We start from the raw sequence: 115,343 nt of genomic DNA, 5'->3' as shown, positions 1-115,343 counted from the left end.
CAACGATCTTGCGATCGCCGAAAAAGGTGAATGCTCCGGGATAAGGATCGCCGACGGCGCGAATGAGGCGCTCGATGTCCACGGCCGAACTTCGCCAATCGATTAGCCCATCCTCGGCTCTTCGGCGCGCGCAGTAGCTTGCGCCCCGCTCGTCTTGCTGGATGCCTTTCGCCAGCCCTTTCTCCAGGAGGTCGGCCGCCACGACGACCATCTCCGACAGGTTGCGCGTATGTTTGTCGTAGAGGGTCCGCGCGGTCTCGTCGGCGGCGACATCGAACAATCGTTGCAGCAGGATGTCCCCGGAATCCATGCCATCATCAAGCCAGAAGAGGGTCGATCCTGTGACCTTTTCGTTGCAGAGTATCGTCCAGGGGATCACCCCCCGTCCCCGCAGCCTTGGCAAGGCGGCCGGGTGGAAACCCAGGCAACCGCGTGCGGCGATGCTCCGAAATTGGGGGCCGCAGATCTGCGACCACCCGATGACCAGGATGACATCGGGCGCGAACTGCCGCAGGCTTGCGAGCGTGGCCTCGTCGTTGACATCAGAGGTTTCGACAACCTCGATCCCGGCCCTTCGCGCAATCGGCATAAGGTCGGCATGATCCGAATGTCGACCGGCTTTTGCACCGGGAAGGGTGAGCAGCAGGCCGGGTGCGCGCCCCGCACACACGAGCGCTTCAAGAGCGATCCTCGAACCCTCGACTGTCCCGACGAATGCGACGCGCATCGATGATAACTCCGTACCGAGGGAGAAAGGCAAGCTTGGGATGCAGCCTGTGGATGGCCGCGTCAAAATTACATCATACTAAAATTGAGGCCAGTGGATTTGTCGGACGCGAAACGCGTTCCTCAGTTTTTTCGGAGCCATCGCGTCTTCTTGGGGTCAGTTCCGGTACGGGGCGCCCCTAAGGCTTGTTCCGCTGTCTCAATTGAACCGGTGTTGATTTCATGCCCGCAAAGCCTTGATTTGCATGGGCCGATCGATGTCCAAGACAGACTGCTGTTGAAATGGGACAAGAAAAGCACTCAGTGCGGTTTTCTCAAAGCCTGCGAGGGCTTCTTTGTGCCCCAACAGCGGCCATTCGCGTTGACTACGGGGTTAGTTGGCGCGAGACGCCGCACTCTGACGCTGTTCGCGATGATGTCCGCCGGGTTGTCAGCCTCCGCGGCTCGCCAAGGAGGAGGAGGCGATCAATCGGCGCGCGTCAGCCGCCGACAAGCCCTCAATCGAGACTGCGTTCCTGACGGGGCCAAAGCAACGTCGTCATGAAGGTGGCAAAGGCGATGGCCACCAGTATGTAAGTGACGCGGGTGGAGAAGGACTCGGCGGCAGACCCCGGAAGCGGTGAGACGCCGGTTCCGAATACGAGGAGGAAGATCGTCAAGGCGCCCGCGTAAAGTTTGGCGGCCGGCGCACGCATGGCGGCACGACCGCCAAATACCAGGCCGGCCAGCAGGACCAATAGAAAGAGGAAAATGAGGGACGGCCGTAGCTGAAGCAGACCGAATGCGACGGACGCGGCCACGCCTCCAGTGATATTGGTTATCACGATCCCCAGGGCCGCGCGCGTGCTGGCTGTGGCGTCGAATTGTGAGAGCAGTGACACGACTGTTATCGGAATGACAATCGCCGTGGCCAGCGCTTCGCGTGTCAGACAGGCAACCACCGCGATCAGGAGTATGGTGGTGTTGGCGGCAGCGTAGCGTGCCGCACGCGGATATGTCGTCACCGTCGTCGCCTTAACAGTGGGGCTACCTTTGTCCGGGATAAAGACATAGGCCAGCCACATCAAGAGCATTCCGGTCACCACACCCTGCACCAGGATCATTAGAATGGTGTCGCCGAGATCCTCGTTCAGAATTGTGAGGAGCGGCACCATAACCGCGATGACCAGAACAACAAAGATTGTGGGGCCGCCCTTGCCGTTCGCCTGTTGGTAGAAACATCCAAAGTAAATCAGCCCAAGCAGTAGCAACAGAACCGGCGGCCGGTCGCCAGTCAGCACGGATACGAATTGCAGAAGTGCTCCGACGACAAGAATAAACACTGTGACCGCCAACGCCTTTTGCAACGGCATAGGGCGGGAACTGGAGATCAGAAACTGTGCTGCAAACAATGGCCCAAGGAAGGGGATGATAGCCCCCGAATAGACTGAACAGGAAAAGCCGACCGCAACGGCAAGCGCTATGCGCAGACCCTTGCGCTTTACATTGACGCGGTCCTCCTCGAGCGAAAGATACGTGTCAGCTGACATAGGTCAGGACCGACAGAATTCGGATCCAGAGACTGCCGAGCGCATTGGTGACCGGATGGTCCCCGGTATAGATCACCACATTCGCCTGCGAACCGTACCGAACGCCCTTGGGCCGTCCTTCGTCGAGAACCAGGCGGACGGGAAAGCTCTGCGGTGCTCGCACCCATCCAGTGTCTGTCGAAATCTTCGGCAGGCCCGTCGCTGGGTCGACACTCCCCTGAGCCACTCCCATCCCGATGCCTTCAACGGTCCCGGCGAAAATCTGACCGGGGAGAACATCGAAAAGCACCTCCGCACGGTCGCCGGCGGCAACCATCTCAAGGCTGTTTTCCTTAAACGCGGCGGTGATCCAAATCGTGCCGGTATCGATGAAAGTCATTGCACTCTCGCCAGCGCTGAGCATACCTCCGACGGAAAGCTGAAGATTGGTGACGACGCCTTCCGCCGGCGCGGAAACCGTCGTGCGCAGCAGATCAAGCTGAGCGGTTTCAAGCGCCGCGAGCGCCTCCTTCAATTGTGGATTGTCCTTTCCCGCAGGTCCAAGCTCCTCCTGAGCCCGCACGAGGTCGGCTGTGGCTGCATCCACGCCTGCATCTGCCTGATCCAGCGCGGCCGCGGCCTCATCATACTTCGCCTGGGCGTAGATACCGCGCCTGACAAGTTCCATGGCGCGGGTGGCTTGATCCTGGACGTTGACGCGCACTGCCTTCGTCTCCACCACCTTGGCCTGGGCGACATCGACGGACGCCGTCGAAGCGCCGATCGTCTGACCTACCCCTGCAAGGCGTGCTTCCGCCTCCGCAACGGCGAGCCGGTACTGTTGCGGGTCCAGGCGAAACAGCATCTGGCCGGACGTCACGGCGCTGTTGTCGGTCACGCCCACTTCAATGACCCGCCCGGTAACCTCCGGCGCTACGCCAACGACATATGCACTGACGGTCGCCTGCGAGGAAGAAGGAGTACGCCGCTCCATGAAAACCGTCACGACGAACAGAAGCAAAGCCATCAGGAGCACGGTGATTGCGACCGTGCGCTGCGGGTTTTTCTCTTTAACAGGCGCGCTCACTGTATTTGGAGCATCATTTTGAGGGGCCCCAGTTGCATCCGACGCCATGACGTTTCCCCCCTAAGATCACGCGGCCGTCGCGCCGAGGCTCTCCTTGCGCCAGCACTCGCGTTGTAATGGCAATCTAGTCCTAAGCTGTCTCCATCGCAACGGCCGCCGATGCGACGCATAAGCCAGGTATCCACCCATAGAACCGCGCCAGGCTGAGGCTGCATCGACTTCTCAAATGGCCGGTTCGAGGCGCGTCCAGCGAGCACTTTTGCGTCTGTCTTGCAGGAAGACCGAAACAGGTAAATAATCACCCAAGTACCGAGCTACCTGGGAAGTCCGGATTGGCTGGGAAGGGGGGCAGTAACAATGGAGCCGAAGGTGACAATCCCTGAGCGCGCACCGTCGCTCTTGAGAATGCTCGACGCTGCACTTCAGATCGGACTCGTAGCCTTACTGATCTTTGCCTGTAGCCGCATCATATTGCCCTTTGCTGGCATCCTGCTCTGGTCGGTGATCCTCGCAGTCATGCTCTATCCGCTGCACCAACGCTTGGTCGCCCGGGTCGGCAATCGCTGGTCGGCGACGTTAATCGGGTTGGTCAGCGTTGCGCTGCTGCTGGTTCCATTGGTCATGGTTGTGACGTCGCTTGGATCTTCCATACTTGAGTTCGTCTCGGGCTTGCAAGACAGCAGCCTGACGGTGCCGCCGCCGCCGACATGGCTTGCCGACCTCCCGCTGGTCGGCCAGAAATTAACCGAGACATGGGCTCTCGTCGCGACAAACATGCCGGCGGCGCTTGCCAAGTACGGCAAGATGCTAGGTGGAATTGCATCATGGCTGGCGTCGTTCGCGGGCGGTTTGGCCGCCGGTCAGCTGTCATTCGTGCTTTCGTTCGCAGTCGCTGCCGTGCTCATCGCCTATGGCGATGGTGCCACCGAGTTCGCCAGACGTCTGTTGGAACGTATCACCGGCAGCAAGGCACAAGGTACCCGGCTGGTTGCAATGACGGCCGCGACGATTCGAGGTGTGGCGGTCGGCGTAGTCGGCGTGGCCGTCATCCAGTCGTTGCTGATCGGGATAGGCTTTTTTGCGATAGGTCTTTCGGCAGCCGGAGTTTTGACGCTTTTGGTGCTATTGTTTGCCATCGTGCAGGTGCCGGCGGTGTTGGTAACACTACCTGTCATAGCCTATGTTCTTGCGACAGAAGCGACCACGCCGGCGATCATCTTTTCGATCTGGACCATCATTGCCGGGCTCAGCGACAACCTCCTCAAGCCATTGATGCTCGGCCGCGGACTTGACGTTCCAATGCCGATCATTCTGATCGGTGTAATCGGCGGCATGATCGCTGACGGGCTTCTCGGCCTGTTTGTGGGCCCTGTGCTCCTGGCTGTTGGCTATGTACTGCTCATGGAGTGGCTGCGGGACGAACCCATTGAGGGCGGGCCGCGAACTGAATATCCGCCGCCATGATCGCGGTCATTGCTCTTGGCTTGCTGGCGATGTTGGCATAGTTAGCATTTCAGGTGCTGGCATCGGTTTTCGCCGCCCGTTACTTCGCCCGTACCTCCCTGTGGCGGGATGACTGCGAACACCTTGCGTTCGACTAGGCCGTCCTCTTCGAGTTCCCTTAGCTGCTTGATCAGGAGCCGCTGTGAGCAGTCACCGAGTTCTCTTTTCAGGGCATTGAGCCGCAAGGTACCCTTGCGAAGATGATACAGGATCATGCCTTTTCACTCGCCGCTGATGAGATTGAGCGCCGCATACATCGTGACCGTGGCGTCTGGCTGCGTTGGCGCCTAATTGAATGTTGTGAGTAAAAATTTACTAAAGACGATTTCGAAATGCCGTTGCATATGGCACATTCACCAATGACAACGATCGCCCTATGACAACAATGGAATGACGGCATGGTCACTATCAAGGAAATCGCCAAGAGCGTTGGCGTGTCGTCGGCTACGGTTTCGAGGGTGCTCAACTACGACCCCGCCCTGTCGATCTCACCGGCAAAACGGCAGGCGATCATCGAGACGGCCGAGGCTCTGAACTATGAGACCCCGCGCAATCGCAACAAGGCGAACGGACAGGCTGCCCCCAGCCTTTTGACCAAGCTCGTCATCGTGCATTTTCTCGAGCCTTCGGACGAGATTGCCGACCCCTATTACGTCGGCGTGCGGCTTGGCATCGAAAGCCGCTGCCGCGACCTGAGGACGGAGATCGTCAAGGTCTTCCATTCAGACGCGCTGCCTGAGGCGTCCCTGCTTGCAGGCGCATCGGGTGTCATCGTCATAGGCAAGCATTCCGACAACGAGATCGCATGGCTGAGCGAGTATGCTCCACATGTCGTTTTTGCCGATTTCGACCCGAGGAGCGACCTGATCGACAGCGTGTTTTCCGATGTGGGGCTCGCCACGTGCAAGATCCTCGACGCTCTGAAGTCCAGCGGATACAAGCGCATCGGCTTTATCGGCAGCCACGAGAACCTCAATGGCACTGTCCAGCATTTCGCCGAGCGCCGATGCGTGGCCTATATCGATTGGCATAAGAAGAACGGCACCTTCGCGCCTGAGCTTTTGGCGCTCTCCGATTGCTCATCGGGTCAGAGCCTCCGGCTCGAAACCGGCTATCGTCTCGCGCGCGATTTGCTGTCGCTCACTGACCGGCCGGATGTGATCGTGACATCCAACGACAACATGGCAATCGGCACCTATCGGGCGATCCAGGAATTCGGCCTTTCGATCCCGACCGACATTGGCGTCATATCCTTTAACGACATCCCCGTTGCTCAATTCCTGACGCCGTCGCTGACCACGGTGCGCATCCATGGCGAACATATCGGCGAGACAGCCGTCGATCTGTTGCTCGAGCGCCTTTCCGGCCGCAGCTACGGCAAGCAAGTGCGCATAGCCACCGAACTCGTTTGGCGCGACAGTTGCCGCAAACCCCTGGAATCCTTGTCGTTGTGAGCAGCTCAACGCGCGTGATAAATATTTACTAAATATTCCTTGCGCGTTGCCTGAATTTCGGTAAATCTTGCGCGGACGGCAGGAGAGGAGAACCTGCCCTCAGCAAGTTTCTAGGGAGGAAACGATGTACCGCAAAACGAACCTGTCGCGCGTTGCGGCTGGCGTGCTCGCCGCAACAAGCCTGCTTGCGTCCACCGCCGCCTTTGCCGGGGAAGTCACGATCTGGTGTTGGGATCCCAACTTCAACGTTGCGATCATGAAGGAGGCGGCGGCGCGCTATAGCGCGAAGCATCCCGAAACGACGTTCAACATCGTCGATTTCGCCAAGGCGGATGTCGAGCAGAAGCTGCAGACGGCACTGTCGTCGGGCACCACTGACGCGCTACCGGATATCGTGCTGATCGAGGACTACGGTGCGCAGAAGTACCTCCAGTCCTTTCCCGGAGCCTTCGCCGAGCTTTCCAGCAAGGTCGATTTTTCCGGCTTCGCGCCCTACAAGGTTCAATTGATGACGATGGACGGGGCCGTCTACGGCATGCCGTTCGACTCCGGCGTCACCGGCCTCTACTACCGCAAGGACTATCTGGAGCAGGCCGGCTTCAAGCCAGACGACATGCAGGACCTGACCTGGGATCGTTTCATCGAGATCGGCAAGCAGGTCGAAGCCAAGACCGGCAAGAAGATGCTCGGCCTCGACGTCAACGATGCGGGCTTCATCCGCATCCTGATGCAATCCGCCGGCGGCTGGTATTTCGACAAGGACGGCAATCTTTCGATCGAGAACAACGCCGCCCTGAAGGCAGCGCTCGAAACCGAACAGAAGATCCTGCAGGCCAATATCCATAAGCCGGCTGCCGGCTGGACGGAATGGGTCGCGACCTTCACCTCCGGCGATGTCGCCACCGTGACAACAGGCGTTTGGATCACCGGTACGGTCAAGGCCCAGGCCGATCAGTCCGGCAAGTGGGGCGTGGCACCGATTCCGAAGCTTGACGTCGAGGGCGCCTCGGATGCGTCCAACCTTGGTGGTTCCAGCTGGTATGTTACCGCAAGCTCCGCCGAGAAGGACGAAGCCATCGACTTTCTCAACGAAGTCTATGCCAAGGACGTCGATTTCTATCAGAAGATCCTGACGGAGCGTGGTGCCGTCGGCTCGCTGCTCGCGGCCCGCAACGGTCCCGCCTATTCTGAAGCCGATGCCTTCTTTGGCGGCGAGAAGGTCTGGCAGAACTTCTCCGACTGGCTGGCGAAGGTTCCAGCGGTCAATTACGGCGTCTTCACCAACGAGGTGGACACGGCAGTAACGGCGCATCTGCCTTCGCTTGGCGAGGGCGCGCCCATCGATGACGTGCTGAAGGCGGTCGATAGCCAGGCGCAGGGCCAGATCCAGTAACGGCTCAAAGGCAGGCGGCAACCGCCTGCCTTCTCGCTCGGGCGCATGCGGCCATCACGTCGCGTGCCCTCCGCAACATCATCCCTTTTCGTTGAGGGCACCCATGGCTGCCGGCAAAACAGGCGGATTGAAGCGCTACTACGACCTGAACGGCTGGCTGTTCGTCGCCCCGTCCTTGCTTCTCATCGCAATCTTCCTCGTCTATCCGATTTTGCGCTCGCTCTACCTGTCCTTCTTCTCGGGCAAGGGAATGATGATGAAGTTTGCCGGCTTCGGAAACGTTGCACGGCTATGGAACGATCCGGTCTTTCTTCAGGCTCTGAAAAACACCGTCACCTTTTTCATCGTCCAGGTGCCGATCATGATCACGCTGGCGCTTCTGCTTGCCGCGGTCTTGAACAACGACAAGCTGAAGTTCATCGGCTTTTTCCGCACCGCCATTTTCCTGCCCTGCGTCGCCTCGCTCGTTGCCTATTCCGTGCTTTTCAAAAGCATGTTTTCCGTCGATGGCGTGGTGAACTCCGCACTTCTGGCGGTCGGCCTGATCGCCACCCCGATCGGCTGGCTGACGGAACCCTTCTGGGCCAAGGTGCTCGTCATCCTGGCCATCACCTGGCGTTGGACCGGCTACAACATGATCTTTTACCTTGCTGCCTTGCAGAACATCGACAAGTCGATCTACGAGGCGGCGCGGATCGACGGCGTGCCCGCATGGGCTCGCTTCGTCTACATCACAGTACCAATGCTGAAGCCGGTGATCCTGTTTACGACGATCATCTCGACCATCGGCACGATCCAGCTGTTCGACGAAGTCTACAACCTGACCGAGGGCCGCGGCGGCCCGGCGAACGCAACGATCACCCTCTCGCTCTATATCTACAATCTCACCTTCCGCTTCATGCCGAGCTTCGGCTACGCGGCGACCATTTCCTACGTCATCGTGATCATGGTGGCGCTTCTGTCCTTCCTCCAATTCTACGCGGCGAGGGATCGGTCATGAACGCCTCACGCCTGGCCACAACCGCATTGCAATACGCCTTCCTCGCGGCTGCAGCCTTCCTGTCGATTTTCCCGTTCATCTGGATGGTGATCAGTTCGACGAACAAGTCGATCGACATCATTAGCGGCAGAACGGGTATCGGAGATGCCTTTGGTACAAATGTCACCAACTTCTTCGCACAGGTCGACGTGCCGCTGGTTTTCTGGAACTCCACGAAGGTCGCGGTGCTTGCGACGCTTTTGACGATCGTCGTGTCGTCGCTCGCCGGCTACGGTTTTGAGATGTTCAGATCCAAGGCGCGCGACCGGATCTACGCGCTCGTGCTTCTGACACTCATGGTGCCGTTTGCCGCACTGATGATCCCGCTGTTCATGATGATGGCGAAGAGTGGCCTCATCAACACGCATATCGCCATCATGCTGCCGACGATCGCATCCGCCTTCATCATCTTCTATTTCCGCCAGTCGACAAAGGCATTTCAGACAGAGCTTCGCGACGCCGCCAAGGTCGACGGCCTCAAGGAATGGCAGATCTTTCTCTACATCTACGTTCCGGTGATGCGCTCGACCTACGCGGCCGCCTTCGTCATCGTCTTCATGACCAACTGGAACAACTACCTCTGGCCGCTCATCGTCCTCCAGTCGAACGAGACCAAGACGATCACCCTCGTCGTCTCCTCACTCGCCTCGGCCTACTACCCCGACTACGGCGTGGTCATGATAGGCACGATCCTTGCCACGCTCCCCACCCTCCTCGTCTTCTTCGTCATGCAGCGCCAGTTCGTGCAGGGCATGCTCGGCTCAGTGAAATAGGAACGTCGTCAATGCGCATTACTGAAAACTTCAATGCCGACTGGGTCTTCCGCAACGGCTTCGAGCCGGCACATGTTCAAGCACTTCAGTCGGGCGAAACCGTGCGCCTGCCGCATAGCGCCGTCGAACTGCCCTACAACTACTTCGACGAGACCGATTACCAGAAGCCCTTCACCTATCAAAAGCGACTCGACTGGCGCCCGGAATTCGAGGGGCGCGAAGTCTCGCTCATCTTCGATGCCGCCATGGCCGACAGCGTCGTCTATCTGAACGGCAAGGAGATCATTGCACACAAGGATGGCTACACGCCCTTCGAGGCGCGTTTGACACCCCATTTGGTGCGTGGCGAAAACCTGATCACGGTCAAGATCGATGGCTCTGAGAACCCCGAGATCCCACCCTTTGGCGGCCAGATCGACTACCTCTGCTATGCCGGCATCTACCGCGACGTTTGGCTGAAAGTGACAAACCCCGTCTCGATCGCCAATGTGAAGATCGAGACGCCGGATGCGCTTGCCGAGAAAAAGTCCGTCACCGCTCGCGTCTTTCTCGCCAATCCGCAAGGGCACACGTTGTCCGGCATGCTTTCCGCCAAGATCCGCCGCAAGGGCGGCGGCGACGTTGCGGCTTCCTCGATCAAGGTCAATGGCGACGAGGTGGCTTTCACCTTTCCCGATCTTACCGATATCGAACTCTGGGATATCGACAATCCGGTGCTCTACGCCCTGTCGCTCAAACTTGAGACAGAGTACGGCGACGACGTGCTGACGCTGCGCTTCGGTTTCCGCACGGCGGAGTTCACGCCGGAAGGCTTTCTGCTGAATGGCAGGCCATTGAAACTGCGCGGATTGAACCGGCACCAGGGCTTTCCGCACACCGGCTACGCGATGGGTCGGCGCGCGCAGGAAAAGGACGCCGACATCCTGAAGCATGAACTCGCCTGCAATGTCGTGCGCACATCGCACTATCCACAGTCGAAGTGGTTCATCGAGCGCTGCGACGAGATCGGCCTGCTCGTTTTCGAGGAAATACCCGGTTGGCAGCATATCGGTGGTGAAGCCTGGCAGAAGGAATCGATCGAGAATGTGCGCCGCATGATCGTGCGTGACTGGAACCATCCTTCGATCATCATCTGGGGCGTTCGCATCAACGAGAGCCAGGACAACCACGCCTTCTACGCGGAGACGAACCGACTTGCGCGCGAACTAGATCCCACCCGCCAGACCGGCGGTGTGCGCTTCATCACCAATTCGGAATTGCTCGAAGACGTTTACACGATGAACGACTTCATCCTCGGAAACGAGGAGTTGCCGGGCAACAACCGCGGGCGCGTGGTCCTGCGCGATCGGGTGGAGACGACGGGTATTCGCCGGCCGATCCCCTATATGATCACCGAATACAACGGCCACATGTATCCGACCAAGCGCTTCGACCAGGAACAGCGACAGGCCGAACATGTGACGCGTCACCTCTTGATCCTCAACGCCGTTGCCGGCGACCAGGACATTTCCGGCTCCACCGGTTGGTGCATGTTCGATTACAACACCCACAAGGACTTCGGCGCCGGCGACCGTATCTGCTATCACGGCGTGCTCGACATGTACCGGATACCGAAACTTGCGGCCTATGCCTATGCCTCGCAGGGGGATCCGAAAGACAATGTCGTGCTTCAGCCGGTGACCTTCTGGGCACGCGGCGAGCGCAATATCGGCGGCGTACTGCCGCTGATCGTGCTGACGAACTGTGACTATGTCGAAGTGAAGTTCGGCGAATGGCCGGCAAAGCGGATCTACCCCGACAGGGAGAACTACCCGCATCTGCCGCATCCTCCCGTCGTGCTCGACCTGCGCAGCGTGACGCCGGAAGAATTCGGCACCTGGGGTCGGGTCTGGCGCGAAGGTACCTTCACCGGCTACGTCGACGGCAAACCCGTGAAGACGCTGACCCTTCCGGCCGACCCGGTCCCGGCGACGCTGGAGGTCGTAGCCGACGATACGGAGCTTCGCGCCTGCGAAAAGGATTCGGTGCGCGTGGTGGTGCGCGCGCTTGATCAATGCGGCAATCTGCTGCCCTATTTCGAGGAGCCCGTCCTGCTTTCGCTGGATGGCCCCGGCCGGATCATAGGGCCCTCAGAACATACGCTTAAGGGCGGCGCGACCGGCTTCTGGATCGAAGCCGGCGAGGCCAAGGGCAAGCTTGAGCTGACGGTGGCGAGCCGCCGCTTCGAGACCCAGTCCGTCACCTTTACCGTCAGCTGAGTAACCGCCATGGCCGAAGTCCGTCTCACCGACATTCGCAAGCGCTTTGGCGCGCTCGAAATCATCAAGGGCGTCGATCTGTCGATCGAAGCCGGAGAGTTCGTCGTCTTCGTTGGCCCATCGGGCTGCGGAAAGTCGACGCTGCTGCGTATGATCGCCGGTCTGGAGGATATCTCCTCCGGCGAACTCACCATCGGCGGCGACGTCATGAACGACGTTGACCCCTCCAAGCGCGGCATCGCCATGGTGTTTCAATCCTATGCGCTTTATCCGCACATGACGGTGCGCGAGAATATGGGCTTCGCGCTCAAATTCGCCGGTATGGCAAGAGAGGAAGTCGATAGCCGGGTCAACGACGCGGCACGAATTCTCGAGCTTGAACCGCTGCTGGATCGCAAGCCGAAAGCGCTCTCGGGTGGTCAGCGGCAACGCGTCGCGATCGGCCGCGCCATCGTGCGCAATCCGCTCGTCTTCCTGTTCGACGAGCCGCTGTCGAACCTGGACGCCGAGTTGCGTGTGCATATGCGCGTCGAAATCGCCAAGCTGCACAAGGAACTGAAGTCGACCGTCATCTACGTGACGCATGACCAGGTGGAAGCGATGACGCTGGCCGACAAGATAGTCGTCCTGCGGTCTGGTGTCGTCGAACAGGTGGGCGCACCACTCGATCTCTACGACGACCCGGCAAACACCTTTGTTGCCGGATTTATCGGCTCACCGCGCATGAATTTTCTGAAAGGCCATGTCGCAAGCGTCGCAGACGGCCGCGTGACAGTGGCACTGACGAGCCAGCCCGGTGTGGTGTTGACACTTCCTCTTACATCGACATCCATTGCCACCGGCGACGTCGTAACCCTTGGAATTCGTCCCGAGCATTTTCTCGCTGGAGGGAAGGGTGACGTTGATCTCACGGTGAAGGTCGATGTGGCAGAGCACCTCGGCAATACCAGCTATGTCTACGCTCATGTTTCCGACAGCGAGCGGATCATCATCGAACACGGTGACGTCCGTAATATCGCAAGTCGCGAAACCCTCAGCATCGGCATCGCCGCATCGCGGTCCTTCCTGTTCGACATGGATGGAATCCGTCTCAGATAGCGAAATTTGCGGCTCTGTCGCAGAGGCGACCCGTATCGTTTTCCTAGCCGCTTCGGCTCGACCGATGGCTACGCGTTATCGCTGCCCGAAGGGAGGGGCAAGGGCTGTCCTGCCCCACGCCGGCCTCGAAGAAACGCCACTTGCGCACAAGTCTTCGAACTGTGCGCAAGCGGTGTCGAAACCCGTCAACTGACGAAACCATTGTCTCAGTTCAATCGCGCGCCCTGTGACGAAAACAGGTGGATTTTCGCCAGATCAGGGGCGATCGTCACGGTCTGCCCGGGTCGAAGCTCCATTCGATCGCGGATCACCAATGTCGTATCGAATGCGCCGAGCTTGACGACCAGATGCGTCTCGGCGCCAGTCGGCTCCACCACGCCGACTGTCGCTTGGATGCCGCTCTCGGCAATAGCCAGATGCTCAGGCCGGATGCCATAGGTGTGCGCAGCACCGCCGGAGTAATTCGGCGGCAGCGGAAGCGCTTTGCCGTCCTCTGTGACGAACTGCCCATCGAGGATCGAGCCGTGGAAGAGGTTCATCGCGGGCGAACCGATGAACGTGGCGACAAAGGTGTTTACGGGCCGATCATAGAGGTCGAGCGGCCGGCCGATCTGCTCGACGACACCACCACGCATGACGACGATGCGGTCTGCCATTGTCATTGCCTCGATCTGATCGTGCGTGACGTAGACTGTCGTTGTCTTCAGCCGCTGGTGCAGATCCTTGATTTCGGCACGCATGGTTACGCGCAGTTTGGCATCGAGGTTCGACAGCGGTTCGTCGAACAGAAACACCTGGGGATGACGGACGATCGCACGGCCCATCGCCACGCGTTGGCGCTGGCCTCCGGAAAGTTGCTTCGGCAGGCGGTCGAGCAAAGGTTCGAGTGCCAGGATATCGGCCGCCTCCTTTACCCTGTTTTGGATCGCGGCCTTGTCCTGTCCCTTCAGCTTCAGCGCAAATCCCATATTCTCCGCCACAGTCATATGTGGATAGAGCGCGTAGCTTTGGAAGACCATGGCGATATCGCGTTCCTTGGGCGCGATATCGTTGACAACGCGGCCGCCGATGCGGATCTGGCCACCGCTGATGTCTTCGAGACCGGCAAGCATACGCAGCAATGTCGATTTTCCGCATCCAGAGGGCCCGACGAGTGTGACGAACTCGCCATCCTCGATGTCGATGGAAACATCGTGAATAACCGGAACGGCGCCATATTGCTTTCTAACCTGTTCGATAGTGACAGATGCCATTGCTTATTCCTCCCCTTGCGCGATCACAGTTCGAGTTGCCAGATCGTGGCGGCGGTAATGTTGTCCGCGGGCGCTGATAGGCGTGCCGTGCTGACGGTGGCAAAGCCTGGCAGACGTTTCGTTCCCGTCCAGCGACCGTTGTCGGCGAAGACCTCAATCGAGCCGACATCGAGGAAAATACGCAGCGTCGACGGTTGCGCCCCGACGGCGATGTATCGCGGTGCGCCCTTGCCGTCCGGCAGGTCGTAGTGGATGATCAGGCCTTCCGGTCCGAGCTGAACGCCGAGACCAACGTCCGGATGATCAAGCTCGAGATGAAACTGCGCACCCGGCGCCGCGAGTTCGATGACGATCTCGACCGCCCCGTTGTTAAGGCCGACAGGCTCCTGCCCCTTGAGTTTGTTGTCGTCGATCAGGTCACGACGCAGCGTCGCAACCGTTTCGACCGGCGGCGTCAGCAATGCGTCCTTTTCCAGCAGCAGCTGGCGAGGCAGTGTCATTGCCGTCGGAAAGTCTACTTTTTTTGACACCTCGGTCCAGTTGGCAAGCCAGGCGATGCCGATCGGCCCGGATCGATCGACGAATGCCTGGAAAGCATAGGCATCGGTCGCGAAATCCAGTTCCTGCTCGAATTCCTTGACGAAGCTGCGGCCGTCGAAGCGGCCGACCGTTGCCGCTGTGATGTTCCGGCGGCCGGTCTGCGGGTCGCGGCTCGTCAGCAGTCCGAAGATGAGCGCCCAGCGCGTTTTCGGATCATCAGCCGGGCCGTCGAGCGGCACGATGCACGGGCACTCCGCCGCCGTCATCCCGTACCGGTCTTCCCGGTGGATAATGCCGACAAAGGTCCAGTCGGAAGCACCGTTCGGATCGCCACTTTCGTAGAGCAGGACGACGCCGCCGGCGCGGTCGCGGCTGCCAATCAACATTTTCCAAAGGTGGTCCGGGCCCTTGAAGACATAGGGGTCGCGAAAGTCGAGCGTCAGGTCAAGACCGGACGGCCGGTCAGCAAGAATGATCTCTTGCGCGCCAAGCGTGATCTGGTCGTGCGATACCGCCGTCAATTGGATCTGCTCTTCGGGTTCCCGGTCCTTGACCTGCTCGGTGAAGAAGACACGGATACCCGGTTCACCAGACGATAGTGGAATTGCCGAGCCGGAAAACGCCCCGCCGCGGCCATCGGCGCGGGCCGAAAGGTCCGAGGAGGGAAACAGGAAGATCGGCAAGTGTCGCCAATGAATGTAGTCGTCCGATACGGCATGGCCCCAATGCATGGTGTTCCAGCGCAGGCTGTGCGGATAGTGCTGGTAGAAGAGATGGACATGGTCGCCAAAACGGCCAAACCCGTTGGGATCGTTCATCCATCCGAAGGGTGGGCGGAAGTGGTACCCGCCGGCGACCGTCGGCGCCGCATTTTCCCGGCTGCTGTGCAGGATCTGAACGCCCTCGGTCAGAACATTCTGGTGCTGAAAGGCATAGGCAACGGAGACGAGCGTTGTGGTCGGATCATAGGCGAGAACGGTTCGACCGCCCTGCCCCAATTCCAGGCTGCGCTGCTCGAATTCGTCGCTGTTGGACGCGATCAGACGGTTGATTTCGCGGCCGCCCACGGTCGCTCTGATCTCGGCCGACGTTCCAGTTTGTCTCGCCTTGAGCCAGATGTGGATCGTGGTCGCATCCGCAAGGACTGCACTGATCGTCTCGACGTCTGCGGCGGCGGCCGAAGCGGTTTCTGCATGCTTTGTCATTGATCAACCTTTCACGGCCGAGCCAACGAAGGAACTCACGAACCAGCGCTGGAAGGCAAGATAGAGGGCGAGGATAGGCAGCATCATCAACACGGATGCGGCCATGGCGCGGTCCCAATAGATGCTGTCCTGGCCAAAGAACGTGGCGATCGCGACGGCGATGGGCCGCGCATAATCGGTCTGGGTGACGAGGATCGGCCAAAGGTACTGGTTCCAGCTCTCGATCCCCATCAGGATCGAGACGGTGGCAAGTGCCGGCAGGCTGAGCGGCAGGAAAATCGACCGGTAGATGCGAAAGATCGATGCTCCGTCGATCTGCGCGGCCTCGAAGAGCTCCTTCGGAAGCTGGGCAAAGAATTGGTAGAAGAGGAAGATATAGAGCGGGCTGGCGATCCAGGGCACGATCTGCACGGCGAATGTATCCGTCATTCCGGCGCGTGACACCATGATCACGAGCGGCATGATGATGCTTTCCTGCGGAATGACGTAGAGGGCTATGACCAGTGAAAGGATCACTGCGCGGCCACGCACGGAGCCCCAGGCAAGGACAAAACCTGCCATGGAATTGACGATCAGGCCCGACCCGACCGTCAGCGCGAGGATGATTAGCGAATTCACCAGATAGCGCCCAAAGGCAAGCTCGCCTGAGAAATTGCCGACCTCCGCAAAGTTGGCGAGGGTCGGATCGGAGACCCAGAACGCCCTGAAACTCCCCATGTCGGCCAGGATCTGGAAACGATCGTCCTTCAGGCTGGCAATCAGCAGCATGAACAGGGGGGAGACGATGACGAGCGCGATAACAAGGATGCAGGCCGTCTGGACGATGCGTAGCGAACCAACGGCCGAGCGGGTGCGCATCACCTGCGCGTGCGGTGTGGAAATTGCGATATCAGACATCGAAACGCCTCAGAAGTTGACGCTGAAGCAGCGCGATAACGAGAACGATGAGAAAGAGAATGACCGATACGGCCGAAGCATAGCCGAGCTTCTGCTCCTCGAAGCCGGAGCGCACCATGTAGTGGACGACCGTCTCCGTGCTGCTCTTGGGACCGCCTTGGGTCAGGATGGCGACCTGCGTATAGAGCTTGAACGCCTGGATTGTCGTAATCACCAGAACGAAGACATGGGTCGGCCGCAAGCCCGGCATGGTCACATGCCAGAAGCGCTGCAGCGGGTTTGCGCCGTCGATCCGTGCTGCGTCGTAGAGTTCATCCGGAATGGACTGAAGGCCGGCGAGATAGACGATCATCTGGAAGCCGTAGGCCTGCCAGGCCGACAGCAGGACGATCGAGAACATTGCCCAGTTGGGGTCCCCGAGCCAGTCGATCGGTTCGATGGCTCCGCCCGACAGGAAACCGATCACCTGGTTGAACGGTCCGGTCGGGTATTGAAAGAGCGTTCCCCAGATGACGCAGACGACGACCATCGACGTGATCGCAGGCAGGAAGAACAGTCCGCGAAAGAGATTTCGAAATGGCATCTTCTGGTGCAGCAGCAGTGCGGTGGCAAATGCCAGGCCGCATTGCACCGGCAGGATCCAGAAAGTGAAACGCGAGACGTTCCAAAGCGATGTCCAGAAGAGATCGTCCCTAAAGATGCGCAGGAAGTTGCCGAAGCCGACAAAACGGACCGGCGTTGGCCGCGGGACCAGCGGTTGATTGGTCATCGCCGTCCAAACGACAACAGGAACGGAACGATAAGGAATATCGTCAGCAGCACCACCGCCGGCGCAAGCATGCCCATCTCCTGAAACAGCCGGCTCTTGTCCCGGCGCCAGGCGGGACGCGCTGCAATCGCCGGCTCGGCTGATTGTTGCAATGTCATATTCTCCTCCTCCTTAGATCGATGCGCAGGCCGGCGACGGGTACGATGGCGTTAGACCGGCTGCGGCCGCGCCATCGTGGTCCCGTCGTTGGTTGCCTATTGCTGCTCGTCGAATGGCGGGTACCCGTCGTTCTCCTCGATGTCCTCGTCGATCTTGGCCGCGGCCGCCGACAATGCCGTCTTGGCATCGCCCCCGTTGAAGATCTCGTCGACGGCCTGCATGAAGGTCGATGTGATGACTGGATAGGCCGGATGCGGGGGACGCGCGACCGCGGTCTTGGACGCCTGTTCGAATGCGACGGCGAGCGGACCACCGGTGTTGTACAAGGGGGATGCTGCTGCGAAGCTCTTCAAACCGGGATAGCCGGAATCGGCGATTGCATAATCCCGGTAGAGCTTGTCCTTCAGCATGAAGCTGACAAACTTGCCGGCGATGTCCGGATGCTCGGAGGCCGTCGTGATGCCCCAGATCCAGGTGCCGTTGGGGCTAGCACCCTTCGGCCCGAACTTCGGCAACGGCATGACGACGATGTCGTCCTTCATCGACGCGGCAGCTTCGGCGTAGAACCAGTGGCCCCCGAGTGCGAGCGCTGCAGGATGGCCTTCGGCGAAGAACTGGTTGGTGCCGGAAGATTGCGGCACGACCCAGCCGTTCTTGACCCATGTCTGCATCATCGTCAGGGCCTTGACGCACGCATCGCTATCTAGGGTGCCTGTCGATTTCCAGGTCGTACGATTGATCAGGTCGCAGCCCGCCGACTGCAGGATCGGGCCGTAGGCGTAGGTGATCCATTCGGTTTTGATGCCGTATCCGCGAAACGTGTCGATCGGCCACTTGACGCCATCGACCTTGGCGAGCTTTTCGAGGTAACCTTCAAATTCTTCCTGTGTCCAGGCATCGTCCACCGACTTCGGAATGCGGGCGCCGATCGCTTCCAGATACTTCCTGTTGCCGTAAAGCACGACGGAGGAGTCGGTCAGGCCGATTGCATAGAGATCCTTGTCGATCGGATAAGTGCCCTGGGCGATGTTCGACGGCGTCATGTCGTCGAGAACATCCTGATCGATCAGAGATTTGATCGGCTGCAGGTAACCGGACCAGACATAGTTGGCGAGGAAAGGTGCATCGAGTTCCATGACATCAGGCAACTGCTTGGACATGACCGCAGCGCTGAATTTTTCATTGTAGGCATCGTGCGGTGCGTAGATCAGCTCGACATCCACATCCGGATTGGCGGCTTCGAAGCGCTTGACGACATCGCCATAGGTCGAAACCCAACCTGGGTCGCCTTGGTGCATGACATGCAAGACTGTCTTCGCCTCTGCACCCACGGCGGTGGCCATAAGGGCAACCGACCCCATTAACATTGAAAGTAAACGTTTACCCATCACTGCAACTCCTCCTCGACAGGGTTTGGTCTTTCAGTTTGATCAGACGGATGAGCGCTCCACCAACTGAAACGCGAGTTTGCGCACCTCGCCGGGGGCGCTATTTTCGGCAAGCAGAATGTCTGCCGCCAGGCGGCCCATGGCACGATGCGGCAAAGCCATGGTCGTCAAAGGCGGATCAAGCCTGGTTGCAATGTCCACCTGGTTGTCGAAGCTTGCGACGGCGACGTCATCTGGAATTTGTGCACCCACCCGGCGCAATGCGGCGTAGACTTCCATGGCAACGCGATCGTTGCCGCAAAGGATCGCATCCGGACGCTCCGGTCCGTCCATCAGCGCAGTTACGTGCGCAAGCACGAGGCTGTGGGCCCGGTCGCTATAGATCGCCCGGCGGACCGCCGGCAGGACGCAGGCACGACCTGCATCAAGCCCGGCTTCGTCGAGAGCACGCCGGAAACCGGCCTCGCGCAGCTCTCCTGCCAGAAGCCCCGGCAGGTTGATGAAGGCAATATTCCGGCGGCCAGCCTCGATCAGATAGGTCGTGATCTCGTGAGCGGCAGCGATCTCGTCCGGCACCAAGGACGTCACTTTGTCATTGGCCTCACGGCAATTGATCATGACGCCGACCGTATCTGCGAACTCCGCCGGCAGCGATACCGTCTTGTGATACATCGCGGCGTAGGCAATCGCGCGTGGGCGGAAGCGGCGCACCTCTTCAAGCACGGAGGCCACATCGCGACCTCCGCCGAGCGTCATTGCAAAGACCGCCATGTCCGCCGCGCGGGCGGCACCATCCAGTCCGCGGATGATCTCGGTGGCGAAGGGCGAGGTGATCAAGTCATCGGCAACGACACCGATCAGCGGCATCCAACCCTGTCGCATGCCACGAGCGGCCAGGTTGGTGACGTAACCCAACTCTTCGGCGATTTCCTTGATGCGCAGTCGCGTTTGTTCCGACATTCGCGCCGAGCCGCCATGCAACGCACCCGAAACGGTCTTGATGGAAACGCCGGCGCGTTCAGCAATGTCGCTCAATGAGGTCGTCACGGGCAGTCCTTGGGTTAACGGTTACCCAGTCATTACCCGATCGCGATAATTGAGTCAATCTCAGGCACCAATCAACCGCAGTTGGGGTTTGTAGCAAAGGGTTTATCACCCGCTCCGGCATAGCATGTCGATCGCTATCGACCCGTCCGGCTGGCGACCGAAGGAAAGCCCCGGAACTGGGAGGTTCCGGGGCTTCCTCGCCGCGCGACCGGGAGAAAAAGCTACGCGGCGTGAACCTTTCTTGCGCTTCTTGCCCATTCCGGGATCCAGTTGCCGTGAGCGGCAAGCAGGTCGTCGGTGAGCGACCAGATCTGGTCGAGATCGAGTTCGGCGGCCGTGTGCGGATCCATCATGGCCGCATGATAGAGATGCTCGCGGTTCTCGGTCATCATCGCGGCGACCGTCAGTTCCTGCACGTTGATGTTGGTGCGGATCAGTGCGGTCAACTGCGGCGGCAGATCGCCGATAAAGGTCGGCTGTATGCCGTTTTCATCCACCAGGCATGGCACTTCCGCTGCGCAATTGTCGGGCAGCGAGGTGATGCAGCCATTGTTGCGCAGGTTGCCGTAGATGACCGAGGGCTCGCCGGTCCAGACGGAGTTCATGATGGAGGAGGCATACTCCTTCGACGGCTTGACCTCGATCTTGTCGGCGGAGCGATAGGCCGCTGCCTGCCCTTTCCAACGCTCGATCTGCTCGATGCAGCGCTTGGGATATTCGTCGAGCGGGATGCCGAATTTTTCGATCAGATCGTCGCGGCCTTCCTTGATGAAATAGGGCGTGTATTCGGCGAAGTGCTCCGAACTTTCGGTCACGAAATAGCCGAGCCGCGTCAGCATCTCGTAACGCACCTTGTTCGGGCAACGCGGATTCCAATGGCTGGGCTTCGGGAAGCGGCCTTCGCGATAACCGCGCAGAAGATCTGGATAAAGGTTGCGATAGGATCCGTCCGGCTGGCGGTGCTCGAATTTGAGGAAGAACGCCATGTGGTTGATGCCGGCCGAGCGGTAGCGGATCTCCTCGTAAGGAATGTTCAGATCCTCGGCGAGTTCCAGCGCCGTGCCCTGCACGGAGTGGCAAAGGCCGACCTGCTTGATCCGGGGATATTTCTCGGCGATCGCCCAGGTGTTGATCGCCATCGGGTTGACGTATTGCAAGAGGATTGCCTCGGGGCAGACCTCGGTCATATCAGCGCAGATCTTCCAGAGATGCGGCACGGTGCGCAGGCCGCGCATGATGCCACCGACGCCGAGTGTGTCGGCGATGGTCTGACGCAGGCCATACTCCTTCGGCACCTCGAAATCCGTGACCGTGCAGGGCTCGTAGCCGCCGATCTGGAATGCGACGACGACGAAGTCGGCACCATCGAGCGCCTTGCGCTGGTTGGCATGCAACTCGATGGTCGCTTTGGCGCCGAGCGTTGAGATCAGTTTCCGTACGACGACTTCGCTTTCCTCGAGCCGTTGCGGATTGATGTCCATCAGCGCGATCTTTGCATCCGACAGGGCCGGACGCTGCAGAACGTCGCCGATGATGTTCTTCATGAACACGGTCGAGCCGGCGCCGATGAAAGTGATCTTGGGTTGTCTGGTCATGGATTGCCTCTGCTTTCTGACGATCATGCTGCCACATCGAAGGCGGCTCGAACGAGCCGCTCGGTGTAGGCGGTCTTGGGATTGGTAAGAATGTCGTGCACCGGTCCCTCCTCGACGATCTTGCCGTTCTGCATCACCACGACGCGGTGGCAGAGTGCGCGCACGACCTTGAGGTCATGGGAGATGAAGAGGTAGCTCAGGCCCCGCTCGTCCTGTAGTCGGCGCAAGAGGTCGATGATCTGCGCCTGGACGGAAAGGTCGAGCGCCGAGGTCGGTTCGTCGAGCAGGATGAATTCCGGCTCGAGCGCGACGGCGCGGGCGATGGCGATGCGCTGGCGCTGACCGCCGGAGAATTCATGCGGGAAGCGTGAAAGGATATTGCCCGGCATGCCCGCGGCGACCAGCGCATCCACGACCCGGTCGAGCCGTTCCTTGCGGTTTTGTCCTATGCCGTTGACGACGAGCCCCTCCTCGATGATCTGGCCCACCGACATGCGCGGGTTGAGCGAGGCAAAGGGATCCTGGAAGACGATCTGCATGCGCGAGCGCAACGGCCGCATTGCGGTGCGGTCCTTGTCGTGGATCGGGACGCCGTCGAAGAAGATTTCGCCGCCATCGGTGTTGATCAGGCGGATCAAGGCCTGTCCGAAGGTCGTCTTGCCCGATCCGGATTCGCCGACCACTCCGAGTGTCTCATGCTTGCGCAGATTAAGGCTGAGACTGTCGACGGCAACCAGCTCGGAAAGCTGGGGTCGGAACAAGCCGCCCTTCTTCAGCATGAAGGACACGCGGACGTTTCGTCCATCGAGTATGATCGGCACATCGTCCGGCAGCGGATTGGCCGCCCCCGATGGTTCCGACGACAAAAGCCGCTTCGTATAGGGATGTAGCGGATTGCCGAACAGATCGGCGGTGGTGTTGTGCTCCTTCACTTCGCCATGCTGCATGACATAGACGTAGTCGGAAAACTGGCGCACCACGGTCAGGTCGTGGGTGATCAGGATCACCGCCATGCCGAGCTCGCGCTGCAAGTCGCGGATCAGGTTGAGGATCTGCGCCTGAACGGTGACGTCGAGCGCCGTCGTCGGCTCGTCGGCGATCAGCACGTCAGGCTCGTTGGCAAGCGCCATGGCGATCATCACCCGTTGGCGCTGACCGCCGGAAAGCTGGTGCGGATACTGGTTGAGCCTGAGCTCGGGATCCGGGATCCTCACATGACGCAGCAATTCAAGCGCGCGCTCGGTGGCCGCGCGCCGGCCGAGCTTGCGATGCGCCCGGATCGCCTCGACGATCTGCGCGCCGACCGTGTAGACGGGATTGAGCGAGCTCATCGGCTCCTGGAAAATCATCGCCAGGCGATCGCCGCGCAGGCCCCGCCGCTCGCGCGCGGAAAACTTGAGCACGTCCTTGCCGTCATATTCGATGCGGGACTGCGAGGCGATCGTCGCGCGCTTGGAGAGAAGCCCCATAATGGTCCGCGCCGTCACTGATTTGCCCGAGCCGGATTCGCCGACGATGGCGATGGTCTCGCCGCGATAGAGCTGGAAGGACACGTCCTTCACCGCTTCTACCGTGCCGTGTTCGACCTTGAAATTGACCGCGACGTTGCGCGCGTCGATGACCGGCTTGCCGTCTCGGCTCGAAAGGTCCTTCCTTTCGACGGGGGCAGCGGCCATGAAGTCGATCGTTTCTGCCATGAGACGCTCCTCCTCAATAGGGGTCGATTGCATCGCGCAGGCCGTCGCCCAGCGCATTAAAGGCGAAGACTGTGACAAGCACGAAGGCAACGGGCGATAGAATCCAGGGATAGGACCCGATGACCGAATAGGTGGCGGTGTCCTGCAGCATCAGTCCCCAGGAAATCAGCGGTGGCTTGACCGCAAAACCGAGGAAGCCCAGGAACGATTCCAGCAGCACCACTTGCGGGATGGACAAGGTGACGGCGACGATCACATGGCTCATCACGTTTGGGAAAATGTGCTGGAAGATGATGCGCCGGTCGCTGGCGCCGACGGCAATGGCCGCCCGCACATAGTCGATACGGGCGAGCGCCAACGTCTTGCCGCGAACCTCGCGCGACATCTGCGCCCAGCCGAGCGCCGACATGACGATGATGACGAAGGCGAGGAACACACTCGTTGGCGCCGTTACCGGGATCAGCGACGCCAGTGCCAGATAGAGCGGCAATTGCGGGAAGGCCAACACCAGCTCGACGAAACGCTGTGTCCAGGCATCGAAGCGCCCGCCAAAATAGCCCGACGCCATGCCGACGGTCGTGCCGACGACGGTGACGATCGAGACGACGATCAGGGCGATCATCAGCGAGATGCGCGACCCATGAAGAATGCGCGAGAGCACGTCGCGGCCGAACTTGTCGGTTCCAAGCAGGTGCACCGGTGAACCGTCGATTGCGCCGAAAAGGTGCCGCTCGGCCGGGATCAGGCCGAAGAGGCGATAAGGCGATCCCTTGACGAAGAAACCGAGGACCTGCGGATTGGCATAGTCCGGGCCGATCTTCGGCTGGAAGGTGATGGGATCGAGCTCTTCGGTCTCGCGCAGGGGATAGCTGCGCGGCGGGAAGACGAAATTGCCCTCCTGGTCGCTGAAGTTGATTGCCTGCGGCGGTGCGAAGCCGACACCGGTCGCCTTCGGATCAACCGGTGACAGGAAATCGGCGAAAATCGCCATGACGAGCAGCAGACCGACGAGGATCAGTCCGAGCATCCCGGTCCAGGAGCGCTTGAACCGACGCCATACGAGCGCCGAATAGCTTTCGTTGTGCTGTTCGTCCTTGGGTTCGACGGTAAGGGGAATGGCGCTGTGCATTTCGACGGTCATGCGTGGGCTCCTCCCCCCATGCGCACGCGCGGGTCGAGAGCGGCGAGCAAGAGGTCTGCGATGATGTTGCCGAGGATCAAGGTCGCCGAGAGCACCAGCATGAAGGTCGCGGTGACATAGACGTCTCCCACCCACATGGAGCCAACGATGGCGGGACCGACTGTCGGCAGCGCGAAGATGATTGCGGTCTCGATTTCGCCGGTCAACATGTAGGGCAGGACGACGCCCTGATACATGATCAGCGGATGCAGGGCATTGGGCACGGCATGGCGCATGACCACGGCCCCTTCGCTCAAACCCTTCGCCCGGGCGGTCTCGACATATTGCGCATTTAGCGTGTCGAGCAGATTGCCGCGCATCACGCGCATATTGTAGGCGAGGCCGCCGAAGGTTGCGATCGCCACGACCGGCCAGACATGTTTGATGAGATCGACGAACTTGCCCCAGGACCAGGGCGCGCCGCCATAGCGGGCGGAGTGGAAGCTGTTGATTTCGCTGACATTGAAGTGGAAGACGAGGACATAGACGATGATCAGCGCCATCAGGAAGCGCGGCACCGTCATGCCGAGGAAGGAGACGGTCGAAAGTAGGCTGTCGATCCAGGAGTATTGCCGGGTCGCTGCAATGATGCCGAAGGAAATGCCGATAACCGACGCAAGGATATGGCAGACGAGAGCAAGCACGAGCGTGCGCGGCAAGCGCTCGCTGACGACATCGGCGACGGGCTTGTTGTAGTAGAGGCTGTGGCCGAAATCGCCGCGCGTCAGAATGCCTGTCATCCAGGTGACGTATTGGACCGGCATCGGCTTATCGAGACCGTGCTCCTTGCGATAGGCCTGCGCCTGCGCATCGGCCTCCTCGAAGGAGGCCCCGCCCTGGTTGATGAGCTGCGAGCGGATGTAGTCGCTATAGTCTCCCGGCGGCGCCTGGATGATGGCGAAGGTCGCTACGCTTAGGACCAGCAGCACCGGAATGGCAGAGGCGATGCGGACAAGCAGAAATCTGAACATGCCGTTTCCTTCTGTCGGATGGGCTTGCAGTGCGCCGGCTAGACGGCGCACCGGGTGAAGGCGGGTTCCTCCTCCGGCCCGAGAGCGGGCCGGAGGAGGCGAGGTCTCGTCAGTTGCTCGGCCCGCTCTCACCCGGCTTGCCCGGAAGCTGCTCGGCGAAGAGTTCGAAGTCGGCCTGCTTGTCGGCCGCCACGAAGACCCGCTCGCGGATGATTGTGTCTTCCGCCCAGTTGAACATCAAAATGGGCGCGCCTGTCGGAATGTTCGAGAAGCGCTTGTTGATGATCAGCGCGCCGGGATATTCGGTCAGACCAACGGTATCGACATTGGACGTTGCGACCTTCTGATACTGCTTCATCAGTTCCGCGCGCTCGGCGTTGTCGTTGGTCGCGATGAACTTGTTGACGATGTCGACAAGCTCCTTCTCGAACGGCATCAGGTCAGGAACACCGCCTTCCGGAGCGCGATGGTGCCAGCTCGTTCGCGGGCCGGTTGCCGCGAGTTGCGGGGTGTTTTGAACGACGGAAGCAAATTCCGCCTGATTGCGGTGCACCATCCAGTCGAAGCGACCGGAATAGTTGGCCGCGTCGCGCTGCTTGCCGTCCAGCGCATTGAGCACGACCCGCAAGCCGAGCTTCTCCATTTGCCCGATGATGCCCTCGGCCAGATTCCTGTCTGTGCCTGTGTCCGAGGCCACCAGCAGCACGATCTCGACATCGCGCCCACCGAGCTTGTCGGACGGGAAGTTGACAAAGCCGTTGCCGTCGGTGTCCTTGAGGCCGACCTTCTCGAGCAGCGCCTTCGCACCGTCGAGGTCATAGGGGTAATAGACCGTCGACTGCCGATCGTAGAAGCTCGTACCGGAGGAAATGCCGCCCGGATAAATCGCCGTGAAGGGTCCCTTGACCAGAGCCTCACCGAGCTTCTTCCGGTCGACCGCCATGGTCACCGCCTTGCGGAAATCCTCGTTGCGGTTGAGTTCGCGCACCGCCTGGGCCCGCTCGTCTGGCTCACCCCAGCCATTGGCCGAGAAGTTCATGTGCATGTTGTAGCCGATGAGACGCGGACCGAAGGCCAGCCGGGCGGGGGCTGCCTCGTCGGCTGCGCGCTTCAGCGATTCGACGAAGTTTTCCGGCTGCTCCAGGTTTGAGAAATCGCCCGAACCGGCGACCGCCTGCACGTCGCGGTCGGCCCAGGTCGAGAGCTTGTAGTGGAGCTCGTTGAGGTAGGGCAGCTGGTTGCCGGCCTCGTCGACCTTCCAATAGTAGGGGTTGCGGCGCAGCACGATGATGTCGTCCGGCCGATAGGCGACCGGCACCCAAGCACCCATCACCGGAATATTCATGTATTCCGCCGGAAAGCCGTTCTTGTACTGGTCATAGGTCGTGCCGGCATATTTTGGATGTTTGGTCTTGAGGATATGCGACGGGCCGGGGCAGAAGGTGCCATAGGCCATGGCATATAGGTGTTGGCGCGGGAAGGCCTCCTTGAAGGTCCATTCGACCGTATATTTGTCGATCTGCTTCAACGTCGTTCCTTCGCCGAAGGTCTCGGGCGTCGCGCCGTTCAGCGGCGTCACGCTCGGATCGAGAACATTGTCCTCCCAGTAGAACATGACGTCCTCGGCGTCGAAGGGATCGCCGTCCGACCATTTCGCGCCCTCGACGAGATGCATGGTCAGCTTGTGTCCGTCCTCGGACCAGTCCCAGCTCTTTGCGAGGTTCGGCAGCGGTTCGACGTCCTTCGCCTCCACCTGGAAGAGTGGCGCCGTACGCGTCAGGCATTCCGACATGCCGATATCGATGCCGCCCCAGCCCTGGCTCTGGCCGGCGCTGTAGTTCCAGCCCTCCGGCCGGCCGCCGATCACGTGGCGCAGCGTGTCGCCATAGACGCCGACGCCATCGGGCATGTTGCCGGTCTTGAAGACCATCGGTTCCTTCGGCAGGCGCTCGGCGACCGGCGGCAGCTTGCCGGCCTTCACGTATTTCTCGGTGACCCAGGCCGGCTCCTTGTATTCCGGCAACGCCTTGAACTCGGCGATCGAGTCGCGTGGCACATAGGTGATTTTGCCCTGCGCCGGAAAGGGTGGCTGCTCGGGCACGACAGTCGGCTCCGATGCGGCTGCCTGCAGCGCGAAGCTTGAGATGCCGACGAGCAGCAGGCTCGCCATTTTCGTCAGTCGGTGGCTGTTCATGGTCTGTGGTTCTCCCTCATCTATCTGCCACGCCGAAGGGTGGCCTCCTCCTAGAAAGTCTCAGAATGTCCCGCGGGCGCGGGCATATGGCGGCAAGCGGGTCCGCGTCTCCTCACGCGGTGGCCCCGCCGGCCGTCAACCGGCGGCGCGGGCTTTGGTCGCCTGTCGCTCGGCGCGGATCTCGTCCACCGAACGTACCTGGCGTCGCGCCGCGCCGTTCCAATCGCGGGTCTTGACGGTCGCCCGGCTCAGGCGCTCTCTGGCACCGTCGATCGCGTGGGCGTATTGCGGTAGCCAGTTGGCTTGCGCGACCACCATCTCGTCGACCATCTGCCAGACCTCCTCTGGCGTACAGATGGCGCCAACCAGCGGATCGTGCAGCATCGCCAGCTTGAGCAGATCGAGATCGCCGGAAATGGCAGCATGCACCGACATGCGCTGGACATTGATCGAGGACAGGCAGGTGGCGGCGCAGGCCTCGGGAAGCGTGATGCCCGAGACCATGTTGATGCCGAAGCGATCGACGAAGCCGGGAGACTCGATGATTGCATCGGCAGGCAGATTGGTAATGACGCCGGTATTCTTGACGTTGAAATGGCCGCGATAGACGCGCGCCGTCTCCAGAGCCTCCAGGATGTGGCTGGCGTGCTCGTTCGAGCGCTTCGTCGCATCGATCGGACGCCGGGCATCCTCCAGGAACTGCGGGAACTCGGTTTCGAACCAGTTGCGGGTTTCCGTCGAATAGCGGAGGTAGCCGCCGGTTTCGCCATGGATCCAGTCCGACATGTCGATCCAGCGGGTGATCTCCTCCGGACGCTTGCGATACCAGGGAAGGTATTCGGAGAGGTGGCCGTTGCTCTCGGTGGAATAGACCCCGAAGCGCCTCAGCACGTCGATCCGGAGCTTTTCCTGCTTCGAGAAGACCGGATGGGCCTCGAAGGCGGCGACGAGTTCATCCTTGCCGATCTTGCGACCGCGCAGCCTGATGTCGACGAACCACGTCTGGTGATTGATGCCGGAGCAGATGAAGTCGAGCTCGCCTTCCCCGGCGCCGAGGATTTCGGCGATCTGCTCGCCGCCATGCTGGACGCCGTGGCAAAGCCCGACCGTGTCGACCTTGCCGTACTCGATCGCCGCCCAGGTGTTCATCGCCATCGGGTTGGCATAATTGAGGAACTTCGCGCCCGGCTCGGCCAGTTCACGGATATCCTTGCAGAAATCGAGGATGACCGGAATGTTGCGCTGGCCATAGAGAATGCCGCCGGCGCAGATCGTATCGCCGACGCACTGGTCGACGCCGTATTTGAGCGGGATACGGATATCATCCGCATAGGCGCTGAGCCCGCCGACCCGCACGCAGCTGATGATATAGCGGGCGCCTGCGATCGCTTCGCGGCGGTCGGTCGATGCGGTGACCCTGGTCGGCAAGTTGTTGGCTTCGACGATCTTGTCGAGGATTGACTTGATCATGTCGAGGTTGTGCGCGCTGACGTCGGTGAGCGCGAACTCGACATCGTGGAACTCCGGAATGCAGAGAATATCGGTAAAGAGCTTCTTGGTGAAACCGACGCTGCCGGCGCCGATGATGGCAATCTTGAAGTTACTCATGCTGTCCTCGTCGCTGTTCGTTCGACCAAATAAAGGCAGTCTGGGTAAAATTGGTGCGCCGACAAGGTTTCGCCAAAGCGCGGTTCCCCTCCCGGTTTACTCCCCTCGCTCCGCCTGAAATCGGCCGTCTTGCTTTGTTGGAGGGCATTATGCGTATAATGCTTGGAGTCGCCAGAGAGGTATTGTGCTTTCATGGGTAATTCTATGCTGAAACGGCTGATCGAGAATGGCCCTGCCATGAAGACGGTCTCGCTGCCGCGCGGGCGTCACAGCCTGCACACCATGCCGACCAGCACGGGTTATGAGATCCGCACGGATGGAAGTTACGATTGGGATGGTCGCAAGCGGGGACAGACACCGTTTACCGTGCTGCAGTATACGATCTCGGGCGCGGGAAACCTGCGCTACGAGGCGCGCAACCACCGTGTGCGCGAGGGCGAGACGCTGCTCTTGCTGGTGCCGCACAACCACCGCTACTGGCTCGAGCAGAATGGTCGTTGGGAGTTCTTCTGGATATCGATGAACGGCGAAGAGGCACTGCGCATCCACAAGGCCATTCTTTCGACAACCGGACCAGTCCTGAACCTGAAGCCCGAGACGATCGAGCACCTGGCAGACTGCAGTCTGCGGCTGATTTCAGGTGGCGGCGAAGCGCCGGGCAGCGCATCGGCAATCGCCTACGAGGCCGCAATGGCACTCTATGACGACGTCTTCGGCGCCCATCCCGTATTCAGCCAGGAATACCGGACAATGCAGCATGTCATTCAACATATCATGGCGAACCTTGCGCATCCCCTTCCCGTCGAGACGCTGGCCGAAGTCTCCGGGCTCAGCCGGGCACATTTTTCGCGCGTCTTTGCCGCCAGCGAAGGCATGCCGCCCGCGGAGTTCGTGCTGCGCAAGCGATTGCAGCGGGCAACGAAACTCCTGACAAAGGCGGCACATCTCTCGGTCAAGGAAGTGTCGATCATGTCCGGCTTCGAAGACCCGAACTATTTCGCCAAAGTGTTTCGACGCTATTTTGGTGCGAGCCCCACCGAGTTCCGTACGACCGGGATGTATTCGAGTGTGGCGGCGAGAAGCCAGGAAGCGGTGAACCACTCTCGTGGGGAAAACGAATAGCCAACGTTGCGGCCAGCGTGCTTTACGCCACAATCTCGTCTTCTAGGCCAATGGCCCGCCCCATCCAGCGGCGCGGAATTGCCGAACTGACAATCCTCCTTGAGCTCCCTTTCTGCACCGGTTCTGCTCATTCAATGCGCTGCTTAACCGCTTGCAGCTTTTAAGTGCCGGTCAGCCAAGGGAGCGCTTCGCAGCAATTGCTCGCTTGTCCTGGAACGGACGAGCAGCGCAGCATACGCATAGCTGCATTGCACAAAAAATGTTTTCCAAGTGATCAAAAAACGATCATAACGCTCACAGCTGATGCACATGGCGGCTTCTCCTCCCAGTGCCGCCGCAGCAGCTGTTCCCCTCTGGAGGTTTTATGACCTTCACACTTCATGGGCCGCGGTTTTCCGTAGGCCCATTTTTTTTGCCAAGATTTTCGGCCTGCGCGATCAATCGGCGCGTCCGGTTTGCGCAAAAGCCCGTTGCCGTTCGCGCACGGCGATGGCCCATTCCACCTGACACCCGCTTGATCCCGCTTAAGGCCACCGGAAGGCTGATGATTGCTGGCGCGCAGCCCAAAGATAGAGCCGCGCTGGGATGAATTGGCTGCGTCGCGGAGGGTTTTCTTATTCGGGAAATGCGTCGCCAACGTCGATCAGCTGATCGACTGAAGCGAAGTATGCGCAGAGCCATGTTCGGAGAACTGCGTCGGGGCGCGATTTATGATTTCGACTTTTGTCGGTCAAAGTCTTGAACTGACATAGCTTCGAGCCACGCCTTGACCAGCGTGGTTGCCTCGTGCGCCTTGGCGCCCATGTCGCTCGGTTGCACGCGATCTCGCCGCTTGTTTTACTTAGAGAGGCGTCGGGCCTACAAACCTTTGGCCAGCTTGCAATCGGCAATCACGCGCTGGATCGTCTAGGGCCGACCGGCCTCGACGACTGGCTCCTCTGCCGAAACGGGCTCTGCTTGCAGATCGGCTTCGAGGCTCAGATCCAGTTTCCCCCAGATCGATGTCTTTTGGTTGTCGGCCTTCGCCTTGCGGGACGGCTTTATCTCAACGATGAACGGCTTTGTCTGCTGACGCATAGATCCTCCAAGCGACGAATCGCGTTCAAACGATACCGATTGGTCAGGCGGACGCAACTGCCAGATCAGGTGAGTTCGCCGCTATCCGGCAGAAGACATCCGCGTAGAGGAGCAGCGACCTCGCAGTCGCGCGCAACCCATGCCCCTCCTCCGGCTCCGTCCGAATCAATTGATCCCGCAGCATAAAAAGAAGCCACCGGGGCGGCGATGCTGCCGTTTTGCCCTGTTACCAGTGTCGGTCAGTGTAAGAAACGGTTGACAACGCCATGTGAAGAGCCAGCAAAAGCAAGGCGCCTCCGGACGGAAAGATGATGCCAACATGTTGATAAATATACGAAAAGCGTCAAGGATAAGGCAGTGAGATGCCGTTTCCGCTGCAACCGCTAAGTTCTTGTTATCCCTAAAGCGGCTTGTCTGCCGACATCGAATCGTGTCTCTACTTCCAGACGGAAACAATGCGTCAGACGCGAAGAAACCGTTTTGAAGAGACCCCGATGTTGAAGCCCGCGAATCCCCAGGTTGAAAACGAGACGACTTCCGAGCGTATCACACGCCAGGCGACCGCGCTTTCGGACCGTCTGCGGGCCGTCGGTGAAATTGCTTTTCCGCCGAAGGCGATGAAGAGCCTGAGGTCGTTTACCTCAGGAGAGGTCGCGCAGATCGTTGGTGTATCGGACGGTTATCTCAGGCAATTGTCCTTGGACGGCCTCGGGCCGATGCCGGAACTGGGCACCGCTGGTCGCCGTTCCTACACACTGCGCCAGATCAACGAGCTTCGCGCCTATCTTGCCGAAGCACGCCCAAAGGAAGCCTTGAAGTTCTGGCCGCGCCGCCGCGAAGGAGACAAGCTCCAGATCATCAGCGTCGCCAACTTCAAGGGCGGCTCAGCCAAGACGACGTCGTCGCTATACCTCGCACAGGGGCTGGCGTTGCAGGGTTACCGCGTTCTGGCGATCGACCTCGATCCCCAGGCGTCGCTGTCTGCCATGTTCGGTTACCAGCCGGAATTCGACATTGCCGAAAACACCACCCTCTACGGCGCGATCCGCTACGATGAGGAGCGGGTCAACATGCGTTCGGTGATCCGATCGACCTATTTCGAGGGCATAGACCTCGTCCCGGGCAATCTCGAGCTGATGGAGTTCGAGCATGAAACCCCCCGTGCAATGGGCAAGCGATCCGGACCCGAGGATCTGTTCTTTCGCCGCGTCGCTGCCGCCATCGATGAAGTCGAGGCGGACTATGACGTCGTTGTCATCGACTGCCCGCCGCAACTCGGCTTCCTGACCATGGGCGCCCTCAATGCGGCAACCGGCATGCTGGTGACGATCCACCCGCAGATGGTCGATGTCGCATCGATGAGCCAGTTCCTGTTGATGACAGCCGATCTCATCGCGGTGATCGAGGATGCCGGCGCGCATCTGAATTACGATTTCATGAAATTCGTCGTGACCAGGCACGATCCGCGCGACGTGCCCGAGCAGGAGATCGTCGGACTGTTGCGCGACCTCTTTGGAAGCGATGTCCTCAGGGCTACGGCATGGAAGTCGACGGCCATTGCCAATGCCGGCCTTACCAAGCAGTCGCTGTTCGAATTGTCGAAAGGCGCCGTCGGACGGTCCGTTTATGACCGAGCCATGGAATCCGTCAATGCGGTCAACACCGAGGTGATCGACCTGATTTCGAAGGTATGGCAGCGATGAGTGATTGCTCCCATTCCGTGCCAGTACTCTTTCCCCTTGGGCGGGGAATGTTGTCTACAGACAACGCCTCGCCTGTAACGAGGAGGTCCCTCCATTGAGCAAACGCACCCAGTCCATTCGCTCGATGTTTTCCGGCCAGAGCGAGCACTCCGTTGATGGTGACATCAAGCGGCCGGCGCTGCCGCGTATGAGTTCCGGCGCAGTCCGCTCGCTCAAGGACACCTTTTCGGACGTCGAGAAGGAGTATGAAGTTCTTCGCGCAAAGCTCGCGTCGGGCCAGCTCGCCGTGGAGATCGATCCCACCCTGATCGATCCCTCGCCTTTGGCCGATCGCTTCAGCGAGCAGGACCCAGCCAGTTTCGAGGCACTGATAACTTCGATCCGGGAAAGAGGACAGGAAATTCCCGTCCTCCTCCGCGAGCATCCTTCTTTATCCGGTCGCTACCAAAGCGCCTACGGACATCGGCGCATTCGCGCCGCTCGTGCGCTCGGCATTCCCGTCAAGGCCTATGTGCGCTCGCTGAGCGATGAAGATCTAGTCGTGGCGCAAGGTGTGGAGAACTCCGCCCGCGAAGATCTGAGCTTCATCGAACGCGCGGTATTTGCTTGCCGTTTGGAGGATGCCGGCTTTGCCCGTGCGCTGATCCAGTCGGCACTTTCTGTCGACCGGGCTGAAGTTTCCAAGCTGGTCGCTGTCGCACGCGCATTGCCGCGCGAACTTGTGGACGCCATCGGGCGGGCACCGAAAATCGGTCGAGGCCGCTGGCAGTCACTGGTTGATGCGATCGGCAACGAGCCGGCATTGAAGCGCGCCTTGGCGGTTGCAACCAAAGCCGGCTTTACGACACGGGAAACGGATGACCGCTTTATGCTGGCCTTTGCGGCCGCGACAAAGTCCGAAAAAGGGCAAGCCGCTGGGCTTGCACCTGAGACTGTCACTAGTGGATCGGGTGCGGAGATCGGAAAAGTGGCCACGACTGACAAGCAATGGCGCCTGTCGATCCGGCGCGATCGGCATGACGGATTTGCAGATTATCTGACGGCGAAATTGCCCGAGTTGTTTGAAGCTTACGAGGCGGCGCTGGAGAAAACGCAGAGCAGCGCCGAATAGGGCGCCGTCCTGAAGACTGAAAATATCGAGGAGCAACACGGCAAAAAGAAAAAAGGCCCCCGAAACACCGTCTCTGAAGGCCCTTTCTCGTCATTTGGCGATTTCGAGATTCGCACTTCCGGGATTCACAGTCAAGACTCTCTTCGGAGATTTGGCGCCGTTTCGGTGACTGGCATTCCTTTGCCTGAAAGAAGGTAAGGCTGAAATGGACAGGTTATCCGTAACGACGCCATTCGGGCGGCGGCCGATGTCGCTTGCCCTGGTGAAGGGGCAAATCAGATCGTCCGGCATCAAAGCCGGAAAAACGGTCGACAAGTGGAAGGTGCTTCGCGACGTATGCGAGGCACGGACGCTTCTCGGCGTCCAGGACCGCGCTCTGGCTGTGCTGAATGCACTTCTGTCATTCTATCCGCAGGGCGAACTGGCTGAGGGCAATGACCTCGTCGTGTTCCCGTCGAACGCCCAGCTGACCCATCGCGCCAATGGCATCGCCGGCAGCACGCTGCGCCGCTGCCTTGCTGCATTGGTCGAGGCTGGCCTGGTTTCGCGCAAGGACAGCCCCAATGGCAAGAGATATGCACGCAAGGACGGCGAAGGCGGCATAGAGGAGGCCTACGGCTTTGATCTCGCCCCGCTTTTGGCCCGCTCGGAAGAACTGGCAGGCCTGGCCCAGGAAGTTGCGGCAGAACGCCGGCGGTTCCTGATCGCCAAGGAGCGTGTCTCATTGTGCCGCCGGGATATTCGCAAGCTGATTACTGCCGCGATCGAGGAGGGGGCATCCGGCGATTGGGGGCATGCCGAAGACATGTTTGTCGCGCTGATTGCGCGAATTCCACGCCGCCCAAGCCTCAAGGATTTGCTGGCCATTGCCGACGAGATGACGCTTTTGCACGAAGAAGTCGTCAACATGCTGGATGATAACGCGATTTCCGAAAATATGGCTACCAATGGTGGTCTATCTGAGCGGCACATACAGAATTCAAAACCCGAATCCTTCCATGAACTTGAACCTCGCTCTGAAAAAGAGCAGGGCGAAAAGCCGCGGGCGGAAACCGGAGGAAAGCCGAAGGGGGTACAGCCATTCCCGTTGGAGATGGTTTTGCGAGCCTGCCCCGAAATCAAACCGTTCGGCCCGGACGGCGTGGTTTCCAGTTGGCGCGACCTGATGATGGCCGCGGTGACCGTCCGCTCGATGCTTGCCGTCAGCCCGTCGGCTTATGAGGAGGCGTGCGAGGTGATGGGCCCGGCAACGGCTGCATCCGTGGTGGCCTGTATGTACGAGCGGTCCGGACACATCAATTCGCCCGGCGGTTATCTCAGAGATCTGACAAACCGGGCGCGGCGCGGAGAGTTCTCGCTCGGGCCGATGCTGATGGCACTGCTTCGCGGGGCGCCGACATCCAATCTGGCTTCTGCGTCGTGAGCCGGGCTGCAGTTGGGCAGACTGCTCTCGGCTCGAAGCTTCCCCTTGTGAACTGCACCTAGCCTGAGACAGCGATCGCCATCGGTCTGGCAGTGTTTGCCACACCAGGGTCCGGCCGTTACTTCGAAAGGTTGACAAGCGGGTCGCCGTTTGCGGCGATCTGGCCTCGACTGTCGGCGTCACCACAACACGCGACCTCCCCTCCTCCTCTTTCGTCTCTCGGTAGAGGGATTGCGTTAGTTCGATTGCTGCGACACCACCGGGAGGTAGACAGTCGGGGTTGAGGGCTTGTTGCCAACAAACGAGCTTCCGACAAGGAGATAGGCCGCAAGTGCGAGGACCGAGATGAGTAATATACCAACGGGCATGCCGGCGGAGGCGTGACGTTCTGGCTTCAGGTAGTTTCTTTCACCCAACATAGCGAACTCCATTTGCACGACCGGAACGGGGAAAGGGTGCAGGTGGTTCCCGGGAAACGGGCGGAGTTGAGGGACAGGTTGCTAGAACCTGTGGGCGGCATTTTAGCACCATGACCGGTGCTTCGCCTGAGACCGCAGGTAGCATGTGGCCCGGATATCTAGATTGTTCGCGCCTGTTCGTAGCTAATTCGGGCGCTTTCAAACAGGAGGCGCTGAAATATGCCGAACAAAGAACTCCGCCCCTGGTCGTTCAAACGCAGATTCCGAAATCTGGGTGCTGCTTCATGGGGAATGCGGGTGCCCGACGATTTTGCCACAGTTGTGAAATGCGACCTCAAGCATCTGTATACAGTGCGCAGCAGTCTCGGCGAGCGGTTCCGTTGACAGCCTCGGTTATGTCACTGCGTGTGGGAAATGGCGATATTGCTCGCGTTATCACCGACGGCTCGATCGAGTGCCAGTTGAATAGCGGTGATCTCATTTCCAGCGACATCCCGTCATTCGGCCCAATGGCTCGACGAGGCCAAGTGCTTTCCGGCCGGGTTGGTCATGCATGGTGCGATTCCGTTGGGAAGATCTAGATTGTCGTAACGCGAGTCTTTCAAACAACGGCCTTCGCTTTCACCGGCCAATGAAAGGAGGGTTCACCCAGTCTGGCGCCAAAATTCGCGCAAGGACACTAACAGGGTAACTGGGCAGTTTTGGTTGCACGACGGCCGTTGCGACACTGGAGAAATAACCTATTGTTGTCGTGGTACAACGTTACGAGGCTAATGCTGCAATGCGCGTTTTCGTTTTGCTAATGGGCTTCCCCGGCGTCGGGAAACTGACAATTGCCAACGAATTGCGTAGCCTCGTTTCTGCAAAAGTCATTGATAACCATTGGTTCAACAATCCAATATTCCGCCTCCTGGACGACGACGGGATGACGCCCCTCCCGAACGGGATATCGGAATACACTGGAAGAATCCGACAGGTCGTTCTGGATGCGATTGTGGCCTACAGCCCCCCTTCGGCAAACTTCATCTTCACGCAGGCCCTCGTCCAAGGCAACCAAGGTAGTATTCGCACATTTGAACAGATAGCCGGCGCGGCGCGGCAATGTGCGGCGCCGCTCATTCCCATAAGATTGCTTTGCGATGAGGACGAGTTGGCGCGCCGTGTTTCCACTCCCACACGCCGTGAGCAACTGAAGTCGATTGACGCAAGAGCCTCCAGAGAGAGAAGCAGAAAAGCGCTGGTCTTCGATCCCCAACACCCCTTTGCCGCGGATTTGGACGTCACTTCGAAATCAGCGAAGGCCAGTGCAAAGGCAATCCAGCAACATTTTATCCGAGTGATTTCCGGCGATTTTGGTCCACCTCCAACGACAGGTTTCGTTACCCAGTCATAGATACGATTTGGTTCTCCCGGTATTGCTCACGACCAGTCCCGACAGGTGTGCGCAAGTCTCTGCTTTGAAGGGTCAGTCATCGCCATTGGGGCTTCCACCGCTGCTGCACGACGAGCCGGGATGGCCAAGCTATTCCGCCGCTGGCCGCCCTGGTCGCGGCAAAAGTCTAAGCGCCACTCCCCTTCCCCTCTACAAGTACCCAGGCTGCCCATCATCAACCGCCCTGGCCGCGAAACTATGTTCGCACGGGCCTCAACAAACCCGCAGGGACTGACCGCGTTCGTCTTGCCCATCCTCCGCCACGGACGCCGGCCGTCTTTACGGCGCTCTGATACGATCGCAGCGTAGCGATCTTGACCATCAAATCGGCATTGCCAACAAATCTGCCCCGGTTGCCTAACAGGAGCGCGCCGCTGTTATTGGGTGTGCACTGCTAACTATATGAACTTGCTTTCAATGCACCACATAACGGCATAGATATCATACTTTACTTCCGCCACGTAAACGCCGATGCAGCACGGTTGTATTGTTGCGCGTAGCGAGGGCCCGTTGATTTCGGGCAGAAGTCACTTGAGATACCGTTTCGCGGGCCTACGTTTGCCTCGCCACGGCCCAAAAAAATCGGCCGCTTGCGAAGTGCGGGGCTGCCATTTCCATTGGACGCGGGCATTGCCCGGCTGTAGTTCGAGGGGATTCTTCACTAGGGACGAGCTAGGCGATCTCGTCTACCGATGTAGAAAAGCCCGGGCCTATCCGAGGTGGGCGCTACCGAGCGCTTAGACCTTGTCGGGGACCCGACTGGCTTTCGTTACTGCGAGATCCTCAGGCTCCAGAGGTTATCAACTGGCGCATCGTGCGAACAGGAAACCGGGCGATCATACTGGGATCCCGGACGTTTTGGGACTCTATCGCCAGCAGGCGATTTGCCCAGCATGTTGTTGCTATGTCATAGCACTTTGATGCATATGCCCGAAGTTGACTAATTGACCAGACGCTGATGCCGCCGCCGTTGAGGGACACTCAACCCATGCGTCGCACCTGGTGGCCCGGATTTTCGCCACAGCATGTTGCACGAAAGTGTCCGGTGGCTTGGCCGTTCAAGGGATGCGCAAAAACAGGAGCTTAAGACGCATAGGCGGATCAGAAAGATTGCGACGTTGCGTTGAAACGTTCCCGCGCCGGCCAGGTTGGAGATTCAAGAGGACGATTTGCGCAGCACACGTGTCGAAGCATGAAGCCCCCTCGCCCCGACAGGCCCCGCTAGTTTCGATCAATCCTGGCCGGCCGGAAGCCGAGCGCGGACTAGCTATTCGGCGATCTGTGGATCGACGGGTTGATCAGCGGTTTTCGGAGAACCGATATCTCGGGCGTCCGGTTCGTGAGTCCATTCGCCGATTGGTCAGTCGGTAGTGCGGGCAAGCTGTGCAACCGGTCCCAACGTGCGGTTCACCTGATCCCAAACGTCCAATCACGCCATGACCCGGCACGTATCTCCGCATCTCCTCTCGCCTTCGCGTTGCCAGATCGTGATGCTTCCGTCGTGGTTTTTGAAAGACGAGATCCAAAAGGGGCGGATTTTCGCCGCAACACGCCATATGACGTACGATATTGCCCGCCACCAGCATCGTGATTGGACAGCGCCAACGACTAGGAACAGGCTGCTGCTGGGCTGGCTTTCGCAACGTCGTTTGATTGGAGGCGACAATGAAGCATCACACCTTGGAGCAGTTGCAGACCATCGCGCAGATAGAGCCAATTTTCGGTGCGTGCGGGATGACACGCCGCCAGCGACTGGAACGTTGGGCCGAGTTGTTGGAAGGGGTTCGGCACAGGCACCTCGATACGCTACACGAGACTGAGTTTCAGTTTAGCGACGAGCGAAATGCTCTGCGTAGTGACTACTCGCCGATAACCGTCGCCTTCCGCGATCCAGTGCTGCTTGCGGCTGGCATGGAAAACGACACCTATGGTGAGGCGAAACGCTTCTTTGAGATCTGTGACGAGGAACTGCATGACATCGTCTGCTACTGTCACTTCGGCACGACGGTGAGTGCGGCTGCCGCGGCGCGCCAGGTCCGTGGGTTACTTTCGGAGCGTCCGCAAAGCTTCTGGTCGGCAGTGGCTGCATTTTTCATCGCCTAGGCAGTGGCTGCGGCCGCGATTTGTTGGCGATTGCCGCCAAGGGAGCCACCTCATTGCGTCTGGACGCTTTGACTTGGTTCTTCGGCAAAGATGTGCGGTTGAATGCATCGTTCGGAACGGTCTTGCGCATCTTGGATGCCGTCCGCAGATCTCAAGTTCTCGCATGTCCGTCCGCCATTGGCCAGCGCCGCCAGCCAATGGGGAGGTTGCTCTAGGAGTCGGGTCAGGTCCGCAGGTTGTCAGCCGATGTCTTGCCTGATTTGCGGTCTTCGACCAGGTCGTAGCTGATCTTTTGGCCGTCGTTCAGGCCGCGCATCCCTGCCCGCTCAACGGCGGATGCATGAACGAAGACGTCTGTACCGCCATCGTCGGGTTGGATGAAGCCATAGCCCTTCGTCGAGTTAAACCACTTCACGGTACCAGTCGCCATAACATTCCCCTTCGTAAGCCTTGGAACCAGGGGTTCGCACGGCGTTTGTTGCGCAATCAAAACTAATCGATCGGGCGCAGAAGGGAAGAGGGTGCTTCAAATTTAGTGTTCTGACATGTTCGTTGTCGCCTGAGCTACCCGCCACGCGGATTTCCTCTGCAAAGAGAGCGGCGCTGTGCAGTGCATAGGTGCTTGCGGTTCTTGTGGGCGGCGGTGTGGCCGTCGCGCAAAATGTCCGGACCAAATCGGCGTTGATGCTGGATTTGTTGTCTGCGGACAACGAATGTCGGTTGTTCGTACTATTGATACAACCGGAGATAGCAGTGTAGAGGATCAACGTCGGCGCCTTCATTGTTGTCAGCAGACAACAATGGTCGGGCGATAGGCCGCCGCCCATGTCTACGAGGTGCGGCCGGCGCCACTGTGATTGTTGCCTTGCGGGCATTGCCATCAGGCCGCGACGCTGTTGATGCAAGAAGGCGGCGTCTTCCCGGTGGACGAATGACAGAGCGGTCCGTGGGGTGCTGATCACACACGCGTTTGCGTTGGTGCCGACGGCTTGGAATTATTGCGAGCTGCGGCTTGGCATCGCGATGGCTCCATCAGTGGCTGGCGCCGAAGGGTGGCACCGCGTGCGATGTTGTCTGCAGACAACATCGCTGTTTCAATTACAGACGGCCACTGAAGGTGAGGAAACTGCTCAGGCTACATCATCGTGTGCGGAGCATGATTGTCGCTGAAATTGTGTTGATTGCCATCGGCAAAGCTTTTGGGGGCTACAGAGATCTGCTTGCTGGCGACGTTGTCTGCTGACAACATCGCGTCTTCGGTTTGACTGCATATGCGTTACGGCGGGCCGGAGGACATGGTCGAGGTGTGGGCTATTGCGGAGAGGTGGAGCCTGGCGTTCTCGTGTGCGCACATCCTTAGGGACGGGTCTCTCACGCGAGATGACAAGACGAAACGACCATCCCTCACCGGCAGGCGGCAAGTAGTCAGAAATGTGAGGTCGGCTATTTCGCAAAAAGAACACGGCATCAAGGAAAGCGGCGCCGGCGTAGCGGCGCGGCGACGATCGCGACGCGGCTGATAGAGCGGTCAATCGGTTGCGGGCTAGTTCGCCATGCCTCTCGGTGTAGCGACTGGCGCAGGGTGGGAGCCGTGATCGGTGCGACAATCGGAGGTATACCCAAGGGCACCGCACAGGCGATAGCGTTAGGTGCTGCGTCCGGAGCGGCATTTCAATGCCAGTTGTTTGTGCCCAATCATGTTGCGGCGCGTTGCCGCACTCCATCTGCCGGTTGGCGGCATGAGAGCAGGCAATCTCGAAATTTGGATCCATATAGCGGCGAAGCTGGGTGCTGCGCCCGTAGATCTCACAACAAATGACGACGATTACAGCATCGAAAATGCCCGCGACGGAGGAATGTTGCGAGGCGAGCCTGCAGTTGGACGGCAAGGATGAACGCGCTGTGACGTGGCGTTGGCTCCACAGAGCGGTGATTGGAGGAGGCGACACAGGCGCAGACGTGATTTCTCTGAAGCAATCGTACCGGGTGCGTATTGCTGGCTTTGTTCTTCGATTTCTTGCTTTGGCAAAGACGTGCCATCCCAATAGATCGGCATGATGTGCATGCCGGCAATGCTACGCCGCACCTGTGGCACGCGATCGGCATTGCTTGCAAAAGTGCCGGCATTGGAGAAGTCCGTACGGGCCGGCTACTTCGCTTCGTCAACTTGAGCAGCGGCACTTTGTGCGCGCCAGAAAGCTTCGGCGATTGCCTTGGCCGTGACGCAGTCGTCTGCGGAATCTTGCCTAGCTACCGCCGTTGCGGGTTGCGTGCACACGGGCGCCGTCTCCCAAACCTTTCCGATTCCAAACTTGTAATTGCGTACGGGGATCGCGGAGCGGTTTACTTCGGCATCGACACCGGATCGGACTTCGATCAATATTCCCTTCGTTAATCGCGCATTTGGCGATCGCCGCTCGGTGCACCCTCGGTCGCCGGGTAACGCAAGTCCTTATGACGCCGGTCGAAATCTGTGGCATTCTGACCACGGTTCAATATTGCGCGGAAGCACTGTTGGACCCGGCTCAATATCGCGCGGCTCAGAGCCACGCCTTTGACATAATGGGTGCTACAATGCCAGCGGCGAGGAGTTCTGGCGGCGCAGATGGCATACTTTGCTTCCCGAGAACGGCGTATTGGGGCTGATAAATCACCCCAACAGCCAATCTGACCCACCGGACACAATGCGGGCGATTGCAAGAGTGACGGAAGCAAATGTTGAATTCACTTCCTGTTGGTAAAACTTCGCTGCAAATTCAATTAATTAAGAGCTCACGATTTCGCGCGCATTGCCTTGCAAATGCCGCTGCATTGACCTGTGTGAGTGTAAAACTTCTATCCGGCAAGCTACAGTCTGTCGGAAGCTCATTCAGGAACGCCCGGAGTTCTTTGGACGCGACAAGATCGGCGGCGACGATCCGTCTTCTGCCGGCTTGATAGTCCATTCGCCCGAAGAATGGACGATGGAGCGTGAGCCCTTCATTTAGCAAAGGCCGATAGCTGGAGGCACAAGCCGAGCGAGGCCTGGCACCAACTTCACATCACCGCCTGATCATCCGCCATTTGTTGTAATAGCCACGCCATTTTCCCACCAACTGTTGTGAATGCAAAAGGCGGCATGAATCGCGTGAGCGCCGGATAGGCTGGCGGTTCGGTCCTTTTCGCAAGTGTGCCGATCACTTACGAACCAGGTATGTGCCGTGTATCGACAACTTGTCTTTGATTTGCTTTAATCACGCAATTAGACGTGGGGGCTTCCATGGCCTGGGACGGTTGGAACAGAGACGGCGCTGGATGTGTGAGGATGTCTACCGTCCTTGCTTGGAACAGCGCAGTACTGTTAAGCGAGAATGCGGATATCGGCTTGCGGATTGAGTTCACAGACGAGCCGGAATCGCACAATGTCAGCGCGCTTCAGTTCGGCCTGACAGCGGCGCAAGCAAGAGCCTTGAGCGCCGATCTGGCAGCTCATGCCGACAAACTTGAAACGCAGCACTTCGGCATATCCACATCGATGCGACAGGGACAGTGCGCCGGTTGACGCGGGCGGTGGGCACGGTGTGCTGTGGGCCCGCAAGACACTCGCGTCGACGAGGTCAGTTGTTCGCTGCCCGGGTTCGCACGCTGCCATACCTTCGTCGCGAGGAGAAACCGTATGTTCAGTGAACCCGGGGTGCAAGGAGAGGTCGAGGCCGTTGGTGAGCCTGGTACTCGTTGGCTGGAGCCACAACCCATCGCTGTCGAGATTCTGCATCCTTCGTTGCTCACAGCGCTTGAGCAACGCAACGACGTGGAGGATTTTCAGGGCTATCTGGCCCGTGTCTACGAAATGCCGGGAGATGCTCTAAACGGCTTCTTTCATATCGCCGTCAATCCAATGACATCCGAGGCTGCCGGCCTGCATTCCGTCAGCTTGGTCATGGGCGAAAAGTATGCAGAAGACATCGAGCTTGCCATCGGACCGATCTGGCTCGATGCAAGCGACGAAAATGAAGCAGCGGCCGAACTCTACGCAATCTTGAAGGATGTCGGCCGGCTCGCCTGACCTGAGGGAAACGCAGACCTTTTGGGGGTTCCGCGGCGATTGATCCGCAATGCCAATCTACGCGCCTGCGACACCGATAGTGTAACTTGCTTGCAGAATGCCGATTTCGAGCCGTTCGACGTCGAAGATGAATCCCGACGCCTCCGCCGCAGAAAAGACGCTGTCGCCGCCGTTCACCGTATCGCGCTGCGGGCGCGCTGCGTAATCGGGGTGGCCTTGATAGACGATATCGCTGAGCGCGTCGTCGAACAGGAGTTGTGTGACCAGCAACTCCCTGCCATCAATCACGATACGCAGATGGACATGGACGGTACGGCCACTGTACCAGCCAGGATAAATGCTGAGAAAATTCACACGGCCCTCGGCGTCGCTGATCTGCCTGCCACGCAAAAATGAAAGGCTGCGGGCGTCTTGATCGTCCGCGTTGCACATCCCTGCCGCGCGCCCGGAATAAACGCCGCGCGTATCGGCATGCCAAATCTCGACGTCTGCACTCTTTATCGGGTTGCAATCCTCAGACCGCACAAGGCGCAAGCTGATGCGGGTGGGCAGTCCGTTGACGCCTTGTGTCACGTCGCGTCGGATGGGAACGTCATTGGTATGGCAGGGACCGAGGGTCTGCGCGAGGGTGGTGAGACATTGGGGTTGCTCGCGAAACACCGGATCGGGCAAGTCAGCGGGCACTCCAGCCGTGCCGCCGGCTCGCAGCCCAGAGACGGTCCAGTCGATGCTGTCACGCGACACCGCATCGCCGCCGCCGCTCCTGCCGGACAGCAGAGCAACGCTTGCTCCTGCCAGAAGGGCTCCTCCTCCAAGAATGATGGTACGTCGTCTCATCGCCTGGCCGTTCCCAAAGTTCGCAACGAAGATCACGCCCGCTACACACGAATAGACCAACAGAGACAGTGAGCAAAATTACGTTTTCGTCACACCATATCGCGTCTCGTGCCAGTACTTGTCCCTGGTATGTCAAAGTTAATTGTGTGAGGGCGGCCCTTAAGATCAGCATGGCGAGCTACGAAATCGGAACCGAACAGGATGTCCGAATGCCCGATTGGCGCGCCGTAATCCTTGAGCAGGCAGAGATCGCCATGGCGGTCGAAAAAGTTGTACTGCAGGCCCTGTCACGTGAGCAGCTTGCCAAGGCAGAAGCGCTGCACCTGTGGTCAAGGGTTGGGGAACTTTGCGTCAAGGCGCAAACCGTCGGCGACGAGATGGAAGACGGTCACGCGGATCTCGAGACGATCAAGGATTTCGAGGCGATCGAGGACATGTATCGCGCGCTTCATGCGTCGCTCGATGCGCGCCTGGTGATGATGGCAGGGCTCGGCGCGCAAGTGTGCTCTGACGGACTTCACTGAACGTCGAGCGCATATCCAATCGGCGAGAGCCCGCACTGTCTTTTCCGGCTACAGACTCTACTGCAACCGAGGCTCACCATGTCGCTACGGGTGAGCAGCGTTTGGCCGTGCCGACCGCGGTCGAGTGTGCACGAAGGCAGTTGCTCTTACTGCAGTCGGTGGGTATGCCGATGCGTAGGAAGCAGGTCGGATCTCGTTGCTTTGTTGCCAATAACCGACCGGAGCGCCACTCTTCTCGCACCGTTACCTGTCTCAGGCACTAATCTCACCGGGCCTTTTCCGGCCCCCCGCAATATGGATCGAATTGATGAGCGTCGTCGCGTCGTATTTGTATCGCAACGGAAAGCGTGCGGATACGCTCGAGCTTTCCGGACAAGCGTTGGTAATGGATGAAAGCGAGTTCGCCTGGATCGGGCTTCACGACCCGACGCCGGAGGAAATGACGGCAGTTGCCGCGGCGTTCGGGCTTCACCCACTTGCCGTTGAAGATGCGCTCAATGGAAATCAGATCGCCAAGGTGGAGGTCTACGGCGAGCAACTGTTCGTAATTGCCAAGACGGCCCATCTGGAGAAGGACAAGATCGTCTACGGCGAGACGGCGATCTTTGTCGGCAGACACCACATCATCACGGTCCGGCAAGGCTCGGCACGCAGTCACACAGAGTTGAGAGCACAGCTCGAGGCATCGCCGCAATTGCTGGCGCGAGGGACCGACTATGTCCTTCACGCGGTCATCGATTTCATTGTCGACGGCTACCTGCCGATCGTTCAGACGATCGAGGACAAGGTTCTCGGCATGGAAAAACACATGCTTGTGGCCTTTCTTGAGCGGGATGAAATCAGGCGGATTTTCCGGCTGCGGCGGCAGGTCATCCTGTTCCAACGCATTCTCGGCCCGATGTCGGAAGTCGCCAGCAAATTGGTTCACCTGGAACTCCCGTGCGTCGACGATAACGCCAGACCATATTTCCGCGACGTGCTGGATCATATCAGACGCGTCGAAGGCATGGTTGCCGGTCTGCGCGAGGTCATCACATCCGTGTTTGAAGCCAGTAATCTGCTCGAACAACAGAGACAAGGAACGATCACGCGACAGCTGGCTGCGTGGGCTGCGATCCTCGCTGTGCCGACCGCTATTGCTGGCATCTACGGCATGAACTTCAAACATATGCCCGAACTTGACACGCTCTATGGCTACTACGCAGTTCTCGGGGTGATTGTCTTCCTCTGTGTGGTGCTCTTCCTGCGCTTCCGCAAGGTTGGGTGGCTTTAGCACAACGAGCGCTGCGTCAGCATGCGTGGGAGATGGCCTGGTGGGTGAGCGTAGTCCTCGAGGGAACAGAGGGTCAATCCGCTGACGTCCGCGGAAAACACGCCGGTCGTTAAGGCAGAGAACCCCTGCACGCCGGTGTTTGACGGGAACAATTCTGCGGTTCCGCGCTTACAGTAGTGCATGCGCAAAAACGATCCAGAACTTAATCCCTCCGGATCGTGTGCAGGATGGCCTCTTTCTTGGAGGCCATCATTTATGGTTGACGGCTGACATCCCGACGGAAATGCCATGATTGATCTCACGCCGATTACCACCGTGGAAGCCCTAGGACGCTTTCGCAAACTCCCACCCGTCTATGGGCACGAACTCGCTGGGCTGTGGCGCGGCTCTGGTGTGCCAACAGGCCACCCCTTGGATGGGGTTCTTGAAAACCTCGGCTGGTTTGGCAAGCGCTTTCATCCGAACCTTCGCGCCGATGCACTTCTGTTTCAAATCGGTCCCGGTCGACTGGTCGCACTCGAACCGGCCTATATCCCCCTGGGATTGGCATTGCGCCTGGGATCGATCGGGCGCACGCGTCTAGTTCGTCATTGTTTTCGGTTCCTGCAACGCCCGCTGCGGGCGCGTGGGCCAACCGCTACCCTCGAGATGCAGGACTTCGAAGGAATACGTTCAGCGGCCATGCGCTATGACCGGCAGCCAATCATGGACCGATTTCGACGGATCGGCGACCATCAGTTGTTTGGAATGATGTCAGCCCACCGCGACCCTCGGCCCTATTTCTTCACCCTGACGCGTCAGGAATAGCGCCGCGGCGTTGCCGATACCGGCACAGCTTGCTGGGAACGCACCTTGATCAATGCGCTGAAGTTTCTTAGCCGGCTATCCGCATAGTTTCGCTGGGCGCAAATGGCCGCAAATTTTGTGATTGCCGCTGCGTCCACCATCTATGAGGTTTCGTGCCCCGTTGGATGGTTGCCCTCATCGACCACTTCGGTATCAGGCCGATCTTCGCCATCAGCATGTTCCTGGCGCCAATGCCCGCTTCGGTCCTGATACTCGATTTCCGCGTCTTTCCCCGCGCTTTGGTGTTCCTGAGCGGCAATGCGCGCTGCTTCAAGAGCGTCGTCATGAGTGGGGAAAGTTTCCGAGAAGACATCGCCCGACTTGTACGCCCAACCGCCGTCATGGGGGACAACCTCGTATCTCGCTTTCGTCATATACACCTCCGATGCAAGAAGCCCGGTTTGACGACGCTAGGCTGTTTTCTGCAACGCCCATGGCTCCTGCCTAAACGGATGTGCCGTATTTCAACAGCCGCGATGAGCGTCCGCAACCGGGCATGTCAGATCCCATATAGGGCGCCGAGATCATGTTGGTACCGCATCCAGAGCCCTTCCGCGGCACACCGGCACACCCATTACCAGGGCCATCTGCCAGGTGCAGATCACCGCATGGCCAAGACTTCCGATCGTTGTTTTCCGCCCCGGGGCGTCGAATTGGAACAATGCACACCGACACTCGTTGGAAGCCCATGAACAGAGACAAATTTGTTGCAGCACTTACGGTATCAACACTGATCTGCGGCCCTGCCATGAGTTTCGAACTTTTGCCAGAGACAATCAATAGGGCGTCGCTCGGTTCTATCTCCACAGCCGCAACTTCGTTGGCACCTCCAGACAATCCGGACCCTGCCATTGTGCAGCTTCAAGTGCTGTTGGACCGCGCCGGGGCGTCCCCAGGCGTGATCGACGGGTATTTCGGCGAGAATGTCAGCAAAGCAATCGCAGGCTTTGAGGCCATGCACGGACTACCTTCCGACGGCAAGCTCGATCCGGAAGTTATCGCTCGTCTCAACAACAATGCGCCGGTCGTTCACAGCTACAAAATCACCGCGGCAGATACGGCCGGCCTGGTTCAATCGATCCCGGCGGACTACGGCGAGAAAGCCCGGATGGATCACCTCGGTTATACAAGCGTGGCGGAGAAGTTGTCCGAGCGCTTTCATATGGACATCGATCTAATCAAGGCGCTCAACCCGCAATCGTCCTTTGCCGTCGGCGAAACGATATCGGTAACGATGCCAGGCCCGCCCAAGACCGGGAAGGTTAAACGGATCGAGGCCAACAGACGGACGGCACATCTCTATGCCTATGGCGAAGACGGTACCCTATTGGCAGTCTATCCAGCAACAATTGGCAGTTCCGAGACACCTGCGCCCTCCGGTAAGCACAAGGTCAAGGGCGTGGCGCGAATGCCTATCTATGTCTACAACCCCAAGATCAACTTCAAGCAGGGCGACAACAGGAAAGTTCTGACAATACCCAGTGGGCCAAATGGGCCAGTTGGCACCGTATGGATCGATCTTTCGAAACCGACATACGGCATCCACGGCACACCGGAGCCTGCCCTCATCGATAAGGTCGGTTCGCACGGCTGCGTGCGCCTTGCAAACTGGGATGTAGAGGAATTGGCCGCAATGGTCGAACCGGGCGTCTCTGTCGAATTTGTGGAGTAACTTCCGATTTCTTGAAGTGCGACCGCATGGATTGGCCTGCGCACCTCACCGTTGACGGAAAGTGACCCGGTATCAACTGCCGTCAGCAGGTCTCGATAGGCGATCAAGTGGACCTAGCTCACGCTGTTCTGATTCTCACGCCACTGGCATTCACGCAACCGGCCCGCTCGGGGACGCCCGCGGGCGGCTCTTCTCGTTGCCATCCTGAGCATAAACACCCCCGTCGACCGCAGCGGCGGCCATTCTCTAGTTGCCCTGGCGCGCCGCCTCCCCCGCTGCGTCGCAACCGATCACGGGGTTTCACCCTGACAAAGCGCCCGACCACCACCAGGTCGCCATTTCGCGCGTGGCCTGCAGAAATCCGCAGCGGCTGGTGCCTTAATGCGAATTGGTGGGCCTGACCCGACCGGCTTCGCCTCTTCCGCTTATCCTCACCAGATACGCAAGCCCGCAAACGAGGGTGACGGAGCCCGGCAATAATCCGGCGATCGCGCGGGCATGGGCAATCGGCTCTTTCAGGGACCAGCGCGGCGTAGGGGAGCAGGCTGCTACAGGCTGCGGCGCAGGCAAGGGCAAGCCCTCCTCCACATCCGTTTCGGCCCTGCGGGTGCTCGCGCCGCTCGTGGCCTTCCGCTGCTGGAAGCTCCCGCCGCTTAGGCGGTCCAGAAAGGAGCCACACCATGCACACCAAGCGCGACACCTATCAGGTTATCACCGACACCATTCTCCAAGCCCTCGAAAACTGCGGCCCTTGCGAGCGTCCCTGGATGGGCCCGGCGCTGACCATGCCGGTCAACGCCGTGTCAGGCCACGAATATCGCGGCACCAACGTCCTCATGCTGTGGGTCGCCGCCCAAGAGGCAGGCTACGCAGAAAACCAATGGGCGACCTTCAAGCAGTGGTCCGAAAGCGGTGCGACCGTCCGCAAGGGAGAAAAAGCTACCCCAGTCATCTGGTTCAAAATGCTCGAGCGCAAGGGCGACGACGTCGGCGACGATGACGAGAATGGCCGCCACATTCCCTTCGCCCGCCTGAGCTGGGTGTTCAACGCCGCCCAGGTCAATGGCCACCAGCGCGAGAAAGTACGCACGCCTAAGGACGACCAAGTCTCCCCAATCGAGTTGGCCGATGGGCTTGTGGCCGCCAGCGGCGCGAACATCCGCCACGAGGGCGCACGGGCCTTCTACCGGCCAAGCACAGACGAAATCGTTTTGCCCCCACGACATCTTTTCACCGGCACCTCTACCAGCAGCGCCACCGAGGCGTATTATGGTGTTGCTCTTCACGAGTTGACGCACTGGACTGCGCCGCGCCTCCAGCGCGAGTTCGGCAAGCGCTTTGGTGATGACGCCTACGCCGCCGAAGAACTGGTCGCCGAGCTGGGTGCAGCGTTCCTCTGCGCCCGTCTGGGCGTTTCGGCCGAGCCTCGCGCCGACCATGCGAAATACCTCGCCAGTTGGATCAAGATCCTGAAAGATGACCGCAAGGCGATCATTACCGCCGCCGGCAAAGCGGCTGCGGCCAGCGACTACCTCCTGGCTTTCCAAGGCTAAATGGAAGCGAAGGAGCGACCTACAGCGCCGCGCGTCTTATTAGACCGCAAAGGTCGATCGCAGTTCATCAGCACTCGCGCGATTTGCCCTGTTCGGAACACTTGCGTCAAAGCCTCAAATCGGCAACAGGGCGTCAGGTTTTACATCTGCAACGGATGCGTAGGTATGGGTCTCCCTTACACCGGGCAAAGGCAAGATCACCCGCTCCAGAAAGTCCTGAAACATCGACATGTCGGCAATTCTCGCTTTGACGAGATAGTCGAAGCCGCCGATGACCATGTGGCATTCCAATACTTCCGATGCATTTGAGATTGCCTCGGAAAACCGCTCGAAAATGTGCGGAGCGGTGTGATCGAGGCGGACCTGAATGAACACCACAGTTCCCCGGCCAACCTTCTGCGGATCAAGGATCGCCCTGACGGCTTTTACATAACCCTCCCGGAACAGACGTTTGACGCGCTGGCTCGCCCCAGTCGGCGACAAGCCGACCCGGCTCGCCAGTTCGAGCGTGGTACGGCGGCCGTCTTCCTGCAGCAGCCTCAGCAGGTTGCGGTCGATTGCGTCGAGTTCGGGAGCTTCGTGTTTCACGCAGTTTGATCCATAATCGAGTTATACTCACTTCAAAATCACGAAATCAATATATTCAGACACGCACGCTTGAGCAATACGATGTGATCGTTGTTTCCCGGTACATTCGGTCGCCTGCCAATGGCCAGGCCGGGTCCCCTGCCCTTCCGGAGGCAAGAGTGCGTATTTCGATCCTCGCAGACAGTGACGGCAGCAAGCGGATGGCTATTTTAGCAGGGGCAGCATTCGTCGCGATTACCACCGTGCAATTCGTGGCCGCCCGCTTCAGCTTGCGGGAACATCTGACCGCCGCCGATATCGTCGGCTTGCGGTTTGCTGGCGCTCTTTTCGTCTTCCTGCCGGTGCTATGGAAGACCGGCACGGCAAAGCTGAGGCTGTTAGGCTGGCGCAAAGCCGGTCTGCTGGCACTGCTGGTGGGATTGCCTTACACCCTAATCATCAATCAGGGGCTGACCCACGCCCCGGCCGCCCATGCCGCAGCCCTGTCTCCCGCCTCCATCGTCTTCTTCTCGTTCCTGCTCTCGCGCCTCGTGTTCAAGGACAAGGTTTCCCGCGCGCGCATCATCGGCATTGTCGCGATCATCGGCGGACTGCTTCTGTTCGTTTCTCCCGCAGCCCTCAAGACAGGCGACACCCTGCGCGGCGATCTGCTCTTTGCGGGATCGGGGATCATGTTCGCGCTCTATGCGGTGCTGGTGAGGTTCTGGTCCGTCGACGCGATAACGGCGGCGATCGCCGCTGTCCTCTTCTCCTGCTTGCCGCTGCCCCTGTTGTACACCGTGGCGCCGAGTGGTCTCGCAGCTGCGTCCATAGCCGAGATTGCGACGCAATTCGTGATCCAGGGCTTCCTTGCCGGTGCGGTTGCGATCGTTCTCTACACCTATACGGTTCATCAACTCGGCCCGCGAGAGGCCTCGCTGTTCATGCCGTGCATTCCAGTGACGACGGCCGTGATCGGGATGGTAGTCCTCGGGGAAATGCTGACCCTTCCCCAGTTCGTTGCTATCGCTGCCATTACATTTGGAATGGTGTTCCCAATGCTGCAAAAATCCTGAATTTCGCGGCAAGTTCACTGGCGTGGGACATCGATAATCGGCTTTGCCTGACACCACCTCGCCTTCAGGCGACCAGTCGCGACTGAACGTTTTCGTTGGGCCTGTTGGATGCAACCGTCCCGTCAGGTGTTAGACACCGTATTCGTCGAACATCGCGGCCTGCGGAAATGGATCGAACATACGACGCCGATCGGGAGGCTCCATTCGTCAGAGGCTGCGATTGCCATGTCCCACTCACCCGCTATTGACAGCGCTCCCTTGGCGGTCTCGATGAGGCGTGTCTGACCGAAGATCGGCTGCGCCTCGATCGTCCTTCCGCAACGGCAAGTCGGCGTTTTCTTACCCCTGTCAGCTGCGCCGCTATTCCTCGCGCACTAACAAAACTGCGACTTGCCGCCCTCCATTCCATTGCGGCCCTATGGGTGCGGACCAATCGTCCCCGGTCCTTGCGACAGCCATCGAGGCCGCAATGGTGCGGCCCGACACAGCGAAAAGGAACACGACAATGGCAACCATTGGCACCTTCACCTCCACCGAAAACGGCTTCAACGGCTCAATCCGCACCCTCGCACTCAACGTCAAGGCTCGCATTGCCAGGGTCGAGAACCCCTCCGACAAGGGGCCGCATTTCCGCATCTACGCCGGTAACGTCGAACTGGGCGCGGCCTGGCAGAAGACCTCCGATCAGGGCCGCGACTATCTTTCAGTGAAGCTCGACGACCCGAGCTTCTCAGCCCCGATCTACGCGACACTTGCAGAGGTCGAAGGTGAAGTTGACCTCAAGCTCATCTGGTCGCGGTTGAACCGGGACTGAGACTTAGATTATGGCCCCGCTACATCAGCGGGGCCTACCTCGTCGAATACGGTATCTGCGGCAATGCTGTATCCATTGGAAATAGACCCCGAAGCAGCACGGCAACATCGCCGTAGACTCTGGATCGACTGCCCAGAACAGATTTCCGCTTTTAAAAAAAAGGGGCCCCGTGGAGCCGTTGTCACCGCCCACTTTTTTGCCGTGTGTGGTCGCCCTGCACTTGCGACGAAAACAAGACTCAATCATCGTCGGCTGTAGCATGCGACCTGGGGGTTCCTGCATGGCTCCATCGGTTGTTTGAAACTACACGCAGGTAGGAGCATGACTGTGGCATCAGGTTCGCTGAAACTCTTGAGTTACGCCGTCCTTCTCACGTCCATCACCGCATCGGCGCATGCCCAGTCCAGCAGCGAGGAGCTAGCGAAGAAGCTCTCAAACCCAATTGCGTCGCTGATCAGCGTTCCATTCCAATTCAACTACGATCAGGGCTACGGACCGAACGACGGCGATCATACCGTGGTGAACATCCAGCCAGTAATTCCAATTTCGCTCAATGCAGACTGGAACCTGATTTCCCGTACGATCCTGCCTGTGACCTGGCAAGACGACATTGCCGGACCGTCGGGGAGCCAGTTCGGCCTCGGTGATACGCTGCAGAGCTTCTTCCTGTCGCCAGTCAAGCCAACCGATGGAATCATCTGGGGTGTTGGCCCGGTATTTCTGATTCCCACAGCAACCGACGAATTCCTTGGGAGCGGAAAGTGGGGCGCGGGGCCAACCGGCGTGGCTCTCAAGCAAGACGGGCCCTGGACCTTTGGGATATTGGCGAACCATGTGTGGTCGTTCGCCGGACAGAGTGACCGGGCGGACGTCAGTTCAACGTTCCTGCAGCCCTTCATCTCTTACACGACGCCGGAAGCCTGGACCTTCTCCTTGAACACGGAGAGTACCTATGACTGGGAAACCAATGACTGGTCGGTTCCAATTAACTTTCAAGTCTCCAAGGTGGTAAAGTTCGACGAACAGCCCGTGAGCTTTGGCGTGGGCGCGCGTTACTGGGCGGAATCGCCGGAAAACGGGCCTGACGGCTGGGGAGTACGAGCAATCGTCACGTTCTTGTTCCCAAAGTAGCAACTTTGCAACGCTCACTACTGTGCCGTCGAAACTCTGGCTTTTGGCGACACTTGAACCTCGCCCGCTCGCTAATTCGGATCGGGCGCGTTGCCCTTGGATAACCATGGACAATTTATCTGCTCCCAACCCAATTCTTGAAATAGCGCTTGGGACCGTCATGGTCATTTTGATCATGTTGGTACACGGCGTTGGCATTCGCACGATCAATCGGCGTTTCAGCAGGTCCTGGGTTCTCGTGAACAACACCACGCCGCATTGGCGTATCAATCTCTTGCTTGCGGTCGCGATCGGATCGCTGGCAATCCTTCATTTCGCTGAGACTCTCGTGTGGGCAGCGCCGATATCGATGATGGGGATAATCCCTTCAATGCGGGACAGCTACTACTTCGTCCTGGAGAGCTACACGACGCTTGGTGAAGGCACGGTAAAACTTCCTGATAGTTGGCGTTTGATCGGGCCGATCATGGCGGTGTCGGGCTTGTTTACATTCGGATGGACGGGCAGCGTTCTGGTTAGCATCATGACCGAGTTCGGCAAGCTCGACAGAGGGCAGGCCAAGAAGGAATCGAAAGACTCCGAAGGATGAACGGCAAGGCTTGGGACGCACCAATATAGGTAAGATGACTTAGTTTTCGTTGGTCAGTTTTGACAATCTCGACGTCGCCGTCATGCTAGCTGAGGCACGGTATGATCGCTAAAGGATCACCGGCGACGTGTTCTACATCACATGGGAGCTGATCCGCACAAGCCCCGCTGCGTCTTGGCCTACAGCGTCGGCGTGACGCACTTCAGGAGTTACGCTCTGCTCGAAGATCAGAATGGCCGGCTTGATGAGTTCGGTGGAGTAAGAGTCCAGTCGATGTCGAGCGGGAGGACAGTGCCACGTGGGTGGACGCGGTCGTCGGCCTGCGCGAGGACTACTTCTTCACCCCGGAATCCAGGCGACGGGCCGGGTCCGGTGGGCGGCGGCGGCCCCGCGTCGACTGGGATGGCGGCCCGTCAGCGCATTGGCGATTTCGGCGAATTGCAGTCGTCTTGCTCAATCTGGGAGAGCCTGATGTCCTGCAGGAGGCGGAAGAGCGACGCCGCCAGAAAGCCGAGAGCCGCCATGAACAAAACGGCGGCTCCTGGTTCGTGGCGGTACCCAACAAAGGCGATGACGAATCCGAAGATCAGCAGAAACGTGACGCCGATTCCTGCCAACACGGCCAGGTGAAGCGCATTGTTGAGCACACGTTCTCGCCGCCGCAGTTCGGCCATTTCCTTCTTCAACCACGCTCGGGCATCGCTTTCGTCGAGCTCCCGGAGCATTCTGATCCGCTCCGTTACGCCGGAAATCCGATTGGCCAGAATCGCCACCATCGCAGCGACCGCGTTGAGCATGAACGCCGGCGCGACCGCGTGACTAATCATGTTCGAAAGCTGGTTAGCGTCAACAGAGACCATGTTTCTCCCCCGGGTGTTTTTCCAGATCGCCCCGTACCCATAAACGCAAATTCTACCAGACCAATCCGACACTGATGAGTTGAACGCGTGTACCGGACGAACAGCGAACCGATCGCCAAAATCGCTACTCGGTTCTGCCCTGTTTAACCACGGCGTGGTACCCGGATGCGGTTTACTTGGATACATCATTGGTGCGGCCTTAACACCACCGGATATGTCCAAGGCGAATTGTATCATCGGACCCTCGCAGGACTGGTCGGCCGGCGCCCGCTTCTATTTGGACTTGCCGGACGATCCCTTCCGCTGGTGACGCGGGTTTCATGGGAGGACAGAAGGCGCGCTCATCGGACTTGACGCCTCGGCGGCTGATGGCTCGGGGCACGACATAACTGGCGTTGTGCTTCATACACTGAGGTTCCAATGGCCGCCCAGCCCGCTGAACTTTGCGTAACGCATGGCGCAACGTAGGCCAGAGGGTCCAGCAGCTTGGAGCGGCCGTAAGCCCGCAATCGCGGTTAAGACACTACGGGATGACATTGACTGCACGCGCGGCCACGAGCACGAGTGTCAGGAGCGCGATGGCGCTTTCGAGCATCATCAGGAGCTTCGCGCGCGGCGTGAGCGGCAGCACGTCGGTAGGACTGAAAGCCGTAGCGGTATTAAACGCCAGAAAAAGATAGTCGACATAGAACGGCCGCCAATTGGCTGATGCGAATTCGGGAGCCGACGACTGCGGAAAGAGCCAGTCAGGTCTCCTTGATATCCCACGCGCGATGCGTGAGGGACCACCAGAATCGACCTGCCAATAGAGAAGCGAGAACGCCAGAACGTTGGTGACCCAGATCGAAAACGATGAACTCAACAACGACACCTTTCGCGTCTCGGGCGGGTGAATTGTGATGATCCCTATCATGTCGCCAAGTTCTGCCGCCGTATTGGCAACGTAGAGACTGGAAAGGAGCAGGATCGCAACGTGCTCGATCCGCAGCCAGACAGCATTCTCGGTCGACATCGTCACCATGATCATTGGAGCAATAGTTGCTATCAGGACCCCGAATGACACCCATCGAGGCAGCGCGGAGACGTGATGCGGTAGAACCTGCAAAAAAGCGTAGACCGCAATGATTGCCAGAACCGGGGGCCAGCGGCGTTCGTCACGACCTTGTTGGATGACATTGCTCATCGCGCGGTCCTTGTTGAGATCTTGAAGTTGCCAACGCCTTCCTGCTGCATCCGCCACAGGTGTACGTCATGTTACGCTATGCGCCTGTGATGCCCTACCTCATCGCCTAACCCTGTCGGGTGTCCGTCCAACCCGACCGCCCTTCGTGCCGATGAGGCGATCAATGAAGTTGCCGCTTACACATCGCCCTTGAGATTTCCGCTCATGAGCCTGCCCCCTCGTCGAACCGGACAAGGTCCGTTTGCGCTGTCCGCCACGCAGACATCAACAAGCGCTCACTCCCGTTTCATCTCGCCACGCGAACGATCTCCACACGCAATTGGTGGCATTTTCGTATTGCCAACGCGCCAGTCAATTGCCCTTAAGGGATCCTTTCCGTCTGCTTCGAAAAGGATCATTATCTCGTGCCCCTCTCGGAGCTGGGCCAAATTCTTCCACTACCTTTATAAAGCCGCCGCGTGCGCTACCAAGTGAAGCAGGCGCGAATAGAGCCAGTCCTCTCATAATCACGTGTGTGATCAACGTCATGCCGCATGAAAAGAGGTGCGCGACACGATTCGCGGAAGCAAGTCTTCCTCTCGGTCAAGCTGGACGACCCGAGCTTTCCGGCTCCGATCTACGCGACGCTCTCCAACCGGGACTGAGATCCCAGCCAATCGGCCTCGCCGTTCAGGCGGGGCCTCCCTTCCGTTCTGACGAAGCCGAAGGCGGGCATCGAACCCGCCTTCGGCTTTGGGTGCCATACGGAGAGGTGGGGTCTGCTCATATCGAGGCAATCATGCCGTGGAGCCGGGCCAGCCTCAAGGACGTCGCGGTTCCCCCAAAATGCTGGCGCATTTCCGGCTCCCCCACTCGCCGCCGCCGGCGGTCGCTTGCGCGATCCTTGACCCCAACCCGCCACCACTTCGGCGGGCGTCATCTTTCTCAAACGTCAAGGAGACGAAGATGACGATTACCCTCGAAATCCAGGTTGAAGAACTTCGCGCTGAACTGAAGTGCTCCTTTGACAGCGCCGAGCGCCGCCAGATCGAGGCGGAGCTCGAACTCGCCCAGGCCGAGCTGGTCGTGATGCTGGCCGAACAGGACGGTTTCATCGAAGTCCAACCGCCCTTCTGAGGGCGGCATCTCACCTGCGCTACCAGACCGCCGACGTTCAGCGACGGCCAGGAGCAATACGTCGCAGCTCTCCAGTCGATCTCTTGTCATCGACATCGGGGATGTTGGTCGCAACCGCCTACATTATAATATTCCTCGTGCGTTGCGGCTCCTCGCAGAAGCAAGGTTCAGGAGCCGGAAGATCCTCCAGCCGTTTCGGCCTCTCAGGTGCGCCCACCGTCCGGCAGCCGATCTCCGCGATATCAGCAATTCGAAAGGAGAAATCACCATGCAACAGCTCGCTCAATTCCTCGCCGCCATAGGCCACGGGGTCCGTGTCGCGGCGAGGTGATCTGTCACTTCTTGGGCGAAATGGGACTGTCGCGATCAAGGTCCCGCTCTTCATCGATACCGGGACGTCGTTGATTGGGAGTGAGGCGCTGGTTGGGCGCACTGCAGCGACCTGGGATTGGCGAGGACCTATCCATTCAATGCGTCTTGTTCGGATTGCTCGGATTTTACCTTTCCGAGATTCCCATGGGTCTGATGAAACCTGTTCGAGCCGACGCAACTGTTCATGTCTTCGCGCCGAAACCAGATCGCTCGGCCGCATCTGAGCGGCGCGTTGCCAGCGGTGAAGACTATCTGCTCGTCAGCGCGCATCTCAAGAACTTCGTGTGGCTGGATCAGCGGCCTGGCGGCGAGCTGCTTCGATCGCGTGCGCGACGACCCCTTCGCTTGAAAGCCTCGACTGACTTGGTCGATCTCGACCGTGGTCGTGCCGCAGCGACGCGAGATGTAATCGGCCGTTTCCGGATCGTTGATGGCGGAAAACGAAATCCAGCTTGCGCTCTCGAACCACTTGCTGGCAGCGTCGCGGCCACCGTAGGTTTCTCGCATCTGGCCGATAGACTGGTAGATCATGATCAGAGCAATGCCGTACTTGCGGCCAGCGTCGCGGGCGGTTTCCAGAATGCGCATGTGGCCGAGGCGGGCGACCTCATCCAGCAGAAATAGCGCGCGTCCATCTACTCCCCCGTCGCGATTGTAGATCGCGTTCAGAAACGATCCGATGAGGACGCGGGCCAATCCCGCATGCGTTTCGAGCGTCTTGAGGTCTATGTTAATGAAGACATCGATGGTCCCAGCCGCGAGTTCGTCCGTGGAGAAGCTCGATCCCGACACCAATGCCGCGTAGTTGGGATAAGAAAGCCAATGTGTTTCCTTTACTGCATTGGCATAAACGCCGCTGAAGGTTTCGGGCGTCATGTTGACGAAAGCAGCGGCATTCTCCTTTACAAAGTCCGACCGCGAATTCTCGTGGATTGTCTGAAGACGTTCGCGAAGTTTCGGCTCCGGTTCGGCCAGATTCTTGCGGACCTGCCGCAGCGTCTGACACTCCTTTATCGTGTGCCCGGACAGGCAAACGTCGGCGATAAGTGCAGTCAGCAATTGTAGTCCCGAAGCGCGGAAGAAATCGTCGCGGATACCGTTTGTACGCCCGCTGTCGCTTACGATCCAAGACGCGACAGAGGCTATATCCTCCTCCTTCGTTCCTCCGAACCGGCCAATCCAGTCCAGAACGTTCACGCCCGTTTCCGGCCGCTTCGGATCGATTACGAAGGTTTGCCGTCCCGCGCTGCCGCGGTGGTCGGTGACCATCGGAGCAACTTCATTGGAAGGGTCGAGGACCACAAGCGTGCCGCCCCATTTCAGCGCGGTGGGGATTGTCACCGACGTCGTCTTGAAACCACCGGAGCCAGCAAAGACAATGCCGTGCGACGAGCCGAATGCGCCATCGAAGCATAGAAGGGGTGCCTTACCGCCACGTCCCCAGGTATCCGGATTGTCGGCTCGAAAAGACTGGGCTGCGACCCCGTCCCTATCGACGCGGTAACGCTCGCCAATCACGATACCGCCAGCTTCGGGAAACAGTTTCGCCGCGTCTGGCAGCTTCATCCAGTCGGCTTCACCGTGAAGCGCGCGCTTGCCGCGCACGCGTCGTGGCCCTTGCTGTGCGAAAGCAGCATTTCCCATGAGCGAGACGCGCAAGGCAAAGCATGCGGCCATTGCGGCGGCCGCTGCGCCAACCATTGTCGCTGTGTCCACGTCGGAAAACGCTATCCGACCGGCCGGCACCTGGCGGATCGCCGTTGAAAACCGAATTGTCTCACGAACTGCGGCGATGATCATCGTCGCGAGAGATCCGGTGAAAACGCCGATACCCGCGAGCTTGATATTGGCAGAGCCGGCACAAGAAAACAGGAAGACAGTTCCGATCGCCGCAGCGCAGATATAGGGCAAGGCAACACCCGCCCGCCCGAGCGTCAGTTGCGCAGCCTGCGTGCTGCCGAACGCTGCCAGCCAGTTTTCGATACCCGTCAGTCCGATGGTGACCAGGATCATCAGCGCGACGGGTGCAGCAAAGAGCGCGATCCTAATCGCGGTCATTGCCGAAGGCCTCCGCGCCAATTTCCATCAGCCGCGATCGTTCGCCTTCGTCAGCTTGCAGCCGGCGGCCCAGATCGATCAGGCCTCCGAGAAGAAGTGCGCGCTTTTCGTAGCGCAGCCCAGCTTTGACGATAAGGCCGCCGAGCTCGATCTTCTCGCGCGTGTCCTTTTTCCGGTCGTTGGATGTGATCGTTCGGCTCATTCGCTCAAGCCTCGCTGCCGTCGCCCGCATGCGCGCCAGACGTGACCGTCGCGCCCGATGCGGCGTCAGCGCGACCTCCACCGGCAATCTTTCCGGCAGTCGACGGAGGCCTGACTGTGCGAAAGTGTTTTGCCAGTTCCTCAAATGCTATTTGCAGCTCGGTCTCGTCGATCTCTATCTCGCCGAGCCCGGCTTTGAGCGCGATGCGGCCGATCCGTTCGGCTTCCCGTGTCTCCGCCTGTTTCAGCTGCTCGTGGAGCCTCGCGATCTCTTCGCGAATTTTCGAGGAGGGTTTCTTCATTCCCGATCGGTCCCTTCATGCCGTTTCAACTTTGAACGGCATGAACTTCCTTGAGATCGGCGCGCCGATCTACTCTCACAAATGAGAGTTGGCGGAGCCAACCCCTCTGGTCATCATCCCGGCTGTTCCAAAGGAGCGGCTTTCAAGGGCGCAATTATACGTCGCTGACGCGACGCCCTTGCTTGAGGCTAGTCCAAGCCTTTCCCTCCCGACGAACCCATTGACTTCGTTTACAACCGGGAAAGAACACCGCCATGGCCGTCCCCCACTTCTCCGTCAGCGTCGTCGCCCGTGGCTCCGGCCGCAGCGCGGTGTTGTCGGCCGCCTATCGCCACTGCGCCAAAATGGACTACGAGCGGGAAGCCCGGACGATCGACTACACCCGTAAACAGGGCCTGTTGCATGAGGAGTTCGTTTTCCCGGCTGATGCTCCCGTTTGGATCAAGAGCATGGTTGCTGATCGCTCGGTCTCGGGCGCTTCCGAAGCTTTCTGGAACAGGGTCGAAGCCTTTGAGAAGCGCGCCGATGCGCAGCTTGCCAAGGATGTAACCATCGCACTTCCCATCGAGCTGACCGCCGAGCAGAACATCGCCCTCGTCCGCGAGTTCGTCGAAAGGCATATCACGTCGAAAGGCATGGTGGCGGATTGGGTCTATCACGACGCACCCGGCAATCCGCATGTGCATCTAATGACAACATTGCGCCCGCTCACCGTGGACAGTTTCGGCGGCAAGAAGGTCGCCGTGCTCGGACCTGACGGTAACCCGATGCGCAATGATTCCGGCAAGATAGTCTATGAACTTTGGGCTGGGAGCGCGGATGACTTCAACACGTTCCGCGATGGCTGGTTCGCGTGTCAGAACCGGCATCTGGCGCTTGCAGGCATCGACATCCGCATTGACGGCCGGTCCTTCGAAAAACAAGGGATTGAACTGGCGCCGACCATTCATCTCGGAGTCGGGACAAAGGCGATCGAGCGGAAATCGAAGTCTACCGAGCAAGCTCTTCCGCTTGAACGATTGGAGCTGCAGGAAGAACGACGCGCGGCAAACGCCCGCCGCATTCAGCGCAGTCCGGAACTTGTCCTCGACCTCATCACCCGCGAGAAGAGCGTCTTTGACAGCCAAGATGTAGCCAGGATCCTGCATCGCTATATTGACGATGCCAGTCTGTTTCAGGACCTGATCGCAAGGATCCTACAGAGCCCTCAGACACTCCGTCTTGAACGCGAGCGGATTGAGTTTGTCACCGGCCTACGGGCTACTGCCAAGTACACGACACGGGAACTGATCCGGCTCGAAGCCGAGATGGCCAATCGCGCGATCTGGCTATCTCACCGTTCGTCGCACGGTGTCGGGCAAGCGGTTCTGAAGACGACATTCTCGCGTCATGCCCGCCTGTCGGAGGAACAGCGGGCCGCGATCACACATGTCACAGGGGCCACGCGGATCGCGGCCATAGTCGGCCGCGCTGGTGCCGGCAAGACCACGATCATGAAGGCGGCCCGAGAGGCCTGGGAAGCGGCCGGCTATCGCGTCGTTGGTGGGGCGCTCGCCGGTAAAGCTGCCGAGGGACTGGAGAAAGATGCAGGCATTTGGTCCCGCACGCTGGCGTCGTGGGAGCTACGCTGGAACGAGGGCCGCAACCAGCTCGATGATAAGACCGTCTTCGTTCTGGACGAAGCAGGCATGGTCTCGTCGCGGCAGATGGCGATGTTCGTCGAAGCGGCGACGAAGGCTGGGGCCAAGCTGGTTCTGATCGGTGACCCGGAACAGCTGCAGCCGATCGAGGCGGGTGCCGCTTTCCGGGCAATTGCCGACCGCATCGGTTACGCGGAACTCGAAACCATCTACCGCCAGCGCGAGCACTGGATGCGCGAGGCCTCGCTCGATCTGGCGCGGAGCAACGTGGGAAAGGCCGTCGATGCCTATCGTGCGCATGGGTACTTCAAGGGGTCGGAGCTAAAGACGCAAGCGGTCGAAAATCTGATCGCCGACTGGAACCGTGACTACGATCCGCAAAAGACCAGCTTGATCCTCGCACACCTTCGGCGTGATGTCCGGATGCTCAACGAGATGGCTCGTGCCAAACTCGTCGAACGCGGCATCGTCGCTGAAGGATTTGTGTTCGGGACTGAGGATGGCAAGCGCAAGTTTGCCACCGGCGACCAGATCGTGTTCCTGAAGAATGAGGGCTCGCTCGGCGTCAAGAACGGAATGCTGGCAAAGGTCGTGGAAGCCGCGCCGGGCCGGATCGTCGCCGAGATCGGCGAGGGTGAGCACCGGCGTCAGGTGACTGTCGAACAACGGTTCTATCGAAACGTCGATGTCGGCTACGCAACGACGATTCACAAATCCCAGGGCGCGACTGTTGACCGGGTGAAGGTGCTCGCATCGTTGTCGCTCGACCGCCATCTCACCTATGTCGCCATGACCCGCCATCGCGAGGATCTCGGTGTCTATTACGGCCGCCGATCCTTCTCGAAGAGCGGCGGATTGATTCCGATCCTATCGCGTAGAAATGCGAAGGAAACGACACTCGATTACGAGAAGAGTGCCTTCTACCGCCATGCACTTAGGTTCGCACAAGCCCGCGGACTGCATCTCGTCAATGTCGCGCGCACCCTCATGCGTGATCGTCTTCAATGGACCATTCGGCAGAGCCCGAGGCTTGCCGACCTCGGTGCTCGCTTCGTCACCATCGCCGAGAAGCTCGGTCTATCCGCAAGCACCAGAACCGCGGAAGCAATCCAGGAGGCAAAGCCTGTAGTTTCTGGCGTCACGACATTCGCGAGATCTCTCGAAGAGGCGGTGGAGGAAAAGGTCGCCGCCGACCCCGGTTTGAAGATCCAATGGGAGGATGTCTCGAAGCGTTTCCACTTCGTCTACGCGCAGCCGGACACCGCATTCAAGGCCGTCGATGTCGACGCCATGCTGAAGGACGATGCCACAGCGAAATTGACCATTGCCAGGATCGGCGCAGAACCGGAAAGGTTCGGCGCGTTGAAAGGCAAAACCGGCGTCTTCGCCAGCCGCACGGATAAGCAGGATCGAGAGCGTGCGCTTGCCAATGTTGCCGCACTGGCTCGAAATCTCGAACGCTATCTGCGCTCGCGCGCCGAGACGGAACGCCGCCATGAGATGGAAGAGAGCGCGGCTCGGCTCAAGGCATCGATCGCGATCCCTGCTCTGTCTGAAAATGCAAGGCAGATCCTTGAGGGTATCCGCGATGCAATCGAACGCAATGATCGTCCTGCGAGTGTTGAACTCGCCCTAGCCGACCGCCAGGTGAAAGCGGAGCTGGAAGCTTTCACCATGGCAGTCAACGCCCGTTTCGGCGAGCGCGCGCTCCTCGGGATCGCGGCCAAGGACGCGAACGGCCAAGTGTTTTCCAGTGTTACAGCGGGAATGAACCCGACACAGAAAGCCGAAGTCCACGAGGCGTGGATCTCCATGCGTACGGTCCAGAAACTCGCCGCGTCAGCGCGCACCACGGAGGCGCTGAAGCAGGCAGAAACCTTGCATCAGACACAAGCGAAGGGGCTTTATCCGAGATGACCGTTGGCATGTTCGTTACCACGCGTCGTCGACGCCGATCATGGCGGTTTGTCGCAGCAGCGATGACGGTGGCCGCCATCGGTGCCGCCGGCATCGTCGTGTTCGGGACGTTCGGCGGCCGCATCAATGTTACGCCAAGCGAACCGCTCGGCCTCTGGCGGATTGAGCCACTCGATCGACCGGTCATGCCGGGCGATCTCATCTTCATCTGTCCACCGGTCAACGATGTCATGCGCAAGGCGCGTGCCAGAGGGTATCTCCGCTTCGGCCTGTGCCCAGGTGGACTCGCGCCTTTGATCAAGACGGTTGTTGCCGTTGGGGGACAGCGCGTCGACATCGGCGCCGATATCCGCGTTGATGGCGAGGCGTTGCCGCACTCGAGGCTTGCCGTGCGGGATGGCGCGGGCAGGAAACTACAGCCATTTGCCAGTGGCATCGTACCTGTCGGGCACGTCTTTCTTTTTTCGAGCTTCGCCGGTTCATACGATTCCCGATATTTCGGTCCGCTCCCGCTGTCGGGCATGCTTGGCCGTGCCCGAGAGGTGGTGACCTATGCGCCGTGAACACTGCCTTGTCGTGGGCCTCGTCGCTCTTTCCGTGGCTGCCGGTTGGGTTGGATGGAGCGGGAAAGCTCTGCTTCTGCCAGTGGCGTTCGCCTTTCCGGTTCTATGGTCACAAGCACCGACGCGGACAGGTGCCGCTCTCGTTTCCGCGGGCTATTTTCTCGCGGCGTCGCGCGGCCTGCCGCAAGGCGTCGCCAATTACTATGAGGTGGACCTCTGGTCAGGTCTTCTGCTTTGGTTGGCAGCCTCCGTTGCCTTTGTCGCTGTCCACACCGCGCTTTGGTCAGAACGGTCGGGAAAAGGCAGGGCCGTCCGCTATATCATAGCCGGCGTACTCATGGCGGCTCCGCCTTTTGGCATCACAGGATGGGCACACCCGATCACGGCCGCCGGCGTCGTTTTTCCGGGATGGGGATGGTTTGGATTTGCCACTGCTGCAGCCGGCCTTGCAGTCCTGACGACTTGGCTCTGGCCGGCTGCAGCAATCGCCATATCTGGCTTTTGGCTTTGGTCCGCCGCTCTCTGGACGGACCCAGTCTCACCCGAGGGGTGGCGCGGGGTCGATCTCAAACTGGGTGCGGCTCTTGGCCGTGAGGGCAGTTTGCAATGGCACCGTGACCTGATTGCAACGGTTCGGGACGAGGCGCAGCAAGGCGTCCGTCTGATTGTCCTGCCGGAAAGCACGCTCGGCTTCTGGACGCCGACCGTCGAGCGTATCTGGACCGATGGCTTGAGTGGTCTCGAAGTCGGTGTGGTTGCCGGCGCAGCGCTGGCCGGGCGGGATGGCTATGACAGTGTCATGGTCCTGGTTACGTCGATGGGCAGCACCGTGTTCTATCGTGCGCGCATGCCCGTACCCGGTTCAATGTGGCAGCCATGGCGCATTTTGCTCGGACAATCGGGCGGTGCGCGAGCGTATTTCCTTGCCAATCCGGTTGCGGAAATCGAAGGGCTGAGGATCGCGCCACTCATTTGCTACGAACAATTGCTCGTCTGGCCCTTCCTTCAGTCGATGACGCATGCTCCCGACGTGTTGGTGGCCATCGGCAATGGCTGGTGGGCGCAAGCCACATCGATCGTCTCGGTCCAGCGCGCAAGCGCGGTCGCCTGGGCTCGGCTTTTCGGCAAGCCGGTCGTGATTTCGTTCAACATCTGATTGGGAGAGCCGGATGATCGATGCCGCGCTGATCGAAGAATGCGCTGACCAATCCCTGAAGCCGGCCATTGTCGAGCGGTTTGTCGAGGTGGCCGGATCCTTGGATCCGCTATTTATCACGGCCCGATCGGGTGATCGGTTGATCCTCGTGCCGAAGGCAAGGGCACGTGGCGAGGCAATGGAAATCATCCGCCGGCATGTCGTCAGCTCCGTTGTGCGTGTCGGGATCACGCAATATCCAGCCAGCTTCGCCTTCAAAGACACGACTGATCCGAAGCCGGATCTCCTCGATGCCTGTGACAACCTGCGCATGGGAACGAAGATGTTTGCAAAGATCCTGCGGATCGTTGCGAAGTGGTATGGCAGCTCCCTCGAGAAGGATGTGTTGCCAGAGGTTTTCGAGGACGCCGTTCATGCTTGGAAGACAGGGGAATTCGAGGGCGCCAAGGTGTTTCGGGCGCAGGGTGCGGATTCCTATGCTGAAACTGCCGTTGATGATGCCGTAGAAGGCACACCTGATGAGGCTCACGGGCTTCAAACTGAACCCGTTGAAACTGATGAAAACTCCGTCGGAGCCGCCTCAGGGCGTTCTGAGATCCGTGTTGATCTTTCAAGGATCAATGGACCGGTGCGCTGAACATCCCGCTCATCGCGGCATGCTTGCCAATTGGCAAAATAGGATTATATTTATGCCAGAAAGTGAGGTGCGATATGCTGCTCCAACCGATTGTTGCCACGCCTGCTGCGACAAACAACGGTGTTATCACGGATCAGGAAGCCGGAGCGCTGGCACGCACGACCGTCAATCTGTTCAAGGCCTGGGAGCTTTCCGATGCCGAGGCGTGCACCCTGCTTGGCGGGCTTTCTGCGCGCACCTGGGCTCGATGGAAAGACGGTAACATCGGCAGAATCGACCGGGATCTGAGGATGAGAATGGCTCATCTGATGGGCATCCACAAAGGGCTACGCTATCTCTTCAACGAGCCGGCGCGCAGCTACGCTTGGATTCGCAAGCCCAACACCGCCTTTGCTGGCGAAAGTGCTCTTGCCATGATGTTGCGCGGCGAGATGTCCGATCTATCCGCCATGCGTGAATGGATCGATGCGGAGCGCGGTGCATGGTGAGTGGACTGGCCGTCCGCACCCTCGTTCAATGGCCGCAAACCTATCGCATCATCCGCTCGATCTATCCGCCGATCGATCTCTTTGAAGATATCGCCGACCCTCGCGACTGGGAAGCGCTCGTATCTGTAGAAGAAAAAACCAATCCACGCATTCGCCTCGAGGTCGGTGACCTTGGCAAGGTTCCGGCTGGTCGCCGCGTGGCCGGCCCGGGCGCAAGTCTGGTCATGGCGCCCTTCGTACATTGTTCCACGTTACGGCCTGGCCGCTTCACGGACGGTCGCTACGGGATCTACTATGCCGGCGATAATGAAGACGTTGCTGTTGCCGAAACCATTCATCATCATGAAAGATTCATGCGAGCAACAAGCGAGGGACCCGGTTGGACGGCTGACTTCCGTGTTCTTATCGGCAGTATCGATCGCGAGCTTGATGATGTGAGCGCGGTGCCGGATGCCCTGCATCCAGACGACTACACAGCGTCGCAGTTGGAGGGGCATGCCCTGCGCGCCGCAGGAAGCGACGGCCTCTTGTGGAACAGCGTTCGGATGCCGGGTGGACTATGCATCGGCATCTTCTGGCCGGACGTAATCCCGGTTCCGATGCAAGGCCGTCACTATAGCTATCACTGGGATGGCTCACGGGTCGACTTCGTGAAAAAGCATGACACCGGAGAGGTGTTGCAAGTCACCTGAGATATCGTGATCGCGGGGAGACAACGGGTGTTGCATCTTGCATTTGAAGGCAATCTCCAAGTCGCGACATTTGTCGAGCCTCTGTGGGTGCCTCCCAGCCTTGCCTACAGATCGCTGTCCGGCAGGGCCCCGTCGGTCTTGTTCGGTTGTAGCCGAACTCCTTGTTCGATGACTCGAACCATTGATTGCGACAGGACAATAATCCTAGCCGAACGGTATTAGACCCACGGACTCCAACCCAGCACCATTCGCCGTGAAAGACACACGAATGGGAGAAAAATCGTGGGAACAAAGCGATGCTTCGCATTGATCTTTTCCGTTGCCTTTGCCGGGCAATCCGGACTGGCCGGCGCCGAAACGCTGGTCCTCAACAGCTACGGCGGGCCATATGAGGCCATTATCCACGAAAGGATCATCAAGCCGTTCGAGGACCGTTACGGGATAGACGTCGTCTATGACGCCGTCGGTTCTGCGCAGCAGGACTACGCCAAGATCAAGGCGACCAGAGGTCGTCCGGGCTTTGATGTCGCGGTGATGACCGCGTCGCAGTCGCTTCAGGGCTGCGAGGATGGGCTTCTGGAGAAGCTTGACGCGGCTCTGGTTCCCAATCTCGGCAAGCTTGCACCCAGCCTTTCGCAATCGGCAGGCCCCTGTGGCGCCGTCCATGAAGTCCAGTACCTTTCGCTGCTCTATCGCACAGACACTCTGAAGGCCGCGCCGGACTCCTGGTCCGCCCTCCTCGATCCGGCACTTGATGGAAAGATCATCCTTCCGACCTTTCAAAACATCATGGCGGTCTATCTGCTTGAAATGATGTCGGTGAGCAATGGCGGTGACCTCCTCGATAATATCGAGCCGGGCTTTGCCGCCATGCAACGCGTCTCGGCGCACGCGATCGGGTTCGAGCAATCCTCGGCGATCCTTGAGAGCTACATGCGAGAAGGCACGGTCTGGGTAATGCCCTTCTGGAACGGACGTGCGCAACTGATGGTCGATGAAGGCGTTCCTGTCGACTACGTCAGGCCGAAGGAAGGCACGATCCCGCTGATCGCCACGCTCAATGTGCCGGTCGGCGCCGAGAATAAACCCGCGGCGATGAAATTCATCGACTTCTTCCTGGAGAAGACGAGTCAGGAGGCCTGGGTCGCCGGCTACAAGGTCGGAAGTGCGCGCAGTGACATCGACGTGCCGGAGGCGTTGCGCAGCCGTCAGATTACCACTGAGGCCGACCTCGAGACGCTGCACCTTCCCGACCTGGCGCGCCTGACGTCCAAGCTGCCCGAATGGGCCGAGCGCTGGGAACGCGATATTGTTCCGCAGGCACGATGAGAGGGCGGGCCGATGAACACGCTTGCCATCGAACTGCCCGCAACCGCGCAGCGCCGACGCATCTGGTCGCCCTTCGCCTATCTTGCTCTCTCCCCATCCTTCCTCGGTCTTTTGATCTTCTTCGCCTTGCCGATGGGAATGATGATCGGCATGAGCTTTGCAAGTGCAGAGACGCTCGCGCCAACGCTCGACAACTACGCCAGGTTCTTCACTGACGGTCTGTCGATCGCTGGTTTCTGTCGAACGGCTATCATGTCTGCCTTGGTTGCCGTCTCGGTGACGGTTCTCGGCTATCCGGTCGCCTATTTTCTAGCGCGCTCGAAAACGCGCTGGCGTGCGCTCGTCTTCGGGCTGGCTCTTGCGCCGGAACTGGCAGGCGTTGTGCTAAGGACCTACGGATGGCTCATCATCCTAGAGGATCGCGGGTTCATCAACGATACCCTGATCCATCTCGGCATCATCGCTTCGCCTCTCCCCTTGTCAAAGAACCTGTTCGCCGTCGTCGTCGGTCTGACGCATGTTGTGCTGCCCTTCGGGATCCTGTCGCTCACGACCAGTATCCAGGGCATTGATCCGAACCTCGAACGCGCAGCGCAGATGCTGGGGGCCTCAAGGCTTGCCGTCGTCAGGCATATCATCCTTCCGCTTTCGGTGCCGGGCATCGTCAGTTCGTTGCTGATTTCGTTCACGATGGCAGCCAGCGCTTACGCCACACCCGCCTTGCTTGGGGGCGCCGGCTTCAAGGTGCTGGCTACGATGATCTATGAGCAAGTGCTCTTCTATATCAACTGGCCCTTCGCCGCGGTCATGGCGATCGCGCTTCTCGTGATGATGCTCGCCATCTCGTTCGTCGGCGTGCGTTACGAAAGCCGGCTGCGTGCCCAGAGCGGCAACCTCAAGGGAGACGTGTCGTGAACAGGCTGCTTTCGCTATTATTCTGGCTTGCCTTCATTTCAGTCCTCGTCTTCATCACACTGCCGATTGTCGTCGTCGTTGCAGCGTCGTTGAGCCCGACATCTGGCGTCACGTTCCAACCGTGGGAATGGACGACCAGATGGTACGGCGATCTGTTCGCCGATCGCTGGCTTGGACCGTTCCTCACCAGTGTCAAGATCGCCGTGATTGTCGCGACCGTCAGTGGCGTTCTCGGGCTGCTCGCAGCCTATGCCGTGGTCTACGAACGCATACCGGGCAGCGATGTGTTGATGTCCTATCTGCTGTCGCCGCTTTCGGTGCCACAGATTGTCAAGGGCGTGGCCATCGTTCTCTTTCTGTCGATGATCGGGTTCCAGGGGTTTCTCGGAACGCCGGCCCTGATCGCCGCACATGTCGTGTTGGCTCTTCCGTTCGTCACGCGAATGGTCGCGACCTCACTTGCCAATTTCGATGGCAATCTCGATCGGGCCGCGCAGATCCTCGGCGCAAGCAAGGGCCAGCGTATCAGGCATGTGCTGTTGCCGATGATCAAACCGGGCGTGCTTTCGGGCGTTACCTTCGCCTTCATCATCTCGTTCAACAACATCCCGCTTTCGGTTTTCCTCGTGCGGCCTGGCGACACGACTCTTCCGATCACGGTGATCAACTATCTCGAATACAGCCTCGACCCGGTCATGGCGGCCGTCAACGTCGCCTCCATGATCTTCATCCTCGCGGTCATCTTTCTCTTCGAAAAGATCGGCGGGTTCTCGGCGCAGCTCCACGGTGGAAGCAAATGAACAATCTCGATATCGAACTCGTATCCGTCAGCAAATCCTTTGCGAACATGCCCGTCGTCAAAGACATCAATCTCGCTATCCCGCAGGGAGAGTTTGTCAGCATTCTTGGGCCGTCGGGCTGCGGCAAGACAACGACGCTGAACATGATCGCGGGGTTCAGCGCGCCAACACGCGGCGACATCCGCATTCGCGGGAAGAGCCAGATCCGTGTACCGCCGGAAAGGCGCAACATCGGACTGGTTTTTCAGAACTATGCCTTGTTCCCGCATATGACGGTTGCCGAGAATGTTGCCTTCGGCCTCAAGATGAAGGGGACGGCGCGCGAGGAAATCACGACCGCAGTGGCCGGTGCTCTGCGAAGCGTGCATCTCGAAGGGTTCGGCGGCCGTTATCCAAGGGAGCTGTCCGGTGGACAGCAGCAGCGGGTGGCACTCGCCAGGGCGATCGCGCCGCGCCCGTCCGTGCTGCTCCTCGATGAGCCTCTTTCCAACCTCGATCTAAAGCTGCGCGAGGCGATGCGGATGGAACTGAAGGAGATACACGAGCAGCTCGGGATGACCTTCGTCTACGTGACGCACGACCAGGAGGAGGCAATGGCGATGTCGGATCGGATCGTCGTCATGTGGCAGGGCGTCGTCGCCCAGGAGGGCAAGCCCGCCACGATCTACCGGGACCCGAGCACCCGTTTTGTTGCCGATTTCATCGGTAAGTCCAACATCCTTCCGGTCGCGGGCGTGACGCAGTGTAGCGGCTTTGTCGAGCTGGCGATCGACGATGGTGGTCCGGTACTCAAAGCCAGGTCCTGTGAGCGGACCGGAGATGTTCGTTATTGCTCCATCCGCCCCGAAAGCATCTCGATCCTTGAGGGAATATCGCCCGTGGCCGACGGCTTGAACCGAGTCCATGGTGTCGTGCGCAGGATCGTCAACCTCGGCGGCAGCTACGAGATCCTGGTCGAAGCCGGCGAAAACATAAGGCTGGCAGTTCTCGTCCGGTCCTCACGCTCCGGCGCTCCACCGGAGATCGGGCAACGCATCCTGCTCGGCATCGACCCCGGCGATATCCAGCCGCTTGCCGAGTGAAAGCACTGATAGGCCGCCCCAATAGATGCAAACGGATGGATATTGGAAACACCTTGGCGGCCCGCCCTACGATTGCTTCGACCTCATGGATAGGTCGACCAAGGAGATTGAAAATGCTGATGAAAAACAAACTTCGCGCCGTGCAGCACGACAGCAATGTGTGCGCGGATATCGAGGGCTTCGACTTCGACAACTATAGCGCAGACGACATCGCGCAGGTGCGGTCCTACTGGTTGCAGTACGGCGTCCTGCGCTTCAAGAGCACCACGATGACGGATGAGCAACAGGTCGCGTTTTCCCGGCACTTCGGCGAGTTCGTTATCCATCCCAAGCAGCTCCAAGAGGGCGGACATCCCACCCACAAGGAGATCCTTGTCATCAGCAATGCGATGACGGATGGAAAACCGAGCGGGGCCATGGGCAACAGTGAGGCAACCTGGCATACCGACACCTGGTTCTACGAGCGCCCGCCGGCCGGCGCGATCCTGCGTGCGGTGGCAGTGCCGCCGTCTGGCGGCGATACCTACTTCCTGTCTACCTATCTTGCTTACGATACCCTGCCTGACGCCTTGAAGAAGTCGGTCGATGGTCGGCAGATTTTCTTCCAGAACGTCTACGACAAGACCGGCAAGCTGCGGCTCGGCAAGTCCGTACCCTCCAGCCGTGATTTCCGGGAATGGAGTGGTATCGTCCATCCCCTGGTCCGCGCCCATGGCGAGACGGGTCGCAAATCGCTTTATCTCGGCGGAACGGCTGAAGGTGCGTGGATCGTCGGCATGCCTCTGGATGAAAGCGAGGCGCTTCTCGCCGAACTCTGGGATCACACGACCAATTCGAAGCTGGTCTTCGTCCAGCAGTGGAACGTCGGCGACATCATGATGTGGGATAATCGTTGCACGATGCATCGCCGGGATGGCTTCGACCCCGCGACGATCCGGATCATGCATCGCACCACCACCTCCGGTGAGCGGCCGGTCTGAACCGGTTCAAGCCACTTCCTGAGAAAAAGGCAGCCATCATGCAGGACTATCGGGTGAACGCTCGCAGCCCTTCCCTTCCGCTCGACCTTATCGATCTTCTGGGTTTGGTCGAGACCGCTACCATCGGGCATATCGAGCATTTGGGATTTGTCGGCGACAATGTTCGCCCGGTCGTACCTGCACGAGCGGCGGGATCGGCTGTGACCGTCGCGGCTCCGGGTCGCGACGGTACGGTCATCTATCGGGCCGTGGATCTATTGATGCCGGGAGACTTCCTCGTCATTGCGCGTGTGGATCGAGACGACATCGCCTGTGTGGGCGGTGGAGTTGCGACGGCAGTCAAGGCAAAGGGCGGGCGCGGAATTGTCATCGACGGGCCATGCACCGACGCAGACGAGATCGCGGCTGTCGGGCTTCCTGTCTGGTGCCGCGGGGTCTCCGCCAAGACGACAAACCGGGCCTTCCGGGTCGGTGGATCGATCAATGTCCCGATCGCCTGTGGCGGAGCAGCGGTACTGCCCGGTTATGCGGTGCTTGCGGACAACGAAGGCGTCTTCGTTGCTGATGTCGAGCGAATGCGGCAACTCGCTGAAGCCGCGATCATTCGCCAAGAGCGTTCGTCACGCGCGCGATCCCATCTGGCTTCCGGCCAGTCCATCTTCAATTTCAACCCGGAGGCAAACCCTTGAAAATCTCGCTCATCCAGATGAACTCGCAGCCCGACCGCGCGCTAAATCTTGAAGAAGCCGAGCGGTTGATGCTTCAGGCGATGGCTCTCGATCGGCCCGACCTCATTGTCCTTCCGGAGCACTTCGACTGGACCGGAGGGACGGTGCAGGACAAGAAAAATGCCGCAGACCAGGTGCCCCACGGACTGGCCTATCGGATGGTCCAGCGCTTTGCCGCCCAGCACGGCGTTTGGGTTCATGCGGGCAGTCTTCTCGAGGCGGTCGTCGGTCGCGAGCGCATCTTCAACACGACCGTCGTCTTCGACGATCACGGTCGCGAGGTGGGCGCATACCGCAAGATCCACCTTTTTGACATCACAGCGCCAGACGGCAAACGTTATGCCGAATCCGAAACGGTTGCGCCGGGCCGGGAACTGCTCATCTACCAGATGGGTGGCTTTAGGATAGCATGCTGCATCTGTTACGATCTTCGTTTCTCGCGTTTGTTCGACCGCCTGGCGAGCGAACGTGTAGATGTCTTTATCCTGCCTGCCGCCTTCACCCGGCAGACCGGCGCGGATCATTGGGAGGTTCTTTGCCGTGCACGCGCGATTGAGTTTCAGGCCTATGTCGTCGCCTGCGGTCAGTGCGGGTCCTATCCAATGCCGAGTGGCGAGGTCCGCCAAACCCACGGTCATTCCCTTGTTTGTGACCCTTGGGGGAAAGTGGTCGCCGAGATGGACGACGGTGTAGGAGTGCTGACAGTCACCCTCGAGAAAGAACCGCTGGATACGGTCCGCCGCTTGATCCCGATGACCGATCATCGCGTCGCCCTTCAGCGTAGCAAAGTTCGGGTCACCGGGTCGGTCGCTGACTAAGACGACGAGGCGTCGTCATCCTTCTCGAATCTCACAAGGTCGAGATGGCTCACGCCCAGAACCTGAGCGAGTTCGTAGAGGCTGACGATGGTGGGATTGCGCTTGCCGCGTTCAAGGTCGCTCACATATTGCTGGCTGAAGCCAGAGCGGGCAGCGACCTGCTCCTGCGTCAGTCCCTTTTCCCGACGCAGGCGCGCAAAGTTCCGGCCGACCAGCACTCGCATATCCATGCGTCAGTGATGGCAGTCGGTTCACAGCGAGTTTATCTACTATAGTATGTAAACGCTGAGTGGACGTTTCGTCCGTTCGATGCCGCGGGTTGATGAAACGGTGAAGCGAAATCCTCGTAAAGCGGATGAAGTCGACGCCCATGTCGGTCTTATGATCCGAATGCAACGTCGTGCGCTCGGCTTGAGCCAGATCGAATTTGCTGCCCGCGTTCAGATCAGCACCACGCAGCTGCGCAAGCACGAAAATGGGATGGTGCGGGTTGGTGCTGGCCGGCTGCAGGCCATTGCAGGTGTACTTGGCGTACCCGTATCGTTCCTTTTCGAGGGTGCAGGCGGGAGGTTTGCAACACCGTGCTGCTTCGATGAAGAGCTGGCATTCTTCCTGGCGTCCGCTGAAGGGCGGGAGCTGAACGACGCTTTCGAGCAGATTGCCAGCCGTCGGCTTCGCCGGGAGGTCGTTGCGCTCGTCATCTCGATTGCCACTCTTCGCACGCAGCAAGGCTAAACACTTTCAATCACTGCGCAGGGTCGTCGCATCTCAGTCGGTAATGAAACTGTCACTCGCATGCTCGATCGTTCATTTTCAAAACCGAATATTGCTCAACTGTTCACCCCCATTGGGCGGCCGACGTGCCTAAAGTTGCACCCGATGCAGCAGCACGGGAGGCGATAGTGGACAACGATGAGCGATGGATCGAGTTCGTAAGCGCGAACGAACTACGAGCACTCGGAGCCGAATTGAGCGTAGGCGAAGTGCATGCGGCGGTGGAACAGGCTTGGGAAGGCTTGAGGAGTGGTGCTGCAACGGGCGGCAAGGCGGTTCTGTCCCTGCCCGAAGACGAGTTCTGGCGCCAGCCGGACTTCGCGCCTTTTCGCGACGGATTTGCCGATCAGCGGCTGGGGTGGAAGCTTTCGGCGCTCTATAGCGTCAATGCGCGATATGGGGCTGTGAAGATCATCGGGGCCAATGCGTTCAATCGGCGCCTTGGTTATCCTCGCTCGACCTCGACCATCGTTCTAATGGACAAGTATACCCTACGGCCATTGAGCGTCTTGGACGGCACAAACCTTTCGGCGATGCGAACCGGGACCTATGCCTCGCGTTTCGTAGACGGCTTTCGCGCCCGGTACAGTCGGGTGGCACTCTTCCTGTTCGGAACGGGTCCCGTTGCGAGAAGCGTCATCGAGTGTCTGTCTTATAGCAGCGCTGATCTTGTCGCAGACATCTTTGTGCGCAGCAGGACGTTGGACGGTGCGCAGAGATTCGTCTCGGAGATGGCCGGTCGCAGCGCAATCCCGCTTCAGGCGGTTGCCGATAACCGTCGGCTTGCGGAGTGTTCGATCGTCGTGACCGCGTCGAACGCCCGTCAACCGGTGTTCGAGGACGCGGAAGTGGCGCCCGACGCGGCCGGCCTTCATCTTGGCGGCGATGAGGTACCCGAAGCCTATCTCAGGCGTGTTCTCAGAACAGGCGTGGTCGGTTGCGACGACATAGGAACCGTCTCTCGTCGCAACTCGCAAAGTCTTGCCTTGTATTTCTCGCGCAGCGGCCTTTCGCTCGAAACCGTTGGGCCACTTCTCGGTATCCGCGAGCTCTCGTCTTCACACGAGTGGGAGGCCGCCGAACAAGGGCCAGTTAGCCTCACCTGCGTCGGCCTGCCGGCGCTCGACCTCTACGTCGCGGCCGCTTGTTACGAGAAGTTCTGTGCCGCGCGCAGGGAGCGGGTCGAATTGCGCTAAGCCGCTCAAGCCCACGCACCATCCTTCCCACTATGGAGCGATCAATGGCCTATCTGACGCGGGACTTGGCCGAGCACATCCATTGCTCGCTGAGAGACGGTTTACCGGCCGATGTGAACGAAGTGGCGATGAAATGCCTGCTGGACCTCATCGGCGCGGCGATTGCGGGCTACGATATGCCTGGCCCGAAAGCCGCCCGGTCGATCGCAGGTACGCTCTTTGGAACCGGCGCCGTGCCGGTATGGCTCTCTGGTACCACTGTCGCCCCTCTTGCCGCACTTCATTGCAACGCGGCTGCCGCCAGTGCCCTTGACCTTGACGACGGAAGCCGCGCCGCTCGTGGGCATCCCGGTGCCGCAGTCATTCCGACGGCGTTCGCTGCGTTGCCGCAAGCCGACGGTTCGGCGAGCGAGTTGATCGCTGCGGTCGCGCTCGGCTACGACGTCGGCATCAGGATCGCTTCGGCGCAAAATCCAGAAGGAATAAAAACACGGCAGACCGGTCGTTGGGCAGCCTTTGCGGCAGCTGCGACTGCCGGACGCCTGTTGAAATCACCGCCACATGTCATTGCGCAAGCGCTTTCCATTGCCGGCGTTCTGGCACCCAATCAACAGGCCAATGGCAGTTCGGGCTACTCCCTGCTCACCGGTAATGACGTCAAGGAGGGCATTGCCTGGAGTGCGGCAACGGGGCTCGCCGCCCTTTCACTCGCCATCAATGATCACACGGGTCCTGAGGACATCCTCGATCATCCCGGCTATTACGACGCTTCACGTATTCGGCAGGGGCTCGGACAGAGGTTTGAAATCATCGATACCTATTTCAAGCCCTATGCCTGCTGCCGCTACATTCATCCGGCCTTGGACGCCTTTTTCGAAGTGATGGGCGAGCGGCGCATTGATGCCGCACATATCCGTCGCATCGAGGTGGAGACTTTCGCCTGGGCGCTGAAACTGGGCAATCAGCTTGAACCGGACAATCTCGTGGCGCTTCAATACAGCCTTCCCTACTGTCTGGCGGTTGCAGCACTTGAGGGCAAAGACGCGCTGGCGCCTGTCGGCAACAGTCTCCTTGGGCGGCCGGACCTGTCGCGTTTTGCTGGACGCGTATCGTTGAAAGTCCACCCGGACATCGACGGACTTTTTCCGGCGCAGACCCTGGCTCGGGTCGTCATCGAGACGCCGACGGCCACCTATACCTCGAACATCAATGCGCCCTTCGGCGATCCCAAGCGGCCGATGACGTGGAGCGATATCGAAGGGAAGTTCAATCGCGTAACCCGCGATCGCCTTTCGAGAGAGCGGCAAAAAGCTCTCATCGACGGCGTTCTCAATCTGGCAAGTGGCGATCTGGATGGATTGATGCTCGCCTTGCGCTGAGGTCCCGAATGAAAACCACCGCCGGCTTACCGATCATATGATCGCTCCATTGTAGACGGCGAATTTGCCGGCGATAAGCACGTGGCGAACCCGGCTCAGATTGTGGCTGTCGCAAATCGTGAGATCCGCCCGCTTGCCGCACGCGATAAGCCCTCGATCGCCGGCCAGTTCCGGGAAGACGCGGGCGACGTTTCCGGTTGCGAGCGCGACCGCCTTCGGTGCCGATAGCTGTTTCTTCCTGATCATGCGGTGGATTGCGGACAGTATGCTGTCCCAGTCGCCGCCAGCGAAGTCGGTAGAGAGCGTATCAACGAGGCCACGCTCGACAAGGGCATCAAGGTTTTCCGGGTTGTTTCTCCATCGTGTCGAAATGCAGTCAAGCGTGGAGACATCGATCGTAGCCCCTCGCTCACGGAGTCTTATGGCCGTGTCGATCGCCTCCTCAGGAGTGAACATCGGATGGTTCGAGTGTCCGGCGACGATACGCGCTTGGGGGTAGATTTCCGCAAGTCTGACGAGAAGGTCGGCTGTCGGCGCCGCGTTGTGGAAGATCGCCGGCAGGCGTAACCGCGCCGAATGCGCGGCGATCTCCTCCAGCCCCTTCAACGAAACCGCAACCGGCGGCATGACAGTCTGCGTCACCAACTCTCGAAGAGCCTTGAGGCTGATTTGGCCATCAATTGCCAGTTTTCTAATGAGCGTCGCGAGCCCAGCATCGTCAAGGGCGTCGTGGCCATTGAGGTGGCGGCCGAGGACCGCCTCCTTCAATGCACGGGTGTCGCCGGGCATCATGCGAAGACCTGTCGCAGCCTCGATTGCAGCCGGCAGGAAGCGATAGTCTTGAGCACCGCCGCCCAATGTCTGGCCGCCGCCGGCCTCGCCGAGCGCCTTTGCGCCGCGTTCGATCATGGCATCGATGGTCGCCTGCCTGTGCCGCTCGCTCAATCCCTTGCCGTCGACGATCATGGCGGCCGCCAGATTGCTCGCAGAATGGGCCGTTGTCACATGCACATCCAGCGCATGCGGCTTGCCATCATCAGCCTCAATTTCATCGGGAAGGGCGAGACCACAGACGTTGAGCAGCGTCGTCGTTCCACATAACAGATGTCGGTTCCTGAAATACTCGATATCGGTGGTTGCGATTGGTGCCGATCCGCTCGGCATCGATGGACCGGCAACGCAGCCGTGTGCATGGGCGTTGATAATGCCGGGGACAATAGTGCAGCCTTTCGCATCGATGATCTGCTCGCCGCCGGTAATGTCAGGGTCTTGCTCGCCGACCTGCACTATCTGGCCACGCCGGATCCGCACGAAGCCCCGCTCAGCGAAGCTATGTCCATCGCCGGTTATGAGGCTTGCGTTCGCAATGAGAAGTGCACTTTCCTGTTCCATCCTGTCGCCTCGACCGAAAACGTTTGCGTTTGCCGAAACCATCAATTTTGCTCAAGCGCGTAGCCGATGCCGCGAACGGTGCGGATCAGGTTTAACCCTGTTGCCATGAGCAGTGCCCGCCGCAATCGCGCTACATGAACGTTGACCGTGCGCGGATCGACGAAAACCCCTTTTGGCCAGGCGCTCGCAATCAGGTCCTGCCTGGTCACGACAGCGGTCGGGGTCCGCAGAAACCGGTGCAACAGTTCGAATTCCGTCGCGGCGAGGCGGATCGGGATACCGGCATGAAGAACCCGGCGTGTCGTCAGATCCAGTTCCACGTTGCCATAGTTCAGTTTCGTGCCCCGCTCGGAGCTGCTCCCGGTCTCCTCTGGAGCAACGTAGCGGGTGATAGCCCTCACATATGTGTCTGGATCGACGGGTCTGATGAAAGCTTCGTCGATTCCGGCATTGAGGAAGTCGGCGTAACGGCCGGCGCCTGAGGGCTTCAGCAAAGCAACGATCTTGACGTGCCGCGTGGCTTCGTCGCGTTTAAGATCTTCGCACAGCTCGAGCGCCGCCTCGAGCTGGCCATCGAGCAGGACTGCGTCGGCCAAATCGTCCCGGACCATGCGAAGCGTTTCTTCCCGACTGGTTGCCAGGTGTGCGTTGTATCCGCTCGCCCGTAGGATATGGCGAACCGGCAGGCTGAATTCCGCATCGCGGGAACTGATCATAACGAGGCGTTTCATGGCGCCTCCAGCTAGACCGAATGAGGGTGGCCGGGGTTCCTTCTTTCATTGATGTGCATGGTTGCACACCGAGGTTTTTGCTGCAAACCATAGAATGTGAAGATTTGTATCTGCATCTCCTGGTGGAGAAGTTTGCGACTGCTTCCATAAGGCTCGGATATCAATGTCCTTGAAGGCGAATTGGAAGGCCCAACGGCGCCGGAGCAGAGTTTCTTATCGCTGCCACCGACGAGGAACGACAATGACAGCTGACGATCGGATCACAGTTCAGCAGACTCGGCTTGACGCCCGAAGGGAGGCCGCCGGCCCTATCGAAATGGCTGGCGACCAGCCTTCCTCAGCGGAGCGGTCGCGTCTGTGCCTTGACTGTTTGGCGTGCAAGCGCCGCCTTCGCGGAGATTGCACCGGCCGCGAGTAGTGCGACGGCCCTGCTCCGGGCTCGTTGACGGCGAAATCCAGCGCTGCACCGAGGTCGCCGACATCTTTCCCAACGATGAAGCGATCGGCCGTCGGAGCGTGCCGCTCGCGTGTCAGTACCGATCCCTCGATACGATGGCGCCAATGGCCGACGCCCCGCAAATCAGTCCGCTCGCAGTGGCACGCTGACATCATCGCCGGCCTGAGCCGAGAAGCGTGACAATCAGTCTATTGAGAAACCTCTTCGTGGGACTTCTTTGCTATGAAAGCAGTCTCGCAAGCGACGTTTTCGTTGGATGGATCCCATCCCGCCCGGGTCCATGTCCTGGTGAAGCCGATACCGCTAACCCCTCATTTGTGCACCTTGTCTGTCGGAGCCTTCTTCGGCTATGCCCGCTGTGGTTGTGAATTTCCTGGTTTCGGGTGATCGTTTGCTCCCGAAGTCAAATTTCCCAAACGCAGGAGCGAGGTTGCGCATTTGCCATCAGGCGACAACGTCCCACCCCGATTGGCACGCATACTCCTCGCCTCGTGTATCGAAGGCGGGCGTCGACTCGGCGGGCCGGTCGGCTGGTATGGCATTGAGGTGACGACCGTTCGAAGCGTCGGCCCTGTCACGGAGATGCTGAAAAGCGGTGCGTTCGACTTGCTCGTCATCGACGCCGTCTTCGGAAGTGAGCCATTGCTACAGCTCTGCCGTCAGGTTCGCGCCTTTAGCACCCTCCCAATCCTGGTCCTGAGCAAGGAGCATGACGATATCATTACACGCGCTCTGGAAGCCGGTGCCGATGACGGTGTCGCGGCCTGGGTGGGGCATAGGGAGATCACAGCGCGCATTCACAGCCTTCTGCGCCGCGCGTCCTATGGAAGCAGAACCAGGTTGCATCAAAGGGTACTCGTCTTCGATGGCTGGCGGCTTGATCCACTTCGTCGCAGTCTAGTCGACCCGAATGGTGTGTTCGTTACGCTTTCAGCGGTGGAATTCGATATCCTGCTCGCATTGTGCAGACGGCCCGGAGAGGTGATATCTCGCAAAGACCTGTTGGTCGCGACCCACGCAGGACAGGCCCGACCGGTGGAGCGTTGCGTCGATGTGCACATCAGCCGAATTCGCAAAAAGATCGAGGTTGATCCTCGCCATCCAATGTTCCTGAAAACCGTCCGTCTCGGCGGGTACCTGTTTGCAGCCATCGTCGAGTTTGCGTGATCCCACCTAATCGGCAAAGTGCGGGAGGCCGGGAAAATGGCTCCGATTTGTTAAGTTTTGTTGCGAAATGCGTCCAGAGGTTGAAGCGCTGTCAAGCTCCAGTTAAACCAGCGCCATGGTCGCGGTGCATGCCCGCGGCCCGAAATTCGGCTCACGGCGCATCTCGGCGCGACGCAAGGTCGTTGCCGTTAGGCTGCCCCTAGAACGGAGTTTTGTTGCATGCGGGATCGACGATTATTCATCCGACTGAGCGAGGCAACTGCTGCAGCTCGCTGCCCTAAGTCGCTAAAGCAGTCGCTTGGCAGGTTTGCGAGAAACAACGGGTTCGATGGCTTCGCCTATCTCTCTCTGCACCCCATATTTGCGGTCACAGACTATCCGGCCGAATGGCAAAGACATTATTTCGAACGATCCTACATGCGTCTTGACCCGGTGGTCACCGGAGCCCGACGTGTGAACGAGGCGTTTCCCTGGTCGGTTGATCAACAGAGGCGAGGAGCGTGTTCGGATCTGAGGCGCTTTTATACCGAGGCTGCCGATTTTGGCATCCAATCGGGCGTGACTATCCCCGTGCGAGCGGGCCACAACCGATTTTCGATCGTCACTCTCTGCACGGCCTCAAGCAAAGCGTTGCTTTCGGACATTGAATTGAACGCGGTCGAGGGGGCTTGGGCCGGGGCTCTCGTGCACGCCAAATTCAGCGAGGTGCCGGACGAGATCGTCACGCGCGCCGAGATCGATCTGAGCTGGCAAGAGCGCCTCTGTCTAAGTTGGTCGGCCGAGGGAAAGACCATGCTGGAAATCGCGATGCTGGAAGGCATTGCGAAGACCACCGTTCGCTTCTACATCGATAAGGCCAAGAAAAAACTGGGTGTCATGACGCTGCCGCAGGCGACAGCCAAGGCGACCGACCTGAAACTGATTTGAGGAGATCTCCCCGCGCCAATCCTTGATCCCCGAGGATGACCACTAGCGCTCAGTGGCCTTTATTTCCGGTCGGTCCCGATATGGACCGGGAAAGACGATGTCCTGATCGACAAGGACGTTGAATTGGTACCCTGGCCGGATCCGGAGCGTGGGTTGGACATCAAGATTCTTGCCGACGGTTCGCTCGGCGAGCCGGCCGAAGGTTTCAGCAAAGCTTCGACGCGCCGCATCCGATGCGCGATTACGATCGTCACGTCCTGAACTGTCGGGAAGCGACATATCCATTCCCGCTCCGATGATGGCAACCAGCGCCGCGGACGCGAACGTTCGCAAATAATGGCGATCGACCCGGTCAGCGTAGCCGCCATAGCCTTCAGCATCGGTTCCTGCCATTCCTCCGATTTGCAAGGTGGAACCGTTGGGAAAGATCACATCCGTCCAGATAACCAGCAGCCGTGATTGTCCGAACGAAACGTCTGAACTGTAGCGGCCGAACAGTTTGGCCCCTTGCGGAATGAGAAGGCGGTGGCCTGTCGCACTATCGTAGACGTTCCGGCTCACCTGCGCGCTGATACGGCCGGGAAGATCTGAATTGATCCCGCTGATGAGTGTCGCCGGGATCACCGATCCCCGCTTCAGCTCGAAATTCGAAAGCGGCGACACGACCTGGTTGGGGAGGTAGCCGAGATCCTTGATGTCCTGATTGAAGAAATCCTGCTTGAGAGCCTGGAGATTGGCACCGCCTTCCTGCGCGGCAAGGCCGGCGCGCAATGCCTCGGCGTAAAGCTCACCGGTTGCGCGCACCCGTGCGCTATTCGGTGTTTCCGATCGTGGGGACAGCTGGTTGGTTGCGCCGACCTTTGTGATATCGACCAGAAGCGGGGAATCATATGCGGCGCCTTGCGCCTGCAGCCGCGCCATTTCCTGGCGGTGCCTCTCGCGCAATGACTGCTCCTTGCGTTCGCGCTCGAGACGGGCCAGCCATTCTGTTTCCGGCTCGATCCGCACAACGTCACGCGAGACCTCCTGCTCTGGTTCAGACTGGGCTTGCGTGGCGGGGGAGCTGGCAACGAGCGGCGTCGGTTTGAAGGTCTCGGCTTGCGCCGGCTCACTGATGATGCCGTCCGTCACCCCTTTCTTGAGTTGCTCGGCAAAATTCGATGCCGGCGTGCTCGATGCAGCCTCGGGACCTGACGCTCCCGTGAAATAAAGTCCCCTAGAAGACAATCCATAGATGATGACGGCGAGGAAAATGAGAACAAGGGTGATGACCGCGAAGATCGGCAGCCGATTGAGCCTTTGCATTGTGTGCGGATCTGCGTGCTGGGACGGGCGACCCAACTGAAGCGATTGAACCACGATGTCCTCCTTCAGTTGCGTGTGATGACTGACAATGGAGTGACCGGCATGGCTCCATCGAGGCTGGCGTTATAGCCACGTGTGATTTCGACAGTGCCGACGGCGAGCCGTGCCAAGATCTGTCCCTCGAATTCGTCGATGCCGTAGGTCACATCAAGGGCGCGCTTGCCGGTCGGCACTGCCGGTTCGGCGCTGATCACATAACCCGCCGAGCGAAGGGCGGACTGCCAGGCGACGCCATGGGGCGATTGATCTTCGTCCAGGCGAAGAGGTGCGGAGCCTGGAGCGACCTGTTCCGCTAGCCGGCTCACAATATCGCCCGAGATCGCCGCCACTGCCGGTTCCGACAGCGAGCTGCTGCTTGGGCCATGGGTCGTCAGGGTTTCGGTGTCGGTCTGACAACTGGACAGCAGGAAGGTTGCAGCGACGGCAAGCGACAAAGATGCGGGTTTCATGGTTTGCCTCCCCTGCGAATGCTGACCTTCTGGCGATGCCAGCCAACTCCGGATATCAGGACGGCGCGCTCGACGAGGTAATCGACAACCATCATGTTCTTTTTCATCCGGTAGTTGACGATCCGGTTCTTACCGCCCGAAACGACGAAGAGGACGGGCGCGTCCTCGCCCGTGATCGTCTGCGGAAACTGGATGTAGGTCTTCTGCCCGTCGGAATAGACGCGTGTCGGACGCCATGATGCACGACCGCTGACCGCATAGCCGAAGTTCAGTCGTTCTGCCGGGACGCCAGTGTCGCCAAGTGACATCTCGAGGCGTGCGTTGACGTCGGCGAGTTTCGTCGCAACGTCCTCGGGATACTCGAAGCCGACGCGGGCCATGTATTGGGTCGGATGCGACTTGAGCTGTATGTGATAAGTGCGCCGCGATGTCGTGACGACCATCGATGTGACGAGGTGCGGCTCGGAAGGTTTTACGATCAGGTGGACCGCCTGCCCGCCAACAGCGCCTGACGTTGCAGGCTCGATTTTCCAGCGGACCGTATCGCCAACCAGGACGTCGCGCACGATCTCACCTCCCTGAAGCTCGATGTCGCAAACCTGCAGGGGCGAGCAGATGACGGATGGTTGTGTCTGGCCGAACAGGTAGACCACTTTTCCGTCAGGGCCACGCGTGACCACGCCGCTTCCCCCGCGCCATTTGTGGGATAGTGCCGCTCCCTTCATCTCCTTGGCGTTCATGCTCTCGGCATGGACCGGTGGGCTGATGGCACCCAGCACAAGGGCCGCGACAAAGGCGCGGGTCAGCCTGTTACGCATCTTGTCATTCCCTTCCTAGAGCTGTGCCGTCCAGTCGAAATCTCTGACATAGAGGCCGATCGGATTGAGGCGGATGACGCTTTCGTCTTGGGGGGCGGTCAGCGTGACCGTGACAATTCCCCGAAAGCGGCGCTCGGCCGTTTCCTTGCCGCGTCTGTCCCTCTCGAACTCCGTCCAGTCGAGCTGGTATGTCTGGTTGGAGAGAGCCACGACATTGTTGACCTCGATGGACACGGTTGCAGTTTTCGCCCGCTCAAACGGCGACGCACTTCTGAACGAGGCGTTGATCTTCTCGGTGGCCGGATCCGAGGTTCGCAGAAGCGCATAGGTCCGATCGATGTACTGTTTCTGGACGACCGCGTCGGGTGAAACAGATCGGAAGCTCGAGACGAAATTGGCGAGCGTCGCACGCACCACCCGCTCGTCGGCATACTCGATCTGCTCGGGGAACCCCGCGCTGACTGCGGTTCCGAGCTTGTCGACTTCGACGATGTAGGGCACCAACCTGATCTGCGAACTTAGATAGAGAGCATACGAAAATCCGATGACGGCCATGGTCATCGACACCATGCCGACAATCTTCCACGCAAGTGCCGAGCGGATATAGGAGCCGTAGCGCTCGTTCCACTCCTGCCGGGCTGCCAGATAGGGGTTCTCGGGCGCCTGTTGCAATGACATTGGCAATCTTCTCTCCATGGTCGTCAGCTGTCGTCGCTGAGAGTTGGTGGCGTCTTTCGGGTACTAAGGCCTGCCGCTTGGTCGAGCTTGGCGTTGGCAAGTCCCATGAGCGTTCCGGCATGGGCTCCCGGCGATCCGATCGCCTTGTCCTTGGCTGCCGACGCGGCCGAGCGGCCAGCACCGATGGCGCCTGATGCGACCCCACGTAGGGCTGCACCGACCGATGATGAGCCGGCGGCGCGAGCGGCTGTCGCTGCCGCAGCGCTTGCTGCTGCGCCCCCTGCAGCCAGAAAACCGACCCCCGCAACAAATGACGCAGCCTGGCTGCCATGGCGGATGGTCTCCATCCCACCGGTCACCGAAACGCCCTGGACAACGCCCTGAAGGATGTTGGGGACATACATCGCGATGATGAAAACGACGACGGCTATGCCTGCAATTGCGAGGGCTGTCTGAAACTCGTCACCTACCGTCGGTTCGTTCGCCAAACCGATCAGCACTTCCGAGCCGATGCGGGAAATCATGACGAGCGCCATCAGTTTCATCCCGACACTGAAGGCATATACCAGGTAGCGAACCGCGAAGTCTTTCGTGAAGGAGGAGCCTCCGAGCCCCAGCATGATCATTCCAGCCAAAAGGCCTACATACATCTCCACCATGACGGAAACGAAGATGGCGGCGACAAGTGAGAATGCGATCATGGTAGCAATCATCGCGAGGGCAGCGGATATCGCCAACGCGTTATCTTCGAACAAACCGAAACGGATTTTCTCGGACATCTTCGATGCGACAGTGAGGCCGGCGTTGAAGACATTCGCAGGCGAGGCTGTGCCTCCGGCAGCTCCTATCTGGAAGAGGCTGTCGACGACGTCTTTGGCAAAACTCGGGCCTTGCTCAAGAACGAACGCGAACAGGCCTATGAAGAGGATGCGCCGCGCCAGCTCAGAGAACCAGCTTTCCAGGGTCGCCGCCTGCAGCGCCAGCCAAACAGCGGCAATTCCGATCTCTATTCCCGCAAGAATCCAGAATAGGGAACGCGCAGCATTCATAACGGTGGTCTCCCAACCACGAGCAGCCGCGCTGACTTGGTTTTGCAGTACTGAAAGTACGTCGCCTTCCTGAGCAAGCCCTGGTGTCGCAAACGCCAAAGCTATGCCAGCCGAGGCCAGTGCTATGAGAAGGGGCCGGCCCAACGAGAATGGTTCAGACTTCACCATCGCGGCCTCATCTCTTGGCCACCCTTCAGATCATAGGTTTTGGTTGAACCGAAATAGTCGGCACGGCGCGTCTGCGCTTGCTCATGACAAACAACTAGCAACAGTGCCGATGATAGGCCGCCGACGAGCAAAAGACCGACCGTGACTATTCCGGCGAACTTCTTGCTCACCATCTCGGCTCCATCGCCTGTCCTCCGCTGGTGGAGGGCGCGGTGGACGAGAAGAACCTTTCGCGTCGGGCTTGTGCGAGATCCTTGTCGGTCTGACTGGTCTGGTACCAGGTGCCCATCATCGTCATCTGTTGGGAGACGAGACCTCTAAGCTTCTGCATCTGCGCCACCTGCTGAGCAGCTATCTGATGGCCGACCTGCAGGGCTTTCATCTGCCCGTCTGACGTTTGCGACATGGTGCGCAACTCGGCCATCGTCGCTTCCTCTGTCGTGAACTGATCGCCGGTCAGGCTCGCCGCTTTCAACGTTCCGGCGATCGTTCCGCGGTTGGTCTGCGACCAGCCGGCGTAGGTCGACGAGAAGCTGGCGCCCGCCGGCAGGTTCGACTTGAGCTCCGCATAGCTTTTGAATCGCTGTCTGAGGATGTCGTCCGCATTGGCCATGGAGAATGCGATCCCCTCGCCTGTCGCCACAACTTTGCGGAGTTGCCCGAGATCGCGTTCGACCTGACCCCAGACATGGGCCGGCAGCTGCGCGGTGTTCTGCAGCATATTGTCGTAGATCCTGAGCTGGTTCTGGATCTGCTCGGCGAGCTGACCGATCTGCTTCAGCTGGTTGTTCACCTGGACGCCGGACTTTTCCAATATGTTCAGAAGCTCGGCATTGTTGGCGAGCTGTGTCCATTCCGTCGCAGCCCCGGTCGCGCTGCCGGCCGTCACCGTGGTCGGCAAAGCGGTCATCGTGATGAGCAAGGAAACAGGCAGCACCTTACGGTAGTGTGAGACGCGATGCGGCATCGTGAAGTCCTCTCGTCTGGAGCCAATGGATCGGCCACTGCGGCCCGAATTCGTCGTAAAGGGCGCGAATGCGCTTGAGGTCGTCTTTCCCGCTTGCGCCAACGAATGAGAGTGTGACGCTGCCGAGCGCCATATCGAACAGCCGTCGTCCCGCAGGCGACGCGACATAGTATTCGCGCTTCGGCAGAGCCATCGCGACGATCTCGATCTGGCGGTCGTTGAAGCCGATGCGCTCGTAGAACTCTCTGGTTCCTGGTTCCCGGGCAGCCCCGTTCGGCAGGCAAATTTTCGTCGGGCAGCTTTCCTTCAGCACATCGATAATGCCGGATCGCTCCGCGTCGGAAATCGACTGGGTTGCCAGGACGACGGCGCAGTTTGCCTTACGCAGGACCTTCAACCACTCTCGGATCTTCTCGCGGAAGACCGGATGACCGAGCATCAGCCAGGCCTCGTCGAGGATAATGAGGCTTGGTGCGCCCGTCAGCCGCTTCTCTATCCGGCGAAAAAGATAGGTGAGCACCGGCACGAGATGACGCTCACCCAGGGTCATCAGCTGTTCGATTTCGAACGTCTGGAAGGTGCCGAACGATAGACCGTCTGTTTCCGCATCCAGCAACTGGCCCATGGGCCCGTCGACGGTGTAGGGATGCAATGCGTCCTTGATATCGCGATTTTGCACGCCGCTGACAAAATCAGAAAGCGAGCGACCCGGCGCCGCGGCCATCAGGGCGACCTGCCTGGAGATGGCATTGCGATGATCGGGAGCGATCGGCACGCCCTGCAACTGGACCAGCGTCTCGACCCACTCGCAAGCCCAGGCGCGATCGCCATCCGTGGCCAATTCCATGAGCGGGCAGAAGGCAAGTTGTTGTCGGCCGTCGGCGGTATCAGAGCCTACATCATAGTGGTCGCCACCCGTTGCGAGCGTCAGCGGCAACAGCGAGTTGCCCTTGTCGAACGCGAAGATCTGAGCGTTTTCGTATCTCAGGAACTGGGCCGCGAGCAAAGCAAGCAGCGTCGACTTTCCTGAGCCCGTTGGCCCGAAAACAAGTGTGTGCCCGACATCGTCGACATGCAGGTTCAAACGGAAAGGCGTAGAGCCGGAGGCGACCTGCATGAGAGGCGGCGCGCCCGGCGCATAGAATGGGCATGGGGCGTCCGGGTTCCCGGACCAGACGGTGTTCAAGGGCATCAGGTCGGCGAGATTGCGCGTATTGATCAGCGGCTCGCGTATGTTCGCGTACCAATTGCCCGGCAGGCTGCCGAGATAGGCGTCCGTCGCGTTCAATGTCTCGATCCGTGCACCGAAGCCTTCGGCCTGGATTAGGCGACGCACGGTTTCAGCATTGCTCTTCAGGCGATCATGATCCTCGTCGAAGAGGACGACGACTGGGGTATAATAACCGTAGGCGACCAACTGGGAGGACGCTTCCGCGATCGCCTCCTCGGTCTCGACGACCATGGCAAAGGCGTCCTGGTCGACAGAGCGGCTTTGGGTCTGAAACAGCTGGTCTAAAAACGGGCGCACCTTTTGCTGCCACTTCTTGCGCGTGCGCTCGAGCCGCGCGCGGGCCTCCTCCGCATCGAGGAAGATGAAGCGCGACGACCAGCGGTAGCTGAGCGGCAGGAGGTCGAGATTGTTCAGGATGCCGGGCCAGCTTTCGGCCGGGAACCCATCGATAGCGACGACCGCCAGGAAGCGATTTTCGATGGTCGGTGCGAGACCGTGCTGAAGTTCCGCGGTCACAATCCAGTCGAGATACATCGGTATCTCGGGCAGCCGCACGGGGTGATTGTCGCCGGCGATGCAGAAGCGCACGAACTGCAGCAACTCGTCATAGCGCGCAATCCTGAAGCCTCCGGCTTCTTCGACTTCGCGCGTCACCATGCGGCGGATCGAGATGGTGCTGCTCAGATATTGCTCGACCTCGCCGACCGTGCGTCGGAATGTCTGGAGTACCGTATCGGCAAACGACCGTGTTCGACTTGCGTCGTCGGAGTAGACATATTTGCTGAAGCGGGTGCGACGCTCCTCGTGTGGCCGATAGGTCACGACCAGGGCATGACGGCTTTCAAAGTGGCCCCTCTCCCGTTCGAAATGGGCGCGGCGCTCCTCGTCGATCGCGCGTGAGACAGGATCTGGAAAGTGGCACGAACCGGCCGAGGCGTAATCTTTGGTCGGCATTCGGATCGCTTCCACCTGGATCATCCAGCCCGAGCCAAGCCGTGACAGAACGCCACTGATCTGCCGGGCTATCTCATTGCGTTCGTGATCAGTCGAGCTCTCGCTGTCCGGTCCGGCATAGTACCAGCCCGCCATCAGCGAGCCGTCCTTCAAAAGCACGATCCCGTTGTCAACGAGACCGGCATAGGGCACGAGATCAGCAAAGGAGGGACCGGTGCGCCTGAAAGTGCGAAGAGCAACCATCCGGATCCCTCAATACCTGCGCCATGGCGACGAGGTCGCGAGATAGCAAGCGCGATAGGAGACGTGGCGAATGTAAATCCTGCGCATCAGCGGATCGATCTTCGCCATGCGGCGAAGCACGCCGACGATCGACGTCCAGACGATCACGCCGACGATTGCTGAATAAACCGTCAGCACGACGAAGATCAGGATCGTGGCTACAAGGCCGGTCGCCAGCACGAGCTCACGGTCAGCCCCCATCAGAAGGTTCGGACGCGACAGTGCGCGGTGAATGCGGTTTTGGCGCAGGTTGGATGCGGGCTCAGCCATTTGCCGCCCCCAGTTCGCCTTCCACCTCGGCCGGTGGCATCGGTACTTGAGACGTGCCGATCGAGGAGCCGGTGGCGCCGAACAGCCCGACGATCTGCGTCGACCCGAGCAAAATGCCAGCCACGAGCACGACATAAACCAGGCGCCGAGCGAAATCGTTGAGTTCGCCGCCGAATATCAGCATGCCACCGGCGATCGCCACCGCGGCCAGCGCAATGAAGCCCGCGACAGGCCCCGTGATCGATTCCTGGACCCGCTCGAGCGGTGCCTCCCATGGCAGACCACCGCCGGAGCCTGCGAATGCGGGTGACGCCATGGCAACGAGAACGATTGTCGTGGGGATTATGAGGTTATGAAGTTCAAGCCGCATGCAGTCCGCCCTCCCGGTTCCTTCTGGTTGCCTGATAGTGGCCGTCGCTGTAGCCCCCGATCTCGAGGAGATCGCGCACGCGCCGTCCGTTTGAGGTTCGTTCGATCGAGATGATCAGATCGACGGCGTCGCCGATGACGGTCTGCATCGGCTGCTGACTGACTTCCGAGGTCAGTTGTTCGAGGCGCTGCAATGCCGAGCGGGCCGTATTCGAATGGATGGTCGTCACACCGCCGGGATGGCCTGTGTTCCAAGCCTTAAGCAGGGTAAGCGCTGCCCCATCGCGAACCTCTCCAACGACAATGCGATCGGGTCTCAGCCGCATGGTGCTGCGCAAGAGGCAAGCCATGTCGACCCTATCGCTGGTGCGAAGGGCAACTGCGTTTTGCGCGCAACATTGCAGTTCAAGCGTATCCTCCAGAAGCACGAGCCGGTCGTTTGGGGCCGTCTCCACGATTTCGGCAATGACCGCGTTGGCAAGCGTGGTCTTGCCGGATCCCGTTCCGCCGCAAATCACGATGTTCAACCGGGATCTGATCGCGCTGCGGATGAATGCGGCTTGCCGAGGCGTCATCACCTGCGCATCGACATAGTCTTTGAGCGGAATGACGCGTGACGCCTTGCGTCTGATGGCAAAGATCGGTGCCGCAACGATCGGCGGTATCAGGCCCTCGAAACGGTGACCGCCGATCGGCAACTCTCCAGAGACGATTGGCCGTTCGCGCGAGACCTCGGAGCCCAGAATATGGGCGACGCTCCCAATGATGATCTCAGCGGTGGCGGCGTCCATCTCACCCGCGTCGGCAATTGGCCGGCCCAGACGCTCGACGAAAACGCGTCCATCGGGGTTCAGCATGACCTCAACGATCGCGGGATCGTCGAGTGTGGCACAAAGCTTAGCGCCAAGAGCGTCCTTGAGCTTACGGATGAGGCGAGGGTGCGAGTGTTGTTCGATCATGCTTAGGCCACCGGCCAGCGAAGGCGTGAGAAATTTACGCAACAGGCCGGCGGTTGCAGCCGGTCGGAGATCTCCTGATTGACCTGCAGCTTTCCGGCAATGCTGAGCGTCGTTCCGATCAAACGAGGCTCGCCGAGCCGGGATAGCGGCCAGCCGGCGCGTCTGAGGATGCGCTCGAACGCCACGTCCGTGGCCGTCACAACTTCGGTAAAGCCATGAACGAGGCAGCATCCGACGATGCCGGCGAGCATGAGGCGGGTGACTTCATGCAGAGACCCCCCTCCCCCAGATCTCGATGTATCGACGCAAAAGCGTGAACTCTCTATCTGATGGGCGTGAGTGGCGAGCCCTTGGGGTGGTAGCAGCTCGGCAAAGGTGTCCGTCAGCATCGTTGGGCCAGACGTTGGCAGAAGACGGGCGCAGCCAACAACGTCCGCGCGCGGTGTCACCGCCAGGATGTAGAGGGGAGCGAGCCTGTCGTATCGATCGATCTCGCGACCATTTTCGATGCGGACGTTCCAGCCAAGCCGTTCGGCGAAGACCCTGCCCCGCAATCGATACATTTCTTCCAGCAGTAAAGCTTCTGCTGGACTTGCTGGTTGTTGAATCTGAATGATTTTCATCGGCTTCATCCTCTCCGACGCGACTGCGAGGAGGTTTGCAGGAACAGAAACATTGAGCGAGTCTCAAAAGTGAGGGGCCGGCGCACCGGCTATTCTGCCCATTCAGCCTGCAATATATGTTCGCGTGAATCTCTCGTTGGGCGTCTTGGCACGCCGTCCAGCGGTAGATCGTGAAGCCGCTTCACCATCAAAAGTGATAGTAATTCTCTCCTGCTCTCAATTCTGGAAGTTGAGAAAAGCTGGAAGAATCCAAGTGTTAGCGCCAGCCGCCGCTCGTTTTGGTTCTTGGGCGTTAACCTTGCATTAACCCTATTGTCCTGGACGCCCTTGATAGAATCGTGTTCTAGCTTTTAGCGGGCAATGGCCGGTAAACCGGCAGCAGGCCGACAAGAGGGATACATGGCGATAGCATTACGATCAGAGACGGCTGTTCCGTCCAAGGAAGATGCGGGCAGCAAGATCACGCGCCATGCGGGCCTTCTATCGAGCCAATTGCAGCAACTCAGAACCCGCATGTATCCCCCGAAGTCCGAAAAGATGCTGCGTCAGTTTCTGACCAATGAAGTTTCCAAGCTCACGTCCATCCCGGATTCGACTTTGAAGCTGATGTCGAGTGAGGGGCGCGGCCCTGTTCCGGGCAGGCTGGAAAACAATCATCGGGTCTATACACTCGAGCAGATCAACGAATTGCGGGCGCTGTTTGCCAAGCAAAAGCCCGCAGAGGCGCTTCGCTTCCTTCCCCGACGGCGTCCCGGTGAGCATTTGCAGGTTCTGGCGATCGCCAACTTCAAGGGCGGTAGCGCAAAGACGACGACCTGCGTCCACCTTGCACATTACCTTGCGCTCAACGGCTACCGCGTCCTGGCGCTGGATCTCGATCCTCAGGCATCGCTGTCCGCTCTGTTCGGTGCCCAGCCAGAGTTCGACGTTGGAGCCAACGAGACCATTTACGCGGCGCTTCGCTACGACGAGTCAGAAAGGCGCCCAATACGCGACATTATTCGCAAGACCTACTTCGATGGCGTTGATCTGATCCCCGGCAACCTGGAGGTCATGGAGTACGAGCACGAAACCCCGCGCATCCTCGCCCACAAAACGAGCTCCGGCGCGATCTTCTTCGAACGGCTCAAGCTCGCACTTGCGGAAGTCGAAGCCGACTACGATGTCGTCCTTCTGGATACGCCTCCGTCACTTGGATTTTTGACCCTCAGCGCCATCTATGCTGCGACGAGCATGATCATCACCGTTCATCCTGCCATGCTCGACGTGGCTTCGATGAACCAGTTCCTGCTGATGATGGGAGACCTGATCAGCGTGCTGAACGAGAGCGGCGCGCAACTGGATCAGGATTTCATCCGGTATCTGGTGACGCGGCATGACCCCAACGATGGGCCTCAGTCGCAGGTCGTCGCCATGCTCCGTCATCTGTTTGGATCAGACGTTATATTGCCGACGGCGATCGAAAGCACGGCTGTCGAGGCTGCAGGTCTTGCCAAACGGTCGATCTACGAACTGGAAATGGGGCAGATTGGCCGTGACACGCACAAACGTGCACGCGAAGCCGTGGATGCGGTCAATGAGGCGATCATACGGCTCATCAACTCAAGCTGGGGACGTGAATGAGCAAGTCACCCCGTAAATCGATTGTTGCGAACTTCGGATTGCTTTCGGCCGAGCTGGAAAACGATCAGCCCGCTGGATCGGAGACGCCCTCCCCTGCTCCCATCGCCCGGGTCGGCGCAGGCGTGATTGGCGCTGCGCACCGAGCCATCGACGACATCCGTGCCGAGCGGGATCGTTTGCGAGCGATTGTCGAGGCTGGGGGCGGTTTGATCCTCGAACTGGATCCGGACACGATCGACCCCTCTCCCTATCCGGATCGTCTGCCAGACGACAATGTCGGAGACTTCGAGGCCTTTAAGCGCTCCATGGAGACCGAAGGACAGAAAGTTCCAATTCAGGTCCGGCGTCATCCTTCTTCAGTTGACCGCTACCAGATTGTCTACGGCCATCGGCGCTGGAGAGCAGCCCAAGAACTCGGTCGGCCAGTGCGCGCGCTGGAGGTCGAAATGTCCGACCTCGACCTGGTGGTGGCGCAGGGCATCGAGAACGGAAACCGTCAGGATCTTACCTGGATTGAGCGTTCACTGTTTGCCTACCGAATGGACGATGCCGGGATTAGGCCGCGCGACATATACGCCGCCCTTTCAATCGAAGATGCCGAGCTGGCTCGAATGAGAAGTGTCTATCGCGCCGTTCCAGCCGACATCATCGAAGCGATCGGCCGCGCACCGAAGGTTGGTAGACCGCGCTGGCTGGATCTGGCGAAGGCGATTGCCGACAAGCCAGGTGCCGTTGGTGCCGTCCGCGCCGCGTTGGCGAAGGCGAGCGGCACTGCCGAAGGTTCGGACCAGCGGTTTCAGCGTGCGTTGAATGCCGTCAAGCCAGCCGTTGTTTCCCGGCAGGAGCAGACACCGATTGTGGACGCCTCGGGGACCAGGCTCGGTGCTTGCAAGAGTACGCCGAAGGAAATGCGGATCTCTGCTGAGGGAAAGCTAGGCGTTCAATTCATAAAATTCATGGAAGAGCAGTTGCCGGTCTTGGCCGAGCAGTTCTCTCGCCAACGCGACAGTGAATGATCCTGACAACTGTCAGGATTTCGAGAAGACATCGGAAGGAAGCTGCGCAAAAGAAAAAGGCCCCCAAACGTTTCCGTCGTGGAAGCCTTCCTCATATCTAGCAATCTGAGAATCGCATTTCCACGAATCCCAGTCAAGAGTCTTTGGCATCGTTTTTGGTGAGCGGGTTTCTTTTGCCTTTTTGAGGTGAAGAGAAATGCAGAGTGGAAATGTGACGACGCCCTTTGGACGGCGGCCGATGACGCTTGCCTTGGTCAAAAGGCAGTTCACCACGGCTGAAATCAAACCAGGCAAGACGGCGGACAAGTGGAAGGTGTTTCGCGACGCGTCCGAGGCGAGAGCTTCGCTTGGAATTCAGGATCGGGCCCTTGCCGTCCTTGATGCCTTGCTGACGTTCTATCCTGAGGCTGAACTCTCTCGGGAACGGGCGATGATTGTCTTCCCCTCCAATGCACAGTTGTCAGTGCGAGCGCATGGCATTGCCGGCACAACGTTGCGCCGGCATCTGGCAGCACTTGTTGAAGCGGGCCTGATCGTCCGCAAGGACAGCGCCAACGGCAAGCGATATGCCCGCAAAGATCGCTCAGGCGAAATTGAGGACGCTTACGGCTTCGACTTGTCGCCCCTGCTTGCGCGCGCTGACGAGCTGGCACAGTTGGCGCAGCAGGTTGCGGCCGATCGCGCGGAGTTCCGTCGGGTCAAGGAAACGCTCTCGATTTGCCGGCGCGATGTTCGAAAGCTGATCTCCGCAGCGATGGAAGAAAGAGCTTCTGGCGATTGGGGAGCGATTGAACTGATGTATGTCGCTCTAGTTGGCCGGATCCCGCGCACACCCACCATCGGCGATCTGCAGGTAATCCTCGATGAAATGCAGATTCTGCAGTCGGAAGTTCTCAATCTGCTGGAAATGCAGATGATTTCGGAAAAAACGAGCACCAATGCTGTCGGTTTTGAACGTCACATACAGAATTCACATACCGAATCCATCCATGAACTTGAACCATGCTCTGAAAAGGAGCTAAGGGCGAAAACTGAGGTAAAGCCAGAGCCGAAGCGCGAGCCGTTAAAAGCGTTTCAGTTGGGGATGGTGCTGCAGGCCTGCCCGGAGATCGCGATGTACGGGTCAGACGGAGCGATTTCGAGCTGGCGCGAACTGATGGCTGCCGCGGTGGTGGTTCGATCGATGCTTGGCGTCAGTCCGAGCGCCTATCAGGATGCCTGCGACGCGATGGGGCCGGAAAATGCGGCCGCGACGATGGCTTGCATCCTGGAGCGAGCAGCGCACATCAACTCGGCCGGCGGCTATCTCAGGAATCTGACGACAAAGGCGCAGCGAGGGGAGTTTTCGCTCGGGCCGATGCTGATGGCACTAATGCGAGCAAACGGCGCCTCAACGCTTCGTAGCGCCGGGGGCGCCATCCGCAATGTCCGGTCTGGGTCAGAATCGCGTCGTGCTACCCCAGCAACCGAACGAACGCAAAGGGTGGAAGTTTGTCGTTCGAGTCAACTGCCGGAACAAGCAAGGAGAGCCACTGCAGCCGTTGCCTGCGCAACCTTCCGCGGATGACCGAGTGGTTGGAGATGGGATCGCGGTTACATCCGAGTCCCAGTTTCTCAGGCGGCGGTCTTGATGCCTTGCACGACATTCGTTGCCGTCTCGAAATCCAGGTAGGCCGTGAAGGAGGCAGGGTCGCCGAAGGGCAGAATCTGGGTCGCCCAGAACCCGCCGATGCCGTTCTTTCGATCGATCCAGTAGAACAGGTTTGCCAATCCGGCCCAGCCGATCGCGCCCGCAGGACGGCCGGTCGGCGCGACTTCGTCGTTGACCATGAAGGTATAGGACCAAGATTTCTTCAGCCCGGGGAAGAGCTCGGCATCGTGCGAAAGACTGGAGATCACTCCGGGCAGCATCACCACTTTCTGATGTGGCTGCAGGCCATTGGTTGCCGCCTGCTCCACCGTCTCGGGTCTGAGCACCTGGCCGTTTGGCCCCGCACCATCGTTCAGCCACATGCGGATGAATTTCATGTACTCCCCTACTGATCCGTAAAGGCCATGGCCTGCCATGTCGACCTCGGGGTTGTCCGGCAGTGCAAAATCGGTCATCGGGCTCAGTGCGCCGTCCTCTCCGCGTGCGTGCATCGTGGCTGTGCGCGCCTTCATCCCGTCCGTACGCGTAAACGCGATATCGGACATGGCCAGCGGGCCGAACACGCGCTCTTTCAGCACCTCGCCCAGCCGTTTCCCTCGGATGCTCTCGACAACCTGTCCGGCCCAGTCGATATTGGTGCCATACTCCCATTTCTCGCCCGGATCGAATAGGAGCGGCGTCTTAAGGGCCGCACGCGTGCCGGAAACGACGCTGGGCTGGCCGTGGTCCTTGGCCAGCCTGTTGTAGTGCTCATTGAAGATGTCATACCCGAAGCCCGCCGTATGCAGCATCAGCATGCGGGTGGTGATCTCAGTTCGGGGTGCGCGCAGTTTCGGATTTCCAGCGGGGTCGAATCCATCAAGCACCTGTAACTCACTGATTTCTGGGGCGTATTCCTTTGCTGGAGCATCCAAGTCCAGCGGCCCCTCCTCGACGCATTGCATCACCGCGGTTCCGCCGATCGCCTTGGTGGCCGAGAAGATGGCAAAGATATCGCTGGTGGTCATCGGCGTGTCGTCGGCCAAGGATCTCACACCCGCAGCACCCTCGTATTTGTTGCTTTCGGCGTCTGTGACCATCGCGACAACCCCAGGAACCCGGTCCTTCTGAGGACCCGAGGTCACGCGTCCGAGTATCCTGTCCAGTTCGCTCTTCAGATCGGCCATTTGTTCCTCCCTGTGCGTCCGTTCGTGACGACCCGTGTCACTTTTCCGTCCATGCACACGCGCGAGCCAGGTAGCCTCTGCGGACCACCCGATGCTGCGGCTGAGTTCGACAACCCGCTTGGGTCCATTCAGGTCGTCTCCGTGCGGCGCGGCGGACACGGCTGAACAGGCCAAACGCCGCGGATATAGGCGCTGTACAACGACGTTCGAACCGGTTCCCATTACCTGCTAGAAAACTTCACGTGGCCCCATCGGTGAGACGCCAGACGGTACGATTGGCGGCGATTAAGGTCCTAGCAAGTGTCGGAACGCGGATATGGAGTTCGCAGAGTACGTAGAACAGACGCCCATGCCGGGCAGTATAACAATCATATGGAAAACTTGCAGCCGGGAGGCGAGTTAACTCCATCGATTGTCAGCCGACATCTGCCCGATTTGCGGTCCTGGATCGCATCGATATTGTGGTTCTGACCGCCGTTGCGATGATGTTTGGTTGCGCTCAACGGCTGAGGCTTCGACACAGACGTCTGTGCCGCCGTTGTCTGGTTGGACGAACTCGTAGGTCTTCGTCGAGTTGAACCACTTCACAGCAACTGGTGCCATGACACTACAAAATCCAACGGCAATTGGTAGTGGACGTTGGGGGAGCGCCCGAACACTAAACCCTGACAGCTGTCAGGGTTTAGGGCGCCAAGTGGTGCCGACACTTACGGCGGTTTGCACTTGCGCTTGCACCTCGTTTTCCTCGGTGAGCGGGGTAACGCGTCTGCCCCGGCTCAGCTTGGTCGGGCTTGGCCTCGTGCGGATTCTCTATGTGGTTCTGAGGAACGGAAATCCTGACAGCTGTCAGGGTTTGCAAGTGCCAGGAGCAAAATCTTGCGCGCGCCTTTCGTGAAGTGGCGCCATGACGGATGTCGGTTCCTCGCTCTGCACCTTTGTGGGCGTCTGCAACGAGGTACAATCAGTCGGGGAATTGCAACTTCCTAATCGGCGCGGTCGGGCTTCATGTTCCAAACGTCTGTCGTGGTAGGGATCCGGGAAGCCGCTGAAGTAGCTCTCTCAGAAGATCGCGATGCATGGGCCGAACGGTGCGATTTCGAGCTGGCGCGAGCTGATGACGGCCGCGGTGACAAGCCGGGAAGCGTCAAATCTGAATTCGGGCCAGCCTTGCTGTGTCCAGTTCCATTTCATGAGCTATAGAATTCCTTTCTATAACTCATTTTTGCCCAACCGCGGCTACTCATCCGGCCAAGGGCAGCCTATCGGAGCCCAAAGGCCGATTCCATCTCTCTGCTTTGGGTGGCAGGGAGAGGGTGTTGAATGGACGGTCCGGTCGACATATTGTCTTGCAGCAAGACGCGCTCAAATCAGCGCCATCGCCCATTGATAGGCGGCTGAGGGGCCGAAAGGCGAATTGAGAGCCGATCGTGAGAAGCTGCTCAACCGTCGCAAGCGCGAGTCCTGAAGCATGCTAAGCAGACAACTCCGCGCCGTCTCCAGCAGCTCTCGACCAGTTGCTACCTTTGAACGAAGTCAACCCGAGACGGCTAAGGCAAAAGGATACTCATTGGCGACGCTGCATCTGATGGTTGGATTACCGGGCTCCGGTAAAACAACGCGGGCGAAGGAACTCGAAAGGGCCTTACCGGCTGTTCGGCTGACGCCGGATGAGTGGCATCTTCGCCTCTTCGGTCAAGATCTGAACGATCCCGAGCACGACACGAGGCACAGTGCCATAGAAGCACTGCTCTGGGAGATAGCCGGGCGCATACTCATACAAGGTGTTGATGTTATATTGGACTTCGGCTTCTGGTCTCGGACTGAGCGCGACGAGTTTCGCAGCCGTGCTGTGCAATTGAGAGCCAACACTATCATTCATTATGCGCCGACGCCGATCGAAGAGATCTTAACCCGGTTGGCGGCCCGGAATGCGTCGCTTCCGGCCACCGCATTCCGCATCTCTGAGGAGATGATCTTGAAATGGGCGCAGATGTTCGAGCCCCCTGCAGATGATGAACTCGCTGCATCGAAAATTTGAAGGCTGGTTGCCGTCCTTCTGCGACCTTGCCTGCGAGGTGGAACCATTCTCCGCCAACGCAATCGTTCACCCTTGCTCTCTCTTTCGTATATCTGCGCCCCTTTAATGATGGGGTCACTAAGCCTGAAATTGACTATGCAAGATCGCTGAACCACCGCAACGATGCATCGACGTCGGCGACTTCAGACAGCGGTCTTATCAGGTGATCAGCCGGGCGGCGCGCCCCTGTTTGCGTTCCACGTCATTGTAATAGCGAGCGGCCTGCGTCACCGACTTGTGCAGCGACTGCTGCATGGCTTCAGGGAGCGGGATGCCCCGATTGGCAGCCTCGGTCAGATAGCCTGACCGCAACCCATGCGCCGAAAATAGCGTCGGGTCGAGCCCGGCATGTTTGCAGCGGCCCTTCAGGATCAGGTTGACCGACTGCGGCGTCAGCGCCCGCTGGTCGATATTCCCCCATTGGTCAATGCGTCGGAACACCGGCCCCTCTTCGATATTGGCTTCCTCCAGCCAACGTTTCAGCGCAACCACTGGCCGGCCGATCAGCAGCACATGTTCGTCGCCATCACTCGTCGTCGTCTTCGTGCGGCCGAGCCGGATCGACAGGCAGGAGAGGGGAAGGGATTTCTCGTCGTTTGGATCTGTCCGAACCGGGTCCTCATCGTTGAGATCCTCAACGCGCATCGCTGCCACTTCTGATCGGCGCCGTCCGCCGGAGGCGAACGCGGCCAGAAGCAGTGCACGATCGCGTAGATCGACCAGACGCTCGCCGGCGCACGCGAGCAGAAGCTTCGCCAGGATATCGCCCGTGACCGCCTTTTTGCTCTTGCGTTGCCGCGGCCGTGCACTGGCGCGAACGGCCAGTCGCAGGGCGGATTTCAGCGAAGGGCGGTCAAAGGAACCGATGAGGCCGCGCCAACGGGTGAGGATCGACCAGCTTGTTAGCCGGCGTCGAACGGTTTCCGGGGCGTGTGGTCCTGTGGCGCGCAAGAGGCGTTGGGAGCGCAATCCGCTTTCCACCTCTGCCGGCATGCCATGGCTTGTATCTTCGGCACGCTTAGCCGGGTCCCAGAGGTGATGGGCGATGAATTTCAACAGCAGGCTTTCGGGCGCCGGCCAGGGGAGAGGAGCGCCGGTGGCGAGCTGGCACCAGGCTTCGAGATAGCCGAGGTCGGAGGCCAGCGCCCTCAGGGTATTGGCACCCATGCCTTCGCCGGCGAGGTGTTTCAGCGTCGCGACATCGGCGTCCGTGAGAAGGGCAGCAAGCTGGTCGCGGCGGTCGAACGGCAGGATGGCGTCGAGCGCGTCCAGCTCCTCGGCACGTTTGAGAACCGGATCCCCGCTGATCAACTTGCCTGCCGCTTCCGCCACCGTGGTCTCCCTTAGCTTCTATAGCCCCACGGATTGATTACGACACCGGTAGCTTCGAAGTCGGCGACATTCCGGGTCGCCAGTGCGGCGCCGCGTGAGAGGGTTATGGCGGCAATCCGTGCATCGAATTGGCTGATGGGGCGGCCAGCCTTGCGTCGCGCGATGGCGAGCGTCGCATAGGCGGCAGCTGCGTCGCTGTCGAAGGGTAGAATTCGGCCGGCCAGGTCTTCGCTGAATATCGGCATGATCGCCGCTTCCAGGCTCTGCCGCCTGCGCCCGTCCGCCAATCAACCCAATACCATATCGGATTTCAGCTTCGGTAACGGCAGTCGTGAAGACAGAAGTCGGCGGTTGGTCGCCTAACCAAGCTTCAACAGCAGGCGAGGGCACGGGGCCAGGAGCTCCGGCAAAACATTGGTGTCAAGAATAATCACGCGCCAAAATCCGGAGCGTCACGAATCGGGTCGCGTGCAGGTACCTTGAGCTCTACGCCCCCGAGGGGTTCGATACGCGCGCGAATGGCACGCGCCAGATTGGTTGGCCGCTGGCCGGCGGTGGATAGCGCAGCGCGAAGAATGTCGCGTGCTTCGTCTTCCATCGATCGACCATGCGAGGCGGCGCGCAACCTCAGACGCTGTTTAAGTGCATCGTCGAGATTTCGGATCGTCATGCTGGCCATTGGCACCTCTCATTCATCATTGATTGCAAGCTAGTCATTGATTGCGTGAATTTCAACGGTAGCTAAGCGGCACTCCCGGATACTCTGGGCGCAGACAGAGCGCACCAGCGACCGCGGAGTTGGAATCTTTTCAGTTAGATGCTGGAAAACAGTAGCCACAACCCCAAGCTCTGATGTCCGCTGTCTGGCAGCGCGCCCGCTTATTCCACTCACCCCGCTTCTCTGCGCTTTGCGAGAATCCAATCGACCGCGGCGGAAATATCGCGCAGTGTCGCCGTCGGTGCAGGCTCGAAACGGCCTTCGTCGCCGTGGCGATACTTTCCGGTGCGCACCAGCAGCGCATGGGCAAAACCGATCCTCAAGGCCCCAGCGACGTCCGTTTCCGCATCGTCGCCGATCATCACGGCCTCTCCTTCCGTGCAGTTGATGGTGGCGAGTGCCGAGCGGAAGAATGCCGGAGCCGGCTTCCCAAGGACAATGGCGTCTCTCTGGCTTGCGAATTCCAGTGCAGCGACGAACGCTCCCGCGTCAAGGCTGAGTTTTCCGTCGGAATCCCTGAACGTCCGATTGGCTGCGAGAGCGAGCAATTCGGCTCCGTCGACCAGCTCTCGAAATGCCGCATTTAGCGCTTCGTAGTCGAATGCGTCTCCCGCGTCGCCAATAACGATCGCCTTCCCGCGACTGCCTTCCAGGCCTTGGAATTCCTGAATTAGATCGGGGTGTACCAGAAGATGTGGCGATCGCTCGTGCTTGCGAAGCCAATTGCGCGCCGCCTGCGCCGGAGTGAAGAGTTCGTCGCTCGTAACCGAAAAACTAAGCCTGGCGAGCCGGTCGAGTACGGTTTGCTTGTTTGAGCGGATGGTGTTGCTCACAAAGCAAACGAGGAGACCGGCTTCGTGCAGGCGCGCCACTGCTTCAGTCGCGCCAGGCACGGTATCTTCGCCATCATAGATGACGCCGGCGAGATCCAAGAGCACACCTTTGATCATCACATCACGATGACACGGAGAGGCAATGGGTCAAGCTCTTCCGACATAGCTGGTTGCAATCTCCCGGAGGATCGGATGCGGATCCAATCGACCATCACCTGTGCCCCTGCGGTGTCATCAGTGGATCATCCCAAATCCATCATTAGCGATACGGAGTACCTATCGATAGTGACGTGTCGTGAAAGGCGGCGTCCTGATGACGGAAACTTGAGCGCCATTCGCTTCCGTTACAGCTAATTACGAAGTTAATTCATATGGTTAATGATCGCCTAAGATGACTAACCTGGCAGGAAGGGCGCCTGCGGCCCATCTCGGACGCAGCATTGCGCTCACTCGCCTAGATCAACGGCGAGCTCGTCTTCGAAGACCTCGTGCTCCACGACGCCGGTCATCACATACGCAAGCCGACACACGAGGTGACGATCCACACGCGACGTGCTGCGCACCCGCCGGCGGATCGTTGAACAGCCATCCGGCTGGGCGCTGCCTGCCGACGTCTCCGAACCCTCTGCGGGCAGGCGTGGCCAGCACCATCACCTGGGCCGCGGGGAAGGGGCAAAAGCCACTTGGCCGCAGGCGGCGCTCCGGATCGTCAGAGGAGCTCTGGACCTGCGCGAAATGACCGGGAATAGGTTCAGAGCTTGGGTATGCTTTAGCGAGGAGGGTCAGCCGTCGTCAGGTCAAGCTGCAAGAGTGCCTGTCGTCCTGCGCCGAGTGCCTTCCTTATCGCGCCGGGTTCAACACTTTCACCGTGGAGAGCAGCGTTCGCTGTTTTTGTGAAGCTACGAAGAAGTTGCAACAGTGGCGCAGCATCCGCTCTATCAGACAAAAGTTTTTCCGCCAGTCGCGTCAGTGATAGCATTCTCGAATTTTTTCGAAATGCTGGATCCTCCGAAAATTCCCGATCGGCGGCAGTTCGAAGTGAGCGCTCTATATCATTTCGAAGGACGACAAGTGCTTCAAGATGGGAGGTAACTTTCTCATATTCGATAAGCGTAGTCCGCCCTTCAATAAGTCGAACCGCTGCTCGAATTACATTTCCCTGATTATCTTCCAAAATGAATGGCTCGTCGACGGTAAACGCTGTAGGTTGCTTCTTGCCTCCGTCTACAGCGATATTATCGGCGTATAGATACGTTCGATTCAGCGTATCAAGGATAGGATTTAGACGACCATTCAAACCTGGGATGTAGCCGCTCGACTGCAAAACAGCGGAGCCAATCGCTCTCTGTCGCTTCAGGCGAAGCTCGAGAACATCGTGTGTGTGGAAATCTTTGATAACTGCTGGCAAGTAAGATGAATGAGCGGACAAAATCTTATACGCACGCGATGCACGCAATTCTAACGTTGCTCGTCCCTCGTCGTCGGTAACACTTTCAACGCTGGTACCGTTCTCCGATAGGGCGCAGATATGAGCACCGGCGACGGGCACGTTTCCTTCTGAGGTGACGCGTACACGCAACACATGTGCCTCGCTCGGCTCGGCTTCCACAGGATGAATTTGGCTCCAAATTTTCAGAGCCGCGTCGTCGGCATCATCGGTGAGGACATGGAACCGATATGGCTGGACGATAGTGGGAAGATCTTCGCGTCTCGTGTCTCTTGTGATAAATGGGATAAACAAACGAGGCGCCTCGTCAGATGCGGCCTGCCGAAGAAAGGTTCGAACCTCTGCGTCGACCCAGCGATTGTGGCGGTCGTCTTTGCCAAGTAGAAGCACAAAGTGATTGGCCTTCTCTACTCTGTCGACGAAGCCTTCGAGTTTGCTCCCACTTGGCAGATTGTCTTCCGTCCACGTAGAAACACCGTAACGATGGAGACTCTGCTGGATGCGGCGGGCGAGGTCACGGTTCTCCCGCGAATAACTCAAGAATACAGACTTCTGATCGGGAATACGTGCCAAGCGCCGGGCGGCTCCGACGTATTCGTCTCGTGATCCGGCTAGCAGTCGTGTCTGTCCCAACTTATGTGCGAGCAGAGCGGCAAGATTTTCCATGCTGTAGTTGATGCTGGAGGAGTCTGAAGATGGATCTTCAACCACTGAAATTCGTTCGCCGAAACTCCAAAACGGCACGTATGGTATCGTCGCAGCTTGGATCAACTTTTCGGCCGGGACATCTTGGTTAGCCCATCCAGTGTAAAATTCCTCTAACGCCGCGACGAAACGGTTTCTCCAATGCATTGAAATTCGGTGCTCGACCTGCGCCTCGAAGCGGGCGGGGATCGGCAGCAGAAGGAGCTTCGAGCGATCCATCGCTAGATCATTTCTGATTTCCGCGGCGCGTCGGGCAACGGATGTTGCGCCGACCAGGCTTTGCTCGTTTGCCGTGAAAAGAAAAGCCAGAATATCGGGGAGCTGTGCCGTTACGATTCCGGAGAAGTCAGTGATGCCAGTGCGCGAATCGATAAGGATGAAATCGTACTCATTGCGGAGTTCATCAAACATGATCTCAAGCGCTTCACCCAGGCCTTGCTTGTAGAGCCGCGTCCAATTTAGCTGCTGTACGCGGCGCATATAGTCGGAATCTGATCGACCGGCCTTGATCAGCTTTACGCCTGGAAGTTGGGCTGTACGAAGTCCGCAGACATAGTCGCGCCACTGTAGAGGAGTTTGGCGAAATTTGGCGAAGTCGGCCAGCAGCTCTACGAGGCCGCTACGGGTGGAAAACTCATCGTCGCTTTTGAAGGGCGAAAAAAAGTCTTCGAGACCTGGAGCCTCCAGATCCCAGTCAATACACAAAACGCGAAAGCCCCATCGACCCAAAAGCGCCGCGGCGTTCACCAGCGCGAACGACCGTCCGACGCCGCCCTTATAAGAGTAGAAGGTGACTACTGTGCCGCGCATCTAGAACCTCAGCAACTTAACGCGGGGACCGGTCTGGGCAATTGCCTCTACGTTCGCGAGAGGGAAATCTGGTTGCCACTCTGGTGCGTCCCCGAGGCGAGCTTCGATTTCCTCAGCAACGGCAAATACCGCATCGTGAAACGCCATATATTCCCTTGATTCACGGAAACAATCATAGGGGTAGGTAAATGCGCTTAAATCCTTTGCGTGAGTCCGTTTCGCACGGTCGTCGAAGTTCTTCCCATCCGAAAATACGACGGGGTAAACTAGTCCATTCGCAGGCACCCCGCCGCGTTGTTTGAGTCTTTCCTCGCGCGCGATCATGCTCTCCCATTCCGCCATGCACCACTCCGAACGGAAGTAAGGTGGGGTCCAGACAGCAATCATTATTCTGCTATGCAGGAGGGCGTGCTTGATATTGTCAGGCCAATCGACCCCGGTTGGCTGAGCGGAATCCACAAAGATCGTTGGTTCGTTGGGGAGCAGTCCATCGAGATGTCCACGGAGCACCGGAAGAAAATGCTTCTCCACCCACGGCTGCACTTGCGGGGCTCTCGGATAACTTAAAAACACATCCCATTCGTAAGCCACATTCGCCTCATCAATTCTTCGTCGCGGCCTCGATCACTTTCAATACCCCTGCGACCATGACCTCAGGCCCTGTGTCAAGAGACTCTGACCTGCGGCGGGAATTTTCCTTCAGATTGGCACTTCGTAGCTCAGTTCCTGCTTATTGATTCATGAGAATCGTAGAGTGGATGGCGAGGTGGAGTGCTCGCTTATGAGTTGCGAATCAGACAAAATCCTTTCCCGGGCGAGGGGAACTACATGACCATTGACCAAAACGAGATCCGTAGCTCGGCGAGCTACTCGACGGTAAGGAAATCAGCGAGCGAAGGGCGGGCGCAGAACAAGCGTACGGCGTTTTTGTGTCACAGCCACCTCGACGCCGAACTCGCCAAAGGATTGCAGGGTTACCTCCACAGAAATGGATGGGAGGTCTACATAGACTGGGAGGACGCGACGATGCCGGAACGTCCGGATCGCCGAACCGCGGAAAAGATCCAGGCGAAGATCCGCGACCTCGAGATGTTCTTCTTGCTCGCAACCCAGAATTCCATGGGAAGTCGTTGGTGCCCTGGGAGATCGGAAACGCAGACGGCGTCAAAAGCCTGGATCGAATCCTTGTCATTCCCACACGCGACGGGGGCGGCGTCACGCACGGCAACGAATATCTTCAGCTCTACCGACATCTCGATAGAACCTCGACAGGCGGAATTGGGAGCTTCGACGCGGCGGGGAAGGGAATCCGCCTTTACGGCAATCAGATGCCCTGAGCAGGAAAACAGCCAATGGCGCGTAGAACGTTCTTTTCCTTTCACTATTCATCCGACGTCTGGCGTGCGTGGAATGTCCGCAATTCATGGGTGGCGAAGCCTGACCATGTCGACGTCGGATTTTTCGATAACAGCGTGTTCGAGGCTTCCAAACGCGAAAACGACGACACGCTGAAGGCGTTTCTCCGGAAAGGACTCGAGAATACCTCGGTGACTTGCGTCCTCACTGGAACGGACACCTGGCAGAGGCGCTGGGTGCGCTACGAGATCGCTCGCAGTATCATCAAGGGCAACGGTTTGCTGACCGTCCATATCAATGGCGTCAAGGACCGGAACGGATACATTTCTACCAGGGGACACGATCCACTCGCACAGATGGGCGTCTACAGAACAGGCGGCTCCATCTATCTCGCCGAGTGGAAAGGCGGGAAGTGGGTATCTTACTCCGACTATACCCGCGCGATCCCAGAGAGTGACCTCTGGTTCGCCGCTCCCAAGTCGGGCAGCGTCGTCCAGATCTCGAGCCACTGCATGGCATACGACTACGTGCAACAGCGCGGACACCAAAACATAGGTGGATGGATTGAAACCGCCGCGGGGCTCGCGGGTCGATGAGCCTCTACGAACTAGCGATACTCGGATCCCCGACCGAGAAAGAACGCGCCGTGTTCGCGGCAACAATAGGTGAAATGATTGCCGATTTCGGCTTGTCGGTCGGGACGGAAGTCCTGCTTCATGACGGCCAGTCCGTTCGTAAGCGCGATCCGCGAAACGCCTTTGCAGCTGTCTATTTCGGCGGTGGCAAGGAACGCGACGTCGACGTCGCAAACGAACTCAAAGCCGCAAGCCTGCCAATCATCCCGACAGTCGATCACTCGGGCGACTTTGGCGCTGCGATCCCGCCCTCGCTGCAGTTCGCGAACGGGCTGAGACGCCGGTCCGACGATCCGGCTCTGACGGAGCTTTCGGGAGCGGCTTTGGAATGCGTCGGCCTCCTGCGCGCGCAGCGCCGGGTCTTTGTCAGCTACAGACGAACGGAGTCCCGCGCGGCGGCGCTGCAGCTTCACGACCTCCTCAACTCTCGAGGATTCGACGTCTTCCTCGATACGCATGACATACGTCCCGGCGAACCGTTCCAGGATGTCCTGTGGCATCGGCTGGTCGACTCCGACGTTGTCGTTATGCTTGATACTCCCAGCTACTTCGCGAGCCGATGGACGCGGCAGGAGATCGGTCGGGCTCGGGCGAAGGAGATCCAGGTCATTCGTGTCATCTGGCCGGAGCATACGCCGAGCCGTCTGATGGATATGGCTGAGACTGTGTATCTCGATGCCGAAGAACTCCTCGGTCCTGATGGCCCGATCGTCGATGCAACGGCAGACTCGATCGTGCTACGCGTCGAGCGGCTCCGGAGCATGAGCATCGCCGCGCGGTACATGTCGATCACCGGCAAGCTCAGGGCGGACGTCGAGAAGATCGGCGCCGCAGTCGAGGCTGTGGGCGCCCACCGGGCAATTGCCGTACGGCTGCTGAACGAGCGCCTTATCTGGGCCTATCCGATTGTCGGTATCCCGTCGGCCGAGACCTTGAACGACGTCGCGACGAAGGCAAAGAAGGCCGAGCAGGGCGAGGTACCCGTACTTGTTTACGATCACATCGGAATTCGCGATAGTTGGATCGCGCATCTCGCGTGGCTGGACGAGCAGATTAAAGCAGTGAAGACTATCCGGGTGTCCGAGGCCGGCTGGGCCTTGGCAGGGATGGACGAATAATGGCTGAAGCGATCTTCTTATCGGCGGGCGTTCCAGACCCGAGGCGTGGGCCGGAATTCGCGGTGACGGCGGATACCGTTGCCATAACCGCCGCGGTGTCCGCGCTCGCCTACGTGTCCCTAGGGCGCAGGCGCCTTGTCTGGGGTGGCCATCCGGCTATCACCCCGATGATCCTCGTCATGTCCGAGGGCATGAGCATCGACTACGCGGAGTGGGTGACGCTTTATCAGTCCGAGTTCTTCAAGGACGAGTTCCCCGAAGACAACGAGCGCTTCCGGAACGTCGTTTTCACGGAGAAGCTCAACAATGACCGAGAGGCGAGCTTGAAACACATGCGGCAGCGCATGTTCAAGGAGCACGAGTTCAAGGCGGCGGTCTTCATCGGCGGCATGGGCGGCATCGTCGCGGAATACGAGATGTTCAGGCAATTTCAGCCGCATGCGAAAGTCATCCCGGTCACCTCTTCCGGAGGAGCGTCCCTCGACGTAGCCGCCAAGCTGGGCGAGGTGCCGTCCGACTTCCAGACCCAACGCGATTACGTGGCACTGTTCCACGAGCACCTTGACATTTCCGTGAGGGAGGAGCGCTTCAGGGTTCCTGGAGAGCAGCCAGCTGTCATCGAGGAGCGGTTCTGGCGGCCTGAGCACTAGCAGGCTGTTGAAGAAGTCTCCCGTTTGGCCTTTAGGATGGCCTCGTCGCCATTATCATAAGCGAAAGTGATCTCGATCGAGCCACTGTCGAGCAATTCGGCATGACCGTCACCCGAGACTTCGTCCATTTCGTCGCATCCGGCCCATGTGAAGGAGACCATGGACGTGCTGTAGGCGAGATCGAGGGCCGCCTGCATCGCACCGAAGGCGATCTCGCCATGACCGCCGGCACTGATTGTGATTGTGGCGGGCTCGACCAGGTCGAGATAATCCCGATCCCACAGATCGGCCTCAACGATCCGCCAGCGGCCAATCAGACGGCAATTCGACGCCGCGCTCATGACAGCACCGCTATCAGTTTCGGTAACCGCACCAGATCATAGGCGGCGGCCGCGAAGGTGAAGGCCCATCCGACGCGGTCGCGGCCACGGAACTTCGTCTTGTCCTGCCGGGCGACGGTCTTGATCCAGCCGAACGCCTCCTCGATGCGCTTGCGGATGCGCAAGCTGACCCGATAGCCGGAATGGCGCGTCGTGCGTCCATCAATGGCCGAGCGGCGACCATTGATGTTCTGCGCCACATGGGGCGTGACCTTCATCGACCGCAAATCTTTGACGAAGTCCTTTGTGTCATAGGCCTTGTCGGCACCCAGCGTGATCGCTCGTGTCCGCTCAGTGAAGGGCCCGATCATATGCAACGCCGCTACCCGTTCAGCATATCCGCTGGCCTCCGTCAGATAGGCATCGACCAGCAGGCCATGGCGGTTTTCCATCAGCCCATGCCCCATGAAGCACAGCTTGGCCTCCTTGCCTTTTCCCTTCCTATAAAGCTTCGCATCGGGATCGGTCGTTGAAGCATGCGTCTCGTTGGAGCGTCTCTCGCCATGGAAGTCTGCTTCCTTATTCCGACCGCCCGCATCCGACGGTGGTTCGCCATGATCGCCCCTTGGGCCGTCCTTCGGCTTGAAGCTCTTGATCGATGCCCAGGCTTCGATCAGCGTGCCATCGACAGAGAAGTGGTCCGTTGACAGCAATCGCTTTACTTTGGGCTGCGAAAGGATCGCACCGAGGAACTTCGCGGCGATGTCGCCTTCCAGCAACCGGTCGCGGTTCTTCGAAAACACCGAATGGTCCCAAGCTGGATCGTCAATGCCAATGCCAACGAACCAGCGGAACAGAAGATCGTATTCCAGCCGCTCCATCAAAAGCCGCTCGGAGCGGATCGAATAGAAGGTCTGCAAGAGCATGGCGCGCAGAAGCTTCTCAGGCGCGATCGATGGCCGCCCAATTGGCGAATAAAGCGCAGCGAACTCCCCTTCCAGTGAAACGAGCGCATTGTTCACCATCTGCCGAATTGCCCGTAGCGGATGATCTTTACGAACGCGATCCTCCAGATCGACATAGCTGAAGAGTTCGCCCGTCCTCACATCGCCGCCGCGCATGCATCACTCCAAAAATCGACGACGCGAGTGAATCACGGCGAAAACCTCAAGGCCACCTTCTTTTTCAACAGCCTGCTAGGAGGTTCGGTCAGACCGGGAGCTCCACGAAGGGCCTGCTACGAAACACCCCTGGCTATCGACGGAAACGCGACGGTCCGATGGTGTGGATCGAATTGCCTCAACAGTCTATATGTACAGCGACTTGGATGCCCTCGATGGCCAGCCGGTAGATTACTTCCGTTTCGAGATCTGGGTTATCGGTTTCCGATTGCCAGATTGAATGTCGAGTTGCTGTTGCATCCCAGTTCCCAAACGCTTCGTTCCTGCGGGACCCAAGCTGTTGCCTGTTCAGCTTCGCACTGACCATCAAGACCTGGTAACTCGATGGCTTCGTTATCAGTCAAGCGCAGCTCTGACAGAGATGGGGTAGTCTCGCGTATCAGTCGACGGACCAGGATCGGCAAGTTCCTTCTGCATTCGTGGCGGTCTCCCCATTGACGAATGGCGGTTCCATCGACTGGCATAAGAGTCCTCTCGCAAAGCATTGATTCAAGCCTTCTTTCGGTGCAGATATTGCGCTCCGTTCGAGAACTATTGCCGCGGGTCGCACCTCCAGCTATCGCCTTGGAAGGACGCCTACTGAACGTTGTATCGACAGCAGTGTTGCGGCCCGGATCGAAAAACCTTCGCCATTGCGGTCATGCTTCATTGTCGACAGATTCGGCTGCTCTGTGCCCCAGGTCGGTCGTTCGAGATGGTGCCGATGATCCTTAAAGCAGGCATTCGCGATTTAACGCCGTTATGGTTTGAGTGGATGATTTCACCGAAGGTTAGCTTGCCGCACCAGCGGCCGCCCCCAAGCAATTTGCTCAGTTTGGGCGTCAGTCTGGAGAAGAACTTTTACCTTATGCTCTAGGTAAGCCATTTGAGGTTGAATATCTGGCCCAGCGCACCCATATTTCGCGAGGGGACGGGGCCGATATTTTCTATTGTCAGACCGTAAGACCAACGACCAAAGATGGGTTGATCGATGCGGGATGATATAAAGGGGTTTGTTGCCAATTTTCTTTCGGAAATCGAGGCAGGCAACGCAGCGATCTTTGCCGGGGCCGGACTGTCGGCTCCTGCCGGATTTGTGGATTGGGGTAACCTGGTCCGACCGCTAGCCGAAGAGCTCCATCTCGACGTTGACAAAGAGTCCGATCTGGTCGCGGTGGCGCAATTTCATGTGAACGCGAATCACCAAAATCGGCACGCTCTTCACACGGCTATCGTCAACGCCTTCTCGGCAAGTAACCCGCCCACCGCGAATCACAGATTTCTAGCGCGGCTTCCCATAACGACCTACTGGACAACCAACTACGACAAGCTGATCGAGACTGCGCTAAAAAACGCAGGCAAGATTGTCGATGTCAAATGGGCCGTACCGCAGTTGGCAAACACGCAGCCCCGCCGCGACGCCATCGTTTACAAGATGCATGGCGATGTTGACCGGCCAGATGAAGCAGTCGCCACGCGCGATGATTACGAGCGTTATGCGAGTGACCGTGGAGCGTTCACCAACGCGCTGGCTGGTGATCTTGTGTCGAAATCATTCTTGTTCATCGGATTCAGTTTTACGGACCCGAACCTTGAACAGGTGCTGGCTCGGGTGCGGATAACGTTCAAAACTAACCAGCGCCGTCACTACGCCATTTTTCGGAATCGGACCCGCCGCATGAATGAAAGCGAGGCCGAGTTTGAGTATGGAAAAATTCGCCAAGAACTGGTGCTCGAAGACCTGAGGCGATTCAACATTCGTCCCGTGCTGGTCGATGAATATAGCGAGATTACCGACATCCTGGCCGAGATTGAACGGCAACACCGTAGCCGGACGATTTTCGTTGCGTCGAGCGCTGGTGACTTCGCGCCATGGGGTGAGCCGGCGGTCACAAGCTTTATGCGGACTTTGGGTTCGGCCTTGATCTCGGCGAAGCTTCGCGTTGCGACAGGCATGGGCCTCGGCGTCGGCAATGCCCTGTTCACGGGCGCACTCGAAGCAATTTACGCAGACCGCCAGGGGCATATCGAGGATCGAATGCTGATGCGGCCTTTTCCGCAATATATCGCCGATGGGGCGAAACAGACGGAAGTTTGGGAAGCCTACCGCCAAGACATAATATCGTCAGCGGGCATCGCGTTGTTCCTGTTTGGCAACAAGAAGGTTGGCGACGATACCGTTGTCGCCGACGGCATGTTCCGCGAGTTCGAAATCGCCCGACAACATGGCGTGATCTGTATTCCCATAGGTGCCACCGGCTATGCCGCCGCTGAATTGGCCGACCGTTGGATTGGTCACGGTGCTGACGGAGACGCAGCTCAGCTCGATGCGCTGAAGGAATTGCGCGAGCCGCGTGAGAACCTCAATGAACTGATCGACCCAATCCTAAAACTCGCGGCCGCTGCCCGGAAAATAAGGTAACCCGATGCACAAAGTCTTCATCAGCTACCATCACGCCAACGACCAGTGGGCCAAGAACCAATTACAACAATGGGCCGACCAATATGGTCTGTTCATCGACGTGTCTGTTGATACGAACGACATCAACGACAATCTTCCAACCGAAAGCACCCGTCGGATCATCCGAGATGATTATCTCAGAGATTCAAGTGTGACCGTCGTTCTGGTCGGCACCGAAACCAGGGGAAGGAAGCACGTCGATTGGGAAATCTACTCCAGCATGTATGATGGAGCGGTCAATAAACAGTCCGGCGTCCTCGTTGTCCAGCTCCCGTCCACCAATCCCGCATATTGGACGGCAGCGCACGAAGTTGAGAAGGCCGCGGTCTATCCTGATTGCACCTCGTGGAGCACCATCAGCGACCGGGCGGGATATGAACGGCGCTACCCATACCTTCCCACCCGCATCATCGATAACTTACTTGCCCCAAAGGCAAAGGTTTCCGTGACAACGTGGGATCGCATCGCGGGAAATTTGAACAATCTCGTGACGATGATTGATGCTACCTACGATGATCGAACGCTTTGCGAATATGACCTTTCACGGCAGATGCGCTCAAATAATGCACCGGCATTGATTTTAAGTGCAGGGTTTGAAGTCCCTGTCAGCGACATGGTCCTGCCGCGCAGCGCGCCCCAGAATATCATCGTCAGATAATGTAGGGGGAATTGGTGTCCACATTCACGGAAAGCCGCATACGGCAGCGCGCCCAGCAGAAGGTTGGAAGCTTGAGAACGGCGAAAGTCGTTCTCAAGGAGGAAGTCGCAACAGCAAAAGCCAAAAGTAACTTCGACATTTTTCTCAGCCATTCGACTTCTGACGCTGAGATCATTCTCGGCGTGAAAGGCGTTTTGGAGGACTATGGCAAAACAGTCTACGTCGACTGGCTCGAAGATCCGCAATTGGACAGAGCCAATGTCACCGCTGCAAACGCGGAATTAATTCGGATGCGGATGCGCCAGTGTAAGTCACTCGTCTACGTTCATACTGCAAATTCCGGATCTTCTAAATGGATGCCTTGGGAACTGGGCTATTTTGACGGCTTCAACGGCGCCGTGGCGATACTTCCCGTGACGAAAAATCATCAGACAAGCTATCAGGGTCAGGAATACCTCGGCATCTATCCATATTTGGACGAGGCTCCGGCTCAGGGGGGGACAATCAACGAGATTTGGATTAACAAGGGCAGTTTAGCATCGCGGCGGTGGACCCCTTGGGTCAGCGATCCACGAGAATTCCGTAAGACGAGCTGATCGGTTCGACCCTTGCGCCGCATTTGACTGGGGCAATGTTCGCCTGACGGACGTCGAGAGAGCGGCTGCCTCCAGTTTCGCTTCATCCGGAGGGAGGGGACTAGCGTAAACGCAGTTTCGTTCTCGGCCCGCCAGACGGGATTCTAACCGCAGCTTTGTAGTGCGGACGCACGCGTCTGCTGCTGTGATGGGTTTCGGATGCTGGCGCTCCACGCGTTGGCCTGGCTCGGGCCGGCGTCCGAAAGCCTCCAGTGAAAGAACCCGCGGGATGGAAAGCGCGGTTGCCGGTCTATGGGGATTTGTCGTTTTC

The 115,343-nt window shown here is 59.1% G+C and carries 101 protein-coding genes and 4 pseudogenes (1 of these 105 running past the window's edge); 55 read left to right on the top strand and 50 right to left on the bottom strand.

What is annotated here, in order from left to right; translation table 11 throughout:
• The 3 genes from IB264_RS22680 to IB264_RS22670 all read right to left on the bottom strand — a co-directional run.
• Positions 1 to 727: the 5' portion of a methionyl-tRNA formyltransferase gene (locus IB264_RS22680; protein WP_025431316.1), read on the bottom strand. It extends 185 nt beyond the left edge of the window; only the first 727 of its 912 coding nucleotides appear in the window; the start codon lies at positions 725 to 727; its stop codon lies off the left edge, out of view.
• Between the two features lie 496 nt (positions 728 to 1,223).
• The gene (locus IB264_RS22675; RefSeq protein WP_025431315.1) at positions 1,224 to 2,255 is read right to left on the bottom strand and encodes a DUF2955 domain-containing protein; all 1,032 of its coding nucleotides are present in this window, start codon (positions 2,253 to 2,255) and stop codon (positions 1,224 to 1,226) included.
• On the bottom strand, positions 2,245 to 3,369 hold the full coding sequence (locus IB264_RS22670; protein ID WP_025431314.1) for an HlyD family secretion protein: 1,125 nt from the start codon (positions 3,367 to 3,369) through the stop codon (positions 2,245 to 2,247). Before IB264_RS22670 ends, IB264_RS22675 begins: the two co-directional genes overlap by 11 nt.
• Before the next feature lie 309 nt (positions 3,370 to 3,678).
• On the opposite strand from IB264_RS22670, the gene IB264_RS22665 reads away from it, so the two are divergent.
• A complete protein-coding gene (locus IB264_RS22665) occupies positions 3,679 to 4,785 on the top strand; it encodes an AI-2E family transporter (RefSeq protein WP_025431313.1) in 1,107 nt (368 codons plus the stop codon).
• Between the two features lie 41 nt (positions 4,786 to 4,826).
• Here IB264_RS22665 and IB264_RS22660 read toward each other — a convergent pair whose 3' ends face one another.
• On the bottom strand, positions 4,827 to 5,039 hold the full coding sequence (locus IB264_RS22660; protein ID WP_246811809.1) for a helix-turn-helix domain-containing protein: 213 nt from the start codon (positions 5,037 to 5,039) through the stop codon (positions 4,827 to 4,829).
• Between the two features lie 183 nt (positions 5,040 to 5,222).
• Here IB264_RS22660 and IB264_RS22655 point away from each other — a divergent pair, with 183 nt between their 5' ends.
• The 6 genes from IB264_RS22655 (at position 5,223) to IB264_RS22630 (ending at position 12,839) form a co-directional block, all read left to right on the top strand.
• Complete coding sequence (locus IB264_RS22655; protein ID WP_192434162.1) at positions 5,223 to 6,278, top strand: LacI family DNA-binding transcriptional regulator; 1,056 nt, start codon at positions 5,223 to 5,225, stop codon at positions 6,276 to 6,278.
• 124 nt (positions 6,279 to 6,402) lie between these two features.
• Entirely contained in the window at positions 6,403 to 7,671 is a 1,269-nt protein-coding gene (locus IB264_RS22650; protein ID WP_025431310.1) for an ABC transporter substrate-binding protein, read from the top strand.
• 103 nt (positions 7,672 to 7,774) lie between these two features.
• Positions 7,775 to 8,671 (top strand): carbohydrate ABC transporter permease, encoded by an 897-nt coding sequence (locus IB264_RS22645; RefSeq protein ID WP_084814605.1) that lies wholly within the window; start codon positions 7,775 to 7,777, stop codon positions 8,669 to 8,671.
• Positions 8,668 to 9,483: a carbohydrate ABC transporter permease gene (locus IB264_RS22640; protein ID WP_025431308.1), complete on the top strand. Its 816-nt coding sequence runs from the start codon at positions 8,668 to 8,670 to the stop codon at positions 9,481 to 9,483. The genes IB264_RS22645 and IB264_RS22640 overlap by 4 nt, the downstream gene beginning before the upstream one ends.
• Before the next feature lie 11 nt (positions 9,484 to 9,494).
• On the top strand, positions 9,495 to 11,741 hold the full coding sequence (locus tag IB264_RS22635; RefSeq protein WP_192434160.1) for a glycoside hydrolase family 2 protein: 2,247 nt from the start codon (positions 9,495 to 9,497) through the stop codon (positions 11,739 to 11,741).
• A gap of 9 nt (positions 11,742 to 11,750) precedes the next feature.
• On the top strand, positions 11,751 to 12,839 hold the full coding sequence (locus IB264_RS22630; RefSeq protein WP_192434159.1) for an ABC transporter ATP-binding protein: 1,089 nt from the start codon (positions 11,751 to 11,753) through the stop codon (positions 12,837 to 12,839).
• 206 nt (positions 12,840 to 13,045) lie between these two features.
• On the opposite strand, the gene IB264_RS22625 is transcribed toward IB264_RS22630, so the two are convergent.
• From IB264_RS22625 to IB264_RS22570, 12 genes and pseudogenes are all read right to left on the bottom strand, one after another.
• Entirely contained in the window at positions 13,046 to 14,092 is a 1,047-nt protein-coding gene (locus tag IB264_RS22625) for an ABC transporter ATP-binding protein (protein WP_025431305.1), read from the bottom strand.
• 23 nt (positions 14,093 to 14,115) lie between these two features.
• Positions 14,116 to 15,837: a beta-fructofuranosidase gene (locus IB264_RS22620; RefSeq protein WP_025431304.1), complete on the bottom strand. Its 1,722-nt coding sequence runs from the start codon at positions 15,835 to 15,837 to the stop codon at positions 14,116 to 14,118.
• 3 nt (positions 15,838 to 15,840) lie between these two features.
• Positions 15,841 to 16,734 (bottom strand): carbohydrate ABC transporter permease, encoded by an 894-nt coding sequence (locus tag IB264_RS22615; RefSeq protein WP_025431303.1) that lies wholly within the window; start codon positions 16,732 to 16,734, stop codon positions 15,841 to 15,843.
• Positions 16,727 to 17,661: pseudogene (locus IB264_RS22610) on the bottom strand (carbohydrate ABC transporter permease). Before IB264_RS22610 ends, IB264_RS22615 begins: the two are co-directional and overlap by 8 nt.
• Positions 17,662 to 17,757: 96 nt before the next feature.
• Positions 17,758 to 19,050, bottom strand: coding sequence for a sugar ABC transporter substrate-binding protein (locus tag IB264_RS22605; RefSeq protein ID WP_025431301.1), 1,293 nt, complete (start codon positions 19,048 to 19,050; stop codon positions 17,758 to 17,760).
• Positions 19,051 to 19,092: 42 nt separating this feature from the next.
• Positions 19,093 to 20,097, bottom strand: coding sequence for a LacI family DNA-binding transcriptional regulator (locus tag IB264_RS22600; protein ID WP_025431300.1), 1,005 nt, complete (start codon positions 20,095 to 20,097; stop codon positions 19,093 to 19,095).
• 221 nt (positions 20,098 to 20,318) lie between these two features.
• Positions 20,319 to 21,692, bottom strand: a complete 1,374-nt coding sequence (locus IB264_RS22595; RefSeq protein WP_025431299.1) for an alpha-glucosidase/alpha-galactosidase — start codon at positions 21,690 to 21,692, stop codon at positions 20,319 to 20,321.
• Between the two features lie 23 nt (positions 21,693 to 21,715).
• Positions 21,716 to 23,368, bottom strand: coding sequence for an ABC transporter ATP-binding protein (locus IB264_RS22590; protein ID WP_245317855.1), 1,653 nt, complete (start codon positions 23,366 to 23,368; stop codon positions 21,716 to 21,718).
• A 34-nt stretch (positions 23,369 to 23,402) separates the two neighbouring features.
• Entirely contained in the window at positions 23,403 to 24,530 is a 1,128-nt protein-coding gene (locus tag IB264_RS22585) for an ABC transporter permease (RefSeq protein ID WP_192434158.1), read from the bottom strand.
• Positions 24,527 to 25,540: an ABC transporter permease gene (locus IB264_RS22580; RefSeq protein WP_025431296.1), complete on the bottom strand. Its 1,014-nt coding sequence runs from the start codon at positions 25,538 to 25,540 to the stop codon at positions 24,527 to 24,529. The genes IB264_RS22585 and IB264_RS22580 overlap by 4 nt, the downstream gene beginning before the upstream one ends.
• Before the next feature lie 109 nt (positions 25,541 to 25,649).
• Positions 25,650 to 27,734 carry an ABC transporter substrate-binding protein gene (locus IB264_RS22575; RefSeq protein ID WP_025431295.1) on the bottom strand — a complete coding sequence of 695 codons (2,085 nt, stop codon included), beginning with the start codon at positions 27,732 to 27,734 and terminating at the stop codon, positions 25,650 to 25,652.
• A gap of 135 nt (positions 27,735 to 27,869) precedes the next feature.
• On the bottom strand, positions 27,870 to 29,342 hold the full coding sequence (locus tag IB264_RS22570; protein WP_192434157.1) for an alpha-glucosidase/alpha-galactosidase: 1,473 nt from the start codon (positions 29,340 to 29,342) through the stop codon (positions 27,870 to 27,872).
• Positions 29,343 to 29,534: 192 nt separating this feature from the next.
• On the opposite strand from IB264_RS22570, the gene IB264_RS22565 reads away from it, so the two are divergent.
• Positions 29,535 to 30,464, top strand: a complete 930-nt coding sequence (locus IB264_RS22565; protein ID WP_192434156.1) for an AraC family transcriptional regulator — start codon at positions 29,535 to 29,537, stop codon at positions 30,462 to 30,464.
• A 906-nt stretch (positions 30,465 to 31,370) separates the two neighbouring features.
• On the opposite strand, the gene IB264_RS22560 is transcribed toward IB264_RS22565, so the two are convergent.
• Complete coding sequence (locus IB264_RS22560; protein ID WP_167578365.1) at positions 31,371 to 31,541, bottom strand: hypothetical protein; 171 nt, start codon at positions 31,539 to 31,541, stop codon at positions 31,371 to 31,373.
• 494 nt (positions 31,542 to 32,035) lie between these two features.
• Here IB264_RS22560 and repA (IB264_RS22555) point away from each other — a divergent pair, with 494 nt between their 5' ends.
• From repA (IB264_RS22555) to IB264_RS22535, 5 genes are all read left to right on the top strand, one after another.
• On the top strand, positions 32,036 to 33,244 hold the full coding sequence (gene repA / locus IB264_RS22555; protein WP_025431291.1) for a plasmid partitioning protein RepA: 1,209 nt from the start codon (positions 32,036 to 32,038) through the stop codon (positions 33,242 to 33,244).
• Positions 33,245 to 33,338: 94 nt separating this feature from the next.
• Complete coding sequence (repB, locus tag IB264_RS22550; protein WP_025431290.1) at positions 33,339 to 34,355, top strand: plasmid partitioning protein RepB; 1,017 nt, start codon at positions 33,339 to 33,341, stop codon at positions 34,353 to 34,355.
• 205 nt (positions 34,356 to 34,560) lie between these two features.
• Positions 34,561 to 35,778, top strand: a complete 1,218-nt coding sequence (gene repC / locus IB264_RS22545) for a plasmid replication protein RepC (protein WP_192434155.1) — start codon at positions 34,561 to 34,563, stop codon at positions 35,776 to 35,778.
• 1,200 nt (positions 35,779 to 36,978) lie between these two features.
• Positions 36,979 to 37,590: a chloramphenicol phosphotransferase gene (locus IB264_RS22540; protein ID WP_192434154.1), complete on the top strand. Its 612-nt coding sequence runs from the start codon at positions 36,979 to 36,981 to the stop codon at positions 37,588 to 37,590.
• Between the two features lie 1,704 nt (positions 37,591 to 39,294).
• The gene (locus IB264_RS22535) at positions 39,295 to 39,732 is read left to right on the top strand and encodes a hypothetical protein (RefSeq protein ID WP_192434153.1); all 438 of its coding nucleotides are present in this window, start codon (positions 39,295 to 39,297) and stop codon (positions 39,730 to 39,732) included.
• Positions 39,733 to 39,955: 223 nt separating this feature from the next.
• Here IB264_RS22535 and IB264_RS22530 read toward each other — a convergent pair whose 3' ends face one another.
• Positions 39,956 to 40,162 carry a cold-shock protein gene (locus IB264_RS22530; RefSeq protein ID WP_025431283.1) on the bottom strand — a complete coding sequence of 69 codons (207 nt, stop codon included), beginning with the start codon at positions 40,160 to 40,162 and terminating at the stop codon, positions 39,956 to 39,958.
• 2,874 nt (positions 40,163 to 43,036) lie between these two features.
• Between IB264_RS22530 and IB264_RS22525 the strand changes: the two genes are divergently transcribed.
• A complete protein-coding gene (locus IB264_RS22525; RefSeq protein WP_192434152.1) occupies positions 43,037 to 43,273 on the top strand; it encodes a hypothetical protein in 237 nt (78 codons plus the stop codon).
• 114 nt (positions 43,274 to 43,387) lie between these two features.
• Positions 43,388 to 43,777, top strand: coding sequence for a hypothetical protein (locus tag IB264_RS22520; protein WP_192434150.1), 390 nt, complete (start codon positions 43,388 to 43,390; stop codon positions 43,775 to 43,777).
• Positions 43,778 to 43,834: 57 nt separating this feature from the next.
• On the opposite strand, the gene IB264_RS22515 is transcribed toward IB264_RS22520, so the two are convergent.
• Entirely contained in the window at positions 43,835 to 44,614 is a 780-nt protein-coding gene (locus IB264_RS22515; RefSeq protein ID WP_192434148.1) for a protocatechuate 3,4-dioxygenase, read from the bottom strand.
• Between the two features lie 209 nt (positions 44,615 to 44,823).
• On the opposite strand from IB264_RS22515, the gene IB264_RS22510 reads away from it, so the two are divergent.
• The 3 genes from IB264_RS22510 to IB264_RS22500 all read left to right on the top strand — a co-directional run bounded on the left by IB264_RS22510 (position 44,824) and on the right by IB264_RS22500 (position 47,218).
• Positions 44,824 to 45,138, top strand: a complete 315-nt coding sequence (locus IB264_RS22510; protein WP_192434146.1) for a hypothetical protein — start codon at positions 44,824 to 44,826, stop codon at positions 45,136 to 45,138.
• Between the two features lie 307 nt (positions 45,139 to 45,445).
• Positions 45,446 to 46,411 carry a magnesium and cobalt transport protein CorA gene (locus tag IB264_RS22505; protein WP_192434144.1) on the top strand — a complete coding sequence of 322 codons (966 nt, stop codon included), beginning with the start codon at positions 45,446 to 45,448 and terminating at the stop codon, positions 46,409 to 46,411.
• Positions 46,412 to 46,699: 288 nt separating this feature from the next.
• Complete coding sequence (locus IB264_RS22500) at positions 46,700 to 47,218, top strand: DUF4334 domain-containing protein (RefSeq protein WP_084814620.1); 519 nt, start codon at positions 46,700 to 46,702, stop codon at positions 47,216 to 47,218.
• Positions 47,219 to 47,358: 140 nt separating this feature from the next.
• Here the strand turns inward: IB264_RS22500 and IB264_RS22495 are convergent, their stop codons facing one another.
• Positions 47,359 to 47,631: a DUF2188 domain-containing protein gene (locus IB264_RS22495; protein ID WP_192434142.1), complete on the bottom strand. Its 273-nt coding sequence runs from the start codon at positions 47,629 to 47,631 to the stop codon at positions 47,359 to 47,361.
• A 314-nt stretch (positions 47,632 to 47,945) separates the two neighbouring features.
• Between IB264_RS22495 and IB264_RS22490 the strand changes: the two genes are divergently transcribed.
• A complete protein-coding gene (locus IB264_RS22490) occupies positions 47,946 to 48,929 on the top strand; it encodes a L,D-transpeptidase (RefSeq protein ID WP_084814622.1) in 984 nt (327 codons plus the stop codon).
• Between the two features lie 680 nt (positions 48,930 to 49,609).
• On the top strand, positions 49,610 to 50,482 hold the full coding sequence (locus IB264_RS22485) for an ArdC family protein (protein WP_192434140.1): 873 nt from the start codon (positions 49,610 to 49,612) through the stop codon (positions 50,480 to 50,482).
• Between the two features lie 114 nt (positions 50,483 to 50,596).
• On the opposite strand, the gene IB264_RS22480 is transcribed toward IB264_RS22485, so the two are convergent.
• Positions 50,597 to 51,070, bottom strand: a complete 474-nt coding sequence (locus IB264_RS22480; protein WP_192434138.1) for an Lrp/AsnC ligand binding domain-containing protein — start codon at positions 51,068 to 51,070, stop codon at positions 50,597 to 50,599.
• Positions 51,071 to 51,228: 158 nt separating this feature from the next.
• Between IB264_RS22480 and IB264_RS22475 the strand changes: the two genes are divergently transcribed.
• The 4 genes from IB264_RS22475 (at position 51,229) to IB264_RS22460 (ending at position 54,659) form a co-directional block, all read left to right on the top strand.
• Complete coding sequence (locus tag IB264_RS22475; protein WP_309141666.1) at positions 51,229 to 52,125, top strand: DMT family transporter; 897 nt, start codon at positions 51,229 to 51,231, stop codon at positions 52,123 to 52,125.
• A 505-nt stretch (positions 52,126 to 52,630) separates the two neighbouring features.
• Positions 52,631 to 52,939: a DUF736 domain-containing protein gene (locus IB264_RS22470; RefSeq protein ID WP_057213826.1), complete on the top strand. Its 309-nt coding sequence runs from the start codon at positions 52,631 to 52,633 to the stop codon at positions 52,937 to 52,939.
• Between the two features lie 342 nt (positions 52,940 to 53,281).
• Positions 53,282 to 54,070: a transporter gene (locus IB264_RS22465; RefSeq protein WP_375154983.1), complete on the top strand. Its 789-nt coding sequence runs from the start codon at positions 53,282 to 53,284 to the stop codon at positions 54,068 to 54,070.
• Between the two features lie 106 nt (positions 54,071 to 54,176).
• The gene (locus IB264_RS22460) at positions 54,177 to 54,659 is read left to right on the top strand and encodes a two pore domain potassium channel family protein (protein ID WP_192434134.1); all 483 of its coding nucleotides are present in this window, start codon (positions 54,177 to 54,179) and stop codon (positions 54,657 to 54,659) included.
• Between the two features lie 413 nt (positions 54,660 to 55,072).
• On the opposite strand, the gene IB264_RS22455 is transcribed toward IB264_RS22460, so the two are convergent.
• Positions 55,073 to 55,519 carry a DUF2721 domain-containing protein gene (locus tag IB264_RS22455; protein WP_084814625.1) on the bottom strand — a complete coding sequence of 149 codons (447 nt, stop codon included), beginning with the start codon at positions 55,517 to 55,519 and terminating at the stop codon, positions 55,073 to 55,075.
• Positions 55,520 to 56,042: 523 nt separating this feature from the next.
• Positions 56,043 to 56,702, bottom strand: a complete 660-nt coding sequence (locus IB264_RS22450; protein ID WP_192434132.1) for a hypothetical protein — start codon at positions 56,700 to 56,702, stop codon at positions 56,043 to 56,045.
• A gap of 536 nt (positions 56,703 to 57,238) precedes the next feature.
• Here IB264_RS22450 and IB264_RS22445 point away from each other — a divergent pair.
• Together IB264_RS22445 and IB264_RS22440 are read left to right on the top strand one after the other, a co-directional pair.
• Positions 57,239 to 57,346: pseudogene (locus tag IB264_RS22445) on the top strand (DUF736 family protein); the annotation flags it as partial.
• 301 nt (positions 57,347 to 57,647) lie between these two features.
• Positions 57,648 to 57,818, top strand: coding sequence for a hypothetical protein (locus IB264_RS22440; protein WP_192434128.1), 171 nt, complete (start codon positions 57,648 to 57,650; stop codon positions 57,816 to 57,818).
• Positions 57,819 to 58,277: 459 nt separating this feature from the next.
• On the opposite strand, the gene traG is transcribed toward IB264_RS22440, so the two are convergent.
• The 3 genes from traG to traC are packed head-to-tail and all read right to left on the bottom strand — an operon-like array spanning position 58,278 to position 60,751.
• Positions 58,278 to 60,248 carry a Ti-type conjugative transfer system protein TraG gene (gene traG, locus IB264_RS22435; RefSeq protein ID WP_192434126.1) on the bottom strand — a complete coding sequence of 657 codons (1,971 nt, stop codon included), beginning with the start codon at positions 60,246 to 60,248 and terminating at the stop codon, positions 58,278 to 58,280.
• Positions 60,235 to 60,450, bottom strand: a complete 216-nt coding sequence (gene traD, locus IB264_RS22430) for a type IV conjugative transfer system coupling protein TraD (protein WP_192434124.1) — start codon at positions 60,448 to 60,450, stop codon at positions 60,235 to 60,237. Before traD ends, traG begins: the two co-directional genes overlap by 14 nt.
• Before the next feature lie 4 nt (positions 60,451 to 60,454).
• Positions 60,455 to 60,751 carry a conjugal transfer protein TraC gene (gene traC / locus IB264_RS22425; RefSeq protein WP_192434122.1) on the bottom strand — a complete coding sequence of 99 codons (297 nt, stop codon included), beginning with the start codon at positions 60,749 to 60,751 and terminating at the stop codon, positions 60,455 to 60,457.
• Between the two features lie 254 nt (positions 60,752 to 61,005).
• Between traC and traA the strand changes: the two genes are divergently transcribed.
• From traA to IB264_RS22360, 13 genes are all read left to right on the top strand, one after another.
• Entirely contained in the window at positions 61,006 to 64,308 is a 3,303-nt protein-coding gene (gene traA / locus IB264_RS22420) for a Ti-type conjugative transfer relaxase TraA (RefSeq protein WP_192434121.1), read from the top strand.
• An 8-nt stretch (positions 64,309 to 64,316) separates the two neighbouring features.
• Entirely contained in the window at positions 64,317 to 64,871 is a 555-nt protein-coding gene (gene traF / locus IB264_RS22415; protein WP_246811808.1) for a conjugative transfer signal peptidase TraF, read from the top strand.
• A complete protein-coding gene (locus IB264_RS22410; RefSeq protein WP_192434119.1) occupies positions 64,861 to 66,027 on the top strand; it encodes a conjugal transfer protein TraB in 1,167 nt (388 codons plus the stop codon). The genes traF and IB264_RS22410 overlap by 11 nt, the downstream gene beginning before the upstream one ends.
• 13 nt (positions 66,028 to 66,040) lie before the next feature.
• Positions 66,041 to 66,664 (top strand): conjugal transfer protein TraH, encoded by a 624-nt coding sequence (locus tag IB264_RS22405; RefSeq protein WP_192434118.1) that lies wholly within the window; start codon positions 66,041 to 66,043, stop codon positions 66,662 to 66,664.
• Positions 66,665 to 66,738: 74 nt separating this feature from the next.
• Positions 66,739 to 67,152 carry an MbcA/ParS/Xre antitoxin family protein gene (locus IB264_RS22400; RefSeq protein ID WP_192434117.1) on the top strand — a complete coding sequence of 138 codons (414 nt, stop codon included), beginning with the start codon at positions 66,739 to 66,741 and terminating at the stop codon, positions 67,150 to 67,152.
• On the top strand, positions 67,146 to 67,844 hold the full coding sequence (locus IB264_RS22395) for an RES family NAD+ phosphorylase (protein ID WP_192434116.1): 699 nt from the start codon (positions 67,146 to 67,148) through the stop codon (positions 67,842 to 67,844). Before IB264_RS22400 ends, IB264_RS22395 begins: the two co-directional genes overlap by 7 nt.
• Before the next feature lie 306 nt (positions 67,845 to 68,150).
• Positions 68,151 to 69,173 (top strand): ABC transporter substrate-binding protein, encoded by a 1,023-nt coding sequence (locus IB264_RS22390; RefSeq protein WP_246811815.1) that lies wholly within the window; start codon positions 68,151 to 68,153, stop codon positions 69,171 to 69,173.
• Positions 69,174 to 69,185: 12 nt separating this feature from the next.
• Positions 69,186 to 70,088: an ABC transporter permease gene (locus IB264_RS22385; protein ID WP_192434115.1), complete on the top strand. Its 903-nt coding sequence runs from the start codon at positions 69,186 to 69,188 to the stop codon at positions 70,086 to 70,088.
• Positions 70,085 to 70,888: an ABC transporter permease gene (locus IB264_RS22380; RefSeq protein WP_192434114.1), complete on the top strand. Its 804-nt coding sequence runs from the start codon at positions 70,085 to 70,087 to the stop codon at positions 70,886 to 70,888. The genes IB264_RS22385 and IB264_RS22380 overlap by 4 nt, the downstream gene beginning before the upstream one ends.
• Positions 70,885 to 71,970: an ABC transporter ATP-binding protein gene (locus tag IB264_RS22375; protein WP_192434112.1), complete on the top strand. Its 1,086-nt coding sequence runs from the start codon at positions 70,885 to 70,887 to the stop codon at positions 71,968 to 71,970. Before IB264_RS22380 ends, IB264_RS22375 begins: the two co-directional genes overlap by 4 nt.
• 113 nt (positions 71,971 to 72,083) lie before the next feature.
• Positions 72,084 to 72,950, top strand: a complete 867-nt coding sequence (locus IB264_RS22370; RefSeq protein ID WP_192434110.1) for a TauD/TfdA family dioxygenase — start codon at positions 72,084 to 72,086, stop codon at positions 72,948 to 72,950.
• 38 nt (positions 72,951 to 72,988) lie between these two features.
• Positions 72,989 to 73,639, top strand: a complete 651-nt coding sequence (locus IB264_RS22365) for an RraA family protein (RefSeq protein ID WP_210335655.1) — start codon at positions 72,989 to 72,991, stop codon at positions 73,637 to 73,639.
• Positions 73,636 to 74,496, top strand: coding sequence for a carbon-nitrogen hydrolase family protein (locus IB264_RS22360; RefSeq protein WP_192434108.1), 861 nt, complete (start codon positions 73,636 to 73,638; stop codon positions 74,494 to 74,496). Before IB264_RS22365 ends, IB264_RS22360 begins: the two co-directional genes overlap by 4 nt.
• On the opposite strand, the gene IB264_RS22355 is transcribed toward IB264_RS22360, so the two are convergent.
• The gene (locus tag IB264_RS22355; RefSeq protein ID WP_192434106.1) at positions 74,493 to 74,726 is read right to left on the bottom strand and encodes a helix-turn-helix domain-containing protein; all 234 of its coding nucleotides are present in this window, start codon (positions 74,724 to 74,726) and stop codon (positions 74,493 to 74,495) included. The two genes, IB264_RS22360 and IB264_RS22355, sit on opposite strands and share 4 nt — an antisense overlap.
• Before the next feature lie 79 nt (positions 74,727 to 74,805).
• Between IB264_RS22355 and IB264_RS22350 the strand changes: the two genes are divergently transcribed.
• The 3 genes from IB264_RS22350 (at position 74,806) to IB264_RS22340 (ending at position 77,845) form a co-directional block, all read left to right on the top strand.
• Positions 74,806 to 75,231 carry a helix-turn-helix domain-containing protein gene (locus IB264_RS22350; protein WP_192434104.1) on the top strand — a complete coding sequence of 142 codons (426 nt, stop codon included), beginning with the start codon at positions 74,806 to 74,808 and terminating at the stop codon, positions 75,229 to 75,231.
• A gap of 233 nt (positions 75,232 to 75,464) precedes the next feature.
• Positions 75,465 to 76,466, top strand: a complete 1,002-nt coding sequence (locus tag IB264_RS22345) for an ornithine cyclodeaminase (protein ID WP_210335654.1) — start codon at positions 75,465 to 75,467, stop codon at positions 76,464 to 76,466.
• Positions 76,467 to 76,510: 44 nt separating this feature from the next.
• On the top strand, positions 76,511 to 77,845 hold the full coding sequence (locus IB264_RS22340; protein ID WP_246811806.1) for an MmgE/PrpD family protein: 1,335 nt from the start codon (positions 76,511 to 76,513) through the stop codon (positions 77,843 to 77,845).
• A 33-nt stretch (positions 77,846 to 77,878) separates the two neighbouring features.
• Here IB264_RS22340 and IB264_RS22335 read toward each other — a convergent pair whose 3' ends face one another.
• Together IB264_RS22335 and IB264_RS22330 are read right to left on the bottom strand one after the other, a co-directional pair.
• Positions 77,879 to 79,237, bottom strand: coding sequence for an amidohydrolase family protein (locus IB264_RS22335; protein WP_192434100.1), 1,359 nt, complete (start codon positions 79,235 to 79,237; stop codon positions 77,879 to 77,881).
• Between the two features lie 41 nt (positions 79,238 to 79,278).
• Positions 79,279 to 79,968 carry a response regulator transcription factor gene (locus tag IB264_RS22330; protein ID WP_192434098.1) on the bottom strand — a complete coding sequence of 230 codons (690 nt, stop codon included), beginning with the start codon at positions 79,966 to 79,968 and terminating at the stop codon, positions 79,279 to 79,281.
• 925 nt (positions 79,969 to 80,893) lie between these two features.
• On the opposite strand from IB264_RS22330, the gene IB264_RS22325 reads away from it, so the two are divergent.
• Together IB264_RS22325 and IB264_RS22320 are read left to right on the top strand one after the other, a co-directional pair.
• On the top strand, positions 80,894 to 81,592 hold the full coding sequence (locus IB264_RS22325; RefSeq protein ID WP_210335653.1) for a response regulator transcription factor: 699 nt from the start codon (positions 80,894 to 80,896) through the stop codon (positions 81,590 to 81,592).
• 219 nt (positions 81,593 to 81,811) lie between these two features.
• Positions 81,812 to 82,519, top strand: a complete 708-nt coding sequence (locus IB264_RS22320) for an autoinducer binding domain-containing protein (RefSeq protein WP_192434094.1) — start codon at positions 81,812 to 81,814, stop codon at positions 82,517 to 82,519.
• Between the two features lie 42 nt (positions 82,520 to 82,561).
• On the opposite strand, the gene trbI is transcribed toward IB264_RS22320, so the two are convergent.
• From trbI to IB264_RS22260, 12 genes are read right to left on the bottom strand one after another with little or no spacing between them, the layout of a single operon-like run.
• Positions 82,562 to 83,878 carry an IncP-type conjugal transfer protein TrbI gene (gene trbI, locus IB264_RS22315; protein WP_192434092.1) on the bottom strand — a complete coding sequence of 439 codons (1,317 nt, stop codon included), beginning with the start codon at positions 83,876 to 83,878 and terminating at the stop codon, positions 82,562 to 82,564.
• Between the two features lie 11 nt (positions 83,879 to 83,889).
• The gene (locus IB264_RS22310; RefSeq protein ID WP_192434090.1) at positions 83,890 to 84,333 is read right to left on the bottom strand and encodes a conjugal transfer protein TrbH; all 444 of its coding nucleotides are present in this window, start codon (positions 84,331 to 84,333) and stop codon (positions 83,890 to 83,892) included.
• Complete coding sequence (gene trbG, locus IB264_RS22305; RefSeq protein ID WP_192434088.1) at positions 84,330 to 85,151, bottom strand: P-type conjugative transfer protein TrbG; 822 nt, start codon at positions 85,149 to 85,151, stop codon at positions 84,330 to 84,332. The genes IB264_RS22310 and trbG overlap by 4 nt, the downstream gene beginning before the upstream one ends.
• Positions 85,152 to 85,166: 15 nt before the next feature.
• Complete coding sequence (locus IB264_RS22300) at positions 85,167 to 85,829, bottom strand: conjugal transfer protein TrbF (RefSeq protein WP_192434087.1); 663 nt, start codon at positions 85,827 to 85,829, stop codon at positions 85,167 to 85,169.
• A gap of 23 nt (positions 85,830 to 85,852) precedes the next feature.
• Entirely contained in the window at positions 85,853 to 87,046 is a 1,194-nt protein-coding gene (gene trbL, locus IB264_RS22295) for a P-type conjugative transfer protein TrbL (RefSeq protein ID WP_192434086.1), read from the bottom strand.
• The gene (locus IB264_RS22290) at positions 87,040 to 87,219 is read right to left on the bottom strand and encodes a DUF2749 domain-containing protein (protein ID WP_192434085.1); all 180 of its coding nucleotides are present in this window, start codon (positions 87,217 to 87,219) and stop codon (positions 87,040 to 87,042) included. The genes trbL and IB264_RS22290 overlap by 7 nt, the downstream gene beginning before the upstream one ends.
• Positions 87,213 to 88,013, bottom strand: coding sequence for a P-type conjugative transfer protein TrbJ (trbJ, locus tag IB264_RS22285; protein WP_192434084.1), 801 nt, complete (start codon positions 88,011 to 88,013; stop codon positions 87,213 to 87,215). Before trbJ ends, IB264_RS22290 begins: the two co-directional genes overlap by 7 nt.
• Positions 87,985 to 90,441, bottom strand: coding sequence for a conjugal transfer protein TrbE (locus IB264_RS22280; RefSeq protein ID WP_192434083.1), 2,457 nt, complete (start codon positions 90,439 to 90,441; stop codon positions 87,985 to 87,987). The genes trbJ and IB264_RS22280 overlap by 29 nt, the downstream gene beginning before the upstream one ends.
• 9 nt (positions 90,442 to 90,450) lie before the next feature.
• A complete protein-coding gene (locus IB264_RS22275) occupies positions 90,451 to 90,750 on the bottom strand; it encodes a conjugal transfer protein TrbD (RefSeq protein WP_084814659.1) in 300 nt (99 codons plus the stop codon).
• The gene (locus IB264_RS22270; RefSeq protein ID WP_192434082.1) at positions 90,743 to 91,120 is read right to left on the bottom strand and encodes a TrbC/VirB2 family protein; all 378 of its coding nucleotides are present in this window, start codon (positions 91,118 to 91,120) and stop codon (positions 90,743 to 90,745) included. Before IB264_RS22270 ends, IB264_RS22275 begins: the two co-directional genes overlap by 8 nt.
• Positions 91,110 to 92,078 (bottom strand): P-type conjugative transfer ATPase TrbB, encoded by a 969-nt coding sequence (gene trbB / locus IB264_RS22265; protein WP_192434081.1) that lies wholly within the window; start codon positions 92,076 to 92,078, stop codon positions 91,110 to 91,112. The genes IB264_RS22270 and trbB overlap by 11 nt, the downstream gene beginning before the upstream one ends.
• Positions 92,079 to 92,080: 2 nt before the next feature.
• On the bottom strand, positions 92,081 to 92,701 hold the full coding sequence (locus tag IB264_RS22260) for an acyl-homoserine-lactone synthase (RefSeq protein WP_192434079.1): 621 nt from the start codon (positions 92,699 to 92,701) through the stop codon (positions 92,081 to 92,083).
• A 399-nt stretch (positions 92,702 to 93,100) separates the two neighbouring features.
• Here IB264_RS22260 and repA (IB264_RS22255) point away from each other — a divergent pair, with 399 nt between their 5' ends.
• The 3 genes from repA (IB264_RS22255) (at position 93,101) to repC (IB264_RS22245) (ending at position 96,907) form a co-directional block, all read left to right on the top strand.
• Positions 93,101 to 94,324, top strand: coding sequence for a plasmid partitioning protein RepA (gene repA / locus IB264_RS22255; RefSeq protein ID WP_246811805.1), 1,224 nt, complete (start codon positions 93,101 to 93,103; stop codon positions 94,322 to 94,324).
• The gene (repB, locus tag IB264_RS22250) at positions 94,321 to 95,340 is read left to right on the top strand and encodes a plasmid partitioning protein RepB (protein ID WP_192434075.1); all 1,020 of its coding nucleotides are present in this window, start codon (positions 94,321 to 94,323) and stop codon (positions 95,338 to 95,340) included. The genes repA (IB264_RS22255) and repB (IB264_RS22250) overlap by 4 nt, the downstream gene beginning before the upstream one ends.
• A gap of 196 nt (positions 95,341 to 95,536) precedes the next feature.
• Positions 95,537 to 96,907, top strand: a complete 1,371-nt coding sequence (gene repC, locus IB264_RS22245) for a plasmid replication protein RepC (protein WP_192434073.1) — start codon at positions 95,537 to 95,539, stop codon at positions 96,905 to 96,907.
• 47 nt (positions 96,908 to 96,954) lie between these two features.
• Here the strand turns inward: repC (IB264_RS22245) and IB264_RS22240 are convergent, their stop codons facing one another.
• Complete coding sequence (locus tag IB264_RS22240; protein WP_192434071.1) at positions 96,955 to 98,157, bottom strand: serine hydrolase; 1,203 nt, start codon at positions 98,155 to 98,157, stop codon at positions 96,955 to 96,957.
• A gap of 1,567 nt (positions 98,158 to 99,724) precedes the next feature.
• On the opposite strand from IB264_RS22240, the gene IB264_RS22230 reads away from it, so the two are divergent.
• Complete coding sequence (locus IB264_RS22230) at positions 99,725 to 100,195, top strand: ATP-binding protein (protein ID WP_246811804.1); 471 nt, start codon at positions 99,725 to 99,727, stop codon at positions 100,193 to 100,195.
• A 198-nt stretch (positions 100,196 to 100,393) separates the two neighbouring features.
• Here IB264_RS22230 and IB264_RS22225 read toward each other — a convergent pair whose 3' ends face one another.
• The 6 genes and pseudogenes from IB264_RS22225 to IB264_RS22200 form a co-directional block, all read right to left on the bottom strand.
• Positions 100,394 to 101,566, bottom strand: a complete 1,173-nt coding sequence (locus IB264_RS22225; protein WP_309141665.1) for a site-specific integrase — start codon at positions 101,564 to 101,566, stop codon at positions 100,394 to 100,396.
• An 11-nt stretch (positions 101,567 to 101,577) separates the two neighbouring features.
• Positions 101,578 to 102,000: pseudogene (locus IB264_RS22220) on the bottom strand (type II toxin-antitoxin system VapC family toxin).
• Positions 101,997 to 102,245: a plasmid stabilization protein gene (locus IB264_RS22215; protein ID WP_192434067.1), complete on the bottom strand. Its 249-nt coding sequence runs from the start codon at positions 102,243 to 102,245 to the stop codon at positions 101,997 to 101,999. Before IB264_RS22215 ends, IB264_RS22220 begins: the two are co-directional and overlap by 4 nt.
• 209 nt (positions 102,246 to 102,454) lie before the next feature.
• Positions 102,455 to 103,234: a TIGR01458 family HAD-type hydrolase gene (locus IB264_RS22210; RefSeq protein WP_192434065.1), complete on the bottom strand. Its 780-nt coding sequence runs from the start codon at positions 103,232 to 103,234 to the stop codon at positions 102,455 to 102,457.
• Positions 103,235 to 103,886: 652 nt separating this feature from the next.
• A complete protein-coding gene (locus tag IB264_RS22205) occupies positions 103,887 to 106,079 on the bottom strand; it encodes a KGGVGR-motif variant AAA ATPase (RefSeq protein WP_192434063.1) in 2,193 nt (730 codons plus the stop codon).
• Positions 106,080 to 106,670, bottom strand: a complete 591-nt coding sequence (locus tag IB264_RS22200; protein ID WP_192434061.1) for a toll/interleukin-1 receptor domain-containing protein — start codon at positions 106,668 to 106,670, stop codon at positions 106,080 to 106,082.
• A gap of 237 nt (positions 106,671 to 106,907) precedes the next feature.
• Here IB264_RS22200 and IB264_RS35630 point away from each other — a divergent pair.
• The 4 genes and pseudogenes from IB264_RS35630 to IB264_RS22180 all read left to right on the top strand — a co-directional run.
• Positions 106,908 to 107,234: pseudogene (locus IB264_RS35630) on the top strand (toll/interleukin-1 receptor domain-containing protein); the annotation flags it as partial.
• 197 nt (positions 107,235 to 107,431) lie between these two features.
• A complete protein-coding gene (locus IB264_RS34730; protein WP_192434058.1) occupies positions 107,432 to 108,031 on the top strand; it encodes a TIR domain-containing protein in 600 nt (199 codons plus the stop codon).
• A 50-nt stretch (positions 108,032 to 108,081) separates the two neighbouring features.
• Positions 108,082 to 109,188, top strand: a complete 1,107-nt coding sequence (locus IB264_RS22185; RefSeq protein ID WP_309141664.1) for a toll/interleukin-1 receptor domain-containing protein — start codon at positions 108,082 to 108,084, stop codon at positions 109,186 to 109,188.
• Positions 109,188 to 109,838, top strand: coding sequence for a hypothetical protein (locus IB264_RS22180; RefSeq protein WP_192434054.1), 651 nt, complete (start codon positions 109,188 to 109,190; stop codon positions 109,836 to 109,838). The genes IB264_RS22185 and IB264_RS22180 overlap by 1 nt, the downstream gene beginning before the upstream one ends.
• Here the strand turns inward: IB264_RS22180 and IB264_RS22175 are convergent.
• A complete protein-coding gene (locus IB264_RS22175; RefSeq protein WP_192434052.1) occupies positions 109,835 to 110,179 on the bottom strand; it encodes a hypothetical protein in 345 nt (114 codons plus the stop codon). The two genes, IB264_RS22180 and IB264_RS22175, sit on opposite strands and share 4 nt — an antisense overlap.
• Positions 110,176 to 111,279, bottom strand: a complete 1,104-nt coding sequence (locus tag IB264_RS22170) for an IS5 family transposase (RefSeq protein ID WP_192434050.1) — start codon at positions 111,277 to 111,279, stop codon at positions 110,176 to 110,178. The genes IB264_RS22175 and IB264_RS22170 overlap by 4 nt, the downstream gene beginning before the upstream one ends.
• A gap of 1,030 nt (positions 111,280 to 112,309) precedes the next feature.
• Here IB264_RS22170 and IB264_RS22165 point away from each other — a divergent pair.
• Genes IB264_RS22165 through IB264_RS22155 form a run of 3 tightly spaced genes read left to right on the top strand, consistent with a single transcriptional unit; the run spans position 112,310 to position 115,033 of the window.
• Entirely contained in the window at positions 112,310 to 113,740 is a 1,431-nt protein-coding gene (locus IB264_RS22165; protein WP_192434048.1) for an SIR2 family protein, read from the top strand.
• A 4-nt stretch (positions 113,741 to 113,744) separates the two neighbouring features.
• Positions 113,745 to 114,437, top strand: coding sequence for a TIR domain-containing protein (locus tag IB264_RS22160; RefSeq protein ID WP_192434046.1), 693 nt, complete (start codon positions 113,745 to 113,747; stop codon positions 114,435 to 114,437).
• 14 nt (positions 114,438 to 114,451) lie between these two features.
• Positions 114,452 to 115,033, top strand: a complete 582-nt coding sequence (locus tag IB264_RS22155; protein ID WP_192434044.1) for a toll/interleukin-1 receptor domain-containing protein — start codon at positions 114,452 to 114,454, stop codon at positions 115,031 to 115,033.
• The last annotated feature ends 310 nt before the right edge of the window (positions 115,034 to 115,343 follow it).

The sequence above is a fragment of the Ensifer sp. ENS11 genome (genome assembly GCF_014851895.1).
Lineage (GTDB): Bacteria > Pseudomonadota > Alphaproteobacteria > Rhizobiales > Rhizobiaceae > Ensifer > Ensifer canadensis.
The sequence above is the reverse complement of the archived record's forward strand: the minus strand, read 5'-3'. Positions and strand labels throughout refer to the sequence as shown.

Coding starts and splice junctions, on each gene's coding strand:
- repA (WP_025431291.1), top strand. CDS start 32,036: ATGTTGAAGCCCGCGAATCCCCAGGTTGAAAACGAGACGACTTCCGAG.
- IB264_RS22335 (WP_192434100.1), bottom strand. CDS start 79,237: ATGGAACAGGAAAGTGCACTTCTCATTGCGAACGCAAGCCTCATAACC.
- IB264_RS22370 (WP_192434110.1), top strand. CDS start 72,084: ATGCTGATGAAAAACAAACTTCGCGCCGTGCAGCACGACAGCAATGTG.
- repB (WP_192434075.1), top strand. CDS start 94,321: ATGAGCAAGTCACCCCGTAAATCGATTGTTGCGAACTTCGGATTGCTT.
- repC (WP_192434073.1), top strand. CDS start 95,537: ATGCAGAGTGGAAATGTGACGACGCCCTTTGGACGGCGGCCGATGACG.
- IB264_RS22215 (WP_192434067.1), bottom strand. CDS start 102,245: ATGGCCAGCATGACGATCCGAAATCTCGACGATGCACTTAAACAGCGT.
- IB264_RS22500 (WP_084814620.1), top strand. CDS start 46,700: ATGATTGATCTCACGCCGATTACCACCGTGGAAGCCCTAGGACGCTTT.
- IB264_RS22450 (WP_192434132.1), bottom strand. CDS start 56,702: ATGAGCAATGTCATCCAACAAGGTCGTGACGAACGCCGCTGGCCCCCG.
- IB264_RS22210 (WP_192434065.1), bottom strand. CDS start 103,234: ATGATCAAAGGTGTGCTCTTGGATCTCGCCGGCGTCATCTATGATGGC.
- IB264_RS22355 (WP_192434106.1), bottom strand. CDS start 74,726: ATGGATATGCGAGTGCTGGTCGGCCGGAACTTTGCGCGCCTGCGTCGG.
- IB264_RS22560 (WP_167578365.1), bottom strand. CDS start 31,541: ATGCGTCAGCAGACAAAGCCGTTCATCGTTGAGATAAAGCCGTCCCGC.
- IB264_RS22625 (WP_025431305.1), bottom strand. CDS start 14,092: ATGGCATCTGTCACTATCGAACAGGTTAGAAAGCAATATGGCGCCGTT.
- IB264_RS22665 (WP_025431313.1), top strand. CDS start 3,679: ATGGAGCCGAAGGTGACAATCCCTGAGCGCGCACCGTCGCTCTTGAGA.
- trbJ (WP_192434084.1), bottom strand. CDS start 88,013: ATGCCGCATCGCGTCTCACACTACCGTAAGGTGCTGCCTGTTTCCTTG.
- IB264_RS22485 (WP_192434140.1), top strand. CDS start 49,610: ATGCACACCAAGCGCGACACCTATCAGGTTATCACCGACACCATTCTC.
- IB264_RS22460 (WP_192434134.1), top strand. CDS start 54,177: ATGGACAATTTATCTGCTCCCAACCCAATTCTTGAAATAGCGCTTGGG.
- IB264_RS22290 (WP_192434085.1), bottom strand. CDS start 87,219: ATGGTGAGCAAGAAGTTCGCCGGAATAGTCACGGTCGGTCTTTTGCTC.
- IB264_RS22645 (WP_084814605.1), top strand. CDS start 7,775: ATGGCTGCCGGCAAAACAGGCGGATTGAAGCGCTACTACGACCTGAAC.
- IB264_RS22405 (WP_192434118.1), top strand. CDS start 66,041: ATGATCGATGCCGCGCTGATCGAAGAATGCGCTGACCAATCCCTGAAG.
- trbB (WP_192434081.1), bottom strand. CDS start 92,078: ATGATCGAACAACACTCGCACCCTCGCCTCATCCGTAAGCTCAAGGAC.
- IB264_RS22650 (WP_025431310.1), top strand. CDS start 6,403: ATGTACCGCAAAACGAACCTGTCGCGCGTTGCGGCTGGCGTGCTCGCC.
- traC (WP_192434122.1), bottom strand. CDS start 60,751: ATGAAGAAACCCTCCTCGAAAATTCGCGAAGAGATCGCGAGGCTCCAC.
- IB264_RS22160 (WP_192434046.1), top strand. CDS start 113,745: ATGCACAAAGTCTTCATCAGCTACCATCACGCCAACGACCAGTGGGCC.
- IB264_RS22530 (WP_025431283.1), bottom strand. CDS start 40,162: ATGGCGACTGGTACCGTGAAGTGGTTTAACTCGACGAAGGGCTATGGC.
- IB264_RS22180 (WP_192434054.1), top strand. CDS start 109,188: ATGGCTGAAGCGATCTTCTTATCGGCGGGCGTTCCAGACCCGAGGCGT.
- IB264_RS22365 (WP_210335655.1), top strand. CDS start 72,989: ATGCAGGACTATCGGGTGAACGCTCGCAGCCCTTCCCTTCCGCTCGAC.
- IB264_RS22635 (WP_192434160.1), top strand. CDS start 9,495: ATGCGCATTACTGAAAACTTCAATGCCGACTGGGTCTTCCGCAACGGC.
- IB264_RS22630 (WP_192434159.1), top strand. CDS start 11,751: ATGGCCGAAGTCCGTCTCACCGACATTCGCAAGCGCTTTGGCGCGCTC.
- IB264_RS22595 (WP_025431299.1), bottom strand. CDS start 21,692: ATGACCAGACAACCCAAGATCACTTTCATCGGCGCCGGCTCGACCGTG.
- IB264_RS22165 (WP_192434048.1), top strand. CDS start 112,310: ATGCGGGATGATATAAAGGGGTTTGTTGCCAATTTTCTTTCGGAAATC.
- IB264_RS22470 (WP_057213826.1), top strand. CDS start 52,631: ATGGCAACCATTGGCACCTTCACCTCCACCGAAAACGGCTTCAACGGC.
- IB264_RS22655 (WP_192434162.1), top strand. CDS start 5,223: ATGGTCACTATCAAGGAAATCGCCAAGAGCGTTGGCGTGTCGTCGGCT.
- repC (WP_192434155.1), top strand. CDS start 34,561: ATGGACAGGTTATCCGTAACGACGCCATTCGGGCGGCGGCCGATGTCG.
- IB264_RS22495 (WP_192434142.1), bottom strand. CDS start 47,631: ATGACGAAAGCGAGATACGAGGTTGTCCCCCATGACGGCGGTTGGGCG.
- IB264_RS22175 (WP_192434052.1), bottom strand. CDS start 110,179: ATGAGCGCGGCGTCGAATTGCCGTCTGATTGGCCGCTGGCGGATCGTT.
- IB264_RS22590 (WP_245317855.1), bottom strand. CDS start 23,368: ATGGCCGCTGCCCCCGTCGAAAGGAAGGACCTTTCGAGCCGAGACGGC.
- IB264_RS22585 (WP_192434158.1), bottom strand. CDS start 24,530: ATGACCGTCGAAATGCACAGCGCCATTCCCCTTACCGTCGAACCCAAG.
- IB264_RS22310 (WP_192434090.1), bottom strand. CDS start 84,333: ATGAAACCCGCATCTTTGTCGCTTGCCGTCGCTGCAACCTTCCTGCTG.
- IB264_RS22275 (WP_084814659.1), bottom strand. CDS start 90,750: ATGGCTGAGCCCGCATCCAACCTGCGCCAAAACCGCATTCACCGCGCA.
- IB264_RS22575 (WP_025431295.1), bottom strand. CDS start 27,734: ATGAACAGCCACCGACTGACGAAAATGGCGAGCCTGCTGCTCGTCGGC.
- IB264_RS22535 (WP_192434153.1), top strand. CDS start 39,295: ATGAAGCATCACACCTTGGAGCAGTTGCAGACCATCGCGCAGATAGAG.
- IB264_RS22340 (WP_246811806.1), top strand. CDS start 76,511: ATGGCCTATCTGACGCGGGACTTGGCCGAGCACATCCATTGCTCGCTG.
- IB264_RS22510 (WP_192434146.1), top strand. CDS start 44,824: ATGCCCGATTGGCGCGCCGTAATCCTTGAGCAGGCAGAGATCGCCATG.
- IB264_RS22330 (WP_192434098.1), bottom strand. CDS start 79,968: ATGAAACGCCTCGTTATGATCAGTTCCCGCGATGCGGAATTCAGCCTG.
- IB264_RS22515 (WP_192434148.1), bottom strand. CDS start 44,614: ATGAGACGACGTACCATCATTCTTGGAGGAGGAGCCCTTCTGGCAGGA.
- IB264_RS22605 (WP_025431301.1), bottom strand. CDS start 19,050: ATGGGTAAACGTTTACTTTCAATGTTAATGGGGTCGGTTGCCCTTATG.
- IB264_RS22260 (WP_192434079.1), bottom strand. CDS start 92,701: ATGAAAATCATTCAGATTCAACAACCAGCAAGTCCAGCAGAAGCTTTA.
- trbL (WP_192434086.1), bottom strand. CDS start 87,046: ATGGTGAAGTCTGAACCATTCTCGTTGGGCCGGCCCCTTCTCATAGCA.
- IB264_RS22640 (WP_025431308.1), top strand. CDS start 8,668: ATGAACGCCTCACGCCTGGCCACAACCGCATTGCAATACGCCTTCCTC.
- IB264_RS22660 (WP_246811809.1), bottom strand. CDS start 5,039: ATGATCCTGTATCATCTTCGCAAGGGTACCTTGCGGCTCAATGCCCTG.
- IB264_RS22170 (WP_192434050.1), bottom strand. CDS start 111,279: ATGCGCGGCGGCGATGTGAGGACGGGCGAACTCTTCAGCTATGTCGAT.
- IB264_RS34730 (WP_192434058.1), top strand. CDS start 107,432: ATGGCGCGTAGAACGTTCTTTTCCTTTCACTATTCATCCGACGTCTGG.
- IB264_RS22300 (WP_192434087.1), bottom strand. CDS start 85,829: ATGTCATTGCAACAGGCGCCCGAGAACCCCTATCTGGCAGCCCGGCAG.
- IB264_RS22395 (WP_192434116.1), top strand. CDS start 67,146: ATGGTGAGTGGACTGGCCGTCCGCACCCTCGTTCAATGGCCGCAAACC.
- IB264_RS22385 (WP_192434115.1), top strand. CDS start 69,186: ATGAACACGCTTGCCATCGAACTGCCCGCAACCGCGCAGCGCCGACGC.
- IB264_RS22375 (WP_192434112.1), top strand. CDS start 70,885: ATGAACAATCTCGATATCGAACTCGTATCCGTCAGCAAATCCTTTGCG.
- IB264_RS22490 (WP_084814622.1), top strand. CDS start 47,946: ATGAACAGAGACAAATTTGTTGCAGCACTTACGGTATCAACACTGATC.
- trbG (WP_192434088.1), bottom strand. CDS start 85,151: ATGCGTAACAGGCTGACCCGCGCCTTTGTCGCGGCCCTTGTGCTGGGT.
- IB264_RS22455 (WP_084814625.1), bottom strand. CDS start 55,519: ATGGTCTCTGTTGACGCTAACCAGCTTTCGAACATGATTAGTCACGCG.
- IB264_RS22675 (WP_025431315.1), bottom strand. CDS start 2,255: ATGTCAGCTGACACGTATCTTTCGCTCGAGGAGGACCGCGTCAATGTA.
- IB264_RS22670 (WP_025431314.1), bottom strand. CDS start 3,369: ATGGCGTCGGATGCAACTGGGGCCCCTCAAAATGATGCTCCAAATACA.
- traD (WP_192434124.1), bottom strand. CDS start 60,450: ATGAGCCGAACGATCACATCCAACGACCGGAAAAAGGACACGCGCGAG.
- traG (WP_192434126.1), bottom strand. CDS start 60,248: ATGACCGCGATTAGGATCGCGCTCTTTGCTGCACCCGTCGCGCTGATG.
- IB264_RS22525 (WP_192434152.1), top strand. CDS start 43,037: ATGTCTACCGTCCTTGCTTGGAACAGCGCAGTACTGTTAAGCGAGAAT.
- IB264_RS22620 (WP_025431304.1), bottom strand. CDS start 15,837: ATGACAAAGCATGCAGAAACCGCTTCGGCCGCCGCCGCAGACGTCGAG.
- IB264_RS22280 (WP_192434083.1), bottom strand. CDS start 90,441: ATGGTTGCTCTTCGCACTTTCAGGCGCACCGGTCCCTCCTTTGCTGAT.
- IB264_RS22270 (WP_192434082.1), bottom strand. CDS start 91,120: ATGCGGCTTGAACTTCATAACCTCATAATCCCCACGACAATCGTTCTC.
- IB264_RS22520 (WP_192434150.1), top strand. CDS start 43,388: ATGTTCAGTGAACCCGGGGTGCAAGGAGAGGTCGAGGCCGTTGGTGAG.
- IB264_RS22505 (WP_192434144.1), top strand. CDS start 45,446: ATGAGCGTCGTCGCGTCGTATTTGTATCGCAACGGAAAGCGTGCGGAT.
- traA (WP_192434121.1), top strand. CDS start 61,006: ATGGCCGTCCCCCACTTCTCCGTCAGCGTCGTCGCCCGTGGCTCCGGC.
- IB264_RS22410 (WP_192434119.1), top strand. CDS start 64,861: ATGCGCCGTGAACACTGCCTTGTCGTGGGCCTCGTCGCTCTTTCCGTG.
- IB264_RS22440 (WP_192434128.1), top strand. CDS start 57,648: ATGACGATTACCCTCGAAATCCAGGTTGAAGAACTTCGCGCTGAACTG.
- IB264_RS22350 (WP_192434104.1), top strand. CDS start 74,806: ATGCCGCGGGTTGATGAAACGGTGAAGCGAAATCCTCGTAAAGCGGAT.
- repA (WP_246811805.1), top strand. CDS start 93,101: ATGGCGATAGCATTACGATCAGAGACGGCTGTTCCGTCCAAGGAAGAT.
- IB264_RS22565 (WP_192434156.1), top strand. CDS start 29,535: ATGGGTAATTCTATGCTGAAACGGCTGATCGAGAATGGCCCTGCCATG.
- IB264_RS22205 (WP_192434063.1), bottom strand. CDS start 106,079: ATGCGCGGCACAGTAGTCACCTTCTACTCTTATAAGGGCGGCGTCGGA.
- IB264_RS22580 (WP_025431296.1), bottom strand. CDS start 25,540: ATGTTCAGATTTCTGCTTGTCCGCATCGCCTCTGCCATTCCGGTGCTG.
- IB264_RS22320 (WP_192434094.1), top strand. CDS start 81,812: ATGCGGGATCGACGATTATTCATCCGACTGAGCGAGGCAACTGCTGCA.
- IB264_RS22240 (WP_192434071.1), bottom strand. CDS start 98,157: ATGGCCGATCTGAAGAGCGAACTGGACAGGATACTCGGACGCGTGACC.
- IB264_RS22570 (WP_192434157.1), bottom strand. CDS start 29,342: ATGAGTAACTTCAAGATTGCCATCATCGGCGCCGGCAGCGTCGGTTTC.
- IB264_RS22540 (WP_192434154.1), top strand. CDS start 36,979: ATGCGCGTTTTCGTTTTGCTAATGGGCTTCCCCGGCGTCGGGAAACTG.
- IB264_RS22400 (WP_192434117.1), top strand. CDS start 66,739: ATGCTGCTCCAACCGATTGTTGCCACGCCTGCTGCGACAAACAACGGT.
- traF (WP_246811808.1), top strand. CDS start 64,317: ATGTTCGTTACCACGCGTCGTCGACGCCGATCATGGCGGTTTGTCGCA.
- IB264_RS22615 (WP_025431303.1), bottom strand. CDS start 16,734: ATGTCTGATATCGCAATTTCCACACCGCACGCGCAGGTGATGCGCACC.